At 45.5% G+C, this 115,343-nt stretch carries 104 protein-coding genes, 1 tRNA gene, 1 riboswitch and 1 other annotated feature (1 of these 107 running past the window's edge); of the genes, 78 read left to right on the plus strand and 27 right to left on the minus strand.

Features of this window, described 5'->3' with window-relative positions; translation table 11 throughout:
• Positions 1-163 precede the first annotated feature (163 nt).
• On the minus strand, positions 164-1,585 hold the full coding sequence (locus WGC32_RS08370) for a lipopolysaccharide biosynthesis protein (RefSeq protein WP_342681355.1): 1,422 nt from the start codon (positions 1,583-1,585) through the stop codon (positions 164-166).
• A 118-nt stretch (positions 1,586-1,703) separates the two neighbouring features.
• A complete protein-coding gene (locus tag WGC32_RS08375) occupies positions 1,704-2,213 on the minus strand; it encodes a CYTH domain-containing protein (protein ID WP_342681356.1) in 510 nt (169 codons plus the stop codon).
• 548 nt (positions 2,214-2,761) lie between these two features.
• Here WGC32_RS08375 and WGC32_RS08380 point away from each other — a divergent pair.
• From WGC32_RS08380 to WGC32_RS08435, 12 genes are all read left to right on the plus strand, one after another.
• Positions 2,762-3,124 carry a BlaI/MecI/CopY family transcriptional regulator gene (locus WGC32_RS08380; protein ID WP_342681357.1) on the plus strand — a complete coding sequence of 121 codons (363 nt, stop codon included), beginning with the start codon at positions 2,762-2,764 and terminating at the stop codon, positions 3,122-3,124.
• Positions 3,125-3,138: 14 nt separating this feature from the next.
• Positions 3,139-5,475 (plus strand): M56 family metallopeptidase, encoded by a 2,337-nt coding sequence (locus WGC32_RS08385; protein ID WP_342681358.1) that lies wholly within the window; start codon positions 3,139-3,141, stop codon positions 5,473-5,475.
• Between the two features lie 196 nt (positions 5,476-5,671).
• Positions 5,672-6,556, plus strand: a complete 885-nt coding sequence (locus WGC32_RS08390; protein ID WP_342681359.1) for an ABC transporter ATP-binding protein — start codon at positions 5,672-5,674, stop codon at positions 6,554-6,556.
• A complete protein-coding gene (locus WGC32_RS08395) occupies positions 6,553-7,371 on the plus strand; it encodes an ABC transporter permease subunit (RefSeq protein WP_342681360.1) in 819 nt (272 codons plus the stop codon). Before WGC32_RS08390 ends, WGC32_RS08395 begins: the two co-directional genes overlap by 4 nt.
• A 13-nt stretch (positions 7,372-7,384) precedes the next feature.
• Positions 7,385-7,981, plus strand: a complete 597-nt coding sequence (locus WGC32_RS08400; protein WP_342681361.1) for an HD domain-containing protein — start codon at positions 7,385-7,387, stop codon at positions 7,979-7,981.
• Positions 7,982-8,107: 126 nt separating this feature from the next.
• Positions 8,108-8,449 carry a hypothetical protein gene (locus WGC32_RS08405; RefSeq protein WP_191483258.1) on the plus strand — a complete coding sequence of 114 codons (342 nt, stop codon included), beginning with the start codon at positions 8,108-8,110 and terminating at the stop codon, positions 8,447-8,449.
• 35 nt (positions 8,450-8,484) lie between these two features.
• Positions 8,485-9,663, plus strand: coding sequence for a cation:proton antiporter domain-containing protein (locus WGC32_RS08410; RefSeq protein ID WP_191510082.1), 1,179 nt, complete (start codon positions 8,485-8,487; stop codon positions 9,661-9,663).
• A gap of 256 nt (positions 9,664-9,919) precedes the next feature.
• Positions 9,920-10,189, plus strand: coding sequence for a TM1266 family iron-only hydrogenase system putative regulator (locus WGC32_RS08415; protein ID WP_191483260.1), 270 nt, complete (start codon positions 9,920-9,922; stop codon positions 10,187-10,189).
• A complete protein-coding gene (gene hydE, locus WGC32_RS08420) occupies positions 10,152-11,180 on the plus strand; it encodes a [FeFe] hydrogenase H-cluster radical SAM maturase HydE (protein WP_342681362.1) in 1,029 nt (342 codons plus the stop codon). Before WGC32_RS08415 ends, hydE begins: the two co-directional genes overlap by 38 nt.
• 15 nt (positions 11,181-11,195) lie before the next feature.
• On the plus strand, positions 11,196-12,614 hold the full coding sequence (gene hydG / locus WGC32_RS08425; protein WP_342681363.1) for a [FeFe] hydrogenase H-cluster radical SAM maturase HydG: 1,419 nt from the start codon (positions 11,196-11,198) through the stop codon (positions 12,612-12,614).
• Positions 12,615-12,715: 101 nt separating this feature from the next.
• Complete coding sequence (gene hydF, locus WGC32_RS08430) at positions 12,716-13,900, plus strand: [FeFe] hydrogenase H-cluster maturation GTPase HydF (protein ID WP_342681364.1); 1,185 nt, start codon at positions 12,716-12,718, stop codon at positions 13,898-13,900.
• A 599-nt stretch (positions 13,901-14,499) separates the two neighbouring features.
• Positions 14,500-15,936: a D-alanyl-D-alanine carboxypeptidase family protein gene (locus WGC32_RS08435; RefSeq protein WP_342681365.1), complete on the plus strand. Its 1,437-nt coding sequence runs from the start codon at positions 14,500-14,502 to the stop codon at positions 15,934-15,936.
• Between the two features lie 128 nt (positions 15,937-16,064).
• Here the strand turns inward: WGC32_RS08435 and WGC32_RS08440 are convergent, their stop codons facing one another.
• The 3 genes from WGC32_RS08440 to WGC32_RS08450 form a co-directional block, all read right to left on the minus strand.
• Positions 16,065-17,240 carry an ROK family transcriptional regulator gene (locus WGC32_RS08440; RefSeq protein ID WP_342681366.1) on the minus strand — a complete coding sequence of 392 codons (1,176 nt, stop codon included), beginning with the start codon at positions 17,238-17,240 and terminating at the stop codon, positions 16,065-16,067.
• A gap of 106 nt (positions 17,241-17,346) precedes the next feature.
• Positions 17,347-18,084 carry an elongation factor P 5-aminopentanone reductase gene (ymfI, locus tag WGC32_RS08445; RefSeq protein ID WP_342681367.1) on the minus strand — a complete coding sequence of 246 codons (738 nt, stop codon included), beginning with the start codon at positions 18,082-18,084 and terminating at the stop codon, positions 17,347-17,349.
• Between the two features lie 153 nt (positions 18,085-18,237).
• Positions 18,238-18,996, minus strand: coding sequence for a DeoR/GlpR family DNA-binding transcription regulator (locus WGC32_RS08450; RefSeq protein WP_342681368.1), 759 nt, complete (start codon positions 18,994-18,996; stop codon positions 18,238-18,240).
• Positions 18,997-19,199: 203 nt separating this feature from the next.
• Between WGC32_RS08450 and iolC the strand changes: the two genes are divergently transcribed.
• From iolC to tyrS, 22 genes are all read left to right on the plus strand, one after another.
• Positions 19,200-20,234 carry a 5-dehydro-2-deoxygluconokinase gene (gene iolC, locus WGC32_RS08455; RefSeq protein WP_342681369.1) on the plus strand — a complete coding sequence of 345 codons (1,035 nt, stop codon included), beginning with the start codon at positions 19,200-19,202 and terminating at the stop codon, positions 20,232-20,234.
• A 177-nt stretch (positions 20,235-20,411) separates the two neighbouring features.
• Positions 20,412-21,449: an ATPase, T2SS/T4P/T4SS family gene (locus WGC32_RS08460; RefSeq protein WP_342681456.1), complete on the plus strand. Its 1,038-nt coding sequence runs from the start codon at positions 20,412-20,414 to the stop codon at positions 21,447-21,449.
• Positions 21,364-21,864: a stage III sporulation protein AB gene (locus WGC32_RS08465; protein ID WP_342681370.1), complete on the plus strand. Its 501-nt coding sequence runs from the start codon at positions 21,364-21,366 to the stop codon at positions 21,862-21,864. The genes WGC32_RS08460 and WGC32_RS08465 overlap by 86 nt, the downstream gene beginning before the upstream one ends.
• A gap of 32 nt (positions 21,865-21,896) precedes the next feature.
• The gene (gene spoIIIAC / locus WGC32_RS08470) at positions 21,897-22,091 is read left to right on the plus strand and encodes a stage III sporulation protein AC (protein WP_191509956.1); all 195 of its coding nucleotides are present in this window, start codon (positions 21,897-21,899) and stop codon (positions 22,089-22,091) included.
• Positions 22,088-22,477, plus strand: coding sequence for a SpoIIIAC/SpoIIIAD family protein (locus tag WGC32_RS08475; protein ID WP_191509955.1), 390 nt, complete (start codon positions 22,088-22,090; stop codon positions 22,475-22,477). Before spoIIIAC ends, WGC32_RS08475 begins: the two co-directional genes overlap by 4 nt.
• 30 nt (positions 22,478-22,507) lie before the next feature.
• Positions 22,508-23,662, plus strand: a complete 1,155-nt coding sequence (locus WGC32_RS08480; RefSeq protein ID WP_342681371.1) for a stage III sporulation protein AE — start codon at positions 22,508-22,510, stop codon at positions 23,660-23,662.
• A gap of 5 nt (positions 23,663-23,667) precedes the next feature.
• Positions 23,668-24,159 (plus strand): stage III sporulation protein AF, encoded by a 492-nt coding sequence (locus WGC32_RS08485; protein WP_342681372.1) that lies wholly within the window; start codon positions 23,668-23,670, stop codon positions 24,157-24,159.
• A 1-nt stretch (position 24,160) separates the two neighbouring features.
• The gene (locus WGC32_RS08490) at positions 24,161-24,748 is read left to right on the plus strand and encodes a hypothetical protein (RefSeq protein ID WP_342681373.1); all 588 of its coding nucleotides are present in this window, start codon (positions 24,161-24,163) and stop codon (positions 24,746-24,748) included.
• A gap of 82 nt (positions 24,749-24,830) precedes the next feature.
• A complete protein-coding gene (locus WGC32_RS08495) occupies positions 24,831-25,370 on the plus strand; it encodes a SpoIIIAH-like family protein (protein ID WP_342681374.1) in 540 nt (179 codons plus the stop codon).
• 131 nt (positions 25,371-25,501) lie between these two features.
• Entirely contained in the window at positions 25,502-25,867 is a 366-nt protein-coding gene (locus tag WGC32_RS08500) for an Asp23/Gls24 family envelope stress response protein (RefSeq protein ID WP_191509950.1), read from the plus strand.
• A 183-nt stretch (positions 25,868-26,050) separates the two neighbouring features.
• On the plus strand, positions 26,051-26,476 hold the full coding sequence (gene nusB, locus WGC32_RS08505) for a transcription antitermination factor NusB (RefSeq protein ID WP_191509949.1): 426 nt from the start codon (positions 26,051-26,053) through the stop codon (positions 26,474-26,476).
• Positions 26,473-27,411 (plus strand): peptidase M22, encoded by a 939-nt coding sequence (locus tag WGC32_RS08510; protein WP_342681375.1) that lies wholly within the window; start codon positions 26,473-26,475, stop codon positions 27,409-27,411. The genes nusB and WGC32_RS08510 overlap by 4 nt, the downstream gene beginning before the upstream one ends.
• Positions 27,408-28,643, plus strand: a complete 1,236-nt coding sequence (gene xseA, locus WGC32_RS08515; RefSeq protein WP_191509947.1) for an exodeoxyribonuclease VII large subunit — start codon at positions 27,408-27,410, stop codon at positions 28,641-28,643. Before WGC32_RS08510 ends, xseA begins: the two co-directional genes overlap by 4 nt.
• Positions 28,618-28,848 carry an exodeoxyribonuclease VII small subunit gene (gene xseB, locus WGC32_RS08520; RefSeq protein ID WP_191509946.1) on the plus strand — a complete coding sequence of 77 codons (231 nt, stop codon included), beginning with the start codon at positions 28,618-28,620 and terminating at the stop codon, positions 28,846-28,848. Before xseA ends, xseB begins: the two co-directional genes overlap by 26 nt.
• A 26-nt stretch (positions 28,849-28,874) precedes the next feature.
• A complete protein-coding gene (locus WGC32_RS08525) occupies positions 28,875-29,765 on the plus strand; it encodes a polyprenyl synthetase family protein (protein WP_342681376.1) in 891 nt (296 codons plus the stop codon).
• Between the two features lie 13 nt (positions 29,766-29,778).
• A complete protein-coding gene (locus WGC32_RS08530; RefSeq protein WP_342681377.1) occupies positions 29,779-30,294 on the plus strand; it encodes a divergent PAP2 family protein in 516 nt (171 codons plus the stop codon).
• A 26-nt stretch (positions 30,295-30,320) separates the two neighbouring features.
• Positions 30,321-32,180 carry a 1-deoxy-D-xylulose-5-phosphate synthase gene (gene dxs, locus WGC32_RS08535; RefSeq protein WP_342681378.1) on the plus strand — a complete coding sequence of 620 codons (1,860 nt, stop codon included), beginning with the start codon at positions 30,321-30,323 and terminating at the stop codon, positions 32,178-32,180.
• Positions 32,177-32,983 (plus strand): TlyA family RNA methyltransferase, encoded by an 807-nt coding sequence (locus WGC32_RS08540; protein WP_342681379.1) that lies wholly within the window; start codon positions 32,177-32,179, stop codon positions 32,981-32,983. The genes dxs and WGC32_RS08540 overlap by 4 nt, the downstream gene beginning before the upstream one ends.
• Positions 32,984-33,006: 23 nt before the next feature.
• A complete protein-coding gene (locus WGC32_RS08545) occupies positions 33,007-33,861 on the plus strand; it encodes an NAD(+)/NADH kinase (protein WP_342681380.1) in 855 nt (284 codons plus the stop codon).
• A 47-nt stretch (positions 33,862-33,908) separates the two neighbouring features.
• Entirely contained in the window at positions 33,909-34,364 is a 456-nt protein-coding gene (locus WGC32_RS08550; RefSeq protein ID WP_191509940.1) for an arginine repressor, read from the plus strand.
• Between the two features lie 7 nt (positions 34,365-34,371).
• On the plus strand, positions 34,372-36,051 hold the full coding sequence (gene recN, locus WGC32_RS08555) for a DNA repair protein RecN (protein ID WP_342681381.1): 1,680 nt from the start codon (positions 34,372-34,374) through the stop codon (positions 36,049-36,051).
• A 29-nt stretch (positions 36,052-36,080) separates the two neighbouring features.
• Positions 36,081-36,321 (plus strand) — a binding site (T-box leader).
• A 63-nt stretch (positions 36,322-36,384) separates the two neighbouring features.
• Positions 36,385-37,608, plus strand: a complete 1,224-nt coding sequence (gene tyrS, locus WGC32_RS08560) for a tyrosine--tRNA ligase (RefSeq protein WP_342681382.1) — start codon at positions 36,385-36,387, stop codon at positions 37,606-37,608.
• A gap of 78 nt (positions 37,609-37,686) precedes the next feature.
• On the opposite strand, the gene WGC32_RS08565 is transcribed toward tyrS, so the two are convergent.
• From WGC32_RS08565 to asd, 4 genes are all read right to left on the minus strand, one after another.
• Positions 37,687-38,157, minus strand: coding sequence for an ACT domain-containing protein (locus WGC32_RS08565; protein WP_191509937.1), 471 nt, complete (start codon positions 38,155-38,157; stop codon positions 37,687-37,689).
• Between the two features lie 49 nt (positions 38,158-38,206).
• Positions 38,207-38,956 (minus strand): 4-hydroxy-tetrahydrodipicolinate reductase, encoded by a 750-nt coding sequence (gene dapB, locus WGC32_RS08570; protein ID WP_342681383.1) that lies wholly within the window; start codon positions 38,954-38,956, stop codon positions 38,207-38,209.
• Between the two features lie 31 nt (positions 38,957-38,987).
• Positions 38,988-39,878, minus strand: coding sequence for a 4-hydroxy-tetrahydrodipicolinate synthase (dapA, locus tag WGC32_RS08575; protein ID WP_342681384.1), 891 nt, complete (start codon positions 39,876-39,878; stop codon positions 38,988-38,990).
• Between the two features lie 64 nt (positions 39,879-39,942).
• Complete coding sequence (gene asd / locus WGC32_RS08580; RefSeq protein WP_191509934.1) at positions 39,943-41,019, minus strand: aspartate-semialdehyde dehydrogenase; 1,077 nt, start codon at positions 41,017-41,019, stop codon at positions 39,943-39,945.
• Positions 41,020-41,150: 131 nt separating this feature from the next.
• Positions 41,151-41,331: riboswitch (Lysine riboswitch) on the minus strand.
• Positions 41,332-41,423: 92 nt separating this feature from the next.
• Here asd and queA point away from each other — a divergent pair.
• Complete coding sequence (queA, locus tag WGC32_RS08585) at positions 41,424-42,449, plus strand: tRNA preQ1(34) S-adenosylmethionine ribosyltransferase-isomerase QueA (RefSeq protein ID WP_342681385.1); 1,026 nt, start codon at positions 41,424-41,426, stop codon at positions 42,447-42,449.
• Positions 42,450-42,532: 83 nt separating this feature from the next.
• Here queA and WGC32_RS08590 read toward each other — a convergent pair whose 3' ends face one another.
• The 3 genes from WGC32_RS08590 to WGC32_RS08600 form a co-directional block, all read right to left on the minus strand.
• On the minus strand, positions 42,533-43,540 hold the full coding sequence (locus tag WGC32_RS08590) for a helix-turn-helix transcriptional regulator (RefSeq protein WP_342681386.1): 1,008 nt from the start codon (positions 43,538-43,540) through the stop codon (positions 42,533-42,535).
• On the minus strand, positions 43,537-43,932 hold the full coding sequence (locus WGC32_RS08595; protein WP_191482725.1) for a metalloregulator ArsR/SmtB family transcription factor: 396 nt from the start codon (positions 43,930-43,932) through the stop codon (positions 43,537-43,539). The genes WGC32_RS08590 and WGC32_RS08595 overlap by 4 nt, the downstream gene beginning before the upstream one ends.
• A 65-nt stretch (positions 43,933-43,997) precedes the next feature.
• Positions 43,998-44,345 (minus strand): winged helix-turn-helix transcriptional regulator, encoded by a 348-nt coding sequence (locus WGC32_RS08600; protein WP_342681387.1) that lies wholly within the window; start codon positions 44,343-44,345, stop codon positions 43,998-44,000.
• Positions 44,346-44,695: 350 nt separating this feature from the next.
• Here WGC32_RS08600 and WGC32_RS08605 point away from each other — a divergent pair, with 350 nt between their 5' ends.
• From WGC32_RS08605 to WGC32_RS08635, 7 genes are all read left to right on the plus strand, one after another.
• Positions 44,696-44,914 carry a cation transporter gene (locus WGC32_RS08605; protein ID WP_191482727.1) on the plus strand — a complete coding sequence of 73 codons (219 nt, stop codon included), beginning with the start codon at positions 44,696-44,698 and terminating at the stop codon, positions 44,912-44,914.
• Positions 44,915-44,950: 36 nt separating this feature from the next.
• Entirely contained in the window at positions 44,951-46,837 is a 1,887-nt protein-coding gene (locus WGC32_RS08610) for a heavy metal translocating P-type ATPase (RefSeq protein ID WP_342681388.1), read from the plus strand.
• Between the two features lie 190 nt (positions 46,838-47,027).
• Positions 47,028-47,435, plus strand: a complete 408-nt coding sequence (locus tag WGC32_RS08615) for a ribonuclease Z (RefSeq protein ID WP_342681389.1) — start codon at positions 47,028-47,030, stop codon at positions 47,433-47,435.
• On the plus strand, positions 47,432-48,346 hold the full coding sequence (locus tag WGC32_RS08620; protein ID WP_342681390.1) for a DNA/RNA non-specific endonuclease: 915 nt from the start codon (positions 47,432-47,434) through the stop codon (positions 48,344-48,346). Before WGC32_RS08615 ends, WGC32_RS08620 begins: the two co-directional genes overlap by 4 nt.
• 137 nt (positions 48,347-48,483) lie before the next feature.
• Positions 48,484-49,401: a PepSY domain-containing protein gene (locus WGC32_RS08625; protein ID WP_342681391.1), complete on the plus strand. Its 918-nt coding sequence runs from the start codon at positions 48,484-48,486 to the stop codon at positions 49,399-49,401.
• A gap of 117 nt (positions 49,402-49,518) precedes the next feature.
• Positions 49,519-50,196 (plus strand): response regulator transcription factor, encoded by a 678-nt coding sequence (locus WGC32_RS08630; protein WP_342681457.1) that lies wholly within the window; start codon positions 49,519-49,521, stop codon positions 50,194-50,196.
• A complete protein-coding gene (locus tag WGC32_RS08635; protein ID WP_342681392.1) occupies positions 50,193-51,563 on the plus strand; it encodes a sensor histidine kinase in 1,371 nt (456 codons plus the stop codon). Before WGC32_RS08630 ends, WGC32_RS08635 begins: the two co-directional genes overlap by 4 nt.
• A 149-nt stretch (positions 51,564-51,712) precedes the next feature.
• Here the strand turns inward: WGC32_RS08635 and WGC32_RS08640 are convergent, their stop codons facing one another.
• A complete protein-coding gene (locus WGC32_RS08640; protein ID WP_342681393.1) occupies positions 51,713-52,414 on the minus strand; it encodes an ATP-binding protein in 702 nt (233 codons plus the stop codon).
• 94 nt (positions 52,415-52,508) lie between these two features.
• On the opposite strand from WGC32_RS08640, the gene WGC32_RS08645 reads away from it, so the two are divergent.
• The gene (locus WGC32_RS08645) at positions 52,509-53,165 is read left to right on the plus strand and encodes a Crp/Fnr family transcriptional regulator (protein ID WP_342681394.1); all 657 of its coding nucleotides are present in this window, start codon (positions 52,509-52,511) and stop codon (positions 53,163-53,165) included.
• Between the two features lie 135 nt (positions 53,166-53,300).
• Here WGC32_RS08645 and WGC32_RS08650 read toward each other — a convergent pair.
• The 3 genes from WGC32_RS08650 to WGC32_RS08660 form a co-directional block, all read right to left on the minus strand.
• Positions 53,301-53,385 (minus strand) — tRNA-Leu (locus WGC32_RS08650).
• A 60-nt stretch (positions 53,386-53,445) separates the two neighbouring features.
• Positions 53,446-56,418, minus strand: a complete 2,973-nt coding sequence (locus WGC32_RS08655) for an SMC family ATPase (RefSeq protein ID WP_342681395.1) — start codon at positions 56,416-56,418, stop codon at positions 53,446-53,448.
• Positions 56,415-57,617 (minus strand): exonuclease SbcCD subunit D, encoded by a 1,203-nt coding sequence (locus WGC32_RS08660; protein ID WP_342681396.1) that lies wholly within the window; start codon positions 57,615-57,617, stop codon positions 56,415-56,417. Before WGC32_RS08660 ends, WGC32_RS08655 begins: the two co-directional genes overlap by 4 nt.
• Before the next feature lie 220 nt (positions 57,618-57,837).
• Here WGC32_RS08660 and WGC32_RS08665 point away from each other — a divergent pair, with 220 nt between their 5' ends.
• The 3 genes from WGC32_RS08665 to WGC32_RS08675 all read left to right on the plus strand — a co-directional run bounded on the left by WGC32_RS08665 (position 57,838) and on the right by WGC32_RS08675 (position 61,615).
• Positions 57,838-60,552: a cation-translocating P-type ATPase gene (locus tag WGC32_RS08665; protein ID WP_342681397.1), complete on the plus strand. Its 2,715-nt coding sequence runs from the start codon at positions 57,838-57,840 to the stop codon at positions 60,550-60,552.
• Positions 60,553-60,693: 141 nt separating this feature from the next.
• Entirely contained in the window at positions 60,694-60,984 is a 291-nt protein-coding gene (locus WGC32_RS08670; RefSeq protein WP_342681398.1) for an autorepressor SdpR family transcription factor, read from the plus strand.
• A complete protein-coding gene (locus tag WGC32_RS08675; RefSeq protein WP_342681399.1) occupies positions 60,965-61,615 on the plus strand; it encodes an SdpI family protein in 651 nt (216 codons plus the stop codon). The genes WGC32_RS08670 and WGC32_RS08675 overlap by 20 nt, the downstream gene beginning before the upstream one ends.
• A 61-nt stretch (positions 61,616-61,676) precedes the next feature.
• Here the strand turns inward: WGC32_RS08675 and WGC32_RS08680 are convergent, their stop codons facing one another.
• Both WGC32_RS08680 and WGC32_RS08685 read right to left on the minus strand, forming a co-directional pair.
• A complete protein-coding gene (locus WGC32_RS08680; RefSeq protein ID WP_342681400.1) occupies positions 61,677-63,053 on the minus strand; it encodes a citrate/2-methylcitrate synthase in 1,377 nt (458 codons plus the stop codon).
• A 396-nt stretch (positions 63,054-63,449) separates the two neighbouring features.
• Positions 63,450-64,517, minus strand: coding sequence for a collagen-like domain-containing protein (locus tag WGC32_RS08685; protein WP_342681401.1), 1,068 nt, complete (start codon positions 64,515-64,517; stop codon positions 63,450-63,452).
• A 430-nt stretch (positions 64,518-64,947) separates the two neighbouring features.
• On the opposite strand from WGC32_RS08685, the gene asnS reads away from it, so the two are divergent.
• The 8 genes from asnS to secF all read left to right on the plus strand — a co-directional run bounded on the left by asnS (position 64,948) and on the right by secF (position 74,860).
• On the plus strand, positions 64,948-66,342 hold the full coding sequence (gene asnS / locus WGC32_RS08690; protein ID WP_191483305.1) for an asparagine--tRNA ligase: 1,395 nt from the start codon (positions 64,948-64,950) through the stop codon (positions 66,340-66,342).
• Positions 66,342-67,139: an ATP-dependent sacrificial sulfur transferase LarE gene (gene larE / locus WGC32_RS08695; RefSeq protein ID WP_342681402.1), complete on the plus strand. Its 798-nt coding sequence runs from the start codon at positions 66,342-66,344 to the stop codon at positions 67,137-67,139. Before asnS ends, larE begins: the two co-directional genes overlap by 1 nt.
• Before the next feature lie 6 nt (positions 67,140-67,145).
• On the plus strand, positions 67,146-67,910 hold the full coding sequence (larB, locus tag WGC32_RS08700; RefSeq protein ID WP_191483307.1) for a nickel pincer cofactor biosynthesis protein LarB: 765 nt from the start codon (positions 67,146-67,148) through the stop codon (positions 67,908-67,910).
• A gap of 2 nt (positions 67,911-67,912) precedes the next feature.
• Positions 67,913-69,169 (plus strand): nickel pincer cofactor biosynthesis protein LarC, encoded by a 1,257-nt coding sequence (gene larC / locus WGC32_RS08705; RefSeq protein ID WP_342681403.1) that lies wholly within the window; start codon positions 67,913-67,915, stop codon positions 69,167-69,169.
• 101 nt (positions 69,170-69,270) lie between these two features.
• Positions 69,271-70,587, plus strand: a complete 1,317-nt coding sequence (locus WGC32_RS08710; protein ID WP_342681404.1) for an aminotransferase class I/II-fold pyridoxal phosphate-dependent enzyme — start codon at positions 69,271-69,273, stop codon at positions 70,585-70,587.
• Between the two features lie 259 nt (positions 70,588-70,846).
• On the plus strand, positions 70,847-72,280 hold the full coding sequence (gene purB, locus WGC32_RS08715) for an adenylosuccinate lyase (protein WP_191482993.1): 1,434 nt from the start codon (positions 70,847-70,849) through the stop codon (positions 72,278-72,280).
• A gap of 253 nt (positions 72,281-72,533) precedes the next feature.
• On the plus strand, positions 72,534-73,925 hold the full coding sequence (locus WGC32_RS08720) for a preprotein translocase subunit SecD (RefSeq protein WP_342681405.1): 1,392 nt from the start codon (positions 72,534-72,536) through the stop codon (positions 73,923-73,925).
• Positions 73,925-74,860, plus strand: a complete 936-nt coding sequence (gene secF / locus WGC32_RS08725) for a protein translocase subunit SecF (protein ID WP_342681406.1) — start codon at positions 73,925-73,927, stop codon at positions 74,858-74,860. Before WGC32_RS08720 ends, secF begins: the two co-directional genes overlap by 1 nt.
• 58 nt (positions 74,861-74,918) lie before the next feature.
• Here the strand turns inward: secF and WGC32_RS08730 are convergent, their stop codons facing one another.
• Entirely contained in the window at positions 74,919-75,173 is a 255-nt protein-coding gene (locus WGC32_RS08730; RefSeq protein ID WP_342681407.1) for a hypothetical protein, read from the minus strand.
• Positions 75,174-75,279: 106 nt separating this feature from the next.
• Here WGC32_RS08730 and WGC32_RS08735 point away from each other — a divergent pair, with 106 nt between their 5' ends.
• The 3 genes from WGC32_RS08735 (at position 75,280) to nrdR (ending at position 77,056) form a co-directional block, all read left to right on the plus strand.
• On the plus strand, positions 75,280-76,059 hold the full coding sequence (locus tag WGC32_RS08735; protein ID WP_342681408.1) for a sugar phosphate isomerase/epimerase family protein: 780 nt from the start codon (positions 75,280-75,282) through the stop codon (positions 76,057-76,059).
• A gap of 201 nt (positions 76,060-76,260) precedes the next feature.
• On the plus strand, positions 76,261-76,497 hold the full coding sequence (locus WGC32_RS08740) for a DUF6514 family protein (protein WP_191482998.1): 237 nt from the start codon (positions 76,261-76,263) through the stop codon (positions 76,495-76,497).
• 103 nt (positions 76,498-76,600) lie between these two features.
• Positions 76,601-77,056 carry a transcriptional regulator NrdR gene (nrdR, locus tag WGC32_RS08745; RefSeq protein ID WP_191483007.1) on the plus strand — a complete coding sequence of 152 codons (456 nt, stop codon included), beginning with the start codon at positions 76,601-76,603 and terminating at the stop codon, positions 77,054-77,056.
• Positions 77,057-77,088: 32 nt separating this feature from the next.
• Here nrdR and WGC32_RS08750 read toward each other — a convergent pair whose 3' ends face one another.
• Positions 77,089-77,469 (minus strand): DUF4363 family protein, encoded by a 381-nt coding sequence (locus WGC32_RS08750; protein ID WP_342681409.1) that lies wholly within the window; start codon positions 77,467-77,469, stop codon positions 77,089-77,091.
• A gap of 1 nt (position 77,470) precedes the next feature.
• Entirely contained in the window at positions 77,471-78,151 is a 681-nt protein-coding gene (locus WGC32_RS08755; protein ID WP_342681410.1) for a DUF421 domain-containing protein, read from the minus strand.
• Between the two features lie 163 nt (positions 78,152-78,314).
• Here WGC32_RS08755 and WGC32_RS08760 point away from each other — a divergent pair, with 163 nt between their 5' ends.
• The 4 genes from WGC32_RS08760 (at position 78,315) to WGC32_RS08775 (ending at position 82,911) form a co-directional block, all read left to right on the plus strand.
• Entirely contained in the window at positions 78,315-79,919 is a 1,605-nt protein-coding gene (locus tag WGC32_RS08760; protein WP_342681411.1) for a spore germination protein, read from the plus strand.
• A gap of 15 nt (positions 79,920-79,934) precedes the next feature.
• Positions 79,935-81,053 (plus strand): GerAB/ArcD/ProY family transporter, encoded by a 1,119-nt coding sequence (locus WGC32_RS08765; RefSeq protein WP_342681412.1) that lies wholly within the window; start codon positions 79,935-79,937, stop codon positions 81,051-81,053.
• Positions 81,050-82,186, plus strand: a complete 1,137-nt coding sequence (locus tag WGC32_RS08770; RefSeq protein ID WP_342681413.1) for a Ger(x)C family spore germination protein — start codon at positions 81,050-81,052, stop codon at positions 82,184-82,186. Before WGC32_RS08765 ends, WGC32_RS08770 begins: the two co-directional genes overlap by 4 nt.
• 314 nt (positions 82,187-82,500) lie before the next feature.
• The gene (locus WGC32_RS08775) at positions 82,501-82,911 is read left to right on the plus strand and encodes a hypothetical protein (RefSeq protein ID WP_342681414.1); all 411 of its coding nucleotides are present in this window, start codon (positions 82,501-82,503) and stop codon (positions 82,909-82,911) included.
• 125 nt (positions 82,912-83,036) lie between these two features.
• On the opposite strand, the gene WGC32_RS08780 is transcribed toward WGC32_RS08775, so the two are convergent.
• Together WGC32_RS08780 and WGC32_RS08785 are read right to left on the minus strand one after the other, a co-directional pair.
• Positions 83,037-84,455, minus strand: a complete 1,419-nt coding sequence (locus tag WGC32_RS08780; protein ID WP_342681415.1) for an NAD(P)/FAD-dependent oxidoreductase — start codon at positions 84,453-84,455, stop codon at positions 83,037-83,039.
• 78 nt (positions 84,456-84,533) lie between these two features.
• A complete protein-coding gene (locus WGC32_RS08785; protein WP_342681416.1) occupies positions 84,534-85,709 on the minus strand; it encodes a glycosyltransferase in 1,176 nt (391 codons plus the stop codon).
• Positions 85,710-86,005: 296 nt separating this feature from the next.
• On the opposite strand from WGC32_RS08785, the gene hprK reads away from it, so the two are divergent.
• From hprK to gltA, 13 genes are all read left to right on the plus strand, one after another.
• A complete protein-coding gene (hprK, locus tag WGC32_RS08790; RefSeq protein ID WP_191483006.1) occupies positions 86,006-86,968 on the plus strand; it encodes an HPr(Ser) kinase/phosphatase in 963 nt (320 codons plus the stop codon).
• 41 nt (positions 86,969-87,009) lie between these two features.
• Positions 87,010-87,750 carry a phosphatase gene (locus WGC32_RS08795; RefSeq protein WP_224771888.1) on the plus strand — a complete coding sequence of 247 codons (741 nt, stop codon included), beginning with the start codon at positions 87,010-87,012 and terminating at the stop codon, positions 87,748-87,750.
• 46 nt (positions 87,751-87,796) lie between these two features.
• Complete coding sequence (locus WGC32_RS08800; RefSeq protein ID WP_342681417.1) at positions 87,797-88,753, plus strand: ROK family protein; 957 nt, start codon at positions 87,797-87,799, stop codon at positions 88,751-88,753.
• A 52-nt stretch (positions 88,754-88,805) separates the two neighbouring features.
• Positions 88,806-89,708 carry a UDP-N-acetylmuramate dehydrogenase gene (murB, locus tag WGC32_RS08805; protein ID WP_224771530.1) on the plus strand — a complete coding sequence of 301 codons (903 nt, stop codon included), beginning with the start codon at positions 88,806-88,808 and terminating at the stop codon, positions 89,706-89,708.
• Positions 89,709-89,721: 13 nt separating this feature from the next.
• Positions 89,722-90,579: an RNase adapter RapZ gene (rapZ, locus tag WGC32_RS08810; protein ID WP_191481486.1), complete on the plus strand. Its 858-nt coding sequence runs from the start codon at positions 89,722-89,724 to the stop codon at positions 90,577-90,579.
• A 68-nt stretch (positions 90,580-90,647) separates the two neighbouring features.
• Positions 90,648-91,574 carry a DNA-binding protein WhiA gene (gene whiA, locus WGC32_RS08815; protein WP_342681418.1) on the plus strand — a complete coding sequence of 309 codons (927 nt, stop codon included), beginning with the start codon at positions 90,648-90,650 and terminating at the stop codon, positions 91,572-91,574.
• A gap of 49 nt (positions 91,575-91,623) precedes the next feature.
• The gene (locus WGC32_RS08820; RefSeq protein WP_342681419.1) at positions 91,624-95,139 is read left to right on the plus strand and encodes a DNA polymerase III subunit alpha; all 3,516 of its coding nucleotides are present in this window, start codon (positions 91,624-91,626) and stop codon (positions 95,137-95,139) included.
• 136 nt (positions 95,140-95,275) lie between these two features.
• Positions 95,276-96,253 (plus strand): 6-phosphofructokinase, encoded by a 978-nt coding sequence (gene pfkA, locus WGC32_RS08825; RefSeq protein ID WP_191481489.1) that lies wholly within the window; start codon positions 95,276-95,278, stop codon positions 96,251-96,253.
• Between the two features lie 87 nt (positions 96,254-96,340).
• Positions 96,341-96,859 (plus strand): GNAT family N-acetyltransferase, encoded by a 519-nt coding sequence (locus tag WGC32_RS08830; protein WP_342681420.1) that lies wholly within the window; start codon positions 96,341-96,343, stop codon positions 96,857-96,859.
• A gap of 545 nt (positions 96,860-97,404) precedes the next feature.
• Positions 97,405-98,733, plus strand: a complete 1,329-nt coding sequence (locus WGC32_RS08835; RefSeq protein WP_342681421.1) for a glycoside hydrolase family 10 protein — start codon at positions 97,405-97,407, stop codon at positions 98,731-98,733.
• Between the two features lie 39 nt (positions 98,734-98,772).
• Positions 98,773-103,020 carry a SpoIID/LytB domain-containing protein gene (locus WGC32_RS08840; RefSeq protein WP_342681422.1) on the plus strand — a complete coding sequence of 1,416 codons (4,248 nt, stop codon included), beginning with the start codon at positions 98,773-98,775 and terminating at the stop codon, positions 103,018-103,020.
• A 231-nt stretch (positions 103,021-103,251) separates the two neighbouring features.
• Positions 103,252-104,097, plus strand: coding sequence for a sulfide/dihydroorotate dehydrogenase-like FAD/NAD-binding protein (locus WGC32_RS08845; protein ID WP_342681423.1), 846 nt, complete (start codon positions 103,252-103,254; stop codon positions 104,095-104,097).
• Positions 104,090-105,481 (plus strand): NADPH-dependent glutamate synthase, encoded by a 1,392-nt coding sequence (gene gltA, locus WGC32_RS08850; protein ID WP_342681424.1) that lies wholly within the window; start codon positions 104,090-104,092, stop codon positions 105,479-105,481. Before WGC32_RS08845 ends, gltA begins: the two co-directional genes overlap by 8 nt.
• 58 nt (positions 105,482-105,539) lie before the next feature.
• Here the strand turns inward: gltA and WGC32_RS08855 are convergent, their stop codons facing one another.
• Both WGC32_RS08855 and WGC32_RS08860 read right to left on the minus strand, forming a co-directional pair.
• Entirely contained in the window at positions 105,540-106,148 is a 609-nt protein-coding gene (locus WGC32_RS08855) for a site-2 protease family protein (protein WP_191481495.1), read from the minus strand.
• The gene (locus tag WGC32_RS08860; protein WP_342681425.1) at positions 106,126-107,106 is read right to left on the minus strand and encodes a M23 family metallopeptidase; all 981 of its coding nucleotides are present in this window, start codon (positions 107,104-107,106) and stop codon (positions 106,126-106,128) included. Before WGC32_RS08860 ends, WGC32_RS08855 begins: the two co-directional genes overlap by 23 nt.
• A gap of 191 nt (positions 107,107-107,297) precedes the next feature.
• Here WGC32_RS08860 and yunB point away from each other — a divergent pair, with 191 nt between their 5' ends.
• Both yunB and ligA read left to right on the plus strand, forming a co-directional pair.
• Entirely contained in the window at positions 107,298-108,020 is a 723-nt protein-coding gene (gene yunB, locus WGC32_RS08865) for a sporulation protein YunB (RefSeq protein WP_191510392.1), read from the plus strand.
• A 73-nt stretch (positions 108,021-108,093) separates the two neighbouring features.
• Entirely contained in the window at positions 108,094-110,079 is a 1,986-nt protein-coding gene (gene ligA / locus WGC32_RS08870; RefSeq protein WP_342681426.1) for an NAD-dependent DNA ligase LigA, read from the plus strand.
• Positions 110,080-110,122: 43 nt separating this feature from the next.
• On the opposite strand, the gene WGC32_RS08875 is transcribed toward ligA, so the two are convergent.
• A complete protein-coding gene (locus WGC32_RS08875) occupies positions 110,123-110,581 on the minus strand; it encodes a YbaK/EbsC family protein (protein WP_342681427.1) in 459 nt (152 codons plus the stop codon).
• A 15-nt stretch (positions 110,582-110,596) separates the two neighbouring features.
• On the minus strand, positions 110,597-112,225 hold the full coding sequence (locus WGC32_RS08880) for a M3 family metallopeptidase (RefSeq protein WP_342681428.1): 1,629 nt from the start codon (positions 112,223-112,225) through the stop codon (positions 110,597-110,599).
• 423 nt (positions 112,226-112,648) lie between these two features.
• On the opposite strand from WGC32_RS08880, the gene WGC32_RS08885 reads away from it, so the two are divergent.
• Both WGC32_RS08885 and WGC32_RS08890 read left to right on the plus strand, forming a co-directional pair.
• Positions 112,649-113,659, plus strand: coding sequence for a DUF4349 domain-containing protein (locus tag WGC32_RS08885; protein WP_342681429.1), 1,011 nt, complete (start codon positions 112,649-112,651; stop codon positions 113,657-113,659).
• A 337-nt stretch (positions 113,660-113,996) separates the two neighbouring features.
• A protein-coding gene (locus WGC32_RS08890; protein ID WP_342681430.1) for an acyl-CoA dehydratase activase-related protein crosses the window boundary here: on the plus strand, positions 113,997-115,343 show its start. 1,593 nt of this gene lie beyond the right edge of the window; only the first 1,347 of its 2,940 coding nucleotides appear in the window; it begins with the start codon at positions 113,997-113,999; its stop codon lies beyond the right edge, outside the window.

Here is a 115,343-nt window from a genome sequence, read left to right on the forward strand (position 1 = left end):
AGTAATCATACCACCAAGGCTTGAACAAAGTTCAAGCCAGCGTCATTTAGGCGCTGGCTTGGTTTTTCGGCCTTCTAGGCCGCGCTTCAAGCCACCCCTCTTAGGGGTGGTCTTGACTTCAATTTCTCCATAAAAAAGCTTTTTCCTACTAGTTGCGTTTGTCTTATGATTTTCCTTCTTTTTGGGCTTTATGCTTTTTGAGAAACGGTACCAGGGCTCTTTGAACACTGACAAGGATCTCCCCTGCATTGAGCACAAGCATCAGCAGGGTCAAAAGGATTTCCCACAAAATCCAGAGGGGAAGTTCTTGGATCATAATGAGGGACTGAGCAAAAAGAATAACTGTATTGATACAGATTTTAAGTGCATTCCAGTCCATCTTGATAAAGCGTCGTGTATCCAGCGCCCGAAACAGGAATACCACAAAATATCCAATGAAGGTGGCGAAAACCGCTCCGGTGACTCCCCAAATCGGGATGAGCAGGAAATTAAGCACAATGTTGACAATGGCACCTACTGCTGTAGTCAGCAGGATTAAAAGGCTCTTTTTCTGCACCATGTAAATACTTCCCAAGAAGTTGACCAGGCAGGAAAAAACCGTGGCCATGACGAGAAACGGAATATACTGCCAAGAGGCATAGAATTCATTGGAGACCATAATTTTGGTAATCAGCTTCGAGAACAAAATCAAGCCAGACCCTGCCATAAAGACAAGAGAGCCATACATGCGGAATACCTTGGTGAAGAATTTTTCTCGTGACCGCTCCTCCGTCATGGCAGAAAGCTGCCATGCGTCCATGAAAATACTGGAGACAAGGTTGATCAAGGTTGGCACCTTATAGGCCGCCGCCAAAAGGCCGTTGGCATCGCTGCCCACCATATAAGCCACAATATACCGGTCGGACATGGTGATAATCCACCAAAACACTGTGTTTGGAATCAATGGCAGCGAATATCCTAGCATGGCACGGCTTGTAATCGTATCCATTCCCCTAAAGCGAATATAACGGGTCAACTTAGCCGTCAGGAACAAAAAGACTACCGACAATGTATCCGAACAGATAATGGCGAGAATATATCCCATGGCGCCCCAACGGAAACCCACCAGGAATAAGATATTAAATAAAATCGTTGTTGCCGTGCTGAGTATTCCATCAAAGGCATAAAGACGCACTAGATTCCGAGCTTTTACAAACTGTGAACAGAGAGATCGCATTGACGACATGAACACAAACAGATACATTAGAAAGGTATAGTCGGAAACATATCGAATTTGATTGATGAGCGGTGAGAAAAGCAACAGAATAATAAAGCCGGCTACAATCGAAAGGATGCCTGTAGAAAACACATCGCTTTTGCGCACGGAACGGTCCAGGCCAAAACGCACAACACCATTAATTATGCCTAAGGATACCAGCGGCAAAAGCAGATTACCAGTCTGAACCACCAAGTCAGTAATACCGTATTCCCCGGTTGTCAGAACTCGGGTATACAGCGGCATCATTAAATAAACCAGTACCTTAGAGCTAAAGGTACCGATAGCAAAAATCGCCGTATTGGAGATCAGTCTTTTATATTTGTCCACATTGTTCTCCTTGTGTCATTTTTCAGAGTGGATGGACCACGAACTGAAAGAAATCTTTCCTATTATAAACCATATTCCTTTGTTTGGCAAAATAAATCACAGGAAAAGCTATTTCCTTTTATTTTTTTGCCATTTTAGGAGAGCTTTCTTGGGAGCAAAATAACCTAGCACGCTTTGTTTCCCAATAGCTTCCCATGCTCATACCCGGAATATCAGTCACTTCTTTTTCCAAAAAGTCCGGTGGGATAAACGAGTTAGCCTCCTCAACGCTGTCAAACTCCACCTCAGCGTACATAAACTCTCCTTCCTCACCTGGATCCACTAGGCTACATTCCAGCCGATGCCCATCGGGAAGCAGATATACCCGAAAGTCTTTGCGGACCGGATCCATCTCCAACAAGCCACAAAGCCTTTCATAAATATTTTCCTCGATATCTAATTCTATCTCTTCCCTTACCAATGTACCTTTGCCCTTAAAGCAAAGCTTGTAATTTGAAATTCCGTTTGCGGTCTTTTTACGAATTCGTACCACTGGTTTGACGCAAAGGTATCCCTGTTCGACATCCGCTCTCAGCAGTTCTGGTAACGCAGGGAATTCTGTAATTAAAAATTTTCTTTCTATCTCCATGATCCTCTTCCTTCGTTTCCGTGGTCTTTTTAACACTGGAGTATTATATCACAAAGGATATGAGCAAATCTACCTTCTGATATGAATATGGCCCTTCTCCTTATATTGGCCGGCGGATTTTGGATTTAAGCTTTTGGCTTACTGGGAAATCTTATGAAAATCTTCATTTTTTCTTTGCAAAATCTTCCCATGTTCATCAAAACAGAGTCACATTTCCAGGGTATAGTAAAGACATTCCAAACAGGAACATCCTAACATACTGCCGATGCCCTCCGGTAGTCGGATTACCGGCCGGTTGGCTTAGGCAGACTAACAATGATCCCCTTTGTGGGGTTAAGTATAAACACAAAAAGGCCGTGGATTACGTCCACGGCCTTTTTGTTGGCTGTTTTGCCTATTAAAAAGCTCCAAGCTTATCATGCTGGGAATAAAATCGATCAATCTTTATCCAAAATCTCTCACTGTAATTTTAGAAAAAGACTTGACATTATAAGCCTACAATGGTAGTCTAAAGATGACGACGACATATGTAGACTGGAGGGAAAGATGTGGACAAAATTAAGATTGGCGATGGCGAGATTAAAATTATGGAATACATCTGGGAGAGAGATTCCATAAAGGCTGGGGAAATTGTTCAGTTGGCACAAAAAGACCATGGTTGGAGCAAGAATACCACCTATACCATGCTCAAACGTTTGGTAGAAAAGGGGATGGTCCAGCGTCGGGATCCTGGTTTCCACTGCTATGCACTGGTGAGCAGGGAACAGGTGCAGCAGGAGGAGACAAGATCCCTCATCGACAAGGTTTATAACGGTTCCCGACGGCTGTTTTTGGCGTCGTTCCTCTCAAGGGAAAAATTGACCCAGGACGAAATTGCCGAAATTGAGAAGATTATAGAGGCTAATAAGTAGTAGGAGGAGAGCATATGGAGAGCTTGTTTTTTACTGTGCTCAATATGAGCATTACCGCCTCCATTGTTATTGCGGTAGTGTTGATTCTACGCCTTCTTTTTTCAAAAAAGACACCCAAATGGCTGAACTTTGCCATATGGGGGATTGTGCTTTTGCGTTTGTTGGTACCGTTTTCCATCCCCTCGCCGGTGAGTATTTTTAACGTTGTGCCCCAAAGTCAGGAGACTATGTCCACAGCTGAGGTAGGGGAGCGGGTCAATCGAATGGAGTTTGTCTACCAGCCATTTACGCAGCAACATCCTCAGGCGGAGGAAGCCTCGCAAAACGACGCTTCTGTTCCGCAGCAGGGCCAAGCTTCACCAGATAGGCAGCCAGCGTCTGTTAGCTGGAGCGAAATTGTTGCCGGTGTGTGGTTGGCAGGAGTTGTGCTTCTGTTGGCCTTGAGTGGATTGTTTTATGTCAGGGTGAAAAGACAGCTGAAAACAGCAACCGTCATCCGCAATCATCCTGTGCTCAATGAGTGCATTCGGACAGTAGGAATCCGCCGTCCGGTCAAGATTTATCAGTCCCCCATGTTTTCCACCCCGGTGGTGAGCGGAATTTGGAGGCCGAAGATCATTCTACCCGCTTACTTTGACATCAGGGATGAGGAAGTGCTCTACCATGTCATGATCCACGAGCTTGTCCATATCAAACGGTGGGATATGCTGACCAAAATGATTTCCATGATCGCCGTGTGCATCCACTGGTTTAACCCTTTGGTCTGGTTGGCCTTTTACCTCAGCGATAAAGACATGGAAAGCGCTTGTGATGAAAGGGTCTTGACCTTTTCATCGATGGATATCCGCGGCGATTATGCCAGATCCCTCCTCACTGTAGCCATCCGCCAGCAGCGGCTGCCCATTTCCTCCGGGCTTGTAGCCTTTGGAGAAAGTAATGTGAAAACTCGGGTAAAGGCTATAATGAAGTACCATCGAACAACGTCTGTTGTGGTTGCGGCGGCGGTTGTTGTAGTGATTGCCGTTGGATGTACTTTACTGAGCAATGCTGTTCCGCAGCAGACAGAAGATACGAATATATCAGAGAGCCAAGCCCCACCTTCGATCACGTCTCAGCCCCAGCAGTCCGAACAGTCGGGGGAATCTGCTCCAGTGACTACTGACCCCGCTCCTGCAGAGACAGAGCCGGATATAACGAATACACCGGAAGAGATGGATTATTCGGATTATCTTAAAGAATATGTGCTGTATTTGGATTTCAACGGGAATATGGCCCCATTTTCCTCTCCCACAGAGATTTCGCCAGATGACTATTTTCTCTATGCCATTGGGAAAAATTACAATATCTTTATTGGGAAACGGAGTATGGCGGAGGCCTACGGGGAAGAGTTTGCACCTATTGAGCGTCCGGAATCCTATTACGATGAAAATTATGGCTATGTCTATCCCCAGGAGGAAATTGAAGATACGGTAAGGGAGCATTTTGACGTACCGGTAGAATACATGAGGACAGCTATGTCCTATCTGCCGGAAAGGGAAGGATATGCATTTCCGGCCGGTCCCGGGTTTGGCATTGATACAGAACCCATTGTCACCGGCGTGGAGCAGCAGAACGACTTGCTTTTTATCACCTATAAAGTGATGACCGTTCCGTGGGAAACGGTGGACGGAGACGGGATTGTCACCCAACACCCCGCGGAATATATTATGACCAAAAGGCTGACCGTCCAGCTGACAGAGGATGGATTCCAGTATATCTCTCTAGAAGAAGCCGAGCCGGATGTGGAATCCATTGCTACGGTGATGATGCGAAAATATATCACACGCTATGAGGTGGTATGCAATGGAACTCCCTTTTCCAGTGTGGAAACAATGGATACAAAACTTGCCTTTGATTATGTTATTGACCTGCTCCTGGCAGACGGTGCGGCCAAAGAGTATGCGGTGTACACTGATGAGGTAATGCCAAGCGGTTCACAAGTCTGGAGCCATTGTAAAATTCCGATGGAACGGATATATGAACTGATGGAGAGTGAATTTGGATTGTCCCAAGAGATGCTGGATCCGGAAAGCTTTACAGAAGACTTTGCGGTATATAATTCGGACTTGGGTGTATTTGAGGTATATGAAAGCCAGCCCCTAGATACAGAGGATACTTTCCTTCTAGAAGATGCCAAGGATCTAGGAAACGATCTGGTGGAAGTCACGGTAGCACGAAAAAGCAAAGACAAAGTCGTCAGCAGAAATATTTATACTTTCCAGGTGTCCACAGATAGTGTCGCTGAGAATGCTTATCTGTCAAATTATACGATTACTGGACAGTTTGTCTCTTGCCGACCGGCCTCAGCGTAGCTACTGTAGCGAAGCAGTTGGGCAGTGTGGCTCCAATAGAAATTGCCGCTAGTTCACCGAAACCCAATATTGCAATGAAAGAGAGGGGGAGCTTGAAGGCTCCCCTCTTTTTTGGAGAAATGCATAAATTTCCTTTGATTTCACAGCATTATATGCTACTATTACTCTAGAACCATCCAGGAGAGGAGGTAAGCTTATGCGCGCCATTGTAACACAGGGCCTCACCAAGAACTATGGCAGGCACCGAGGCATTTCCAACGTAGATCTTGAGGTACAGGAAGGGGAGCGCTTTGGCTTTATCGGCCCGAATGGAGCAGGAAAATCCACCACCATCAAGCTTTTGCTGGGCTTTCTTTTTCCTACCTCCGGCAGTTGTAGGATTTTTGCTAAGGACTGTGTAAAAAGTTCAGAAATCATCAAGAGAGTAACCTCCTATGTGCCGAGCGAGGTGCGCTTTTACCGCAATTTGACAGGATATCAAATGATCAAGACGGCGCTGAGGTTTCATCATATGCGCTGGGATGCTGTAGCCGACCAGCTCATGGAGCAATTTGAGATTGATCCCGATAAGAAGATGGGAGAGCTTTCCCTGGGCAACAAAAAGAAGGTGGCCATTGCGGCAGCGTTGGTTACCTGTCCAGCATTGCTCATCCTGGACGAACCAACCAGTGGCCTCGATCCACTCATGCAAAAGACCCTCTTTGAGGTATTGAAAAAGCGCAATGAGACAGGGCTTACTGTTTTTATGTCCAGCCACAATCTTGCAGAAGTAGAGCATTTCTGCCAGAAGGCGGCGTTTATCAAGGAGGGACGGCTCATCGAGGTTACCGAACTAGGCCGCGCTCGGGAAAATGGAAAAATTTTCTCGGTTGTTGCTCCGGAATTTGATCTGGCGGCTTTAGGTGAATTTGACGGAGAGCTTCTTTCGCAAGATAACGACACCATCCGTTTCCTTAGTCATGGAGATATTAACGCGGTTCTGAAAACACTATCTCGATATAACATTCAGGATCTATCTGTCCGCGATTTTGATCTGGAGGATAAATTCCTTTCTTATTATGAAGGTGGGGATAAATCATGAATGTATTTAGACTGGAATTTCGCAGCGGAAGAAAGGGTATCCTGATTTGGGCTCTCATCATGGCGGCGGTCATCGGCATCTTTATGTGTGTGTTCCCAAGTATGAGCGGCGAAGCAATGGGAGAAGTGATGGAGAATGCTTTGCAGGCCATGCCGCAGGAGATGCTGGAGGCTTTCAATCTAACGGACATGCCGGATTTCTCCCAGATTGAGGAATACTTTGCCTATGTGTTCCAATATATCCTCCTGGCCAGTGCTATTCTGGCGGCGGTCATGGGGATTGGATCTTTGGTCCGGGAAGAAAGCGATGGAACCATTGAGTTCCTTTATGCCCAGCCGGTGACAAGAGCTGCTATCGTGACCCAGAAAATTCTGGCCAATGTATTTTTGCTTTTGATTTATACTGTCATAGTGGCGGCTGTTTCTCTTGGGACTGTCTATCTATTCCTGCCGGAAAACGAAAATTTTATGGAGCTGCTTCCCAAGCTTGGCATTGTCTTTGCTGGAATGCTGTTGAGCTGTTTTATTTTTATGGCGTTTGGATTTTTTCTATCCTCCGTGACGCACAGTCATAAAGCGGCTGTGCCGGTAGCCGTAGGAACGGTGTTTCTGACCTATTTTGCGGGGATTGCATCCAAGCTGATGGATTCCCTGTCGGTACTGTGGTATTTTTCACCTGTGCACTATAGCACACCGGCAACCCTCGTTGCCAATGAAGCTATCGATATTCATGCAGGAATTATCGGAGGGTGTGCTATCCTTCTATTTGTAGCGCTCAGTTATATCTGGTATCTGAATAAAGATCTAAAAATTTAGGGAAGGTGAATTGATGATGGAAGAGACAAGGCTTCAAAAACAATTGCGTTTTTTGGTGGAAGTGGACCAAATGAAGAATGTCTTGCGGCAGACATTGTTGGTGGATAAATCCCGCCGTGAGAATGATGCGGAGCATTCCTGGCATTTTGCCCTGATGGCTATGCTACTTAGTGAATACGCGGATGGCTCAAAGGTGGATTTTTACCGGGTACTGCGGATGGCGCTGGTTCATGATCTCATCGAGGTTTATGCAGGGGATACCTTTGCCTACGACAAAAAGGGAAACGAAGACAAGGAAGAGCGGGAAAAGAAGGCTGCAGACAAGCTATTTGGCATGCTTCCGGAAGATCAGGGAAAAGAGATCCGGGATCTTTGGGAGGAATTTGACCAGATGGAAACTCCGGATGCACAATATGCCGCATCTATTGATCGTCTACAGCCGTTGATTAATAACTATATGACACAGGGCCATACCTGGCATATTGGAACGGTCACAAGCAAGGATGTCTATGCCAGGGCCGCCATTATTGAAAAAGCAGCCCCAGAGCTCTGGAAAGTGGTTCAGTTTATTATCAAGGATTCTATCGAAAAAGGCTGGCTCAAAGAATAGCTTTTTTGTGCTTAATAAATTTATGCAAAAAGCCGCGGAAGACTGCGGCTTTTTAATTGTGATTTTTTGCAATCTTTTCCTGAAAATGCTATAATAAAAATATACACTTTTGAAAGGGTGGGGGATATGAAGCTTCTTGTGCTTATTCTCAACAAGGTTGAAACATTGGAGCCATTATTGGCGCGGTTTACCGATCTACAGATTAATGGCGCCACGATTCTCAATAGTACTGGTATGGCGCGGGCGTTGTCAGACTATATGGATGACTCCTTTTTAGGCTCCCTGCGGGCTATTTTGGATCCAGACCGGGATGAAAACAAGACCATTCTCACGGTACTTAGAGATGAGCAGGTACCGTCAGCGGTAGAGGCAATTGAGGATGTGGTGGGAGATTTGTCCCAGCCGGACACCGGTATTGTATTCACTGTGCCGGTGGATTTCATCAAAGGAATCCATGGGGACAAATAAATTTGGAGAAGATACTGTAAAGGATAGAAATCAAGATGGAACTAGGAATACTTTTTTATTTGGCATGTATCCTGTTTTCTGGATTGATATTTGGAAAACTGGCCAAAAGGGTAAAATTGCCGAATGTAACAGGATATCTGGTGGCAGGATTGATTATCGGACCTTCGGTTCTTGGTCTGATTCCCGGGGATATTGTCTCACAAATGAGCATATTATCCGATATGGCTTTGGGCTTCATTGCTTTTTCTGTTGGCAGTGAGTTCAAAATCAGTTATTTTAAACGGGTAGGAGTTACCCCTATAGTGATCGCAATTTTTGAGGCAGTTGTTGCGGTAATTTTTGTCATTCTTGGACTGATTATCGCGGGATATGAGGTGCCTTTTTCGCTGGTTTTGGGGGCAATTGCCGCGGCTACCGCACCAGCAGCTACCGTCATGGTAATCAAGCAGTATAAGGCGAAAGGGCCGCTGACCGAAACGCTCCTTAGCGTTGTAGCCTTGGATGATGCTGTCGCCTTGATCGCCTTTGGATTTGCTGTAACAGTTGCCAAATCCATTGAGTCACCAGCATCTGGCTCTCCGCTGCTTTCAATTTTAGACCCCTTTATTGAAATCGCTACTGCGGTAGTAATAGGCGCGTTGCTGGGAGCAATCTTTTCCTTTATTTTGCGCTGGTTTAAAAGCAGCAGCAACCGCCTCATTTTGTCTATTGCTTTTGTTTTTCTTGCCATTGCCCTCTCCACCTTGCTCAATGTCTCATCTCTGATGATGTGTATGAGCATGGGAGCAATCCTGGCCAATGTGAGCTCAACTTCGGATACGATTATGAAGATCACCGACTCAGTCACTCCTCCGCTTTTTATGATCTTTTTCGTTATTTCCGGCGCTGAATTGCAACTGTCGGTCATTCCGACTATTGGCTTGGTGGGAGTCATCTATGTTGTTCTGCGTGTGGCAGGAAAGATGTTTGGCGCGTGGGCTGGAGCTGCTTTGATGAAAGCTCCTGAGACAGTACGGCGCTGGCTTGGCCCCACATTGGTCCCGCAGGCTGGTGTAGCCATAGGGTTGAGCCTAGTGGCAGAATCGGTAGTTCCCCAATACGCCAGTGTAATCCGGGCGGTTGTTCTCTGCGCGACCCTTATTTATGAAATTATTGGACCGATGGTAACGAAAATCTGCCTGAAGAAAGCCGGAGAAATCAGTGCTGACGCTTAGACCTTCAAAACAAAAAGTAATATGTGAGAAAGTTTTTGACTTTTCCACAACAAAATGATATAGTGATAGTAACCTCACCGGTGGGAGGAGTCCTGCCGGCAAGGTGATGTACAAAAAACCTTCTCATCTTCGAGGGCTTGGACCTGAGATAAAGTTGGTGGTCATTTTCGTCATGCCTAAAGTGCAGTTGGGATGAATTTGCACCCTACGACAGGTCTTTGTCGTGGGGTGTTTTTATTTCATTGGGGGGATCAGTTTGGAGACAAAATTAGCGCTGATCGGCATTGTGGTGGAGGAAGAAGAGGCTGTTCGAACTGTCAATGAGCTGCTGCATCAATATGCTCCCTATGTAGTGGGGAGAATGGGGCTGCCCTATCGTGCAAAGGGGGTCAATATCATCTCCGTGGTGGTAGATGCCCCGGAAAATATAGTCAGTGCTTTGTCCGGCAAACTTGGAAACATCAAAGGGATAGGAGTCAAATCGCTGTATGCAAAGACCAGTGACCGGAAACAATCCGATGAATGAGCTGACAAAAGAGTTGTCCATGGGAGGAAATCTTTCCAAAGATACCCTGTCAAAGCTGTTGGGTATGGACGACTTTTTCCCAGTGTATCAGCTGGCTGACCGGTATAATGAACGTCAGAACCATGGAGTTGTTAGAATCCGTGCTATCCTTGAGTTTTCTAACTATTGCCGCCGGCAGTGCCGCTATTGTGGGCTCAACAGGACAAACTTGAAGCTACAACGTTACCGGATGGATGAAAAAGAAATTATAAATACCGTCCTCATTGCATATCGGGCAGGATATCAGACCATCGTCCTTCAGTCTGGAGAGGATCCGGCCTATGATAAGGAAATGGTGGGCAGGATCATCCGGGGAATTAAGGACCAATGTCCCATTGCCATTACGCTAAGCTTGGGGGAGCGAAGCCGGGAGGAATATGCTTATTGGAAGGAATGCGGCGCCGACAGGTATCTGCTCAAACATGAAACCTCAGATCCTGATATTTACAGGAGCCTGCATCCCTGTGGGACCTTGGAAAACCGGCTACAGTGTCTGCAATGGCTCAAAGAATTGGGCTATGAAACAGGAAGCGGGTTTATGATTGGCCTTCCAGGGCAGACAAACGATACCATTGCCAATGACATCCTAACCTTACAGCGGCTTGGGTGCGATATGGCTGGAATCGGCCCGTTTATTGCCCACCCAGATACCCCCTTAAAAGACCATCCAGACGGGAGCACAGAACTAACCAAACGGGCGGTAGCGCTGAGCCGGATTCTCATGCCACAATTGAATCTCCCGGCCACCACGGCACTGGGAGTATTGGATGACGGAGAAAAGGATGATATTTTTTCCTGTGGCGCCAATGTCATCATGCGAAAGGTGACACCGGGCATATATCGCAGGCTCTATGAGATATACCCATCCAACCTCAGTTTGGATGACGATATATATAAGGGGCGGAGGGATTTAGAAGATTCTATCCGCCGATTGGGGAAACAACCTTTATAGAAAGAAGTGTGGAACATGTATAATGTCAAATCGAAAGTTGCCACCGAGTTCATCGATGACGGCGAGATTATGGAAACCCTGGAATATGCCGAGAAAAACAAAAGTAACCGGGAGCTGATTGAAAGCCTGCTAGAAAAAGCAAAGACCTGCAAAGGACTCTCTCACCGGGAAGCGGCTGTACTTCTCGACTGCGACCAGGAAGATTTAAATGAGAAGATGTATGCCCTGGCGCAGGAGATCAAACAGAAGTTTTACGGTAACCGAATCGTTATGTTCGCGCCGCTCTATCTTTCCAATTACTGTGTCAATGGATGCACCTATTGCCCGTATCATCAGAAGAATAAGCACATCCGGAGAAAACAGCTGTCCCAGGAGGAGATCGTCAAGGAAGTCATTGCGTTGCAGGACATGGGACACAAGCGTTTGGCGTTGGAAACCGGAGAAGATCCGGTCCGCTGTCCCATTGAATATGTGTTGGAGAGTATTAAGACCATCTACTCGATCAAACATAAAAATGGAGCCATCCGCCGCGTCAATGTCAACATCGCCGCCACAACGGTAGAAAATTACCGGAAGCTGAAAGAGGCTGGCATTGGTACCTATATACTGTTCCAGGAAACCTACAACAAAAAAGCCTACGAGCAGCTGCATCCCACAGGCCCAAAAAGTAATTATGCTTATCACACCGAGGCCATGGACCGGGCCATGGAAGGTGGTATTGATGATGTAGGCTGTGGCGTCCTCTTTGGACTGAACCTTTACCGGTATGATTTTGTAGGATTGCTGATGCATGCTGAGCATCTGGAAGCAGCCATGGGAGTGGGACCACATACCATCAGCGTGCCTCGTATCCGTCCAGCGGATGATGTGGATCCCGATGAATTCACCAACGCTATTTCGGATGATATTTTTGCAAAAATCGTAGCTGTGCTGCGGATTGCGGTACCCTATACGGGCCTGATTATCTCCACCCGTGAGACACCGGAATCCAGAAAGCGGGTGCTCCATCTGGGCGTTTCCCAGATCAGCGGAGGATCTTCCACCAGTGTGGGAGGATATGTGGAAAAGGAGAAAATCGAGGAGAACTCTTCCCAGTTTGAACTCAATGATACCCGTACCTTGGATGAAGTGGTTGGCTGGCTTTTGGATATGGGATACATTCCCAGCTTCTGCACAGCTTGCTACCGGGAAGGAAGAACGGGAGACCGGTTTATGCAGCTGGTTAAATCGGGACAGATTGCCAATTGCTGTCAGCCCAACGCGCTGATGACTTTGAAAGAGTATCTGGAGGACTATGCTTCTCCTGAAACAAAGGCAAAGGGAGAAGCACTCATCCGAAAAGAAATTGATAAGATTCCCAGCGATAAGGTAAGACAGATCGTTCTCAAGCATCTGGAAGAGATGAATGAGGGAATGCGGGATTTCCGCTTCTAAGACATAGAACAAGGGAGTTCGAATCTCATTGGGCGGTGCGCAGGGGATTTGAACCCCCTTTTCGTTTAAATTGAATTTTAAAATTTAGAAGGGGGAAGACTATGCCAGTCAATGAACTCAATCAAACGCCAAACAGCACCCGTACACATATCGGGATTTTTGGACGAACTAACAGTGGAAAATCGTCCCTGATCAATGCGATTGCTTCCCAGCAGACGGCATTGGTCAGCCCTGTGGCAGGTACAACCACGGATCCGGTTTATAAATCCATCGAATTACACCCGCTGGGCCCCTGTGTTTTGATAGATACGGCAGGCTTTGACGATGATGGAGAGCTGGGAGCGATGAGAACAGAACGTACAGCTCAAGTCATTGAGAAAACAGATATCGCTATTTTGGTTATTGATGCCCAAAACAATGATTTTTCTGAGGAAGAAAAATGGATAGACCGTCTCAAGGAAAAAAAGATTCCGATCATTGTCGCCGTCAATAAAAGCGACGAAAATGATCAAATTCCATCCTGGGTGAAGCAATTTTCCTTTGTATCTGTCAGCGCTAAAACTGGAAAGGGCATTGACAAGTTAAAAGCAATGATCGCGTCCAAGTCGCCTTCTGATGATGATATTTCCATTACGGGAGAGGTGGCCAAGGCTGGGGATCATGTTTTATTGGTGGCTCCACAGGATATCCAGGCCCCCAAGGGGCGATTGATCTTGCCCCAAGTACAAACTATTCGGGATTTGCTCGATCATAAAGCACTGGTTTCCATTGTGACGACAGACCAGTTGGAAGCGGCATTGCGTCTCTACAAAGATCCGCCACAGCTCATTATTACCGATTCCCAGGTCTTTGACATTGTGGCTAAGCTGACTCCAAAGGGGACAAAACTTACTTCTTTTTCTGTGCTGATGGCGAAATTCAAAGGGGATATTGATGTTTTTGTCAAAGGAGCCGCCAAATTAGACACCTTAAAAGAAAAAGATAAGGTTCTGATCCTAGAGGCTTGCACCCATAATCCGTTAGATGGAGATATTGGACGCATTAAAATTCCTCAGATGCTTCGGAAAAAGATCGGAGAAAAGATCAGTATTGATGTACGTTCCGGCAACGATTTTCCTGATGATCTGACATCCTATGCTTTAGTTATTCATTGTGGAGGATGTATGTTCAATCGAAAGTATATGCTTTCTCGTGTGGAACATTGTGTGAAACAGGGCGTACCGATCACCAATTACGGCATTTTCATTGCAAAGGTGAAAGGCATCTTAGATAGAGTGGTGTATTAAAAAATAGCGGCGAAAGCCGCTATTTTTTTGGCCATCTAGAGCGAGGCCGAGAAGGCCGAGAGCTAGGGCCATGGAGAAAAGATATTGCGAAGCAATAAGATAGCGGCGAAAGCCGCTATTTTTTTGGCCATCTAGAGCGAGGCCGAGAAGGCCGAGAGCTAGGGCCATGGAGAAAGGATATTGCGAAGCAATAAGATAGCGGCGGAAGCCGCTATTTTTTGGCCATCTAGAGCGAGGCCGAGAAGGCCGAGAGCTAGGGCCATTGCGAAAGGATATTGCGAAGCAATAAGATAGCGGCGAAAGCCGCTATTTTTTTGGCCATCTAGAGCGAGGCCGAGAAGGCCGAGAGCTAGGAACGTTCAAAAATATATTACGGAATGATATAAATTGCAATAATAACTTATATTTATTACAAATATTGGATGAAAAAGAATAGATATTTTTACAATTTTGTTAACAATAATAGCCTTAGATTTCATTTCAATAAAAATATTGGTATAATAATACCGATTAACAACATTTGATGATTGACGGGCGGTTGGATAAAGGAACTGTCCGGTTTTGTGCGCTTCTAAATACAGGAAGAAGCACTATAGAAAATGAAAGAGAAGATAGACGGCAGGACAAAGGAACATGGAGGAAATATGAGAAAAATTTGCGCTATTTTGGCGGCTTTTATGATATGCAATTTATTGATTACCTTTTCGTTTGCCCAGACAAATGTAGCAGAACCAGAAAACAGTGTGTCTGATACAGTACCAGATTGCACACTTTCACCAGATCAGATCATATCAGAGACAGCTGTGATGATCGATGCGGATACAGGGCAGGTTTTATTCGAAAAGGATATGAACCGAAAGATGGTTCCGGCAAGCCTAACCAAAATTATGACGGCAATTTTGGCACTTGAAAATGGCGATATGGATAGTATTCTTACGGCGGATCAAGAGATCATCGACGATGTGTATTCCTATGGGCTTGAAACCAGTCATATTGCACTGACAGTAGGGGAAAGGATCAGCTTAAAGGATGCCCTCTACGCATGTCTTTTGGAATCGGCCAATGATGCAACCGCGTTAATTGCCAAATCCATTGGGGGTTCCCTGGATCACTTTGTTGAAATGATGAATGAGAAGGCGCAGGAATTGGGGGCAGGCAACACCCACTTTGTCAATTCTCATGGGCTTCATGATGATAACCATTATACTACGGCATATGATCTTGCCCTGATTACCAAGTATGCATTGACCTTGCCAGACTTTGAAAAGATCATCAGCACAGATCAGTATACCATGGCGCCTACCAATAACCAGGAATCTGAACGTTATTTTTGGAATCAAAATCAGATGATCCAATCTTCTTATTACTATAATGAGGATGTGGTTGGCGGCAAACTCGGCTGGACAGAAGAGGCCAACAATACCATGATGGCTTTGGGCGAACGGGATGGACGTAGGCTGATCTGCGTTTTGCTGAAGAGTGTGGCGGCAAATGCGAAATATCAAGATTGCGAAACCCTGCTTAACTATGGTTTTGAAAATTTTAAGAGTATACCTATCGATATTGCGAAAGAAATCCCGGCTGGAGTGGATATTATGGATAAATTTGGCCAGCTCGCCGGAGATGTAACGATTTCCTCCGCCCCTACGGTTTCTTATCTGATTCATAACCATCTCACCGAAGACGATGTGCAGGTAAAAATCCATGTGCCAGAATATTATCTGCTGGATCAGGAAATCCAGGCAGGTTTTACCATACAACTCAAGGACGGGGTAGACTGTATGCCCAATGAGCCTTTAGATTTTTCCCTGGAAACCAAAAGTCATATCAACGCCAATATGAGTATGGCCAGAGAGACGACCAACAGCGGTTCTCAGATATTCTTAATCATCGGGTTTGGATTGCTGGCTTTCTTGTTGCTTTTGGTCATCGCATTGTTTGTCATCCGAGCTGTCGTGCGGAGAAATGTGCGCCAGCGTTATTCTCTTCGCAGCAGGAAAGTTCATATTGATCAAAGAATTAGAAGAAGACTATAGCCAAAAAGTATCCATTAAAAATTTGATATTGATAAAGATAACAATAAGAAACAAGGCTCCGCAGAAAAATCTGCGGAGCCTTGTTCAATCTAAGACCGTTTAAAATGATCGGCCTTCTTATAGTTTATTTATGCATCAAGATGGGCCAGAATTTTTCCGTCAAAGAGGCGATTAAGAACAATACAAGCACTACCGAACAGGGGAGCATCCTCACCAAAAAATGATTTTTGTACACGAACGGTTTGGTAATTCCCGGAAAGCTTCATAGCATTTACCCGATCTTCTATACGCTGAATATAGATATCATTTAATAGTGCTCCGCAATGTCCTATAAAAATAGCACTGGGATTGAGCATATTAACTACACCGGTTAGAGCACAAGCGATTTTATCAGCCATATCACAGAGAATTTCATGGACCAGTGGATCCTCATGCAACTGGCAAAAGGCCGCGAATCCAAGATTTTTACCGGTTACTTTCTGTAGCCTTTTTTCTATGATGGGAATGCTGGCATAGGCTTCCAGACATCCTCTGTTGCCACAAGAGCAAAGCTCCCCATCATAGTTGATGATGACATGGCCGAATTCTCCTACCATACCGCTATTGTCTTGATAGAGAACATCATCCGTAATAATACCTGATCCGATTCCGTTGTCAATACCAACATAGAGAAAATTGCTGTAGCCCTTTCCGCTGCCATACAGTTTTTCAGCCAAAGCCGAACCATTGGTATCATTGTCGATAAAAACATCCATGCAATAGCGTTCAGAGAGGATATCTCCAATAGGAAGATTCTGAATACCAAAATAATTGGGTGGATTGAGAATCATTTTATTCTCTACATCAAGTGGGCCAACTGCGGATATCCCGCAGCCAAGGATATTATTTTCCCAGTTAGTCATTTCATCGGTCAGTTGAAAAACTTTTTCAATAATGGTCTCGCCTGTTTCCTCACTGCCAAGAGGAATCGTTTTTCGCTGCAAGGTGCGCATCCTTAGATCCACCAAAACAGCGCTACAATGATCCCTTCCCATATGGATTCCTAGGACTTTTGGCGCGTTGGGGGAAAGGTCCAAGATAATTGGATTTCGTCCAACATTGCTGTTTTGTCCTTGGCTTCCCTCTACAATATAGCCCTGTTGGATCAGTTCACCCGTAATATTGGTCACCGTCATTTTGGTTAATCCCGTCATTCGGGAAAGATCAATACGAGAAATATTTTTTTCAGTACAGATGAGTTTTAATATTAAACCGCGGTTTCGATATTTTAGATGACGGTTATTTTCTCCTTTTGCCTTGGCCATGCCATCCACCTCTTTGCCCATAAATCGAAAGATAATATAAACATTATACCATTAATGGGACAAAGATGCAAAAATTAACGAAAAAATTTGATCTAAATTCTTTTTATTACACAATTACAAAACCACCATTGGGGCTAAAAACTTGACCAGTAATAAAATCAGCTTGTGGAGAAGCGAGATAGGCGATCATATGGGCGACATCCAATGGGGTGCCTAATCGCTCCAAAGGAGTTTCTTCGACCAGCGCATCCAGAGCTGTAGCATCAAGCTGCGCATTCATTGGGGTGTCGATCACACCAGGGGCGACACAGTTCACCTGGATTCCGGAAGGACCTACTTCTTTTGCCAAAGCCTTTGTCATCCCAATGATAGCCGCCTTCGCAGCGGAATAGTGCACTTCGCAAGAAGCGCCTACCATGCCCCAAATCGACGAAAGATTGATAATTTTTCCTCTTTTGTAATGAATCATCCGGGGAAGTACGGCTTGGATACAGTGAAACATCCCTTTTACATTCACCGCAAACATGGTATCCCAATCCTCTTCCGAAATATCGGAAAAGAGTTTTTGCTGCGCAATACCTGCATTGTTGACAAGAAGATCAATATCTCCCATTTCTTCTACAATCTGTGATACCATTTGGAAAACCTGTTGCTGATCTCTGATATCAGCAGCAAATGGCTTTGCTACATAACCTTGCTTTGATAGGGTTTTGCACAACTGATGGGCGCGGTCTTCCCCCTGATGATAGTGGACTGCTATTTGAAACCCTTGGGCGGCCAGCACCTGTGATGTACTGCTGCCGATTCCACCCGATGCACCGGTAATCAATGCTACATGCTTCATCTTATTTCTCCCGTTTTTATTTTATTATATACGATCTTTGGATGAGAAAAAAGAGAAGAAGAGTGAATATAAGGATAGTATTCTATATAAAGCGACGCCACAGTCATTTTGACTGCGGCGCCAATCCAGAAAATATTATAGAGGCGCTGATTATTACTCATCAGCAATGATTAATTCTACATTATTTTCCTTCAGTAAGTCCACATATTCTTGGGCAGGCATTTTATCGGTAATGACAGCGTCAAAATCTCCGATAGAGGCAAAAGTAATAAGAGAAACCTTGCCAAACTTGGTGGAATCGATGAGAAGATAGGTTTTGGTACTTTTTTCGATAACAGCACGCTTAATATCGTACTCCATCTGTTCAGAGTTTGTGACACCGGATTCAAAGGTCAGGCCCGTAGAAGCCAAAAACGCCTTATTAATGTTGTATTTTTCAATAGCCTTGGTGGTATCTGCACCCATGAGAGAATTGGTTTTGCGGTTGAGGGTGCCGGGCAGGGAATAAAGATGGATGCTTTCAATGGGATAAGCGGCAAATACAGCTTTGATATTATTGGTGAAAACATTAATCCCACCACATTCCGAGAGATAAGGTACCATCTGGAAGGTGGTAGTACCGGAATCGATGAAAATGCTGTCGTCCTTTTCCACCAATTTGGCTGCTGCCTTGCCGATGCGATGCTTTTGGTCGCTGTTTTCGTTACCACGCTCTTCAAAAGAAGTTGGCGCTTTCACGATAGCGGTAACACCGCCATATACTTTTTTGATAATACCGGATGCGCATAATTCGTCAATGTCCCGGCGAATTGTATTTTTTGAGACGCCAAATTCTTCACAAAGCTTGTCGATGGTGACAGAGGTGTTTTGCAAAATATATTTTTGCATTTCGTCAATACGTTTGATTTTCATAAAGCTTACTCACCGACTTCCCAATTTTCTTAATTTATATTAACTAGTATAACAGAGATACAAAACAAAATCAATCATTTACTCAAAATATTATCGGCTAAAGGGAATAGATGGTTGACTCATGAAAAGAATGTGATATAATCAAAATGGAAATTATAGATAAATCCAAGAAATATTCAGAATATAATTATGAGGTGACGGTAATGAGCGAACAGAATGCAAAACAATATGTATCTTTTGACTCAACGAGACCTATTGATGTCATTCCCATTGGTCGTGCTACGGTGGATCTCAATCCGGTAGATTACAACCGTACATTGGAGGAAAGCACCACATTTAAAAAATATGTGGGAGGTTCGCCTGCCAACATTGCAGTTGGACTTGCAAGACTCGGCAAAAAGGTTGGATTTATCGGCATGGTTTCCGATGATCGTTTTGGAGACTATGTGACCCATTATTTTGAGAATGAGGGCATTGATACCAGTGGAATCTGCCGGGCGAGACATGGGGAAAAGATGGGGCTTACTTTTACAGAAATCCTCAGCCCTACCGAAAGCAGCATCTTGATGTACCGCAATCAGGCGGCGGATCTCATGTTGACCACCGACGATGTAAGCGAGGAATACATAGCCAGCGCTAAGGCTGTGGTCATTTCTGGTACAGCGTTGTGCCAGTCTCCCTCCAGGGAGGCAGTGCTCAAAGCGGTAGAGTTTGCAAAGAAAAATAACACTGTCATTATTTTTGACATAGATTATCGTCCCTATAACTGGAAGAGCAAAGACGAGCTGGCTATTTATTATTCCCTGGTGGGACGCCACAGCGACATCCTCTTGGGATCCCGCGAGGAATTCGATCTCATGGAAGGCCTGATTTCAAAGAACAGCGATGACAAGGAAACGGCCGCACGTTGGATCGGATATGGCAACAAGATCGTCATTATCAAGCATGGCAAGGAAGGTTCCACCGCTTATACCTGTGATGGACAGAGCTTTACGATCAAACCTTTCCCGGTGAAAAGCCTCAAAGGCTTTGGGGGAGGCGATGGATATGCCTCTGCATTTATCTACAGCCTTCTGGAGGGTAAGCCGGTTATCGATGCACTGGAATTTGGCAGCGCGTCCGCGGCTATGCTGATCGCGAGCCATGCCTGTTCTGCGGATATGCCAAGCGCGGAGGCAATTCAGGAGTTCATCCGTAAGGAAAAAGAAGAATATGGAGAAATGGTGGCCCGTGGATAAACTTTAGGCCGGTATACAGAAAAGATAAAAAGCCCTGAGCAGATGAAAAAGCTATCTGCTCAGGGCTTTTTTGTGCCCACAAGACAACAAAAGGCAGAAAAGTTCTCGCATCGTTGGGGCATATCTTGTCCCGTGGCCTCATAAGAATAGAGCAAAGAAGGTGAAAAATTGGAACAGATGAGGACAGATCAGAAATTTGACCAAGCCGTTGGAATATTTCCGATAGAGCTCCGTGAGCTTTTATTATCTCTGCCGGTACAGATCAAAAAACAGGTGTACGAAATCCGGATACGAAATGACCTCCCACTGCATTTATGTCTTGGCGGTCGGCAGGCCTTTCTGACAACGGAAGGTGGTCTCACCGAACATCCACCAAAAGGGTGCGTCATCATAGATAGGACTACACTTGCGGAATGCTTCCGAAGTGTTTGCGGATATAGTGTTCATGCCCATCAGGAGGATATGAAACGGGGATTTATTACCCTTTCCGGGGGACATCGGGTTGGCATCTGCGGTACCTGTGTCAGCGAAAACGGCCAGATCAGCGGAGTTCGGGAAATATCCTCCCTGAATATTCGAATTGCCCGGGAAATTTATGGCGCCGCGGACGAGCTTATCCATTTGCTGGGAGAAAGTCCATCCGGAACCTTGATTGCCGGTGTGCCAGGAAGCGGTAAGACAACCGTACTGCGGGACCTGGCACGCAGGCTGTCAGACGGAAGCCTAGGACGTTTTTATAAGATCACAGTTATCGACGAACGGGGAGAGATTGCCGCTATGAGCGGCGGGGCGATGCAAAACCATCTGGGATACAGCTGTGATGTCCTCAGCGGCTACCCGAAAGGGGAAGCAATGCTCCAAGCAATTAGGACTCTTTCGCCGGACCTGATCCTCTGTGATGAGATCGGAGATAAAAACGATGTGGACGGGCTTCTGGCCAGCATGTATGCCGGCGTTGCCATCATAGCCACGGTTCACAGTGGCTCCATTGAGGAACTGTTCTCCCGCCGGCAGATGTTACCCCTTATGGAAACCGGTGCATTTTCCACCCTGTGCTTTTTAGGCGATTCCTCCCGTCCAGGCAGGGTGAGTTCTCTTTATCGAGCAGGTGTGAAGGATGATCAAGACCATGGGAATGATCTTCATTATCGTGGCTGGCGCCTATGCTGGACACAGGGCCTCACTGTCCCTGACCCGGCGGGTCACCCAGCTTGAAAATATTATCACCTTTTTGAGACTGATGGCAACACAGCTCAGATATACCATGCCGGCATTGGATGTGCTGCTGGAAGAGCTGTCTGACACAACGGCTGCAGCGCATATTATTTTCCCCGGCAAGTGCCTGGAGCTGATGAAGCAGGGGCACGCCTTTCCAGAAGCCTGGAAAGAAGCCTTGGATATTGCTGCGGCAGCATTGTCCTTGAAGGGTGTGGATATGCTGCCTTTATACGAACTAGGAGAACGGCTGGGTTCCACCGATGTAGAGGGCCAGCTGGCTATTTTTTCCTTAGCGGACAAGAAGATAGGACAGTCCTTGGCTGCCGCCCGGGAAGAGAGAAAACGTAATGGCAGCCTATATCGGACCCTTGGCCTTCTGACAGGCGTATTTATTGTGCTGGTGACCTTTTGATAAGGACGAAAAAATGATGGGAGGCAAAACAGATGGATGTGGATTTGATTTTTAAAATTGCGGCCATCGGCATCATTGTAGCCGTGCTCAATCAGGTACTGATACGTTCAGGAAGGGAAGAACAGGCCATGATGACCACCTTGGCAGGACTTATTGTAGTGCTTATGATGATTGTTTATGAAATCAGCAATCTGTTTGAAGTGGTGAAATCGGTGTTTGGACTATGAATGTAATAACTGTGATCGGAATGGGCATCGTTGGGATGGTGCTGGCGGTTTTGCTCAAGCAGTACAAGCCGGAATACGCCATCGGCGTGGGACTTGCCGTAGGTGTTACGGTTTTTTTAATGGTTCTGGTAGAGGCCCTGCCCATTTTTGACCAAATTCGTTCTCTATTTTCCAATATCAATGTAGAGTTCGAGTATACCAGCATTCTTTTTAAAGCCCTGGGGATCTGCTTTGTCACCCAGCTTGCCAGTGATGCCTGTATTGACGCCGGACAGACAGCCATTGCCTCCAAAATTGAGATTGCGGGAAGGGTAGCGGTACTACTCATCAGCCTCCCACTGTTTAACGTACTGCTTTCCATCGCTTCTCAGCTGATCAACGCTTGATTCGACAGATGTGAAAAATGAGGGATGAACATGAAAAAGATACTGATGTTTCTCCTGTGTCTTCTGCTGCTGTGTATGCCGGTTTCTGCTGTAAGCGGCTCTGATGCGTCGGGAGAAAGCACATTGCAGGAGCAGTTTGAGGAACAACTGGAAGCCAGCGGAGCGGACGAGCTTATTGAAAATGCTCCGGAGCAGGTCAAGGAATCCCTTTATGACCTGGGACTGGACACCATCTCCTTCCAGAAAATCCTCTCCCTGTCTCCAAAAGAATTTATTCCTTATTTTATAGATCAGGTTCAAACGGTGATTGCCCGGCCGGTAAAACTTTTGGCCATTGTTGTCGGAATCATTGTGCTCTGCGCCCTAATGAATGCACTAAAGCAGTCTATGGCCAAGGACAAGCTCAAGGAAGTATTCCAGGTGGTTTCTATCCTCTGCATCTGTGCCGCTGTCATCACACCGGTGATCGACTGTATTTCTAAAACAGGAAAGACAATTTTTGACTGCTCTAACTTTTTAATCAGTTTTGTTCCTGTGCTGTCCGGTGTGATGACAGCGGGAGGCCAGATTGTTACAGCCACCTCCTATCAGGTCTTTTTATTCTGGGCGGCAGAGCTGGTTTCTGTCATCGTCTCCAGGACATTGGTCCCATTTTTGGGGATTTACCTTGCAATTGCCATTACGTCATCCATGAACACTGAATTCCGGTTGGATAAAATAGCGGACAGTTTAAAATCCTTTATCTGCTGGTCTTTAGGAGGGCTTCTCACCGTATTTGTCGGTATCCTTTCCATCCAGGGGATTGTGGCATCCAGCGCTGACACCGTCTCCCTCAAAGCCACCAAATTTCTCATTAGCAGTGTGGTTCCTGTTGTGGGCGGAGCCCTTTCTGACGCGCTGGGCTCGGTGCAAAGCTGCGTAAAGTTGTTGAAAACATCGGTAGGAGCCTACGGAATTATCATAGCGGTCATGACATTTCTTCCCCTGCTTATCGAGAGTATTTCTTGGCTGCTGGTTACGAAAATCTCTCAGGTTGTGGCCGAATTTCTGGGGGTAGGAGGAGTAACCCCGGTGCTCAAAGCCACTTCCAGTGTTCTTAGCATCATTTTGGCAATAATCCTTTGTTTTATGATGCTTATTATTATAACGACAACCATCATGATGCTGCTGGGAACAGGGGGGTAATTGAAATGGATGTGGTAAGGGAATGGGCCTTTTCCCTGTGCTGCTGTATGGTCGCGGGCTCTCTAATGTATATGTTGGCACCGGCAAAGAACTTGGCTAAAATTTTCAAGATGACCATTTCACTTTTCATGCTTTGCTGCCTCATCATGCCGTTCGCTTTTGGTAATATCCAGTTTGATGACAATTTGACAGGAGAATTGGAAGAAAGATCTGGAGAATATGCTGGAAATTTGGAAGAAACCATCAACAGCCAGCTTCAAAAAACGATGGAAGATACCATCCGCTCTCACATTGAGTCCATTCTAAAGAGTTATGGGGTGGAGGGATCCAAAATCGAGATAAACATGAATGTAGACGACAAGTCCGGCATATTAATGAATCAAATAGAGATTCTGCTTCCCAATGAATTTATTTCTCAGGATCAGGCCATCAGCCGTCAAATTGAAACAGATTTAGGAAAAAAGCCAGAGATCACCTATGTAGAGGAAGTGAATTGAGGTGGATTTTGTAAAGAAATTCCCAAAGTTAAAAGACACACTGGGCAGGCTTTTTGGAAAGGATGCCAAGGTGAAAATTATCGTGCTTCTGGGACTAGTCGGGATTTTGATGATCTTGCTTTCAGAATGCGGCAGCAAACAGAGCAAGGAGCCCCAGCCAACACAACAGAGTACCCAGGTGGTGATGGCAGACTATACCAGTGATCTGGAAGAGGAGATCACCCAAATCGTATCCTCCATTCAAGGGGTGGGGGAAAATCAGATCATGGTCACCCTAGCGAGTTCTGAGGAGTATGTATATGCCAGCGAAACGAAAGACAGCCTGGATCGTACAGAGGACGTTGGAACTGACAACTCCAAAAAGACGCAGATCAAGGATGTCAGAGAAAGCAGTCTCATCCTAGTAGAGGATGAAAATGGACAAAAGCAGGCTTTGATACAAAAACAGCTGGAACCTACGGTAAAGGGGGTTGTGGTGGTATGTGAAGGCGGGGATGATATAGGTGTTCAGCAGAGGGTGATTGATGCAGTCACCGTAGCTCTTGATATTTCGTCATCCAAGGTTTGTGTCACCAAGCTGGAAGAATAATTTACTATGGCTTAGCGTCCCAGGCCGCATGGAACCGGGGACGAGAAAGATAGAAATTTTGCAGACAACAGGAGGAAGAACTATGAACATGATTATTGGCAAAAGACAGATTATCCTGGCATCCCTCATTTTAGTGCTGGGCATTGCCATTTACCTCAATTGGCAGTTTTCTAATGGAAACGACCTGGTTGTGACCAACCAGACTGAGTCTGAAACTAAGAATTATGGCGACGCTCAATATGTTGACAACCAGACCGGAGTAGAGAGCGATAGCGACACCTATTTTGCCGAAGCGAAACTCAGCCGTCAGAAAACTCGGGATGAAGCAGTGGAAACAATCCAGTCGATGATTTCCGATGAGGGGATTGAAGAAGAACAGAAAGAGACCCTTTCTGCCCAGGCGTCTGAAATTGCAAGCGCCATTGAGACGGAAAGCCGCATTGAAAACTTAATCAAGGCCAAAGGTTTTGACGACTGTATTGCCTACATCGATGGAGATAAAGCCAACGTCATTGTCAAGACTGATGGCCTGCTGGAAAATGAGGCGGCTCAGATTAAAGAAATACTCCTCCAGGAAACGGAAGTGCCGGTAGAAAATATTTCCATAGTTGAGGTCAAATAGTTGTGAAATTCTTTTTTTGTGGTATAATAACTTCAAAGACCCTGTAAGGGCAGCGGATCATTGAGGAGATTACCACGGTTTGCGCCGCTTTGGAGGGGAAGAACCGCGCAAAATAAAAGGAGGCCGCAGCTATGGAACAAAGACCTTATAAAGAGGCGATCGGGAGCCTGAAAATATCGGAGGATGTATTGGCGACCATTGCAAAGTTCGCCGCCACAGAGGTGGAGGGTGTAGCGTCTCTGGCGCCCTTTTCCACAACCCCCATCAAAGGCTTGGTCAATCCTTCTAAGGGAAAATCCATACGGATAGAGCTCAACGACGATATTGCTGTTATTGATCTCAATGTTAACCTGAAATTTGGTGCTAAGGTGCCGCAGGTAGCGGAAGCTATCCAGTCTAGTGTGAAAGAGTCAGTTCAGAATATGACTGGCATCACCGTTTCCAAGGTAAATGTTGTGGTGACAGGTATTGTGTTTGACGAAAGCAGTGCAGAGTGATTTTCTGAGTCCTCGGCCTTGATGGCGGAGGACTTTTTCTTTATCTAAAAGAATCATAAAACCTGTGGATTCATAGGTTCATTTATGGTAAAATAGACTAAAACAAAAAAGTATGAGCGCAATTGACGTCGTATTTTAGACGTTCAAATTCCTTGCCGGTGCAGCGGCAGATTGGAGTTTATTATGACAAGAAGTGAGGCAAGAGAACAGGCTTTCATCCTAGTATTTGAAAAGTCTTTTAATCAAAGCGATACGTTGGATAACATTATTGCAAACGCACAAGCGGGAAGAGATTTTGTGGTAGACAAGTTCTCCTATGCTTTGGCCCAGCAGGCCTATGACCATCTTGAGCAGGTGGATGGAGTGATCGAGAAATATTCTACAAAATGGAAGCTGGACCGCATTGTGAAGGTATCCTTGGCGATCCTCCGGATGTCCATCAGCGAAATGTTGTATCTGGAGGATATTCCGGTGAGCGTTTCTATTAATGAGGCAGTGGAGCTTGCCAAGAAATATGCTACAGAGGATGACGCCTCCTTTGTTAATGGAGTGCTGGGTGCGGTGGCAAAAGATTTAGAGCAGATGAAAGAGGAAAAAGTGGAGCAATGAGTTGGTTTTTAGGTATTGATACCAGCAACTATACTACATCTGCCGCCCTTTATAATACAGAGACCCAAGAGATACTGGGAGAGAAAAAACTTCTTCCTGTGGAGCCGGGGCGTGTGGGATTACGACAGAGCGACGCTGTTTTTCATCACGTCAAGCAACTGCCGGACATTTTTGCCCGGCTTTTTGCTCGTATACGCCCTTCCATTACAGGAATCGGTTTTTCTTCCCGTCCGAGAGATGTAGAGGGTTCTTATATGCCCTGCTTTCTAGTGGGTGAAATGGCGGCGGCTGCAATTGGGACTTCCCAGGATATCCCCATATCTTCCTTTTCCCATCAAGCGGGACATGTGATGGCCGCTATTTTTTCATCTGGTCAGACTTATCTGACGAAGAAAAAATTTATTGCGTTTCATGTCTCAGGCGGAACAACAGAATGCCTTCTGGTTCAGCCTGACCCAGTGCATGTTTTTCAGATCACTTTGCTCGCCTCCAGCCTAGATTTAAAGGCGGGTCAAGCCATCGACAGGGTAGGGCACCAGCTGGGATTGCCCTTTCCAGCAGGACCGAAGCTGGAAGAAATGGCACTGCAGTGTGCCGACAAAATTCAGGTGCGGGCAACATTAAAAGGAATGGATTGCTGCCTTTCAGGAATTGAAAATCAATGTGCGCAGTTGGTAGAAAAAAAGGCGCCGGCAGAATACATTGCTCGTTATTGTATCGAATCGGTGAAAACGGCCGTAATGGGAATGACAGAGGCGGTCCTCGCCCAACAAGGAGATCTTCCCATTCTCTGTGCTGGTGGAGTTATGTCCAACTCGATCATTCGGAAGGCGATGGAGAAAAAGTTTGGCGCTTATTTTGCGGCGCCGGAATTTTCCAGTGACAACGCCTGCGGTACGGCAATTTTGGCCTCCATGAAGGCGGTGAATCAATGAACGTACTCACAATTTCCATGCTCAACCGTTATATTAAGAGTAAATTTGACGAGGATCCTAATCTGACAGGCTTATTGGTGGAGGGCGAAATCTCAAATTTTGTCAATCACCTAAAGTCGGGCCATTTCTACTTTACCCTCAAGGATGCCCATTGCGCAATCAAGGCTGTCATGTTTCGCGGATATGCCTCCCAAGTACGTTTTCGTCCTGAAAATGGCATGAAGGTGATCGTCAAGGGGGATGTAGGCGTTTTCGAACGGGACGGCGTCTATCAGCTGTATGTATACGACATGCAGCCGGTGGGCAAGGGCGCACTCTATCTAGCCTATGAGCAGCTGAAGGAAAAGCTGGAAAAGGAGGGCCTATTTGACCAGCGCTGGAAAAAGCCATTGCCAGCTTTCCCTCAGCGGGTTGGGGTCATCACTTCGGAAACGGGAGCTGTGCTGCAGGATATCCGTAATGTGCTGGGTCGGCGGTACCCACTGTGCCGGCTGGTTTTGGCGCCGGCCAAGGTACAGGGAGAGGATGCAGCAGAAGATTTGATCCAGGCGCTGAACCTTATGGACCGGTGGGGTAAGGTAGATGTCATCATTATCGGTAGAGGTGGCGGCAGCATCGAGGATTTGTGGCCTTTTAACGACGAGGCGTTGGCCCGCGCTATCTTTGCCTGCAAGACGCCGGTGGTGTCTGCCGTAGGCCATGAAACGGACTTCACGATTGCCGACTTTGTCGCAGATATGCGGGCGCCGACCCCTTCGGCGGCAGCGGAGTTGGTTTCTCCCAGCCAGGTAGATCTCGCTTATCAACTGGCCAATGCTGAGGTGCGTATTTACGGGTGCATCGAAGGAAAACTGGCAAAATGTCAGCAGCAGCTTGAACAAATTTCACAAAAAGAATGTATAAGGTCCCCCTCTTTTTTGGTTGATAAAAATAGACAACAACTTGATTTTTTGGTACAATCATTATGTAAAAATATGCAGTCAATGATGAATAAACATGAGCAGCAGCTGAAATCCCAGGCGGCGCTTTTAAATTCCTACAATCCTTTGGATATTCTTTCAAGAGGATATAGCGTTGTTTTCAGGCATGGGGAAATTGTCAAAAAAAGTGAACAGCTACTGAGTGGGGATACCATTAATATCCGGTTGGGCAAAGGCTATGTGGATGCCCAAGTGATCCGAGTTTATCAGCAGGAGGAGAAAGCAGATGCCAAAGAAAAAACAGACCTTTGAAAACGCAATGCAGCGTTTGGAGGAGATTGTTTCCCTTCTGGAAAAGAATGAGGCGCCTTTGGACGATTCTCTTAAATTGTTTGAGGAAGGTGTATCCCTGATTACTTTTTGCAACGACACTTTGGAACAGGCAAAATTACGTGTGGAAAAACTAACAGTTCCAGTGGATGGGGAGAAAAATATACCGGAAGACACTGAGGCATGAGCACGGCTTGAATAGAGGAGAAGGTTATGGGTTTGTTAGAAGAAAGGCTGTCTCTCTATGGCGAGATGGTGGATCGGGCAATTATATCTTATCTTCCAGATGACAACTGTCTGCAGCAGCATGTGATGCAGGCCATGAAATACAGCATTACGGCTGGGGGAAAAAGAATCCGGCCGGTGCTTGTATTAGAATTTTGCCGGCAGTGTGGAGGAGACCCACAGGCGGCACTGGCCTTTGCAAGTGCTTTAGAGATGGTGCATACCTATTCTCTGATCCATGACGACCTGCCCTGTATGGACAACGACGACATGCGACGTGGACGTCCATCCTGCCATATCCAGTTTGGGGAAGCAAATGCACTGCTGGCAGGGGATGGACTGTTGACTTTGGCCTTTGAAACCCTTGCAAAAGCGGACAAGCAGGTCGTGGGGACAGAAAATATTGTAAAAGCGGTCTCCATTTTGTCACAGGCGGCAGGCGTGTTGGGCATGATTGGCGGCCAGGTTATCGATCTAGAGAGCGAAGGAAAGAAGACAGATCTGGCGCATATTACCCAGATGTATAGCTTGAAAACTGGTGCGCTGCTCAAAGCAGGGACACAGTTGGGATGTTTGGCCGGCAACGGCTCAGAAGAGCAGATGAGTCTGGCGGGAACATACGCCGAAAAGATAGGGCTTGCGTTTCAGATTGTAGATGATATTCTGGATGTAGTGAGCTCGGCTGAAATACTGGGCAAGCCCATTGGCAGTGATGAAGAAAATGAGAAATCTACCTTTGTTACTTTGATGGGTCTTGCGCAGGCGCAAGGCGAGGTAGAAAAGCTCTCACGAGAGGCAAAAGACATTTTAGATGAATGGGGAACCAGCGATACTTTCCTCTATGAGCTGACGGACATGCTGGCACACAGACAAAAATAATAAGGAGAGAATCATGGGCGTACTCAATCAGCTATTTAGCAATTATGTACTCAATGCGGCTCTACTGTCCTGGCTTGTTGCCCAACTGTTGAAAACCCTCTTTACTCTAATCAACACCAAAGAACTGGTGCTGGAACGATTGGTGGGTTCTGGCGGTATGCCGAGCTCCCATTCATCTACGGTAGCTGGACTAACGGTTGCTGTTGCGCGAGCCTATGGGTTTGCGTCTCCACTGTTTGCCGTAGCCTTTATATTGGCGGCTATTGTTATGTATGATGCCATGGGGGTGCGCCGAGCAGCTGGCGAGCATGCCAAAGTCATCAATAAGATTGTTTTCGACTTTAAGAAATTTGGTAATGGCGACGTCATAAAATTTACCAAAGAAATGGCAGACGATATTGATGACGAAGAGTTAGAGCTGGAGGATGAAGATAAACTTCTCAAGGAGTTTATTGGACATACACCACTGGAGGTGTTGGCAGGTGCGCTCTTAGGAGTGCTGATCGCCATATTAATGCCGGTATCTTAAGTAGTAGGAATGAAGGAATTAAATCTATGTCAGATTATAAAATTCTGAATCAGATAGATGGCCCGGAGGATATTAAAAAATTAAGTTTCCAAGAACTGGATTTCCTCTGTGCTGAACTGAGATCTCGCCTCATTGAGGTGATCTCTCGTAACGGTGGTCACTTAGCCTCCAACCTGGGAGTTGTGGAATTAACTGTCGCCATGCACCGGGTATTTGACTGCCCCAACGACCAATTTGTCTGGGATGTTGGGCATCAATGCTACACCCACAAGATCCTCACCCATCGGAAAGAACGTTTTGATACCATCCGCAAAAAGGATGGTATTTCAGGTTTTCCTAAACGGTGTGAAAGTGAATATGACAGTTTTATCTCTGGTCATAGCAGCACCTCTATCGCAGTGGCCACTGGACTCGCCAAAGCCAATACCCTCAAAGGCAATCATAACTATGTATTGGCTGTAATTGGGGATGGAGCTATGACGGGAGGACTTGCTTATGAGGGGCTGAACAATGCAGCTCGTGGGGATGATCGGATTATTGTAATCCTCAATGACAACGAGATGTCAATTTCCCATAATGTAGGAGCTTTGGCAAGGTATCTATCCACAATTCGGTCCAATCCCAAGTATTTCCGCGCGAAAGATCGGGTAGAAAGAGGACTTAAATCTATTCCAGTGGTTGGTCCCAAATTGCGTAATGCTGTTTTCCGATCCAAAGAAGCAGTTAAGCGGGTTCTCTACAAGACGACATTGTTTGAATATTTCGGATTTACTTATTTAGGACCAGTAGACGGACACAATATCAAGAATCTGTGTGAGGTTCTACAACGGGCAAAGGAACTGGCCCGGCCTGTACTGATCCATGTGGAGACAAAAAAAGGAAAAGGATATCTTTTTGCGGAAAAGAACCCTGGCGCATATCACGGCGTATCCAAATTCAATGTAAAAACTGGGAATCCAGATGCCGAACCTGGCGTTAATTTTTCCACCGCCTTTGGAGAGAGCCTGACACAGCTAGCACAGGCCAATGATAAGATATGCGCCATTACGGCAGCCATGAAATATGGAACCGGTCTCGATAGGTTTGCGGCTCGCTTTCCATCCCGTTTTTTTGATGTGGGAATTGCGGAAAGTTATGCCCTCACCTTTGCTGGCGGGCTTTCGGCTGGAGGAATGATCCCGGTTTTTGCTGTGTATTCCTCCTTTTTACAGCGGGGATATGATCAAATCGTTCATGATCTTTCGATTGAAAAACAGCATGTAGTCATTGGAGTAGACCGAGCCGGCGTTGTAGGCGATGATGGAGAGACCCATCAAGGACTGTTTGACATTAGTTTTTTATCCTCTATCCCGCATATGGAGATATACGCGCCCTACAGTTATCGTGAGCTGGATGCCATGCTTCGCCATTGCATTGATGACTGCGAAGGTCCCTGTGCGATTCGATATCCACGAGGGAAGGAACGAACAGTGGAGGGGTTTTCCTTTGAGCAGTACAGAGAATATGAGCTATTTCATGAGGAGGCCAAGGTGCTAGTGGTTACCTATGGCAGGACCTTTACAGAAGTATGGGAGGCCGCCTCTCAGATTCGTCCACAATGTCCCATTGCGGTGATGAAGCTCAATCGAATTTTTCCCTTGAGTGAAGAATGTATCGACATCATGGCAGGCTATGAAAAGATATTCTTTGTGGAGGAAACCATGGAGACTGGGTGCATTGGCGAACATGTGTCTGCGAGACTTCACAGTCGTGGAAGTACAGCAAGGGTCAGGATCCGTGCAGTTGAGGACTTTGTTCCACAGGCCAGCGTATCCCAGGCGTTGGCGGCTTTAGGGTTGGATGCAGCCTCTATCAAAAAATTTATATTACAGGGGTTATCAGATTGAATGAAAAAATAAGGCTGGATGTTTATCTTGTTGAACATGGGCTTGCCCAAAGCAGAGAGCGGGCCAAAAGCCTGATTATGGAAGGCAATGTCTATGTCAATGGTCAGAAATACGATAAAGCGGGAGAACTCGTGAAAGAAAGCGACGAGATCGAAGTCCGGGGAAGTGGGCTGCGTTATGTGAGCAGAGGCGGCCTAAAGCTCGAAAAAGCAATCAAGGCCTTTGATCTGTGTTTGGATGGCTGTATCTGCATGGATATTGGAGCCTCCACGGGAGGCTTTACTGACTGCATGCTGCAAAATGGGGCTGAAAAGGTATATGCTATTGATGTAGGTTACGGACAATTGGCCTGGAATCTGCGCAACGATTCCCGAGTTGTCAATCTGGAAAGGACCAATTTCCGACATGTGACACAGGATCAAATTACAGATTCTATTGACTTCTTTTCAGTGGATGTATCATTCATTTCCTTGACACTGATCCTTCCAGTTGCCCGACAATTTCTCAAAGATCAATGTAAAGCTGTATGCCTTGTCAAGCCGCAATTCGAAGCGGGAAAGGGAAAAGTAGGGAAAAAGGGTGTAGTGCGTGATCCGGAGGTCCACCTGGAGGTGCTCCGGAATATTACCGCATTTTGTATAGAGCATGGCTGGAATGTGCTGCATCTGGATTATTCCCCTATCAAGGGACCAGAAGGAAATATCGAATATCTGCTCTGCCTTGAAAAGGCAGATGAAGGGGAGTATCTTGCAGAAACTACGCCAGAGAAAATTGTGGCAGTCTCACATAATCAACTGGTGTAATTCTGGAGAGAAAGGAATATTTCATGCGCATTTTTATCATACCGAATCTGGAAAAAGCACATACAACGGAGTTAACCAATCGAGCCGCCCATCAGCTTTTGCGTTTGGGAGCTCAGATTTTGATGGAAGAAAAGTTTCGGCCGCTTTTCCCCATTGCGGGCGTACGGTATGGCGACTTTGACGGGTCTTTGCGTGCTTGTGACATTATCCTGGCCATCGGCGGGGATGGTACGATCCTTCACAGTGCGAAACATGGTATGCTCTTGGACAAGCTTACCTTGGGAATCAATGCCGGACGCCTGGGATTTCTTGCCCAGATTGAAGCGGATGAATTTGAGAAGCTAAAATTACTGGTCGATGGGAATTATCAGATTGAACAACGGATGGTCCTGGAGGTTTCCGTCCAATCCAAGGAGGGTAGACGAACTTTTTACGCGCTGAATGATGCGATCGTTTCCAACGGAACCCAGGCAAAGATGATAGACGTTGACGTCAAATGTCAGGATAAGCTTGTCAGTGGCTACCGTGCCGATGGCTTGATCCTTGCCACGCCTACCGGTTCCACTGCCTATTCTCTTTCGGCGGGAGGACCTGTGGTAGATCCCAAACTCTCCTGCATCCTGTTAACTCCCATTTGTCCCCACTCTCTTTTTTCTCGATCCATTACCTTTGCTGATGACAAGGTGCTTTCTATCCACCAAAACCCATACGGCGGTACAAAGGTGCGGCTATCCATTGATGGAGATACAGAAGTTTCTTTGGAACCAGATGACGTGGTCACCGTCAAAAAAGCAGCACGGGCAGCCAAATTCATCAGTTTTTCGGATAAGAATTTTTATGAAATCCTCAGCCAGAAAATTATGGGAAGAACAAGATAATCCCTTAAACTTGCCGATCTTGCTGCTGTGCAGAAAAGGAGGTTCTTATGAAAACCAGAAGACATGCTAAAATTCTGGAACTGATTTCAGAAAAGGCTATTGATACCCAGGAGGAACTGCTCCGTTGTCTGAAGCAGATGGGGTTTGATGTCACACAGGCCACAGTTTCTCGGGATATCAAAGAGCTGCGCCTGGTAAAAACATTAGGCAATGATGGAAAATATAGATACACAACTTCATCTCATGACAAGGCTTCCGATATGTCCTTCAAGTTTCACTCTATCTTTACCGAATCGGTCAACCGGGTAGATTATGCCCAGAATTTGATCGTGGTCAAATGCTATACTGGCATGGCCAATGCTGCCTGTGCTGCGCTGGATGCTATGTATTGGAACGGCATTGTGGGAACTATTTCCGGTGATGACACCTTTCTGGTTGTCATGCGGGACGAGGCTTGTGCTGTAGAGCTTGCGGGAGAGCTGAAAAAATTGATTGCCAGGTGAGGCCGTTATGTTAAAGGAACTTTTTATCAAAAATATCGCTGTCATCAAGCAAACAGATATTTGTTTTTCAGAAGGACTCAATGTTTTTACCGGAGAAACCGGGGCAGGAAAGTCCATTATCATTGACTCCATCAATGCAGTATTGGGTCAGCGTGTTTCCCGGGATCTTGTTCGTACGGGGGAGACGCGTGCCCAGATTACGGCGGTGTTTTCCGGCCTTTCCACTACGACGCTGGAGCTATTGGATCAGATGGGATACGAAGCTGATGAGGGAGAATTGATGATTTCCCGGGAAATCTCGGTGGATGGAAAGGGAACTTGCAGATTATGTGGCCGTCCCATTGGTGTTACCATGCTTCGGGAAATCGGCAATTCGCTGATCAATATCCATGGGCAGCATGACAGTCAGTACCTTCTCAATAAAGAGAAACATATTGACTTTCTGGACAGCTTTGCTCAATTGGATACACTTTATGACCGCTATCGAGACTGCTTTTCTCAACTGATTGCAATGAGACGGGAACTAAACAGCCTGAACGTTGACGAAGCGGAAAAAGCCCGGCAGATCGATCTTTTGGAATACCAGATCAATGAGATTGAACAGGCGGAGCTAGTTCCAGGAGAAGAGGAAGAGCTGGCCGACCGACGCAACATGATACGCAATGCAGAAAAAATCTGTCTGTCCTTAGACGAAGCTCATGAGCAGATTGCCGGTGGAGAAGAAAGAACAGGAGCGCTGGAGCTTATTCAAAATGCAGCGGCGGAGCTGGAAGAAGCGGCGCGCTATGTAGAAACTTTGATCCCTATTTCCTCTAAATTGACGGAAATGGGATATGAGCTGGAAGACTCTCTTATGGGAATCAATGATGCCCGCCTTGGTATGGAATATGATCCAGGCGAGTTGGAAGAGATTGAGGCCCGATTAGATCTGATCTATCGTCTCAAGCGGAAATATGGCGGAGATATTGAAGAAATTTTACAAAATCTCTCTTTATATAAAAAGCAACTGGAGAAGATCACCCTTTCAGATGAAAAGAAAGAATCTCTGAATCAATCCTACAAGGAGATGCTTCTTCAGGCGAAGAATTTAGCCGATCAGCTTTCCAAAGAGCGGAAAGCTGCGGCACGGCGTTTTGAAAAGCAGGTTGAGGGGGAACTTAGCTTCCTGGACATGCCGTCAGTCAAATTCACCATCTCCATTCTACCCTGCAAATTGGGAGCAAAGGGGCTGGATGATGTGGAGTTTATGATCTCCACCAACCCAGGAGAGCCTCCTAAGCCCATTGCGAAGATTGCGTCGGGGGGAGAGCTTTCCCGCATTATGCTGAGCATTAAAAATGTGATTTCTGACAAGGATGATGTGCCCACTCTTATATTTGATGAGGTGGATACAGGAGTCAGCGGTAGCGCAGCGGAAAAGATCGGGCGGAAGCTGCGGCAGGTGTCTAAAGGACGGCAGGTGATCTGCGTTACCCACTTGGCCCAGATCGCTGCCTTGTGCGATCACCATCTTTTGATCCAGAAGCAGGTAAAGGACGATCATACCTTTACCCAGGTCACCGAGCTCGATCATCCGGGACGTGTACGGGAGATTGCCCGGATTATGAGCGGTGTGGATGTTTCAGAGCTATCCTTGCAGAATGCGGAAGAAATGCTTCGACGCGCAAAAAGTGACGAGGGGTGTTGACAAACGCTTCGAGTTTCTCTATAATGTGTTCATCGGCTTTGATGGGAACAAGTAGCCCGTGTCTGTTTTGCAAAGAGAGCCCCTGGTTTGGTGAGAAGGGGAGAAAAGGAGCGGCGTGAATACATCCCTGAGCTACCGGCTGAAATGGTGAAGTAGGCTTTGCGTCGGGTACGCCCGTTACAGCGTTAGGGTATATTTGTACCCGATGAGGCCCTTTTTCGTGAGGAAGGGGTAAACAGAGGTGGTACCACGTTTGATAACGTCCTCTATACGGTGATTGCCGTATAGAGGTTTTTTTATGCCCGAGAGAAAAAAGAAAAAAGGAGTAGAACGATGACAGTATTTGAGGAATTAAAACGCCGCGGGCTCATTGCTCAGATGACAAATGAGGAAAAAATTAAAGAAAAACTGGACAATGAGAAGGTAACCTTTTACATTGGTTTCGATGCGACTGCAGACAGCCTCCATGTCGGCCACTTTTTGCAGCTGATGGTCATGGCACATCTGCAGAAGGCGGGGCATCAGCCTATTGCTCTTTTAGGGACTGGAACCACCATGGTAGGTGATCCGACCGGTAAAAGCGATATGAGAAAGATGCTGACCAAGGAAGAAATCAATCATAATGCAGAATGCTTCCAGCGGCAGATGTCCCGGTTTATAGACTTCTCCGAAGGAAAGGCAAAGATGCTGCGAAATGGCGACTGGTTGCTCAAACTCAACTACATTGACTTTCTCAGAGACGTTGGAGTCCACTTTTCTGTCAACCGGATGCTGACAGCGGAGTGCTTTAAGACCCGCCTGGAAAGAGGCCTCAGCTTCCTGGAATTTAACTACATGCTGATGCAGAGTTATGACTTCCTCCGCTTATTTGAGGACGAAAACTGCACGATGGAGTTGGGCGGCGACGATCAGTGGTCGAATATCATCAATGGTGTGGATCTGGTACGCCGGGTCAAAGGGGAGGAGGTCTATGGAATGACCTTCACCCTCCTCACCACCAAAGAAGGCAAAAAGATGGGTAAGACGGAAAAGGGCGCCGTCTGGCTTGATGCAGAGAAAACTTCCCCTTATGACTTTTTCCAGTATTGGAGAAATGTAGACGACGGGGATGTGATTAACTGCCTTAAGCTAATCACCTTTGTTCCCATTGAAGAGATTGAGGCCATGGAGCATTGGGAAGGAAGTCAGCTCAACAAGGCGAAAGAGATTTTGGCCTATGAGGTGACCAAGCTCGTTCATGGAAAAGAAGAAGCGGACAAAGCTCTGGCTGCTGCCAAGGCCCTATTCTCGGCGGGAAGCGATGACACCAACATGCCGACCACCGTTGTCACAGCCGATGACTTTACCGATGGAAAGATCGGCATTACCGATCTGCTGGTCAAATGCGGACTTGTAAAATCCAAAGGAGAAGGCAGACGCCTCATCACCCAGGGCGGAATTTCTATCGGGGAAGAGAAGGTCAGCGATCCTATGATGACCATCGACGCTTCTACTATTCAAAATGGAAAGTTCATTTTGAAAAAAGGTAAAAAGGTGTTCCACAAGGTAACATTTTAAGTGAAAAGGGACCGAAAGCTTAGCTTTCAGTCCCTTTTATGGAAAGAAAAAGCCGCCAATTAAGGCGGCTTTTCTCTTTTATTCTTTTACCTGAAATTCCTCTTCCAAAGCAATCAGGGCATCATGATAATTGGCTTCGGTAAAAAGAAAAGAGATATCAATTTCCGAGGTGGTAATGACAAGAATCTCGGTGTCGGCTTTCGCCACCGCAGCAATTGCCGCCGCGGCGACACCATACTGCTCTCTCATTTCTTCGCCGAACAGGGAAATCTTACAGTTTCCACTGCTGACCATAGGCTTGATAGAAGGATAATCCTCTCTGATCTTGGTGATGATGGAAAGAGCAGAGGCAAGATCTTTATCCTCTACAGTGAAAGACAGATTGACGAATTCGCCTTGAGGCGGCGTCTGGGAAATCATATCGATATTGATGTGCCCCGCTGAAAAAGCCGTAAAAATGTGCGCAATAAAGTCCAACTTAGCAGGCGCTTTGTTAAAGGTAATCAGCGCGATATCGTGGACAGCAGTAATTTGTTGCACTCCATTCATGAGAACATCCTCCTTCATTGATGGCAAGGCAATCGCTTACCACTTAAATTTACACCATATCTTTCATATTATAAAGTCCAGGTGCTTTGCCGCACATAAAGACGGCCGCATTTACCGCTCCGGAAGCGAACACCTCTTTGGACATAGCAGTATGGGAAATGGTGAGTATTTCATCCCGACCAGCAAACATGATGTCGTGTTCTCCCACAATCGTTCCGCCGCGAATAGCATGAATGCCAATTTCGTTTTTGTCGCGTTTTTTCCGTTGGCTGTGGCGGTCGTAAACATATTGCGGCTTCTCACTCAGGACGCCGGAGACCGCGTCAGCAATCATCAGCGCAGTCCCGCTGGGAGCATCAATCTTTTGATTATGATGTTTTTCAATGATTTCGATATCGAAAGACCCGCCCAAAACAGACGCGGCCTTTTTTGCAAGCTCTACCATGAGATTAATGCCCAAAGACATATTAGCAGAGAAGAATACCGGAAGACGCTGAGCCGCGGCATGGATTTCTTCAAGTTGAGCTTTGCTGTATCCAGTGGTGGCGAGGACGATGGGGATTTTCTTTTCCTCCGCGTAATCCAGCAGAGAGGTAAGCAGGGAGGGATGGGAAAAATCGATAATTACATCTCCACTGCCGGTATATTCTGATGGCTTGGTATAAACAGGATAATCGTATTGCCGCTGGGTATTGAGATCAAATCCTGCGACAATGGTACAGTCATCCCGTCCCATGACAATATCTGAGATAACATGCCCCATTTTCCCATTACAACCGGAAAGAATAATCTGTTTCATTTTTAACTTCCCCTTATATTTCAGCCTTTTTCTATTTTACTAGGCCGAATTTTTCCATTTCACCGCGCAGACGGGCCTTATTGGCGTCGCTTAGGCCGACCAAAGGCAAGCGGCAGGAACCTGCGGCGTATCCCATGAGGGAGACGGCCTCTTTGACGGGAATGGGGTTCACATCGCAGAATAGAGCCTGGATGAGACCACAAAGCTTGGTTTGCAGCGCGGCGCTTTCCGCTACCTTGCCATCGAAGAAGAGCTGGCAAATATCATGGGCTTCCTTGGGCATGACATTGGAAAGAACAGAGATAACGCCCTTCCCGCCCAGGGAGAGGATGGGAACGATTTGGTCATCATTTCCAGAATAAATATCCAGGTCTTCCCCGCAGAGATATCTGGTTTCCAGTATGGCGGAAAGATTGCCATTCGCCTCTTTAGTAGCAACAATGTTGGGGTGCTTTGACAGCTCTTTATAGGTAGCCGGTGTAATGTTGCAGCCGGTTCTGCTGGGAACGTTGTAGAGAATCACCGGAAGATCGGTGGTATCAGCCAAAGTCATAAAATGCTTCACAAGGCCGGCTTGAGAGGTCTTGTTATAATAAGGAGTGACATGAAGCAGGGCATCGGCTCCTGCATCTTTTGCCTGTTTGCTCATCCACTGAGCATAGGAAGTGTGGTTGCTTCCGGCACCGGCGATAACCGGGACTCTGCCCGCTGTCTTTTTCACTGCAAAGCGGATAGCTTCCACATGTTCCTCGTCAGTCATGGTCGAGGATTCTCCAGTAGTGCCGCAGATGATAATGGCGTCGGTGCCGTTGTCGATCTGAAAATCAATGAGCTGGCCCAGCAGTTCATAGTTAATGGAATCATCTTCGTTCATTGGGGTAATGATGGCGACACCAGCACCGGTGAAAATTGTCTTTTTCATTGTAATTTCCTCCATTCTAACGCATACTGAAAGCGGTTCTTATTACTTTATGTGTATCGTTTTACTAGTCAAAATATCCCTTTGCGGCCAACAGCTCTGCCAGAAGCACAGCACCTCCGGCGGCACCTCGCAGGGTATTGTGGGAGATACAGACAAATTTATAGTCGTACTGGGTATCTTCCCGCAAACGGCCAATAGAAACCGCCATGCCATTTTCCAGATTACGTTCGGACTTAGTCTGAGGGCGATCTGCTTCCTCGAAATAATGGAGGAACTGTTTGGGAGCGCTGGGGAGATTAAGAGCCTGAGGAGCTCCGGAATAAGTGGCCCACTTTTCTTTGATTTGTTCGATGGAAGGTTTTTTATCAAAACTCATGAAACATGCGGCCAGATGCCCATCAGAAACGGGAACCCGGATACACTGAGCCGTAATGGAAGGGGAAGAAACGGGAACAATCTTTCCGTCTTCCACTTTGCCCCAAATTTTCAGAGGCTCCTGTTCGCTTTTTTCCTCTTCGCCGCCGATATAGGGGATGACATTGTCTACCATCTCCGGCCAGGTGGCAAAGGTCTTACCGGCACCGGAAATTGCTTGATAAGTGCAAACCAATGCTTTATTTAAACCAAATTCCATGAGAGGATGAAGAGCTGGAACGTAGCTTTGAAGCGAACAATTGGATTTGACCGCCACAAAGCCTTTTTTAGTTCCTAAGCGCTTTCTTTGGGCGGGGATGACCTCCAGGTGAGCATCGTTGATCTCCGGAATAACCATAGGGACATCGGGGGTAAAGCGATGGGCAGAGTTATTGGATACCACAGGGCACTCTGCTTTGGCATAAGCCTCCTCCAGTGCGCGGATTTCATCCTTTTTCATGTCCACAGCGCAGAAAACAAAGTCAACCAATGCGGCAACCTCTTCTACATGAGAAGCATCCAATACTACCATTTTTTTTGCCACTTCTGGCATAGGGGCAGCCATGGCCCAACGGTTACCAACAGCCTCTTCGTATGTTTTGCCCGCGGAACGGGGAGAAGCAGCCAGAGCGGTAAGTTTAAACCAGGGGTGATCTGCCAACAATGTGATAAATCTTTGGCCAACCATGCCGGTCGCTCCGACAACTGCAACACGATATTGCTTCATTTTGTTCTTGACTCCTTCCAGTCGATCAAAATAATATCAGGGGAATACTTGGGGATATGAAAAAAACCGGTTGAAAACCGGCTTTTAATACAATATAATAGAGACATTGACGCTCTTTTCCCTGATGGAGAAAAAACGATAGCTCTTCATCATATTGCATGATGACAGTCACCAGCCTGTTCGACTAAGCAACCAGGTCAGACAGCTGCCGGCACTGTCCGCCTTCGGCAACTTTACCTTTCTGTAATCGCTCAAGCGACCTTGGCAGTCTCGCTCTTACATACTTTTTAAAGATGCACCTCTATCCCTGGGCATATTCTTTTTATCTATATTACCATCTGCACAAATTGATGTCAAACTATTTGTGTTCATTTTCATAATTTTGTTGAAAGAGGATAAATCAAATGAAAAAATCGGATTTCTTTTTTGATCTTCCGCCTGAACTAATCGCACAGACCCCCATAGAGCCAAGGGACCATTCCCGCCTTCTCCATTTGGATCGTTTTTCGGGGGAGCTTTCCCACCATCATTTTTATGACCTGCCTGACCTTTTGAAGGCCGGGGACGTGTTGATTGTCAACGATTCCCGAGTGCTGCCCGCCCGTCTTTATGGTGATAGGGAGGATACTGGCGCTCATATCGAAGTTGTCTTGCTGGAACAGAAGCAGATAGATTTGTGGGAAGTGCTGGTGCGCCCTGGGAAAAAGGCCAAACCTGGACATATGCTCGTCTTCGGAGACGGTATCCTGCGAGGAGAAATCGTAGATGTACTAGAAGGTGGCAACCGTTTAATCCGCTTCACCCATGAGGGGAATTTTTACGATGTTATTGACCACATCGGACAGATGCCGCTGCCCCCTTATATAAAGGAAAAGCTCCAAGATAAGGAACGTTATCAGACAGTCTATTCCAAGGAGGTCGGTTCAGCGGCAGCGCCTACAGCAGGGCTTCATTTTACAAAGGACCTCATGAAGACACTGACAGAGCGGGGAATTAAGATTGGATATGTAACACTTCATGTGGGTCTTGGTACCTTCCGTCCGGTAAAGGTGGAGAATATTGAAGAACATAAAATGCATTCGGAACGCTACTATATGCCCGAGGCCACAGCTCGTCTAATCCGGGAGGCAAAAGAAGCAGGAAACAGAGTCATTGCCGTGGGGACAACTAGCTGCCGCACCTTAGAATCGGTGGCACAAAAATACGGCGATTTTAAAGAATGCTCAGGCTCTACCGATATATTTATATATCCAGGCTATACTTTTCAGGCAATCGACGGGCTAATCACTAATTTCCATCTACCGGAAAGCACCTTGATTATGCTGGTTTCCGCTTTTGCCGGTTACGATCATGTGATGAAGGCGTATGAAGAAGCGGTGAGAGAAAAATACAGATTTTTTAGCTTTGGGGACGCAATGCTCATTATATAATCGGCGTTTATGGATGTGAAAAAGGGGAACTTCTGTTGTAATAGAAGTTCCCCTTTTTAGATAATCTGTGTAGTGGCGGACTGTTACCGTTCCGATTTTATATTTGCCTTGCGGTATTCTGTGGGAAGTATTCCTACGGTTTCTTTAAAAGCTTTGGTGAATTTTCCCTGATTTTCATAACCTACCTTTTCAGAGATTACGGCAATACTGTCATTGGTGGTTTGCAGCAATTTCATTGCCTGCCGAATCCTGAATTCCTTCATATAGGTAGCAATGGGATAACCATAAACAGCCTTAAAGGCAGATTTAAGCGAAGAGGTATTGATGAGATATTTCTTAGATATTTCTTCTATAGTAAAACGATGTTCTAAATGTTCCACAAGAAAGTCATGAATTTCTTTCATTAATTCTGTCTGTTGCGAAGCATATGGGATTACCTCTTTTCCTTCTGAGGGCTCCCACTGGCTTAAATATAAAAGGAGCTCCTGCGCCTTTAGTTTATAATATGGGAGGAGAAGGGTAGGGGAAAGCTCATAAAGAACATCAAAGATACCCTCAATGATGTTACTAGAGGGAATAGCAACCGGCGTACCCTTTTCACAGAATTTTTGGTGGAGTCTTTGAATATCGATATTTGCTTCCCTGACAATTTGCGGACAGTCATTCTGTAACACTTTGAGATCCAGAGAAAAGGAGAGACCCTCATAGTATCCAAGGGGAAGGGACATTTCAGAATCCGCGCAGCAATCCATGGTACGCAGGCATAAATCTCCCGCGCCCAGATAGACGGAAATATGATTGCGCATATTCCAACCGATGCGTCCTTTTCTACAGTGGCTGACCTCAAGGATGGAATGGATAGCTTTATGGTGAAATTGTACCTTGTCCGCCAAATATTGATGGAAAGAAACTTCAATTCCAGGATAGACTCCAAAACACAGGATCCTACCCTTGCCAGTGGTGTGAGTCTGTAATTCTCCCTCCGAAGGCTCCTGGAATTTTTTTAGACTGCTGCCTTCTTTCATTGCAAAGGAGCCCTCTGCTATATCCTTTAGTGCGTCAGCAATGGCGAGGTAATCATCTTCTCTCATGCTTCACCGCCTTGGGAATTTGACGAATGTGAGTTTGATGGACAGGAGATCTCCACCATTTTTTCGATCATTTGATGGAGTAGCTGTACTTGTTTTGTATCGGCAGCCTTATAATATACTTCTTTTCCATCCCTCCGACTGACAATTAACCCGCTGTTTTTCAGCTGCCGCAAATGATGGGAAACCGCAGGACTGTTCATGTCAACAAGGGAGGATAGATTGATAACACACTCTTCACAGTGACACAGTAACCAAAAAATTCGGATACGGCTTCCATCACAGAGCTGTTTAAAAATATCAGCAACAATTTGAAAATCCTCTGTTTTAGGCATATGATCTAAATTCTGCTCAATTAGTTGTCCGTGATCGTGCGGCAATGAACACTGTTGCATTGAGAGATCCTCCTTTTACTTGAAATAGATAAACGCAACTCTTTTAGTTTTCAATTACTTATTGTCTAATTTTGTTCCGTTGTCTGCTGAGCTTTATACTCTTCTCCCCAGTTCCACATAGCGTCAAGAACAGGCTTAAGGCTATAGCCTAGTTCTGTTAATGTGTATTCTACTCGGGGAGGAACCTCAGCATAGACCTTTCGGATGAGCAGGCCACTTTCCTCCATCTGCCGCAGCTGTGCAGTGAGAACTTTTTGACTCACATGGCCGATAGACTTTTTCAGCTCTCCAAACCGCTTGGTCCCCGGCATCAAATCCCGCAAAATGAGAACTTTCCATTTGTCGCTGATCAGTGTTAATGTAGTTTCTACTGGGCAGGATGGAAGCTCTTTTTTTATCGCTGTTTCAACCATTTTGTCCACTCCTTTTCTAATAGTATATTTTAGTAACTATATTTCAAAATAAGACTTATGGAATAAATTGTCCCTACAGATTTATTATAATATTAACGCCCTAAGAATACAAGCCCTGAAAAGGTTGACTTTTGTTAGTGGGCTACAAACAGCATATGAATCACTATCTTTGGCTGGAAAGGAAAGTCTACAGGACAGTAACCAATTGGCCCAAATGGAAACACTTTTAATCCAATTAGAAGGACATCTCGTTACGGCATTGACAGATAGATACATAGCGTCTATTATATAGATAAACAATTAAGCAATCTTTTAATATTTATGAAGAGCACTGGAAAGGGGTTTTACAGATGAAAAAGACATACAAAATTGAGGTAGACTGTGCCAATTGTGCCAATAAGATGGAAGATGCTGCACGACGTACCCACGGTGTGAAAAATGCGGTGGTAAACTTTATGACCCTAAAGATGAATGTGGAATTTGATGAGGGCCAGGATCCTAAGGCCGTAATGCAGGAAGTACGCAAAAACTGCAAAAGGGTAGAGGACGACTGTGAAATCTATCTTTAATAGGAAATAGAAAAGAAACATATAGGAGGAGAGAATATGAGCAAAAAGCAAAAAAAGATGCTGGTACGTATTATTACAGCGGCAGTTATTCTGATTGCCCTGTACTTTATTCCGGTGACAGGTATTCTGCGATTTGCCCTATATTTGATTCCTTATTTTATTATCGGGTATGATATCCTGCTAAAAGCCGCAAAGGGCATAAAAAATCGTCAAATCTTTGATGAGAATTTCTTGATGGCTGTTGCGACCATTGGTGCCATTGCTTTAGCTGTTTACGATCAAAGCGGTGATTATACCGAAGCCATCGCTGTCATGCTTTTTTATCAAGTGGGGGAATGGTTTCAAAGTTACGCGGTGGGCAAGAGCCGCCGTAATATCAGTGATTTGATGGACATTCGACCTGACTATGCCAACATTGAACGTGACGGAAAACTGGAAAAGGTAGACCCGGACGAGGTGGAAATTGGCAGTGTCATTGTGGTGCAGCCGGGAGAGAAGATCCCTATTGACGGCGTTGTAATGGAAGGAGTCTCCAGTCTAAATACCAGTGCCCTGACAGGTGAAAGTCTGCCCCGGGATGTGAAAGATGGAGACGAAATCATCAGCGGCTGTATCAATATGACAGGCGTGTTGAAAATTAGAACCACCAAGGAATTTGGGGAGTCCACAGTTTCCAAGATTCTAGACCTGGTTGAAAACGCCAGTTCTCGAAAGTCAAAATCAGAGGATTTTATCTCTAAATTTGCTCGGATATACACCCCTGCGGTTTGTATTGCGGCATTGGCGCTGGCCATTCTGCCCCCCTTAGTTCGCATGATTGTATTGGGGCTTACAGCACAGTGGCATGTGTGGATCTATCGCGCACTGACCTTCCTGGTTATCAGCTGCCCATGCGCCCTTGTGATCAGCATACCATTGAGCTTTTTTGCCGGTATTGGTGGAGCTAGTAAGGCCGGAGTGTTGGTCAAAGGCTCTAATTATCTGGAAACCCTTTCCCAGACCAAAATTGTAGTATTCGATAAGACGGGCACCTTGACCCAGGGTGTATTTGAGGTCAACGGCATCCACCACAATGAGCTTGAAAATGAAAAGCTGGTTGAGTATGCCGCCTTGGCCGAAAGCGCATCATCCCATCCCATCAGTAAAAGCTTGCAAAGAGCCTACGGAAAGCCCCTGGATCGGTCGCGGGTTACCGACATCCAGGAGATCAGCGGTAATGGGGTCATCGCTAAGGTGGATGGCGTAGAGGTTGCCGCTGGCAATGACAAATTGATGAATCGGCTGGGGATTTCCTATATTCCCTGCCACTCTGTGGGTACCATTATTCATATGGCGATCCGCGGACAGTATGCTGGACATATCGTCATTTCTGATGTTATCAAGCCCCGTGCGCAGGAGGCGATTCACGCCCTCAAGGAAGCGGGGGTGAAAAAGACCGTTATGCTCACCGGTGATACTCGCAAGGTAGCAGACCAGGTGGCCAAAACCCTGGGACTGGATGAGGTATACAGCGAATTGCTTCCCGCTGGGAAGGTAGAAAAGGTGGAGACGCTGCTAAAACAAAAGCCAGAAAAGGAAAAGCTGGCCTTTGTGGGAGATGGTATCAACGATGCACCGGTTTTGAGCCGGGCGGATATCGGTATCGCTATGGGGGCCATGGGGTCTGACGCGGCCATTGAGGCTGCAGATGTAGTCTTGATGGATGACGATCCTATGAAAATTTCCAAGGCGATCCGGATTTCTCGTAAATGCTTGCGGATCGTTTATCAAAATATAGTATTTGCCATCGGCATTAAACTGATCTGCCTGGCATTGGGAGCGTTTGGCATTGCCAATATGTGGGTTGCTATCTTTGCGGATGTTGGCGTCATGATTTTGGCCGTTCTCAACGCAATCAGGGCCTTGTTTGTAAAGAATTTATAGCCGGTAAATATTAGCCGGAATCAATAAAAATAGATCATAAAGAAAAGCCATCGGATATCTGATGGCTTTTCTTTATGATAAGGCATTAGCCTATATTAGAAAGAGAACTTCAGATTGTCGGAGATGATCTCTTTGCTCTCGAAATGTGGTATAATACAGTAGAATCTATGGTCAGATGGGAGAAGTTCCGATGGAAATTATTGTGTGTCTGGATGACAGAAACGGCATGCTTTTCAACCACCGAAGGCAGAGCCGAGATCGTAGAGTCATAGAGAACATCCTGGAGGATAGCAAAGGCAGAAGGCTTTGGATCAGCAGTTTTTCTACTGTGCTTTTTGAGGGAAAGCTGCAGGACATCATTGTAGATGACCGTCTTCTTTTCCGTGCGGGAGACAATGACCTCTGCTTTATCGAGAATATACCTTTACATCCCTTTGAAGGGAAGATAGGGACACTGGTAGTTTACAGGTGGAACCGTGTATATCCGGCAGATGTTTCTTTCGATATTGATCTGAATCATGGATGGAAGATAAAAGATACAAAAGAGTTTTCTGGATATTCCCATGAAAAGATAACAAAGGAGATTTATATACGATGAAGAAAAGCATGCTTTCTCTTGTCTCTGTTTTGCTTGTGTTTGTCATCCTCTTCAGTGGATGTGGTCTGGATAGCCCTACGGGAATAGAAGAAAGTTCCCTGCCAACATCCATTGTTTCGCTGGATGAGATTCCAGATTTCAGCGGCTCGCCTTATGTAGAAGTCAACGGAAACCAGCCCTCCTTTTCCGAAGAGGAGAGAACTACGGAGGCGTTTGAGTCATATAGCGAATTAGATACACTGGGAAGGTGCGGGGTCGCTTACGCCTGCGTTGGGCAGGAACTGATGCCCACGGAAGATAGGGAGAGCATCAGCCAGATAAAGCCATCGGGCTGGCAAAGTGTTGAATACGATTTTGTGGATGGGAAGTACCTCTATAACCGCTGCCATCTGATCGGTTTTCAGCTGACAGCAGAAAACGCCAATGAAAAGAATCTGATTACCGGCACACGCTATATGAACGTAGAGGGGATGCTGCCGTTCGAAAATATGGTGGCGGACTACATCAAAGAGACGGGAAATCACGTGATGTACCGAGTGACGCCTGTTTTTGAAGGGGACGACCTAGTGGCAAAGGGAGTCGAAATGGAAGGATTTTCGGTGGAAGATGAGGGAGATGGCGTCTGTTTTCACGTCTATGTCTATAACAATCAGCCTGGCGTAACCATTGATTATCAAACAGGGGAGAGTTGGGCTGGTGATGCAGCGCCCACTACTTCTTCGGAGAATTCGGAAGAGAAATCCTCCGCGGGAGAACAGACCTATATCCTCAATGTCAGTTCCCATAAATTCCATCGGAGGGATTGTCCTTCGGTAGAAACGATGAAGGAAAAAAACAAAGAGACATTTACCGGAACCAGAGATGAGCTGATTGCCCAGGGCTATGAACCGTGCCAAAACTGCCAGCCGTAGGGCTTAGATAGTGATAAAGCTCACATTACAAAAAATTTTTAAAAAGAGAGTATTTTAATCTAGTTTTAATTTTTCAGGGCTATACTTCAGATACAGTCAAAAATAAATTTGAGAAAGACAGAAAGAAGGTAGCGATTATGAAATTGGATTTTTTGAAAAAGTTAAATACAAAGGTGGTCACCATTGTTGCAGTAATAGTGGTACTTGTAGTGGGATGCGGAACAGCGCTTGCCATTGGACTATCCCATCAAGCGCGGTCTGCTGCTGAAATTACTGAACAAGAAGCCAAGACCATCGCTTTCTCTGATGCTGGGATCGCAGAATCCGATGTTTTGTCCCTTAAAATCAGCAAAGATAAAGAAAACGGTGCAGATATTTATGACATCGATTTTACAACCAAAGATCGAAGCTATGACTATGATGTGCTGAGAAACTCGGGAGAAATCATCAATTCTTCTTATGAGGTCCTTTCTGCTTCTAATACAGACGATACTCAGAACGGAAGCGGCTCTTCTCAATCTGCTTCATCGAATGTGGGAGCTGAATCCGCAGGCTCAACTTCTTCGCAGACAAATGGGGAGACTAACAGTAGCGCAGGTACCGCCTCCGCAATCACCCAAGATCAGGCAAAGACCATTGCTTTAGAGGATGCTGGTGTTCAGGAATCCGACGCACAGTTTATCCGTGTGCAGGAAGACTATGACGATGGTCGGGCCGTCTATGAAATAGAATTTTATGCCAATGGTACAGAATACGATTATGAGATCGCCAAAGATAGTGGGGCAATTGTAAAATGCGATTATGATATTGAAAATTATACTCCCCAGAGTGGCGCCGGCAACAGTGGGACGATTATTTCCCTGGAGCAGGCACAGGAACTAGCGTTGTCAAGGGTCAGTGGTGCTACGGCAAGCAATATCCGTATTCATTTGGACCATGATGACGGACGGCAGATCTATGAAGGGGAAATTTACTATAACTGGACAGAATACGAGTTTGAGATTGATGCTTCAACTGGAAACTTCATCGAGTGGAGTGTTGATTATAAAGATTAGTGGTTCTGTCGTGTAATACCAGAAAAACCATCCGCAGCAAGCTATCAATAGCTTGCTGCGGATGGGCAATTTCCAAGGTAGATATGCTGTGCCAGAACAGGAAAGTGGGGAAGAATGATGCGAATTTTGGTTGCAGAAGATGAACGCGACCTCAACAGCCTGCTTAAGAAGAGGTTGAAAGAGGCTGATTACAGCGTTGATTCCTGCTTTGATGGGGAGGAGGTATTTGACTATCTTATGGGAGCGGAATATGACGCTCTGATTTTAGACATCATGATGCCAAAGATGGATGGGATTACAGTCCTCCGCCAGCTGCGAGCGCAGCACAATGCCGTCCCTGTGCTTCTTCTGACCGCAAAAGATAGCATTGAAGACCGTGTTACTGGTCTGGATGCGGGGGCAGACGACTATCTGGTCAAACCGTTTGCCTTTGAGGAGCTGCTGGCGCGGCTCCGTGTTCTTTTGCGCAAACCCATGACAGAGAAAGCTACGATTCTAAAGGTCGGAGATTTATCCCTGCATCTGGATACTCGACAGGTTTTCCGCGGAGAGAAGGAAATCCAGCTTTCCTCCAAGGAATATTCACTGCTGCGCTATATGATGCAGAATGCCGGTATTGTCCTGAGCCGAGATAAACTGGAGCAGCATGTGTGGGACTATGATTTTTCAGGTGGCTCTAATGTGATTGATGTATATATTCGGTATCTGCGGAAGAAAATTGACGAGGGACATGAACAAAAACTAATCCATACGGTCAGGGGCCATGGATATGTATTGAGAGATGAAAAGCCATGAGAAAGATGTCGCTGAAAACAAGGCTTGTGCTGCTGCATACCGGACTGATGATTTTGGTAATGTGTATTATGTTCAGCTTGCTTTTCTCCATCAGTTCCAATGAGATTCTGTCCAATGTCCAGAATACCCTGGAAGAGCGGGTATCCAAATCCATGGAGGATATCGAGTATGAGAATGGCCGCTTGGAATTTGACTCCGATCTGATGGAATTGGACAGCGGCGTTTATCTGTCTGTCTATGAGGAGGGGAGCACCGAGCTGCTGTATGGGAAGATACCTTATGGCTTTTCCTATGACCTGCCCTTTGAAAATGGCAGGATTCGGACAATATCCTCTGGAGATACGGACTATTATGTCCTGGATATGACCTTTCCAATAGAAAACTATCATCCGTTGGTGGTGAGAGGAATTGTTTCCATCACCGATGCCGAACGGGATTTCCGGTATACAGTTTACCTGGCGCTCATTTTATTTCCAGTGCTGATTTTGTTAACGGCAGTGTGTGGTTATCTTTTAAGCCGGCGGGCATTGCTTCCGGTTTCCCAAATCACCAAAACGGTGCAAAAAATCCAAAAAGAGCGGGATCTTTCCAAGAGAATCCGTTTGGGCTCGGGTAGTGATGAGATCTATACCGTGGCAAAAACGTTTGACGAGCTGTTAGATACCATAGAGGCAGGGGTTAAACGGGAAAAGCAGTTTACCAGCGATGTTGCCCATGAGCTGAGGACTCCAATCAGTGTTGTTTTAATGCAGTGTGAAGAACTGCTCAATGGCGGCCATCTGGATAAAGAGAGATATAAAGAGGTGGAAGTGATCTACCGAAAGGTGAGGTCCATGTCTGATATGATTTCTCAGCTATTGTTGCTTTCCCGGGCGGACCAGGGCAGGGAAAAGTTGAATTTGGAAGCACTTGACTTCAGTGAACTTGGTGAAATGGCTGCCGATGAATGGAAAGACATCGCCGCAGAAGCAGAAATATCCCTGGAAGCAGACATCGAAAAAGGACTTTATCTCATGGCAGATCAGACGCTGATGATACGGCTATGGAGCAACCTGCTACAAAACGCCATTTGTTATGGGAAGAAAGGCGGACATATTTGGATTTCGCTGCAAAAAGCGGGAGAAAATATAAAAATGACTGTCAAAGATGACGGAATAGGAATTCCCTCTGATGCATTGCCCCATATTTGGGAACGATTTTATCAGGTGGATCCGTCCAGAAATTCGGAAAGCAGCGGATTGGGGCTTTCTATGGTCAAGTGGATTGTAGAAGCCCATCATGGCCAAATTTCTGTGGAAAGCGAACTTGGCCAGGGTACAGAATTTATCTGTGTTTTTCCTGCCCTGCCACAGGGTAATTCCCGATAATATTAGAATCGGATAAAGAAATTGAAATAGCACAATAAAAAATGCGAACGGCGCCGCGGATTTTTCCGCGGCGCCGTTTATGCCACTTAAAAGTTGCTCGTTATTTGATTTGGTACATGTTACTGCAAGTGATAGAAAATTACAACAAATTAGTCGAGAATTCTGCCGTCGGTGGAGATAGTAACAACCTGCCAGGGAATCATTTTTTCGCTGGCTTTCAGAGCGCTTTTTACAGCGTTTTCGATGCCGCCGCAGCAGGGAACTTCCATGCGTACCACGGTGACACTTTTAATGTCGTTATTCGCAATGATCTGAGTAAGTTTTTCAGCGTAGTCGCCTTCATCTAGTTTTGGACAGCCAATGAGCGTGACCTTGTTTCTGATAAAGTCCTGGTGGAAATTCCCGTACGCATAGGCAGTGCAATCCGCGGCAACAAGCAGATTGGCATTGTGAAAATAGGGCGCATTAACGGGAACCAATTTGATCTGCACCGGCCACTGGGATAACTGACTTGCTACAGGTGCAGCGACACCTACATTCCGAGGAGACTCTTGATGATGGATGGTCTTAGACTGTGTGCCGGGACAGCCACAAGGAAGGGTGGGATTGGCCATCCGTTGCTTATTCGCCTGAACGGCGGCCTCGTTATAGGCAGGAGCCTCCCTTTCCTCAAAGGAGATGGCGTGGGTGGGGCAGGCAGGAAGGCAATCTCCTAATCCATCACAGTAATCTTCGCGGATGAGTTTTGCCTTGCCATCCACCATAGCAATAGCGCCCTCATGGCATGCTGCAGCACATGCACCGCAGCCATTGCATTTTTCTTCATCGATTTTTATAATTTTTCTCAACATATTCTGTTTCCTCCATGTTTCTGGACTTTCTGATTGGATTATACTAAAATAGAAGAATAAAATATGTTGGAAATCCAACAAAATGAGGAGAAAAATGAAAAAATATCTGGAAATTCTACAGAGATGTTCTTTATTTGAGAATATTGATCCGAATAGGCTTCCTGTGATGCTTCAAAATCTGAGAGTAAAAAGACAGCAATTTGCAAAAGGTCAGCAGGTATTCTTTGAAGGAGATCCCGCCAAAGAAATTGGCATTGTCCTCTCGGGGCAGGTGCAGGTGGTCAAGGAGGACTATTACGGCAACCGAAATCTGGTTGCTCAGATTGAACCTTCCCAGTTATTTGGTGAGGCATTTGCCTGCGCAGGGGTAGAGGCGCTGCCGGTGAGCGTAGTTGCGGTATGTGAGAGTGAAATTATGCTGATTCGCTGCGAGCGGATTATTGCGCCACAGGAAGCCGACGAATTTCATAATCAGCTGGTACACAATCTTCTCTATGTAGTTGCCTCAAAAAACCTGATTTTAAGTCGGAAAATTGAATTGATTTCCAAGCGCACCACCAAGGAAAAGTTGATGGCATATCTGCTTTCTGAGGCGAAACGTAATGGTACCGCCTCTTTCAGGATCCCATACAATCGCCAGGAACTTGCCGATTATTTGGGGGTAGAGCGAAGTGCCATGTCTGCAGAATTGAGTAAATTAAAAAAAGAGGGAAAGATTAATTTTCATAAAAATAATTTTGTTATATTATAGCCTTTTCAACTTTTCCTTTTAAATAACTTTGTTATAGAGAATTAATGAGCTATAAGTGTCGTAATAAAAGAAAATGGAGAAAAGCAAAAACCGCACGGTCAAGCTACAAACAGCTTAATCATGCGGTTTATTACTTGGTGCGAGCGATGGGACTTGAACCCACACGCCATAAGACACACGCCCCTCAAACGTGCCTGTCTGCCGATTCCAGCACGCTCGCATTCAGCAAGCAATATTATAGCATTTTCTGTAGGTGAAGTCAATCATTTTTTAGCAAATTTCAGCAAACAAAGGAGGCGGTACTTCCTGACTTGGAAGGTTTCACCACCAGTTTGGAAGAAATCCGTTCGGACAACTCGGCTACATGAGAAATAATACCAACCATCCGGCCATCCTGCTGAAGGCTCATTAAAGCGCCAATGGCGCTGTCCAAAGATTGGCTGTCAAGGGTACCAAAGCCTTCGTCGATAAACATAGTTTCTATAACAATACCGCCGGAATGCATTTGGATGATATCCGCCAGTCCTAGAGCAAGGGCGAGAGATGCCTTAAATCTCTCGCCACCAGACAAGGTGTTGACATGACGGTGTTTACCGGTATAACTGTCCCAGATTTCCAGGTCTAAACCAGAGGCACGGTTATATTTTTCTTTTTCATCTCTACGATGTAGCATAAAGCGAGAATTTGTCATGGCGATGAGCCGGACATTGGCTGCTTTGATAATATCATCAAAGTAGGAAGCAAGGACGTATCGCTCAAAGTTGATATTTTTAGAGTTTCCACCGTTTGCTACCTTATAGAGATCCCCCAGCACACGATAGCGCTCATATAGAGTATCCATCTGTTTTGCTACGGACCGAAGAGATTCCAGTTGTTTGCGGTTACTCATGGTACGGGCATAGAGCGGTGCATACTGTTTCTCCAGCCGATCAATAGAGGAAGAGAGCTCATCCAGCGTCTGCTGCATGGCCTGAAGATCTATAGGACCTTTACCGGCAGTCTGTTCCTTGAGTGTATTTCGTTCAAAGGTTAATAGCTGCAACTGATTTTTAAAATTTTCTGCTGTTTGCTCCATGGTAGGGATCGTGGACTTCCTTGAAACATACTCATCAAAGGTGTCGCGGTCTTGAAGGATACTGTGCGAAATCTCATATTCGAATTTTTCTTTCATTTTGGCCATGTCCTGCTCGGCTTGAGAAAGCTGAAGGGTGAGGACGCGAACATTTCCATCCAGTTTGTCTTTTTGAGATTTACAATCTAGATATTCTGCCTGTATCTGGGCAATATGATCGGTAAGCTTGGTCAGTTGGGATAAAATATCCTTCTTTTCTTTCTCGATTGTAGAAAGTGTACGGCCTTCTTCCAGCCCTTCCGAAAGTTGTTCTATGGACTGGGAAAGCCCTTGCACCAACGAAGCGGATTTAAGACGCCGCTCCTGTAAGGAAAGAATGGCGGCATCGGCCTCTTCTTTTGAAGCGGTAGCTGGCGTATTTAAAAGCTCCTGGCGGCTCCGGCCAATTTTCTCCAGCATGGTAGCTGCTTCTTTTTCTATGAGTGTAAGCTCTTTATCCGCAGCGTTGCGCAGTGCCTGAAGTGGGATGGAATCGGTAAGCAGAAGAGAGAAATCTAAGGGAGAATCAAGCTGGCTATTGATGGAAGAGAGGATGGACTGACCTTTTAGCTGCATTTGATGTAATTTTTGGGTCAGTTGGTCTTGTTGTTCCCACAGTTTGTCAACTTGGCCTTGGGTAATCAGAGGGCCATCCGCCTGGGCTTTGTTAGGATGCTCCAGGGAACCGCAGACAGGGCAGGGAGCGTTTTCCTTGAGCTGCTGCGCAAGAAGGATGGCTTGTCCATTAAGGAATTGGTGATAGGACTGCAGGTATGCCTCATAAGCTTTTAATTGTTTTTCCTTACAGCAGCGGCATTGTGCTAATGTTGTCTTTAAGGAATCTACATCAGCCAAAAGACGTTTTTTGGCTTTTATCTTTTCATAGAGAACATGGTAAGCGCTAACGGAGCCGAGAAGAGAGAGATTGCTGTCCAATTTGCGGAGAATATCACGTCCAGAGGCAAGTTTTGTCTTGCTTTCTTCTAACTGCCGCAGCTTTTTGCAGCTTTCTTCCAGTGAGATCTGCAGACGGGAAAGCCTTTCTTTTTCCTTGGTAAGAGCCGGCATAGAATCAAACATTTTTTGGGCCGCCGTCAATCTGGGCATCAGACCAGTCAGTGTATGTTGGCTCTTATGGAGAGATTCAGAGGTTCCACGGATCTGATTCTCTTTTTCCTGGATCAGGGTCAAAGAGGTAGAAAGCTCCGACGCTGCTTTGATTTTAGTTAGCTCCTTTTGCAGGGCTTCAATGGACGGACGTTCCTTTTCCAGCTCTGCAAGCTGGTTCTCAACTTCCTTAAGCCGATGCAAAGCTTCGTTGTGCTTTCTCGCCGTATCAGGGTGGATGGATTGCTGCTCTTTTCGGAGGGCCTCCATCTCCCGCTGTAGTGTTTTACAGCGGGAGGAGTCAGCTTGGATGGACTCCTTGAGATAGACGGTAATCTGGGGCAGATCGGGATAGGGCGCAAGGATCAGCTGCTGCAAAACAGGATCATCTGTTTCGATTTGTCCCAAGGAGAGCTGTATTCTCGTTTTATATTCAGATAGATTGCTTTCCAGCTCAGAACACATCTGTCCCAGACGGCGAGTAACCTGGTCATAGAGTTTGGTGTCAAAAATGCGGCGAAAGATGTCCTGTTTTTTTGAGCTCTCTGCCTCAAGAAGCTCCTGAAATTCTCCTTGAGGGAGCATCACGATCTGTCGAAACTGCTTATAATCTAAGCCTAAGATTTCCTGAATCTTTGCGTTGACGCTGTCTACACCGGAGATGATGGTACCGTCATCCAGAGTGAGAACTGCTTTGGCAGGAAAAACCTTGAGGCTTTTCTTGTCCCTGCCCAGCCGCAGCTGTTTTGGATAACGCTCAATGAAATAATTTTTTTCACGGACAGAAAATTGAAGCTTGACAAAGCAAAGGGTGGTGTCGTCTGCGTGCTGGCTTTTGAAATTCTCACTTTCCCGGCTGGCGGAGCTGGCCTTTCCATATAAAGCAAAGGCGATCGCGTCAAAAATACTAGTCTTACCAGCGCCGGTTGGACCTGTAATCAAGAAAAGCCGGGTATTGCCTAGTACACGGAAGTCCAAGGTAGTCTCTCCAGCATAAGGCCCAAAAGCATTCATGGTGAGCACAATTGGCTTCACTGTTCGTCACCACCTTCCTCGTTTCTACGCACCTGTTCAAAAACATCGTTCATAATTTGAAACTGTTCTTCATTGAGGGTTTCGCCTTTGACTGCTTCGTAGAATTCTGCGAAAAGATCTTCCATGCCTTTTTTCGCGATATGGGAGGAAGAAGCAGGATGCAGCAAAATTTCTTCATCTTGTTTGACCATGCGAATGCCCAGTACATTGGGATAGATTGCCCTGAGTTTGCTCATAGCATCTAGGACAAAGCCGTCGTCGAGAAGATTAACAAACACATAATCCTCCAGATTTTGTTCTGAGAGCATGGTTCGATCGGTCAACTCCGACAGGTAGCCGGTGAGAACCCGTAGATCCCGCAAGGGCGTCAGAGGTATTTTTTTAAAATCCACTTGACCTTTGGGACCCATTTCTACCATAGTGACGGATTTGCTATGTTCCGCTTCACTGATAGAATATTTTAGAGGAGATCCAGAATACCGCATCCATTCTGTACCTACCTTCTGTGGCGCATGAAGATGTCCGAGGGCAACATAATCAAAACAGTCAAAAACAGAGGCATCCACAATGTCGGTCCCGCCTACGCTTACTTCACTTTCGCTGAAGATTAGCTTATCTGGCTCACTCTGTCCTTCTGAGGAAAATTTGCCAAAGAAGCTGTGTCCCACGAGAATATTACGCTGGGAGGCGTCGATTCGATCTATGTTGAGGCGCATGAACTGCGCATAACCGCTGCTTAAGGTCTCTGGCGTTTCTAATTGTGGAAAAGCTGATAGTTCGCTTCTAATGGTGGGAAGATCCACATAAGGAACCAACCAGAAGTGGATTTCTCCATAGGCGTCGGATAGGGTGACCTGTCGTAGCTTGGGGGAAAAGATAGACTCCATATAAAGCCCCCGAGCTTCATAAAGCCGGCTGGCAAAGGCAAGACGTTTGCCTCCGTCATGATTTCCGGAAATGGCGATGACTGGCAGATGAAGCTGCATGGTGAGTTTGCTGAGAAAGTCATCCAAAAGAACCACAGCCTCACTGGGAGGGATGGAACGATCATAAAGATCGCCGGCAATAACGACGCAGTCAGCTTTTTCCTGAAGGGCAATGTCGCAGATTTGATCTAGGATATAGGCTTGATCCTCCAAGAGGCTAAAATCGTTCAGGTTTTTTCCAATGTGCAGGTCTGAGGTATGCAAAATCCGCAATGCAGAGCTCCTTTCTGTCCGATGGCCTTTTCTTTTTATTGTATCCTGTTTCGCCTTTTGGTGCAAGGAGGTACAGCAGCACAGAAGCGGACATATTTAGCATCTGAAAAGAATAAAATGGGACTGGCAGTAAAAACAGAGATGGGCGCCGGCCATTTTCCGCGCAGATGGCTGACGGAGAGAAACTTTATTGGGAGCGCGGAGAAAAGGACGGAGAGCGATGAGAAAGAAAATGGAAAAGACTGGGGAACAACCATTGACAGAGGGATTAACCCAGGTACAGGCACAGAAACGTCTGGAAGAATTCGGTGAAAATGTGCTGACGGGAGGCAAGAAAATTAAGGCATCCCATATTTTTGCCGCCCAATTCAAGGACGTCATGGTGATGATTTTGCTGGTGAGTACTATCTTATCCGTGTTGATGGGGGAAGTGACTGAAGCCATTACCATCATCGTGATTGTGCTTCTCAATGCACTTTTAGGCTTTTTTCAGGAGTTTCGCACCGAAAAAACATTGGATAAGCTAAAAAATATGGCGGCACCTCAGGCCACAGTGATACGGGATGGGATTCCAGTTATCATTCCCGCATCCCAAATTGTCAGGGATGATGTGATCCTTCTAAAAGCAGGGGATCGGGTTCCCGCCGATGGAGTATTATTGGATGCCAATTCGCTCTTTAGTGATGAATCTCTGCTCAGCGGGGAATCGGTAGAGGTGGAAAAGCTTCCCTCCACAGATTTGACCCAACCGCCCCAGCTGCATCGGAGTGATATGGTTTATATGGGTACGGTAATCACAAAGGGCCGTGGCCGCGCCTTGGTGGTATCCACCGGAATGCAAAGCGAGATGGGGCATATTGCCGGCATGCTCAGTGAAATTGAGCCAGAGCCTACCCCCTTACAGAAAAAATTGGGGGTGCTGGGAAAATATATCGCCATTGGTTGTCTTGTCATCTGCACCGTCGTAGCGATTACCGGTATCTTACGGGGAGAACCAATTTTTGATATGATCGTCACCGGAATTTCTTTAGCGGTTGCTGCAGTTCCGGAGGGTCTGCCTGCGATTGTGACCATTGCCTTAGCGCTTTCCGTCTCCCGTATGCTCAAACGAAATGCCCTAGTGCGCAAGCTCCACGCTGTGGAGACATTGGGGTGTGCCGATGTTATCTGTTCGGATAAAACCGGAACCCTGACGGAAAACAAGATGACCGCTACCCACATCTACACCATGGAGGGAATGGTCGAGGTTACAGGCAGCGGATATGAGAAGGGTGGAGAATTTCTACTGGGAGGAAAGAGAATCAGTATCAATGCGATAGCAGATGCCAGAATACTGCTTGATATTGCCGTCTGCTGTAATAACGCTGCCATTTATACCGATGATCCTAGAGAACCCCGCAACCGGACCTTTAATCCCTCCCGTGACATTTGGCAAACGGCGGGGGAGGCTACTGAAACAGCCCTTCTTGTCATGGCGGCCAAAGCAGGTGTTTACAGGGAGGATAGCGAAAGAGAATACCGAAGAACTGATGAAATTCCTTTTGACTCCATCCGCAAATGTATGTCTGTCATAACGGAAAAAAACAACGGAGATATTTTTCTTATGTGTAAAGGGGCCCCTGATGTTGTGCTGGAAAAGTGCGGATTTCTATCAATCCATGGCCAGGTTAGACCTATGACTTCTGCCATGAAACAGGAAATTCTCCGTCAAAATGAGGAGATGGGGAAGCAGGCTCTTCGGGTTCTTGGCTTTGCCTACAAAAAATGCAAGGCCGCTGACCGGTCAGAGTCAAATCTTGTTTTTTGTGGCCTGGTGGGAATGATTGATCCTCCCAGGCAGGAGGCCTATGACGCGGTACTTCGTTGCCGTCAGGCCGGCATACGGCCGGTGATGATTACGGGAGACCATGTCATCACCGCTTCCGCCATTGCCCGGAAGCTTAAAATCCTGACCGGGGATGGTATTGCCATGACCGGTGCGGAGATCGACGCCATGGATGACAAAACTTTTGAGCGGATGGTGGATAGGATCAGCGTTTTTGCAAGGGTTACACCGGGGCATAAGCTTCGGATTGTACGAGCACTGAAGAAAAATGGTCACGTAGTCGCAATGACTGGGGATGGGGTTAACGATGCCCCTGCGATTAAGGAAGCAGATATCGGTGTCTCTATGGGCTTAGGTGGTACCGATGTAACCAAGGAAGCTTCCTCTATCATCTTAATGGATGACAATTTTGCAACTTTGGTGGCGGCGGTAGAGCAGGGCAGGATTATTTATGATAACATCCGCAAATTCATTCGTTATCTGCTCTCCAGCAATATCGGCGAGGTTCTCACCATGTTTGTGGGGATGCTCATGGGAATGCCGGTGGTATTATTGCCCATTCAGATACTGCTGATTAACTTGGTAACCGATGGTTTGCCCGCCATTGCCTTGGGGTTGGAGGGCGCTCAGGAAGACGTGATGCGTCGAAAACCACGTAGTTCCAAAGACGGTATCTTTTCTGGAGGACTTTTGGGACTTATTCTTTTCCGTGGATGTCTGATCGCCCTGGCCACCCTGGGATGTTTTGTAACCTTTATCAATATGACTGGAAATTTGGCCATTGCAAGAACGGGAGCTTTTCTGACCTTGGTGTTGGCGCAGCTCATCCATGTTTTTGAGTGCAAAAGTGAGAAAAAGAGCCTGTTTAGAATCAATATCTTTGACAACTGGAAGCTGATAGCAGCGGTTTGCATCTCCGTTTCTGTGGTCATATTTTCTGTTTATCATCCATGGGGACAGTTTATTTTCCAAACAATCCCATTAACGTGGATGCAAATAGCGGTTGTGCTTGTTTTTTGTGTAGCCGGCCCACTTATTTCCAGCATCGTCTATAGCTTTAGCTTTCGTAAAAAAGATGAGGTGACAGTGCCTGTGGAGGTACCAAGATAAAGAAATAAGAAAACCGGCTTTTCGCCGGTTTTCTTATTTCTTATCTATTTAGAATTTTTTCTAAATAGCTATTGACTTTTCATATTGAAATGCTATTATCTATTTAGAAAAAATTCTAAATACTGATGGGAGGGGGCATCATTGAGTTTTGGAGATACATTTAAAGCCTTGTCGGACCCAGTGCGGCGGGACATCCTGACATTGCTTTCACGGGAAGGAAAAATGTCAGCAGGGGAAATTGGCTCTCACTTTGAAATGACAGGTGCCACGATCTCTTATCATTTGTCTCGGCTCAAAAAGGCAGGACTTGTTTTGGAAAGCAAATACAAAAATTATATCTATTATGAAATTAACACGTCGATATTTGAGGAAGTCATGCTCTGGCTTGCTCAACTGAAAGGGGATATTCCTGATGAAAAAGAAGGTCGATAGGCAGTTTGTTCTTTCACTGCTTCTTTGCTTGCTGCCGCTGGTGTTGGGAGTGATTTTTTATAAGGAGCTGCCAGATCAGGTTGCCATCCACTTTGATTTTAACGGCGAACCGAATGGGTTTGCCTCCAAAGATTTTGCCTTATTTCTACTACCGGTTATCTTAATTTTTATTCATCTGTTTGTTTGGTTTCAATTGGCCAACGATCCCAAAAAGAAAAATTATTCCTCTGTCATGCGAGGTATTAGCCACTGGCTTGTACCGATCCTTTCTGTACTGGTACAAACAGCGATTATAACCTTTGGGTTAGGAATCACTTTCCCCATTTTCTTCTTCCTTTCTCTTGCAATGGGTATACTCTTTATGGTTATTGGCAACTACTTGCCCAAATGCAAACAGAACTATACCATGGGAATAAAACTTCCTTGGACATTGCACGATGAAGACAACTGGAATAGAACCCACCGCCTGGCCGGTTGGACATGGATGGCAGGAGGCATCTTGATGATCCTAAATGCTTTTCTAAATTGGGAGTGGATATTGTGGGGAAGTCTGGCACTGATGGTATTGATCCCGTTTATTTATTCTTATCTTCTATATAGAAAAAAGAAAGCAAACCAATTATCAGAATAAGCATTGTTTTTTCGCAAGAAAAGCGCCATGGAAATTTCCATGGCGCTTTCTATATTAATATTTATTTGCGGTCAGCTAATTTAATATAAGGCTTATGTTCAGCTACATTCCGATAGGCAGGACGTATAATCTTTCCAGCATTGATTAACTCTTCAATGCGATGGGCGCTCCAGCCAGCGATTCGGGCAATGGCAAAGATAGGAGTATACAGTTCCAGGGGAAGGTTGAGCATGCTGTAGACAAAGCCGCTGTAAAAGTCGATATTTGCACTGACACCCTTGTAAATCCTGCGCTCTTCAGCAATGATTTGGGGAGCGAGACGTTCCACCATGGAATACAGGGCGAATTCTTCGGTAAGGCCTTTCTCCTCCGACAGGCTCTTGACGAATTTTTTGAAGATGTTGGCACGGGGATCGGAGAGAGAATAGACAGCGTGCCCCATACCATAGATGAGCCCAGCCTTATCAAATGCCTCTTTATGGAGCAATGCACGCAGATAATTCCCCACTTCCTCTTCATCATGCCAATCTTTGACCGTCTTTTTCATATCTTCAAACATCTGGACTACCTTGATATTGGCGCCGCCATGCTTAGGCCCTTTCAAGGAACCGATTGCTGCCGCAATGGTGGAATAGGTATCTGTACCAGAGGAAGAAACAACATGGGTAGTAAAAGTGGAATTGTTGCCGCCGCCATGTTCCGCATGGAGCACCAAGGCCACATCCAGAATACGTGCTTCCAGCTCGGTATATTTACTGTCAGGACGTAAAACATAGAGGATGTTTTCTGCTACCGAAAGGTCAGGTTGAGGAATGTGGATGTAAAGGCTTTTTCCGTCATGATAATGGCTGTATGCTTGATAGCCATAGACCGACAATAGGGGGAATAGAGCGATTAACTGTAGACATTGCCGCATGACATTAGGAATGCTGGTGTCATTAGCTTTGGTGTCGTATGCATAGAGTGTTAGAACGCTGCGAGCCAAAGTGTTCATCATGTCGGAGCTGGGTGCTTTTAGGATAATATCCCGGACAAAACCTGTAGGCAAAGTTCGATAGTTAGAGAGAATCTTGCAGAAACCGTCCAGCTGTTCCTTATTGGGTAACTCCCCAAACAGAAGAAGATAGGTGGCTTCTTCAAAGCCGAAACGTTTTTCCTGGACAAAACCAGCGACAATTTCATCAATATCCACACCGCGATAGTACAGCTTACCTTCACAAGGAACCTTTTCGCCATCAACGATTTTTGTGGATTTGACTTCTGAAATTTCGGTTAGTCCGGTCAAAACACCATTACCATTGAGATCACGTAAACCTCGGTTGACCTTATACTTGGTGTAAAGCTCAGGGGGGATGTAACTGTTTTTTAAACAGAGATCCGTCAAAGCCTGTACTTCTGGAGTGATCTCTGAGAACCTGTTTCCATTAGAATTCAACATAGTCATAGCCTCTTTTCCATAAAATTTCTTATCAAATATGGGCGTCCTACATCCCCTTTGATTTCCTGTGGCTTTCAAACGAAAATACTAATTTTTGGTTTATTATAGCATAAATTTTTTAAGAAATTATGTCTGTCGTTCATTTGCTATGTAAAAGTATGGGACCATTTCCCAGTGAAAAATGCAAAATTTTTGTTTATATTTACTGAATTTTATTTCAAGAATAAGGAGAATACGCCCTTTCTTTGCCGGAGTAAAGTCAAATGAGACATATTATGTTTAACAAGCACAAAATTTTTCGAGAAGATGAAAACGCGAACGCTATGAACAATAACGGGCAAAGTAAAAAAGAAAAACAGCCACCGAGAAGGCGGCTGTTTGAAGAATAAACATAGTTTAATTCAGTTTTCGAATGATGACCGAAGTATTTGAGTAGGTGCTATTTGCATCGTTGGACACTAAGGTAATAGTCGCAGGAATTGCACTCACCTGGATCAGTGCGTTGCCGGAGAGGTGTGTGCTGTTTCCTGCCGCAGCTAAGGTAGCGGTGGCAAGGGTTCCGGGAATGAGAGAACCTCCTCGGTTGAGCTGGATGCTCGCATTGATCGGTGGGGTAGCACTGGAGGAGGGGGTTGCATTGGTGCTGTAGCTCACTTGATAGGTACCTGTGGCTCCAAGAGTAAAGTTACTTGCGCCAGTAGAATGAGATACAGCGGAGCCTAAACTTACCTGGTTAGTGTCAAGTGTCAAAGCGGCACCTGCAGCTGGAGTTTGGGGGCTGACATTAGTTGCATTTACAAAATCAGCGGGAGCACTGGTGCCAGTAGGTCCGGTAGCGCCAGTAGGTCCGGTAACGCCGGTAGGTCCGGTAGCGCCAGTAGGTCCGGTAGCGCCGGTAGGCCCGGTGACGCCGGTAGGACCGGTGACGCCGGTAGGACCGGTGGGGCCGGTGGGACCAGTAACGCCGGTGGGTCCGGTAGCGCCAGTAGGTCCGGTAACGCCGGTAGGTCCGGTAGCGCCAGTAGGTCCGGTAGCGCCAGTAGGCCCGGTGACGCCGGTAGGACCGGTGACGCCGGTAGGACCGGTGGGGCCGGTGGGACCAGTAACGCCGGTGGGTCCGGTAGCGCCGGTAGGCCCTGTAGCACCGGCGTTTCCTCTGGGAATGACAAAATCAAGAATATGATTGTTACCTACAACAGTATCAGTGACCGATGCAGCAGAACCGGGTTCTCCTGTTGTCGTATTACGCACCGTAATGGTGGCAGCGACACCTGAAGGCCCAGTAGGTCCGGTAGAACCAGTAGTACCAGTTACGCCGGTGGGGCCTGTAGCGCCAGTAGGACCAGTTGGCCCAGTAGGCCCGGTAGCACCAGTGGCGCCAGCTGCGCCAACTGGTCCTTGAGGCCCAATGGGCCCCTGAGGACCTTCGGCACCCGGCCAACCCTGGAGGCCGGTGGGACCCATAGGACCTTGAGGACCTCTGGGACCTGTGACGCCTCTAGGGCCAGTTGGACCAGTCGGACCTACGGGACCTCTAGGCCCACAAGGTCCAATAGGCCCCCGAGGCCCCATTGGGCCAGTTGGCCCGACAAAGCAGCCCAAGCCACTAGGACAGCAATTATTACAGTTCATGGAATTTCATCCTTTGCTTGGCAAATTTATGGGAAGATTCCCACAATCCAATATATGTAAAAGGAAAAGCCATTGTCACAGGACACGAAAATATATTTTGAAAAGAAGGGGAACATAGGGAGAAATATACATGGAAAGGAGCGAATAATGCTGAAAAAGAACGTTGGCCACTTGTGGGAAATGGGGATTTGTACTATAATAAAATATACTGTGGCAGATGGATTTCTGCATGTGCCAGAAAACGTTGGGGGTTATGTATATAATGGAAAGAGTAGAGATAAAAAGCCTGTTTGAAAAAGCGGAAACATATGGACAGGAAACAATTACGGTCTGCGGATGGGTAAAAACCATGCGCAATTCCAAAGCACTGGGATTCATTGAGCTCAGTGATGGCAGCTCCTTTCAGAATCTACAGGTGGTTTTTGGAGAAGGCAGGGTTAAAAACTTCAAAGAAATTGAAAAAATTAACGTTGGCACGGCACTAATTGTTACCGGTGAAGTCATTTTGACACCGGGCGCTAAACAGCCTTTGGAGATTCACGCGGATACAATTGAAATTGAGGGGGCCTCTTCGCCAGATTATCCGTTGCAGAAAAAGCGCCATTCTCTTGAATATCTGCGGACTATTGCTCATCTGCGTCCGAGAACGAATACCTTTGCGGCGGCTTTTAGAGTGCGGTCGGTGGCAGCTTATGCCATCCATAAGTTCTTTAACGAGCGGGGTTTTGTTTATGTCCATACCCCCATTATTACCGGCAGCGACTGTGAAGGAGCTGGAGAGATGTTCCGGGTTACTACCTTGGACATGGAAAATCTTCCTCACACAGATGAGGGAGCGGTAGACTTTAAAAAGGACTTCTTTGGAAAACCTACCAGCTTGACGGTCTCCGGTCAGCTGGAAGCGGAATGCATGGCGATGGCTTTTTCCAAGGTGTATACCTTTGGCCCTACCTTCCGCGCGGAGAATTCCAATACTGCCCGGCACGCGGCGGAATTCTGGATGATCGAACCGGAAATTGCCTTTGCCGATCTGGCCGACGATATGGCACTGGCCAGTGATATGATTAAATTTGTCCTGCGTTATGTGTTAGAACAATGCCCCCAGGAGATGCAGTTTTTTAATAATTTCTACGACAAGGGGCTTTTAGAGCGGCTGGACAACATTATCACTTCGGATTTTGCCCATGTGACCTATACAGAGGCAATCGAACTGCTGGAAAAGGTCAAAGATCAATTTGAATATCCTGTTTCCTGGGGTTGCGACCTTCAGACGGAGCATGAAAGATATCTCACGGAACAGGTGTTTAAAAAGCCTGTATTTGTCACCGATTATCCCAAAGAGATCAAGGCGTTTTATATGCGGATGAACGACGACAATAAGACGGTGGCCGCGGTAGATCTGTTGGTTCCCGGGATTGGTGAGATTATTGGAGGAAGCCAGCGCGAGGAGAGACTGGACAAGCTGACAGCCCGGATGGCAGAACTGGGACTGAAAGAAGAAGATTACAATTGGTATCTGGATCTGCGTCGTTTTGGTGGAACCAAGCATGCTGGATTTGGTCTGGGCTTTGAGAGACTTATTATGTATATTACGGGCATCAGCAATATCCGCGATGTGCTGCCCTTCCCCAGAACTGTAGGTACAGCTGAATTTTGATGAAAACACTTTTAGAAAAAACCATTGCACAGCACGGAAAAGACGGGCTGTGCATTGCTTTTTCCGGGGGCGTGGACAGTGGACTCTTGCTGGGAATCGCGGCCCAGCTGCCCATTAAAGTCCATGCTGTCACCTTTGCCACCCAGCTTCACCCTGCAGTGGATTTAGAAGCGGCCCGTGCTATGGCCCATGAATTGGGAGTAATCCATACGATCCTCCCCATCGATGAACTGATGGACGAAGGGATTTTGATGAATCCTCCTGACCGGTGCTATCGGTGCAAGCGTCTTTTGTTTTCAAAGCTGCGTGAGTACGCTGAGGAACAGGGACTTGGCTGTATTATGGACGGTACCAATGCAGACGATTTGACAGAATATCGGCCGGGACTCCGGGCCTTGGCGGAGCTTAAAGTGGTGAGCCCTTTGGCAGAGCTTGGACTCCATAAATCGCAGGTTAGAGAGTTGGCACAGGCCATGGGAATGTCGATAGCGCAAAAACCTTCATCCCCCTGTCTTGCGACCCGGTTGCCCTATGGAACACAGATTACACCCCAGGCCCTTGCACAAATAGAACAGGGAGAGTCTTTTCTCAAAAGGAATGGCTTTCAAGTTTGCAGGCTGAGAGCGTATGGAGATACCGTACGGATTGAGATTCTACCGGATGATTTCCACAGAATGATGGAACTGCGGGAAGATGTGGCCCAATATATCAAAGGACTGGGATTTTCCTATGTAACATTGGATCTAGAAGGCTTCCGATCTGGCAGCATGGATGTACATATTAACAAGGAGAGGTGAAATACTTTGGAGATAAAGCAGCTGCTACAGCTTGTCAAAGAGGGAAAGATGAGCATTCATGAGGCAGAAAAGTTGCTAAAGAAACTTCCCTACGAGGATCTGGATTTTGCAAAGCTGGATCATCACCGCACATTGCGCACTGGCTTTGGCGAGGTAGTATTTTGCCAATCAAAAACACCGGAACAAAATGCAGAGATATTTGCCCATTTTTATGCAGCGGGAAAAAATGTCTTGGGTACTCGAGCCAATCAGACCCAGTATGAAGCGGTGAAACAGTCGGTACCGGGCGCGCAGTTTGACCCCATCTCCAGATGTATTATAGCTACAGAGCAACATCTTACCCCCAAAGGCAGTGTGGCGGTCTGCACTGGAGGTACTTCCGACATGCCAGTAGCTGAGGAAGCGGCAAAGACGGCAGAATTTTTTGGAGCCCGGGTTTCTCGTTTTTACGATGTAGGAGTAGCAGGTATTCATCGGCTCTTTGCCAATATGGAGCAAATTAATCAGGCCAACTGTATCATTGCTGTTGCGGGTATGGAAGGAGCACTTCCTGGGGTCATTGCAGGCCTGACCGACCGGCCGGTGATTGCAGTTCCTACCAGTGTAGGCTATGGGGCCAACTTTGAGGGTCTGTCAGCGCTGCTCACCATGCTGAATTCTTGCGCTGAGGGGATCGGAGTGGTCAACATCGATAATGGCTTTGGAGCAGGTTATCTTGCGGCGCAGATTAATCGTTTGGTCTGCGATGGAAAGTCAAAGGAGGAAAGATGAAGATGCAGAGCTTGTATTTAGAATGTCTGAGTGGCATCAGCGGTGACATGACGGTAGCGGCACTTTTAGACTTGGGCGCGGATGAAGCTATCTTGCGGCGTGGGCTTGATAGCCTCCATGTGGATGGATATACCATTGAAATTAGCAGGGTGAAGAAAAATGGTATAGAAGCGGCTGATTTTCATGTGATTTTGGATGGACACCATCATCCAGATCTTCATGAACACGATCATCATGGGGAGCACCATTCCCATCATGACCATGGAGAAGAGGCACTTCATGATCATGGACATCATCATGTCCACCGCAATCTGCACGATATTTTAGAGCTGATCGAGAAAAGCCAAATTTCTTCGCGGGCCAAAGAGCTAGCGGAAAAAATATTTCATATTGTAGCTCAGGCGGAGAGCAAAGCTCATGGAGTACCGGTGGAACAGGTGCATTTTCATGAAGTAGGTGCGGTGGATTCCATTGTAGACATTGTTGGCGCAGCCATCTGCCTAGACAATCTGAATATCCAGCGGGTCTATTGTTCTGCGCTCAGAGAGGGGACGGGAACTATCCGCTGTGCCCACGGTATTATGCCGGTGCCGGCTCCTGCAACGGCTCATATTATGGAAAAATATCATATCCCTGTACAAATTACGGACAATCAGGGAGAAATGGTCACCCCCACAGGAGCTGCTATTGTAGCAGCTATTACTCACCAGTTTGGAGCACCGGCAACCATGCGCATTCAACGGGTGGGCATGGGGGCGGGAAAACGGGATTATCCTAACGCCAACATTTTGCGTGCCTACCTCATTGATGAGGAAGAGGATGAATATCAAGATATGGTGGAAGTATTGGAAACCGACCTGGACGACATGACAGGGGAACAGATGGGCTACGCAATGGAGCGCTTATTTGCGCTGGGTGCCAAGGATGTCCACTATACGCCGATATTTATGAAGAAAAACCGTCCAGGCTATCAATTGACCGTTTTGTGTGACCCATCTTGTCGTGAAGATTGTATTCGGGAAATATTCAAAAATACAAGTGCAATCGGTTTGCGGCATCAAACTCAAAAACGCACGAAAATGAAGAGAGAGCTGCATGATGTAGAAACAAAATTGGGTAAAATCACAATAAAACACTGCGAATTTGGAGAAATTCATAAAAACACAGTGGAATATGAGAGGGCAAAAGAGTTGGCTGATGCAAAAAATATATCACTGGAAGATGTATATCAAGTGGCAGAATCAGAAATGCAAGCATAAAATATGCAAGAAATAAAAAATATACTTGCAAAATTCTGTGTTCTGTATTAATATATGGAGGTAAGGAAAAAAGCGGTTATCACCGAAGTGGGAGGAACATGATGTCAGCCTATAGTTTTTTGTCAAAAGATGAGCTTGAGAAACTAAAAAATGAGCTCCAGGAAAAATATGCTGCCTATCAGGCCATGAATCTGAAATTGGATATGTCTCGAGGTAAACCAGGCAGTGATCAGCTGGATCTTTGCATGGATATGTTGGATATTCTCAACAGTAAGTCCTCAATGAATGCGTCAAATGGTATGGACTGCCGCAACTATGGTATGCTGGATGGCCTGCCGGAGACAAAAGCGCTGTTTGCGGAGTTGTTGGGGGTAGATTCAGAAGAGGTCATTGTGGGTGGAAATTCCAGTTTGAGCCTAATGTATGATATGGTGTCTCGCTCTATGTCCCATCCCACTGTGCCCGGTATGAAACCGTGGGGTAAATGTGATAAGGTAAAGTTTTTGTGCCCTGCCCCCGGATATGACCGCCACTTTGCCGTAACTGAGTTTTTTGGCGTGGAGATGATTACGGTTCCCATGACTCCGGAAGGCCCCGACATGGACATGGTGGAGAAGCTGGTCAACAATGACGAATCAGTGAAGGGTATTTGGTGTGTTCCCAAATATTCCAATCCTCAAGGTTATACCTACTCTGATGAAACAGTCCGCCGTTTTGCAGCACTAAAACCTGCTGCCAAGGATTTCCGTATCTTCTGGGACAATGCCTATTGTGTCCATGACCTTTCTGATCAAGGAGATCATCTCCTCAATATTATGGAGGAATGTAAAAAGCTGGGCAGTGAGGATATGGTATATATTTTCGCTTCCACCTCAAAAATCAGTTTTTCTGGAGCGGGTATTGCGGTAATGGCCGCCTCTAAGAACAATATTGACCGCATTAAAAAGCAAATGTCCTTCCAAACTATCGGATATGACAAGATCAATATGCTGCGCCATTCTCTCTACTATAAGAATGGAGATGGAGTACGGGCTCATATGAAAAAGCACGCGGCCATTATTGCGCCTAAATTTCAGATGGTCGACACCATCCTGACGGAGCATCTGGCAGGGAAGGGTATTGCAAAATGGACTAAACCCAAAGGTGGTTACTTTATTTCCTTGGATACTATGCCTGGATGTGCTAAAAAAGTGGTCGCCATGTGCAAAGAGGCCGGCGTAGTAATGACTCCGGCTGGCGCGACCTTCCCCTATGGTAAGGATCCTGAGGATCGCAATATCCGTATTGCGCCTACCTATCCTCCAATGGATGAATTGAAGACGGCGTCAGAACTGTTCTGCCTGTGCGTGGAGCTTGTTAGTGTAGAAAAACTCCTGGCTGAAAAATGCCAGGAAGAAAAAGTAAGAAAATTTGCCTAATTATTCGGCGTTTCTAGGGAGATGAGATCTCATCTCCCTTTTTCTTTTGCATAAATTGACATCCACTGGTTGATATTTCAGAATTGCCTAAGGTCGAACTCTGCCAGAGGGATACCCAATTCCGTAAAAAATAGAAAAATAACAAGGTTTACTGTTTGAACAGACAGTTGGGTGTGGTATAATAAACTTTACGGTATAAAACGGTGTGGTCTTGGGAGAGGACGCCGTTTAAGGTTTTGACTAAAAATGTGGAGGGATTATGTTGAATAACAGCTATGAAAGTCCGTTTTGCACCCGGTATGCTAGCCCGGAGATGCAGTTTTTATTTTCCGCAGACAAAAAGTTTACCACCTGGCGGAAGCTGTGGATTTCTTTGGCGAAAGCAGAAAAAGAGTTGGGGCTTCCCATTACACAGGAGCAAATCGACGAGCTTGTAGCTCACCAAGACGACATTAATTACGATGTTGCCAGGGAAAGGGAGAAGGCCTGCAGGCATGACGTTATGTCCCATGTCTACGCCTACGGGGTACAATGCCCCAAGGCAGAACCGATCATCCACTTAGGCGCTACCTCCTGCTATGTAGGAGACAACACCGATGTGATCATTCTACGGGACGCGCTGCATCTGGTGGAGAAAAAACTTGCCAATGTAATTGCATTGCTTGCCGACTTCGCAAAACAGTATAAGGATATGCCGGCCCTTGCCTATACTCATCTTCAGCCGGCTCAGTTGACTACCGTAGGTAAGAGAGCTACCCTTTGGATGAATGAGCTGCTCATGGATCTAAAAGAGGTTGAGTATCGCGTTTCTACTTTGCAGATGTTGGGTTCTAAAGGAACCACCGGTACCCAGGCAAGTTTTGTGGAACTGTTTGAAGGTGACGATGAGAAGATCAAAGCGCTGGAGCAGAAAATTGCGGCAGATTTTGGATTTGATAGTGTTGTCCCGGTTTCTGGACAGACCTATTCCCGCAAAGTAGATGCCAATGTTTTAGCTACACTATCTGGAATTGCCCAGTCCTGTAGCAAGTTTGCAAATGATCTGCGCATCCTTCAAAACTTTAAAGAAATGGAAGAGCCCTTTGAGAAAAATCAGATCGGATCATCCGCCATGCCTTATAAGCGCAATCCCATGCGCAGCGAGCGGATTTGTGCTTTGGCCCGTTACGTCATGGTAGACAGCCTCAATCCGGCCCTTACCTCTTCGGTTCAGTGGTTTGAGAGAACACTGGATGATTCTGCCAACAAGCGGATTGCTGTGGCAGAGGCATTTCTGGGTGTAGATGCAATTTTGAATATTATGATCAATGTATGCGATGGTTTGGTCGTATATCCTAAAGTCATTTATCAGCGCGTGATGAAGGAACTTCCTTTTATGGCTACGGAGAATATCATGATGAGCGCTGTGAAAAAAGGCGGTGACCGGCAGCAGCTTCATGAAAAGCTGCGGGTTCATTCTATTGCGGCGGCCAAGGTGGTCAAAGAAGAGGGCGGTGAAAACGACCTCATCGACAGAATCTGTGCTGATCCCGATTTTCAGTTAAAAAAGGAAGAGATAGAAGCGATTTTGGAGCCGAAAAATTTCACAGGAAGGGCTGCCAAACAGGTTGATGAGTTCATTGAAAATGAAATTAATCCTGTGCTTTCTCGTTACCAAGATGTTCTGGGGGAAAAAGTCAGTCTTTCCGTCTAAAAATTTGGTAGAAATTTTGGCTTTCACGATATCACCCAAAAGTCTGATTTGTTTGACTTTTATATTGCGAAACGATATAATAGGTTTTATCAGTGTTTAAACATAAGAATTTGTTACTTTCTCTTAAAGGTGTGGAAATCATAGTTAAAAACACCTTTATATTTGGGGAGAATTACAAATTTTGTATAGGACATGCTCCGTAGTGTGGAGTGGTCCCGGTGTTTAGACGAGAGTAAATTTGGAGGAAAGGTACATGAAAAGAGTTGGAAAACCAGTATTTTTCATTGTCCTGGTGCTGATTATTGCTCTGACCTATACCGCTTTTTTCGGAGTTTATACCTATAATGGTGACATCCGGAGTACGGTGATTAAGGGAGCGGAGGACATCCGTTGGGGTATTGATATCCGTGGTGGTGTCGATGTAACCTTCAGCCCACCAGAGGGATATGATGCTACAGATGATGAAATGGCTGCGGCTGAATCTGTAATCCAGGTTCGTCTTGTGTCACAGAATATCACCGACAGCGAAGTTTACACCGATTACAACAAGGACAGAATTATTGTCCGTTTCCCGTGGAGGGCGGACGAGACAAACTTCGATCCTCAGGAAGCGATTGCCGAGCTAGGAGAGACTGCTCTGCTTACCTTCCGCGAGGGTGTGGAGACGGATGACAGCGGCAAGCCAACTGGTGTTACTGCAGAGAATATCATCCTTTCAGGCTCCGATGTCAAACATGCAGAGCCAATGGTTTTAACAGAAACAAACGAATACGTGGTTTCTTTGGAACTAGAGGACAGCGGAAAGGAAAAATTTGCAGAAGCGACTACACGGCTTGCTGGTAATGGCGTCATCTCCATCTGGATGGATGATACTTTGATTTCTTACCCCGAGGTCAATGAGGCCATTACTGATGGTCAAGCCATGATTTCTGGCGGTTTTACAGCTGAAACTGCAAAAGATCTGGCAGATAGAATTAATTCTGGTGCGCTGCCCTTCCAACTGGAGACTGTAAACTATAACACTATTAATCCGACCTTGGGCCTTGGCGCAAAAGATGCTATGGTACTGGCTGGTTTCATTGCATTTGCGCTAGTCTCCTTATTCCTTATCATCGTTTATCGGTTGCCTGGCGTAGTTGCAATGATCGCGCTGGCTGGTCAGATGGCTTGTTGTATTGCTGCGGTTACCGGCTATTTCTCCTTTATCCCAAGCTTTACATTGACCCTCCCCGGTATTGCTGGTATTATTCTTTCCATTGGCGTGGGCGTAGACGCTAACGTTATCACATCAGAACGCATCAAAGAGGAAATTCGTACAGGCAAGAGTTTAGATGGCTGTATTGATCTGGGATTCTCCCGGGCTTTCTCAGCAATTTTTGACGGAAATATCACCGTGATATTTGTCGCGGTTATTCTCATGGGTGCTTTTGGACCGCCATCCAGTCTGTTTGCGACTATTCTGTCTCCGCTGTTCCAATTCTTTGGTCAGTCCACGGCGGGTGCGGTTTATTCTTTCGGCTACACCCTCTTGGTAGGTATTTTCCTAAACTTTATATTTGGTGTTACAGCGTCTCGATTGATGCTAAAGTCGCTGTCGAGATTTAAACCATTAAGAAAAGCTTGGTTGTATGGAGGTAAAAAATAATGAAACCTGATTTTGTTTCTAAAAATAAAATCTTCTACACATTGAGCATTTCCCTGATGGTGCTGACGGTGATTTTCACTTTTGTGTTTGGACTCAATCTGGATATTCAGTTCAAAGGTGGTTCGATCATCTCCTATTCTTATAGTGGGGAGCTAAACACCGATGATGTTCAGGCTGTAGCAGAAAACACGTTGGGCGAGCAAGTTGCAGTACAGGGAAAGACGGATGTGGCTACCGGCAATTCTGCAATTGATATTTCTCTTGGAGCAGAGCGTGGCCTGTCTTTGGATGAGATTGACGGATTGACAGCGGCGCTTCAAGAAGCTTATCCGGACAATTCTATTTCCATGACGGATTCCAATAATGTTGACCCCACCATCGGACGGGAATTCTTTGCAAAATGTATGGTTGCAGTTGCCTTTGCCGTAGTGCTTATGATCATTTTTATTGCTTTTCGCTTTAGAAAAATTGGTGGTTTATCAGCAGGCGTTATGTGTATGCTGGCACTTCTCCACGATATGATTATGGTGTATGCTACCTTTGTTGTGTGCCGTTTCCCAATTAATGAGAATTTCATCGTTGCCGTTTTGACGATTCTCGGTTATTCGATTAACAACACCATTGTGGTTTATGACCGGATTCGTGAGAATAAACGTCTCAGCGGCAGTAAGATGAGTATTCGTGAGTTAGTCAACTTGAGTATAGGACAATCTGTAACTCGCGCGGTTAATACCACCGTAGCGACAGTAATCGCACTGTCGGTTATCTGCGTTGTTGCCCTTATCTATAGTGTTGAATCCATTATGTCTTTTGCGTTCCCCATGATGATTGGCATGATCTCAGGCGTTTACACCTCCTTGTTTATTGCACCTACCCTGTGGGTGGTTTGGCAGGAGCACAAGCTTAAGAAGAAAACTCAGGTCGAAGCTGCATAATACTCACATATAATAAAAGGCATGGCCATTGGCCATGCCTTTTATTATATGTATCTTTTTATATGGGATAAAATTTTTGGAAAATATCGATAAGGATAGAGGCAATCAAGGAGGATAGAAAACAGGGATAGGCTGTTTGACTGAGGGCACGTATTAAGTTGAGAGTTTGTAGCATATCTGGTACAATAGGAAGTAAATAAAAAATGATTAAGGCCATGGCATATAACCCGCAACCGAGGACGGCCCCCATAATCAGGAGCTGCAGCGAAAACTCACTGATGCGGTCTAGGCTTTTAAAAAAACTCAATTTCATGGGATCAACTCCTATTGACTTATGGTATCATAATAATAGAGTATAAACAATGAAGAAATTTTTCCAGAATCATGGATATAAATAGAAGAAAGAGATGAGGTGTCAGATGAAAGCTGGAGTATCGACAGCGTGCTTATATCCAATGCAGACAGAAAAGGCTTTAGAGACGCTGGCTAAGATGGGGATTAAAACCTTGGAAATATTTTTTAATGCGCCTTCAGAGTTGTCAAAACCCTTTTTAAGAAATTTGAGAGAAATAAAGGAGGCGTACGATTGTCAGGTTATATCTGTACATCCCTTTCTCTCGGGCTACGAGCCATTTTTATTTTTTACAGACTATGAACGCCGGTTTCATGATGGAATAGAAATGTATCGTCCTATTTTTTCGGCCGCAGCTTTCCTCGGCGCTTCTTATGTGGTATTCCATGGGAATTATCGAGAAAGTAGATTTGAAAATGCTCGTTATTTTGAGAGGTACTATCGGCTCTATGAGGCGGGAAAAGAATTTGGAGTGTATTTATGTCAGGAAAATGTGGAGAGATGTAAAAGTGCGACTCCAGATTTCATAAAAGATATGTCCCGCGCTTTAGGGAAAGATGCTAAATTTGTTCTGGATGTGAAGCAAGCAATCCGATCAAAAATTGATCCCCTCGAGATGGCCAAGGCAATGGGGAGTGGGTTGAGCCACATCCACATCAGTGATTCTACAGCTGAATATGATTGTTTGCCTATTGGAATGGGGAATGTCGATTTCTCTGAATTGATAAAGATACTGCATGGCTTTGACTATCATGGCGCTCTCATTTTAGAGTTGTATCGTCATAATTTCCAAAAAACTACAGATCTTTATGAATCATACATGAATTTGAACAACTTGTTGCCATAAATTTATACATGTGATTTGCTCTTATAATTCGACAAACAACCGACAACTTTCATAAACATGTGGAAATAAATCTCAGATAATTGTGAAATTACGGGTATATTTAGTCGAAATTTCTGAAATCTTTGTCTTTTCTTATGGTTTTCCTCGGAGTATAATTATCCTGTTAGTAAATGATACAACAGAAATAATGGGGGAGACACAATGAATGGCAAGAAAGAAATTCGCAATTATGTATATGAATTGACCGTCGAGCCAATAGAGAAAAATGGAAAAAAGATGAATATCTATGGCATCCGTCTAAATGGTGAGTACGAGAATACACAAGTACAAGATATTTCATGCAATCAGAGTGTGGTGGAGAAATTGGTCTCTATGTGTAATCAGTATCAAGTGTCTCCATGTCACTTGATGGATGTAATCTATGATTTTCTTCCATAATTGTGAGCTGTTTTAAAAATAAGGAGCGAGTTTTAATTTTACTTGTTACTTTACTGGGATTATGGTACAATAGATCTAATGTATGAGTAATGAGGTGATTGACTTGAAATGTCCCTTCTGCGGTTTTCCTGAGAGTAAAGTGGTCGATTCTCGGCCCTCCGAAGAAGGAACCAAAATCAGGCGGAGACGTGAATGCTTGAGTTGCTCCAAACGTTTTACTACCTATGAAACAATGGAAACACTTCCTTTTATGGTGATTAAGAAGGATAAATCCAGAGAAGTTTTTGACAAAACCAAGTTGCTCAATGGGCTGCTGAGGGCGTGTGAAAAACGTCCTGTGTCGATTGAGACCCTAGAACAGGTTGTCAATGATATCGAATCTTCCTTGCTCAATTCCTTGGAGAGGGAGGTTTCAACAGTAAAAATTGGGGAGCTTGTTTTAGAGCATTTGAGAAAAATTGATGAAGTCGCCTATGTGCGTTTTGCATCTGTTTACAGACAGTTTGCTGATGTTGAATCCTTTATGGAAGAACTGAAACGATTGCGTGAACGAAAATAACCGCCCCTTGGGGCGGTTATTTCTTTATTTTACTATAGGATATTTTTCCAATGAGGTTGTTCTGAACTTCGCATATGCTCAATGAGGACCACTGCTTGCTTTACCTCAGCTAGATATTCCGCAGTTTCTCCGTTTTCAATGAGAGGTGAAAGCCGGGAAGTGACGATGGTGACCTCATTAAGCTCATTATGGTGGATGAAGGTGACCAGGTACTTTTCGCTCTCCTGCCACTTTTCGAAGACCTCTTGAGATTTTTTCGATGCAGCTTCCTTGTTTCCTTCAACTCCATAGAGATAGCATTCCTGTAACATCACGCTAATTTCATCATGAATACTGTCTAGGTACCATAAACTGGCTCCGGAGAGCACAGCCAAGATAGTAATAATTCCTAGGGAAAGCAATATTCGCTTCATCTTATCCCTCCTTCTTAATCAGGTGGTAGGCGCCACTGCGGTCTGCTGTAATAAGAAAAGTATCTTTTAGGGTAACATTGGCAGCGTCAAGAATGCCTTGCAGCCATTTTTCGTCCTTTTGCAGATATTCCAGTGACTGGTGGCTAAGAATTCCATCGCTGACTACGACAACAGGTGGGACGTTGTCATTGACGGAGGGCTGAGGGATCTGCATAACTTTAGGAGTAACGGTGCGCGCGTCAAAGTTCTGATAGACGCTGAGGCTACCAGTAGTTTCAATGATGGCAAAGGCTACGTCACTGATGTCAAAGATATCCTTGCTGCGCAATTGACCCATCAGATCATCGATAGAAAGCCGGAGATTTTTCATCTCTTGCTGATCGATGACGCCATCGCGGATAATAACACGAGGCGATCCAGAGACAATTTTTCGTGCCCTTTGGCTTTTGAGTGTGATAAAGGAGACCAATACTTCAAAACTAACTAGTAGGAGAATGGGGACCACACCGCCAATAAGGGGAATATTAATGTCTTCCAATGGAAGAGTCGCTACGTTGGAAATTAGAATAGTGACGACAAACTCGGAGGGTTGAAGCTCTGCCAACTGACGTTTTCCCATGACCCTGAGGCTAAAGACAATCAAAAGATAAAGTATGATGGTGCGTATAAAAATGATGGACATGCGACACCCACCCTCCTATGTTTTATCTCTGGTTATTATTTGACTAGGGATTCTTTTTATTCCTATGGATAGCAGGGAGGATACACAGCGAGCATCTTTTAGAATAGGTTTAATTTTAGTGAAAATGGTAATCCTACAAGAAGTGGATAGAAGTACCAATATAATGGCGTCAGATCTGGCGCTAAAGGGCAGGTGTCGTCAGATGTTTGATTTTATCAAACGGCAGTATTATTTTAGGAAAAACGAAAAAGAATTTCGAAGGGAACGCAAAAATAATGAAGGTTCTCAAGAGCCGAGGGAAAATGGTGCATTATCCCAACACCTGGTAACTTCTCTGGATGATAATATGGTGAAGATCAGACAGTTGTACTCTAATTCTTCTGACTTTGTCGCCAATGAGATGACGGTATCTGGAATTCGGATCCAGATCCTCATCTGTGAAGGGATGGTTAATACCCAGACTATGGCAGAAATGCTGATTGAGCCCCTTTATCAATTGAACCTCTTTGAAGACTCCACACCCCAGGGACTGCAAAACTGGTTGCGCAACGACTGCATCCTCGCTAACGACCAGCAGGAATTTCGCACCTATGGAGAACTATTTCGCTTTATGATGTCAGGTTTTGCCATTGTACTAGTGGATGGCATTGATGTGGGGCTGGCGCTGGGCTTACAGGGATTTCAGTTTCGATCAGTTTCTGAACCGTCAGCAGAAGTTAATGTTCGCGGCTCCCGAGAGGGATTCATCGAAATTCTGCGTATTAATCTGACCATGGTCCGGCGACGTATCAAATCGCCTAATCTGAAATTCGAGATGATCACAGTAGGAAGCAAAAGCCAAACGGACATCTGTCTTGTATACCTGACAGATAAGGTTTCCGATGAAATTTTACATTCGGTCAAAAGACGTTTAGGATCCATTCGATTGGACGTCATTTTGGAGTCAGGATATTTGCAGCCATTTTTAGATGACCGACCGTTATCTATTTTTTCCCAGGTAGGACATACAGAGCGGCCTGACACCCTTTGCGCCAAAATCAATGAGGGAAGAATTGGAATTTTAGTGGACGGAACCCCATTTGCTCTTGTGGTCCCCTATTTTTTCGCCGAGAACTTTCAAAGCTTTGATGATTACTGCCACCGTGCTTTCTATGCCACATTTATTCGTTGGCTCAAATATATTTCCTTTTTCTCTACAATCCTGCTACCGGGGATTTATGTAGCGATTGCCACCTTCCATCCGGAGCTTTTTCCCTATGAGCTACTTTTTAACATAGCGTCTTCAGAAGAAGCAACCCCTTTTCCCTTGGTGGTTGAAGCCATTATTATCTTTATTATTTATGAGATCATGCGAGAGGCGGGACTGCGGCTTCCCAGGCCTATCGGTCATGCAGTTAGTATAGTGGGAGCGTTGGTTATTGGTGATGCGGCTGTAACGGCGGGAATCATAGGTGCTCCCATGGTCATGGTAGTGGCCCTGACCGCCATTAGCTCATTTGTTGTTCCCTCTCTATATGAACCGGTTACCATCCTACGCTTTTCTTTTATCATTATTGGCGGAGCGTTGGGACTATATGGGATTACTTTAGCAGGAGCCTTGGTGCTTTCTAATATTTGCGCCATCAATGCTTATGGTATCCCGTTTACAGCACCGATTACACCCTTTAACCTTTTTGATATGCGGGATGTAGTAGTCCGCAAAAGCTGGCAAAGTTTACAAAAAGAGCAGGTCAATATCCAGTCTTATCCCGGATCGGAAATAAAGTAAGCAGGGGGCTTGGAGATGTCCAAACGTAGGGTCAAAATGTATCAAGTGGTTTTACTGCTTTTTCTTAGCAGAGCCTTCACCATCATCTCTTATAATTCAAAGCAGGGCAGTTCTTTTGGAGCAACAACTGCTCTGATAGGAGTGTTGTTGGGCTTTGCCTTGATGCTTCTGATCTTCCTTCCGGGATACTATTTTATTCGGAGGAATAGCCTACAGGGGGAAATGTCTGACCTCTCAATGTGCGCGGCTAAAGCGGTGGGAAAGGGGGCTGCTGTGGTAGATGTTTTTTATTTTCTTTTTTTTGCGGCCGTTGCAGGATATACAGTAGCCAATTTTGAGCTGTTCATTACAACTGTCATCTATCCCCAGGCATCTCATTTTTTGGTTGTGTTCCTCCTTATTCTAGCGGCTTGCTATGGCGTCTTTATGGGCATTGAATCCCTTTCTAGGACCGCTATTATTGTTTTTGCTGTCTTTCTCATTTCTATGGGATTTATTATTTTTTCTTTGCTGCCACAAATGGATTGGGTAAATCTCAAGATGCCTTTCTGGTCTGGACTGCAGGAGGGGACAACAGCACTATTCGGTGGAATGATGGACAGCGTGGGACAAAGTATGGAACTGGCGGCACTGTTTTTCCTGATGCCCCATATTATTGGAAAGATCGGAAAAGGCATGGTGGCGTGGGACGCTATGTTTACAGCCCAGCTTATTTTGGTCTCAGTGTTTATAGTAGGTGTTTTGGGACAGTTGGGGATTACCCAGCCTTTTCCCTTCTATACTTTGGCGTCGGTAGCAGAGATATCCATATTCCAGCGCCTTGATGCTTTGCATGTATCAATCTGGGTACTAATGGGATATATAAAAACGGCGTTGTTTATTTTCGTGTCCGCCAAATCCCTTTCCCATTTGTTGCCTGAAAGAGGACGTAAGTTTACCCCTTTTATCGCCACGGGAGCATCATTAGTGGTGGCCCTTCTTTTGTCTGACAATATCCAGAATTTAAACCTGGCAAGTGCAGTAATTGGTACAGGTATTCCAGTAGCAGTGGCAGTACTCGTCATTCCGGGAGGATTATTCCTAATTGATCTCATACGCAATAGAAAAGCTAAAAAGGGGGAGGCACGCCGATGAAAAAAATAAAAATCATAGGATGTCTCATTGCAGCGGCGTTACTTTTAGGCGGCTGCATCCCGTCTAAAGAACTAAATCAAAAATTGATTGTCCAAGCCATTGGAATCGATTTGCAGGACAATGAATATATAGTGACATTGCAGGTCTATTTTCCTCAGGGTGGGGGAGGACAGAGCTTTGTCGATATGTCCAAGCCCAACAATCAGATTGTGCAGGGACGGGGAGAAACAATCTCCCAAGCAGTGCAGGATGCAGAGATGTCACAGGGAAAAGAGACCTTTTTTGGACATAATGAGCTGATCATTGTGGGGAAGTCCTTAGCAGAAGGTGGGCTTTTCCCCATTTCTAGCTTTCTCAATTCTTTTAATGAACTCCGCCCCAATATTCATATGCTGGTGGCAGAGGATACAGCTGAGGAAATCGTACGGGCACAGATTGAGGGAAGCATTTTGCCAGCCCATGTGCTGGGAAAGGCAGTATCTTCAGGGGAGGATACTGGATTTGTAACACAATGCACGCTGATTGATGTGATGAAGTCCCTTAAGGGAGATGGGAGCCAAATTTATGCACCGATTGTTGGAATCAAGAAGGATGAAGATGACAAAATCCAGGCAACCTTTGAAGAAACAGCAGTGTTTCAGGAGGGCAGATTCATCGGTGGTCTTGACCAAAACCATACCCGGGGACTGCTGTGGATCAATGATCAAATTGTAAGGGCAAATATATTGGTCGAGGATGAGAGCTATGGAAAGCTGTCGGTACAGATTACCCGAGGAACTACCCGGAGAAAAACTAAACTGGAAGATGGACAAATCATCATGGAAATTTGTGTTGCCACTAAAGGAATCATCAATGAACGGGTCAGTGGGGATATATCACCGGTGCAGAATGAAGATATAGATAGGATCGAAAAGCAGCTGGCAAACACGATTCAACAAGAAATGGAAGAGACATTGGAGATCGGGCTTTCGCAGTATCAAAGTGATATTTTCAACTTTGCTGCTGATATCAGTAAATATCAGCCTCAGTTTTATATTACGCATCAAGAAAATTGGTCAAAGACATTGCCAGAAATCAACTGTAGAATATCGGTAGACTGTAACATTAACCGGTTAGAGATTGAGACAAAATAGGAGGCAGGCTGTCCCTAATCATAAGGGGAACAGCCTGCCTCCTATTTCATTCAGATACTACTATTGCAGATATTTCCTTTTTTCATGAAATGTGATATACTTAGGTTTACCTAGGAATACCAAAGTTTTGCAAAAAACTAATATTTTGTATATCTAAATATACTGCAGATCATATAGCATGGTGCTGAACTTATTGATTTTATCATCAGTGGACATTCGCGCTACCGATGCTAGATGGACGTTGAGAAGTTATTTTACGGTTGTGTCATATTTCCCTCCCAACTGAGAAATAATTGGAAAAGAGAGGAATTTCGATGATAAAAAAGATTCTATATATCCTCATGATTGTAAAGACAGCTGCAAAGGCATTGGCGATGGCTGTAGTGCTTACTTTCGGAGCCAGGCATCTTCCAATGATGGTGCTATTTGCTTCCGGTATCATTATTGCAGCTGGTATCTTCATGATTGTAAAACGGATCCGAAATATATTGCGCAATGGGGATCTGGCGGTCTACTATGGACTGGATGCTTTGCAGATCATATTTAACTTAATAGTGGTCTCTATCTTTTCCGCAATGCATATAGGATTTTGGGAATATGTACTTATCGGCACCATTTTGGATATTCTCATTGATGCGGTTATGATCATTTTGGCTTTACGACGTGGTCGGTATGTCGATATCCGAAATGTGATGGATGCAAGAGAAGATGGTAAAGATAAATAAAATCGGTATTTTAACAAATACAAAAAGTTCTCTGGCAGTTAAAATTTACTGCCAGAGAACTTTTTACATAAACGGGCTGGAAGCGGGATATCATAGCATCCCGCTTCCAGTTTAGATATAATTGCTTATTTAGATAGAATATAGTCTGCCACGCACAGCCCGTTAGCAGCTGCTTGAGAAAGGGAACGGGTAAAACCGGCGCCATCGCCAATGGCATAAATTCCTGGACATCCCTTGATTTCAAAATTGGTGGCATCTGGCCGGGCAGAATAATATTTGCATTCGATACCATAGAGCAGGGTGTCGTAATTGGCAGTACCAGGAGACACATGGTCCAGCGCATGAAGTGTTTCGATGATATTGTCCAGCTGCCGTTTGGGAAGGCAAAGGCTCAAATCTCCCGGAACAGCATTGAGAGTGGGACGAGTTGTAGATTTACGTAGCCTACTTTCATCGGTACGCCTTCCATTTTCCAGGTCACCAAGCCTTTGAACCAATACACTGCCCCCACTAATGAGATTGGCAAGACTGGCTACATGGCGGGCATATTCGATGGGTTCTTTAAAAGGTTCTGTAAACTTAATGGTAGAGAGTAACGCAAAGTTGGAATTTTCTGTTTTCCGTGCTTGATCCCGATAGGAGTGCCCATTGACAGTGAGGACACCGCTGGTATTCTCGGTGACCACATTGCCGCGTTCATTAAAACAGAACATACGGGTAATGTCACCATATACTTTGGAACGGTACCAAATTTTGGGCTCGTATATTTTTTTTGAAAAATCCTCCCAGATCAGGTAGGGCAGTTCTACCCGCACGCCGATATCCACCTGATTGTTCTGCAGAGGAATACCATTTTTCTTGCACCACGCGGCAAAAAAACGGCTACCAGCTCGGCCCACAGCGAAAACGATTTGCGCTGCGGCAATTGTACGTTTATCCTCACGTCCTTGTAAGGTGAGTAGATGTTTTTCCTTGTCAACATCTACCACTTCTGTATCGGTGATAATATCGCATTTGCCGTCAAGAGAGCCAATCAGCTTTTTCATGGTGTCAAAATTAGCGTCTGTTCCCAAATGCTTTAACTGGGCTTGGCTCATATGCAGGTCGAATTGAAGACAGAGCTTTTTGAGCTCATCATTGGGCAGAAAGCGTTCGGTAGTAGCGCCAAAAGAGACAAGGATGGCATCAGCCTTTTCAATATATCCAAGAACAGTTTCGGGAGGGAGAAACTCGGTAAGCCATCCGCCATATTCGGTGGAAATCACATATTTTCCATCAGAAAAGGCACCGGCGCCCGCCATGCCCTCCATGATGGCGCAGGAAGAGCAATTGATGCATTTTTCCACCTTTTTGGTTACAATGGGACAGGTGCGCTTCTCTATGCTATGCCCCTTTTCAATAATGCATATTCGAAGGGAAGGATTGTTTTCCACCAACTCATAAGCGACCATAATCCCCCCGATTCCACCGCCAATAATGGCGACATCATAATCCTTGTCCGTGTGGATGAGAGGGCTGACAAAGCTATTGGATTCGGTATACATGACACATCCTCCTTGTGATCTCATTGTTTTATCCGCAAACTGTCACATTATATAAGGTTTGTGTCAAATTGTCAATAGTTATTGTTGCGGTTTTTGATCGTATAATTTATGGTAAACAGTGAGAACATAATTTGCCAAATCTTCAGCACCGCTGCTCTTCACAGAGGCAATGACGGATTTCTTTAGGATATCCAACTCTTCCGGTGTCTTAGACTTGATCTGACGAAGAAAATCCCCCATTTCTTGGGCATCATTAAATACATATCCATTGATACCGTTGCGAACTTGATCCGCATTAAGCGGGTCGTTGCGTTGCAGGACGGGGAGACCGGTTGCCATCCCTTCCAGCATGGAAATGGAATTGGTATCGGATAGAGAAGCGGTCACATAAACATCGCAAGAAGCAAGATAGGGAGGGAGCTCTTCGTGAAGCACTTTACCAGTAAATGTGACCATATCTGAGATACCAAGCTTTTGGGACTGTTCTTCCAACTCCTCCCGGCAAGGCCCATCACCGATGATAATCAGATGCATTCTATCCTCAGGATGTACAGATTGGGCCCAATAATCCAAAAGTACGTCGCAGCTTTTCTCACGTCCCAAACGGCCAACAAAACAGGCGATCATCACGTCATCATCAATATTATATTTCCGACGGAAGGCTTGCTTGCTTTCCTCGTCAATTTTATCCGGGCTAAAAAGATCCAGCTCCACAGGATTTGGAATGACATTAACGTCTTTGGTGACGCCGACTTCCCGGAAGTATTCCTCACATTTCTTAGAAGGACCGGTGAGGGCAGACGCGCGATCCGCCAAAAAACGGGTATAGCGATGAGAAAGCTTTTTGACAGTTTTAATGAGAGGCTTCGGAGCCACATAATAGATATATTCGTCGTACATAGTGTGCAGAGTATAGACCAAAGGCTTATGAAGCTTTCGGGCAATCATGGCCCCAGAGAGACCAATACCAAATTCTTGATGGATGTGTATGATATCTGGGTCAAAGTTTTGGACGTATTTCAGCCGTGTGGCGCTCAACGGCGTAGCAATACCAAATCCATATAACCGCTTTGAGCGATGAGCAGGGCAACGTAATACGCCATCTTTGAGTTCGTGGTGCCGGACATTGGGGTCAGCTGTGACGACAAGGACCTCATGTCCCAGGCGCTCCAACCCATCCTTCAGAGACTTTACATGGGTAACGACGCCGTTAATAAACGGCAGATAAGTTTCAGCAAACAAAGCAACTCTCATAAAAATACTCCATTCCGCCATAGTGATTGTGACAACGGGGAATCATGGCATTCATTTTCCAGAGATTTTAGTTTTTATAATATTATATCACACAAAATTGGCCGGGAAAACCCGAACCAGCCCAAATCGGCAAAATGTAAGAATGTGTTAAGAAGCTGATGGGCAAAAAAACAATTGAAAGGCTTTTTCTTCTAGGTTATAATAAAGCTAGATTCGTATGCCCGTGGTTTTATAGCTCTCGGCAAAAGGGTACGCGCGGGAAGTGGAAAACAAATAGATGTTGCAGGAGGAGAACTATGAGCGCTGTTTTTACGGTTAGTCTCGCAAAGATTATCAAAGAATTTAACTTAGAGCAGGTATATATGCCCTGCGAAGCTTCTAAAGTTTTAATTGCAAGCGCCGATGTCAACCGCCCTGGACTGCATTTTGCTGGTTTTTTTGATTATTTTGATCCAAAACGCATCCAGATCATCGGACGTGCGGAATACAGCTTTTTGAAAACACTAGGCTCTGAAGAAAAAATCGAACAGTCGTTGGATGCTTTTTTCTCTCACCATCCGCCAGCAGTCATTGTTACCCGGGGCCTGGATATTTTTCCGCAGATGATAGCAGCAGCCCAAAAGTATGAGGTCCCATTACTGGAAACCACCGATTCTACATCGACCTTCCAATCAAGTTTGGTATCTACTCTTAATGTAGAGCTGGCCCCCCGTATTACCCGTCACGGTGTGCTGGTGGAGGTGTACGGCGAAGGAATACTGCTCTTGGGAGAAAGCGGCGTTGGAAAAAGTGAAACAGCCATTGAGCTTGTCAAACGGGGTCACCGGCTCATTGCTGATGACGCGGTAGAAATCCGGAGAGTTTCCAACAAGACATTGGTGGGAACAGCACCGGAAAATATCCGGCACTTTGTAGAACTGCGGGGTATTGGCATTATCAATGCACGCCGTATTTTTGGTATGGGTTCCATTAAGGTCACTGAAAAAATTGACATGGTGATTCAATTGGAGTTGTGGGATCAAAATAAGGTTTATGATAGAATGGGCATGGACAATGAGTACACCTCCATTTTAGGCATTAAGGTTCCGTCACTGACCATTCCCGTGAAACCGGGACGAAATCTGGCCATCATTATTGAGGTAGCGGCCATGAACAATCGCCAGAAAAAGATGGGATACAATGCAGCTTCAGAACTGCTTCAGAAGCTGGGTATGGCAGAGCCGGAAGAAGACAGCTCCGTCGATTGGAACGCTTATTAATTCTAGAATGAAAAACATATTTAGAGGAGTTGTCATCAGTTTTGATTCAGATTTATGCAGATACACATACACACACAGTCGCTTCTACCCATGCGTTTTCCACGATTATGGAAAATATCAGGGTGGCAAAGGAGAAGGGAATCAGGGCGATTGCGTCCACCGACCATGCTCCCGCTATTCCGGACGGAGCCCATTTATGGCATTTTAATAACATCTGGTCGGTACCCGATTATGTAGATGGTGTTTTGGTGCTCAAAGGCGTAGAGACCAATATACTTGATTTTGATGGGAATTTAGATATTTCTCAGAAGATGCTGGAAGGGCTTGACTGGGTGGTAGCATCCTGCCACAGTCCTGTTATTCCGCCAAAGGACGAGCAGGCACAGACCCATCTGTGGTTGGAAATCGCAAAAAATCCGGATGTGGACGTCATAGGACACAGTGGTAATCCAAAATTCCGCTATGACTATGAAAGATGCATCAAAGCATTTAAGGAATACGGAAAGATTGTGGAGATCAATGCTCATTCCTTTCAGCCGGGGACTCGCCCGGGGTCACCGAAAAATTGTGCGGAGATTGCGAAGCTGTGCGCAAAATATCAGGTCCCGGTGATTGTTAATTCCGATGCCCATTTCTGCTATGAAATTGGCGCTGTCGAGAGAGCGACGGCGATGCTCGAGGAAATTGATTTCCCGCGGGAACTGATCCTCAATGCGGATTATGACCGTTTCTTTGAAACGGTACAGAAAAAGGTAAAAAGAGATCTGTCACCAGCGAAGTAAAAAGAACATCCTAATAGCTTCAGATCAGGTAGAAAGGAGTTTTCTTATGAAGTATTATGTGGGCATTGATCTTGGCGGAACCAATATTGCTGTTGGCGTTGTAAATGAGGATTACCAAATTGTTGGTAGGGCAAAACTAAAAACAAATGTCCCCCGTCCGGCGGAAGAAGTGTTTGACGACATGGTTAAAGCTACCCGCATGGCAGTAGAGGATGCCGGTCTTACTCTGGAGGACATTGAATGGGTGGGTGTTGACACCCCGGGAACAGTTGATGTTGAGACTGGCTATCTTATTTATGCCAATAACCTTTTCTTCCACAATGTACCTATGGGCCCCTATCTTAGTGAGAAGCTGGGAAAGCCTGTTTACATTGAAAACGACGCCAATGCGGCTGCCTATGGCGAGGCCTTGGCAGGAGGAGCAAAGGGGAAAGAGGATGTTATCGTTATCACCTTGGGAACCGGCGTAGGCGGAGGCGTTATCATCAACGGCAAGATTTATGCTGGCTTCAACCATGGAGGTGCCGAATTAGGGCACATGGCAATCGTCAAAGACGGTAGGCAGTGCACTTGTGGAAGAAAAGGCTGCTTTGAGACCTATTGCTCCGCCACAGGGCTGATTACCACAACTAAGGAATATATGGAAAAATATAAAGATTCGGTGATGTGGGAGCTTTGCGGAGGAAATCTGGATAAAGTCAGCGGACGTACTGCTTTTGACGCCATGAGAAAAGGTGATCGAGCAGGAAAAGAATGCGTAGATGAATATATTGCCTATATGGCATATGGATTGGCCAGCGTTGTAAATATTTTCCAGCCTGAGGTTATTTGTATTGGTGGTGGCATCTCCAAAGAAGGGGAGACATTGCTGGCCCCTCTGAGAGAGCTTGTGAAGGCGGAGGATTATTGCAGAACATCCAAGAAAAGGGTGAAAATTGTCACTGCTACCCTGGGCAATGATGCTGGAATTATCGGTGCTGCATTTTTAGGTCGCCTCCAGTAATATACATAAGTGGCGGCAAGTTTCCGCCACAAATCAATTCATGGAGGTTTTCATGGTCGATACATTTTTCCTTCGTGCCCTGTCGGGAATGAACTGCGATGCCATTCCGGCGGCCCCTTTATCTCGCTTTACTACCTTCCACATTGGAGGCCCTGCAGATGTACTGATAAAACCTCATAACACCGCTGCTTTAGCCCAGATATTGCGGTTATGCAGGGAGACACAAACTCCGAGGGTGATCATTGGCAAGGGATCAAATCTGCTTGTAAGCGATCGAGGATTTGCTGGTGCCGTGATCTGTCTTGACAATCAATATGGTGAGATCAGATTGCTGGAAAACGGCCTTGTGGAGTGCGATGCAGGGGTAACGCTGATGAGGCTGTGCCACTTTGCCCTTGAACATAGCCTTTCTGGCCTGGAATTTGCCTATGGGATTCCAGGTAGTGTGGGAGGCGCGGTATATATGAATGCAGGCGCTTATGGTGGAGAGATCAAAGACATTATTGTCAGTGCCTGTCATTTGGATCAGGTGGGAGAGAAGCATACACTTTTAAAAGACCAACTGGCCCTATCTTACCGACACAGCATCTATGCAGAAGGGGAAGACTGTATTATTTCCGCTTGTTTTGCATTGACTCCTAGCAATCAGGAGGAAATTCGCAGCCGTATGGACGACTATATGCGGCGTCGCAAGGAAAAACAGCCGCTAGAGTATCCAAGTGCAGGCAGTACTTTTAAGCGTCCGGCTGGGAATTATGCTTCGGCGCTCATCGACCAATGCGGCTTGAAGGGATACCGAATTGGCGGCGCTATGGTTAGTGAAAAACACGCTGGTTTTGTGATCAACTATGATAACGCCACCTGTGATGACGTCGTGCAACTCATTGCATATATACAAAAAGTGGTCAAGGAACAGACAGGATACGAGCTTTCTTGCGAAGTAAAAATGTTGTAAAGGAGTGAGCATCGTGGATTTTGTCATCGTAACCGGACTTTCAGGTGCCGGGAAATCCAGAGCCATCAATGCACTGGAGGATATAGGCTTCTACTGCGTTGACAACATTCCGCCCAAGCTCATCATCAAGATAGCAGAATTCTGCATCCAATCAAAGGGGCAGATTGATAAGGTGGCTGTGGTGGTGGACGCCAGAGGAGGAGCTCTCTTTCACGACCTATTTGACAGCATGGATGAACTCAAAAAGAACGACATTGCCTTTGAAGTTCTCTTCTTAGACTGTAATGATGATGTCTTGATCCGTCGATTTAAAGAGACACGGAGAAAACACCCTCTTTTGGATACGGTAAAGGGTGAGATTGAACAGGCTATTTTGGTTGAAAGAGAACTTCTAAAACCAATCCGTGCTATGGCTACCTATACAATCGATACCTCCCATCTATCTGCGGCACAGCTAAAGGAACAAATTGTAAATATTTTCCTAGGAAATATTTCTGGGAGCATTCTCGTTAATTCCGTATCTTTTGGCTTTAAGTATGGATTGCCACTAGAGGCAGATTTGGTTTTTGATGTCAGATGTCTGCCTAATCCATTTTACATAGACAATCTGCGTCATAAGACGGGTCTGGATCAAGAGGTCAGAGATTACGTTATGGAATTTGAACAGAGCCAGTTGCTCAAAGATAAGTTGCTGGATCTCATCGATTTTCTGCTTCCCCAGTATATCCATGAAGGAAAAAGCCAGCTAGTGGTCGCCGTTGGATGTACCGGAGGGAAACACCGATCCGTCACCTTTGCTGAAATTATTGCTCAGCACCTGTCAGAAAATGGGGTACGGGTCAACATTAATCACCGAGATATTCAGAAATAAAACTAGGATTCACCTCCATATGGAGGTGAATCCTAGTTTAGGCAAAATTTATGGAAGGGGGGAAGGTTATGTCTTTCTCTTCTGATCTAAAATGTGAACTAACTGAAGAAGAGATACAGGCGCCAGAAGCCCGGCATGCCATGGCTTATGGAATGCTTCTTTTTGGAAAGTCTTTTTCAAATCAACAAATTGCCCTTTCTACAGAAAATGAACAGGTGGCAAAGCTGTATGCCCAGTGTATCGCTGACATTTCCGGCCTTCCTACACAGATGAGCGTATCCCCTCAAAAGCGTAAGGATGGTATTTTTACCGTAACGCTTCAAAACAAAAAGGACTGCGAAGAGCTGCGGGGACTTTTCTATCATCGGAGTGATGAGATCAGCCTCCGGATTAAAAAAGAGAATTTTTCCGGAGAGGGTGACATTGCTCATTTCCTGCGAGGGGCGTATCTTGCCTGCGGTAATCTAACGGATCCGCTCAAAAGCTACCACCTAGAATTTGTCACCCAGCACTTAAAACTGGCTGAGGATTTATATGAGCTCATTTCAGAGGTATTAGCTCCACCCAAGATGACGACACGTCGGGGTTCCAGAGTGATCTATTATAAAGAAAGCGAACATATTGAGGATATGCTCACCTATATGGGAGCTGTGCGATCCTCCCTGGAACTTATGAATGTAAAGATTTATAAAGATTTACGAAATAAAGCAAATCGTGTGACCAACTGCGAGACGGCTAATATTGAAAAGACCGTGAATGCTGCTGCCAAACAGGTGCAAGACATTGAGCTGATTGCTTCCCATCGCGGTTTGGAGGCATTGCCGGACAACCTGCGGGAGCTAGCGCAGCTGCGTCTGGATCATCCGGAAATGTCTCTTGCGGACTTGGGAAGGGAACTTTCGGAACCCTTATCTCGTTCCGGCGTGAACCACCGATTCCAGCGTATTGCGGCAGAAGCAGACATGATCCGGGACCAAATAAGCAAAGCGCAATAAGTTGGACAACTGGAAAAGATTAATGAACAATACCAGGAGGTGAAGACCAATGGATGAATTTGTCCATCTGCACGTCCATAGTGAATATAGCCTGCTTGACGGTGCCTGCCGCATTAAACAGCTGGTACAAAAGGTAAAGGAATTAGGACAGCAGGCAGTCGCAATTACAGACCACGGCGTTATGTATGGGGTCATTGATTTTTATAAAGAATGCAAAAAACAGGGGATAAAGCCTATCATCGGCTGCGAAGTCTATGTGGCGCCAAGAACCCGTTTTGATAAAGTCCATCGAATTGACAACAATCCGAATCACCTAGTTCTTCTCTGTAAAAACAATCAGGGATATCAAAATCTCATCCAATTAGTTTCTCAAGCATTTATTGATGGTTATTACTTTAAGCCGCGGGTGGATTTTGAACTTTTGCAAAAATACAGTGAAGGGCTTATTTGCCTGAGTGCCTGTCTGGCGGGAGAGATTCCCAGGGCGCTTGTAGCCGGTGACTATGATAAGGCCAAAGAAACTGCCATTCGCTACCGGGATCTGTTTGGACCAGATAACTATTTTATTGAGGTGCAGGATCACGGAATCGAGGAACAGCAGCGGATTCTGCCCTATCTTTACCGGCTTGCTAAGGAAGTCGGCGTGGGCCTTGTGGCAACCAACGATTCTCACTATATCAACAAAGAAGACGCCCAGATGCAGCATGTTCTTATCTGCATTCAGACCAATACTACAGTAGATAACAAAGACGGGCTAGAGTTTCCCACCCAGGAGTTTTATATCAAATCTGGGGAGGAAATGCAGGAACTGTTTCAAGACCATGAGGAAGCCATTGCCAACACGGCAAAAATTGCAAGTCGGTGTGAGGTAGAATTTGAGTTCGGCGTGACAAAATTGCCCCTCTTTGTTGCTCCCGATGGACGGGACAATGTAGAATATTTTGAAGATCTCTGTCGAAAGGGACTCCGCCGTCACTATGGAGAACATCCGGTTCCGGAAGTAGTGGAACGCCTCAATTATGAGCTTGAGATTATTAAGAAGATGGGTTATGTGGATTACTTTCTCATCGTCTTTGATTTTATCAACTACGCCAAAGAACATGGCATTCCTGTAGGTCCTGGACGAGGTTCCGGTGCCGGAAGTATCGCTGCCTATTGTATTGGTATTACGGGTATCGATCCGGTTCGCTATCAACTTCTGTTTGAACGGTTCCTCAATCCCGAGCGGGTGAGCATGCCAGACTTTGACATCGATTTTTGCTATGAACGGCGTCAAGAGGTCATTGATTATGTAGTGCGCAAATACGGTGCGGATCATGTAGCTCAGATCATTACCTTTGGCACCATGGCGGCCCGAGGCGCGATTCGAGATGTGGGCAGGGCGATGAATATCCCTTATCAAACAGTGGATGCAGTAGCAAAGCAGGTTCCAATGGAGCTTGGGATTACCTTGGATATGGCGCTGCAAAAATCTACTGATTTCATGGCTACTTATCATTCGGATCCTCAGATTACCCAGCTGATTGATATGGCTCGCAAGTTGGAAGGAATGCCCCGCCATGCTTCTACCCATGCAGCTGGCGTGGTGATCACCCGGGATCCAGTATCCTCCTATGTTCCCCTCGCAATGAATGATGAGGCGGTAGTCACCCAGTTTACCATGACGACCTTGGAGGAACTGGGCCTTCTCAAGATGGACTTTTTGGGTCTTCGTAACTTAACGGTTATTTCCGATGCGGAAAAGATGCTCAAAGCACGCGGCATAGAAGTCGATATGGAGCACGTACCGATTGATGATAAGGCTGTCTATGATATGCTGTCTCAAGGCCTGACGGAAGGGGTATTCCAGTTTGAATCGGCAGGCATGCGGCAGGTATTGGTCAACTTGGGACCGGAATCTATTGAGGATATGATCGCCGTTATTTCTCTTTACCGGCCGGGACCTATGGAATCCATCCCGACCTATATAGAAAACCGGCATCATCCAGAACGGGTGACCTACAAACATCCCCTTTTGGAACCAATCCTCAATGTTACTTATGGATGTATTGTGTATCAGGAACAGGTCATGCAGATCTGCCGCCAATTGGCGGGGTTTACCTATGGCCGCGCTGATTTGGTACGTCGGGCCATGTCCAAGAAAAAGCATGACATTATGGAGAAAGAGCGGAAGAACTTTATCTATGGTGATGTGGATGAGAATGGAAATATCATTATCCCCGGCTGTATCCGCAATGGGGTCAGCGAGAAAATCGCTACCAGTATTTTTGACGAGATGAGTTCCTTTGCTTCGTATGCGTTTAATAAGTCCCACGCCGCGGCATATGCATTTGTAGCCTATCAGACGGCCTATTTGAAGTGCCATTACCCCAAAGAATATATGGCGGCGTTGCTGACAAGCGTATTAGATAACACATCCAAGATCATTGAGTACATTGGCGAATGCAAAAAACTGGGGATTGAGATTCTCAAACCCGATGTCAATTACAGCCAGGATGGATTTTCTGTCACAGGAGAAGGCATCCGCTTTGGCTTGGTGGCCGTTAAGAATCTGGGACGTGGCTTCATCAAGGATCTGATTAAGGAGCGGGAAGAGAACGGGCTTTTCCAGAGCTTCGCTGATTTCTGTGAACGAATGTATGGCAGAGAACTCAATCGCAGAACGATGGAAAGCCTGATCAAGTGCGGGGCTCTGGATGGGTTTGGACTCAATCGTCGTCAGATGCTCATGTCTTCGGATGGACTGTTGGCAGCCATCGATCAGCAGCACCGCCAAAATGTAGAGGGACAGGTCAGCCTGTTTGATGCTGGTCCCACAGCACCTAAAAACCAGTATCAAATTTTGGATGTGCCTGATTTAGAACTGCACGAAAAGCTGAAGATGGAACGGGAGACCACAGGACTTTATATTACGGATCATCCGATTAGTGCTTATACAGGGCTGCTCAAAGAGATCAGAGGCTCTACCTTTGGTGACATCAAATCGGGGATAGAAATTCACGATACGAAATTCGCAGATGGCGGTTATGTCAATATCATTGCTACCGTGGGAAGCCGAAAGGTAAAGATTACGCGGAATAATGCTACTATGGCATTTGTCATGTTGGAAGATATGACATCCTCCATGGAAATGCTGGTATTTCCGCAGGTATTTGACCAATATAAAAGCCTTCTACAGGAGGGAGCTGTGATATGTGCCCGGTGTCGTCTCTCGGTTAGAGAAGATGAAGACCCGAAGCTTATCTGTGATCGGGTGACTATCACTGATCACGCCAAAGAGCTGGTGATGCGGGAACACAGTAAAGAGCCAAGAAAACCAGCAAAGGGAGGGAAAAACGGTCTTTACTTGGCGGTTTCTTCCCAAGAGAGTACAGCTTTTGAGAAGACTAAAAATCTACTGACTATTTTTGAGGGAGCATTCCCTGTTTATGTATATTTTGAGGATAAAAAGCGATGGATGCTGGCTCCAAAATCAATGTGGGTGGATGTCAACCAAGTAATGATTGATGAACTCGGTCGGATTCTGGGAAAGGAGAAAGTCAAAATAAGGGACAATAGTCAATAATCTGTAGGTTCTGCAAAAGAAATTGTTTAGTTTTGATATTGAAACAAGTTGATGTTATCGTATATAATAAAGCCATATGAATCATGCTTTGAAAGAATAAAAGAGGATTCTCGAGTGAATCTGGGGAGGTTATTATATGGGTAAGCAAGTGAAAACAATTGGCGTTTTGACTAGCGGGGGAGACGCACCTGGAATGAACGCCGCTATTAGGGCAGTAGTTAGAACTGGTATATCCAAGGGACTCAATGTAGTTGGTGTCCGTCGTGGTTATAATGGACTTATTAACGGCGATTTAATTGATATGAGTTTACGCAGTGTATCGGATATTATCCATCGGGGCGGCACCATGCTGTATACAGCGCGCTGTGAAGAATTTCGCCATGAGTCTGGACTTCAGAAAGCTACCCAGACCTGCATTGACCATGGTATTGATGGAGTTGTTGTCATCGGTGGTGATGGTTCTTTCCGTGGAGCTAGGGACCTTTCTCTGAGAGGAATCCCTTGTGTAGGAATTCCGGGAACTATCGATAATGACATTGCATGTACAGATTATACGATTGGTTACGATACTGCCATGAATACGGCAATGGAAATGATTGATAAATGCCGGGATACAGCTCAGTCCCATGACCGTTGCTTGGTGGTAGAAGTAATGGGCCGCCGTTGTGGAGATATTGCGCTTAATACAGGTATTGCTTGTGGAGCAACTACGATTGTTGTCCCAGAGGTTCCATTTGATATGCAGAAAGATTGCCTAGAGAGAATCCAGAAGGATTTGACCCGTGGTAAACGCCACTTTATTATTATCGTTGCTGAGGGTTATGGCAAGGTTGAAGAAATTGCAAAACAGGTGGAAGACTTCACTGGAATTACTGGTCGCGCGCTGGTTCTGGGTCACGTACAAAGAGGTGGTAATCCCTCAGTACGAGATCGTGTGATTGCCAGCCAAATGGGCCATTATGCTATTGAAAAACTGCTGTGCAACGGTATCGGTAACCGCGTAATTGCCCTAAAACATGACCAAATTGTCGACTTTGATATTTTGGAGGCTCTGGAGCAGAAGAAAAAGTTCAATATGGATCTGTATCGGATTGCTCATGAGATTTCGATCTAACAGAATACATGGTCTGGAAAGGCGGAGCATGAGCTCCGCCTTTTGTTTTATCAAATCGCTTTAAAAAGTTGCTTGAGGAGAATAAAAATGTTAGAGCCATTGAACCCCCAACATTTTGAGCAAGTATATCAAATTTTAGCCGATTCTTTTCCGTCAAGTGAGAGAAGAACTTATAAGGGACAAAAAGAAGTGCTGAACAATGAATTTTACAAGATCTTTGTTTATCAGGAGAAAGAAAAAGTCCACGCATTTATTGCGGTGTGGGATTTTATAGATTTTGTCTTTGTCGAGCATTTTGCTGTTGAGGCAAGCCATCGTAATGAGGGGCTAGGGAAGAAGATGCTCGTCGAGTTGATGGAAAACAAACAAAAAACTTTTTGTCTGGAGGTAGAACCGCCAGAAACAGAAATTGCCCGAAGGAGAATTGGATTTTATGAAAGGCTGGGTTTTCATCTGCTGCCCTTTACTTATGAACAACCAGCTATGCAGGCAACAGAAAAGCCAATTCCCCTGTGTTTGATGTCGTATCCGGAAGAATTGGATAAAGGGAAATTCAATCAAATAAAAAATAAACTCTATCAAAATGTTTATCATGTAAATATTTGAATTAACTCAATTTGAGAAAAAGAGGATGAGCGATTTTGGGGAACTCATCCTCTTTTTTATGCTTTTACATAAATGTTTTTTTGCTTACATAAAATAGCATAGAGTTATTGGTCATTTTGACATGGCGGAATTTTGCGAAAAATCTATGTAAAGTAATAAACTTTACACTATGTGAATTTATTACAATAATAGAGATGAACTAAAAGAAAATAGATATCAATAAGTATAAAAAACAAAAAGAAAAGATTTTTTACAATATAATTGGGAAAATAAGTAATTTTATCTATAAAATTACTTTCAAATGCCGAGGCGGAAAGGAAGAAAATGAAAATGCCAACATCAAAATTATGTATAAAATATGAATGAAAGAGATGAAAAAACATAAAAGCGGAAGGAAATGCAAAGTGGAAACGGGTAAAATATTTGCGTTTTTTCGTCATTTTGACTGAATATGTAAACATTTTGTTATGAAGACATTAACTATTGACCTATTTTTGCCTTAATATTAGAATATAAATAAGCAAAATTATGGATTGAGGTAACAAATGAAAGTACGAATCATGACAATTTTGCTATTGATGTTACTCGCTGTGCTGCCCGGCTGCAGCGCGGAAAAAGAAACATCAATTCCCCAAAATGAGGCTTCAGGTGCGGTTACGCTGCCCAATGGCGCACAGTCGGATGCTGAATATTCACCAGAATCCCCAGGCACTGATGATAACGTGTCCTTTGGTACAGGCTCCGATAACACCCAGGGAGAGAGGCGGGCTGTTTGGCTGTCTTATCTGGAGTTACAGGATCTGCTGTCTGCTGATAAAGCACAGACACAAAAACACCTGGAGAATGTATTTGACAACATTGATGCGATGGGGCTCAATACTGTGATCGTGCAGGTGAGACCTTTTGCCGACGCAATTTACAAGTCCAGCTATTTTCCTTGGTCACATATCATCACGGGGACCCAGGGCCAGGATCCTGGATACGATCCGTTGCAGCTAATGATTGATCTGGCCAGAGAGCGTGATTTGCGTATTGAAGCTTGGATTAATCCTTATCGTGTAAAGACACCTACACAAACGCTGGATACGGATACGATCATCTATCAATGGCTGATGGAGCAGGACGACTATGTCGTCACAACCCAAGGGGAATCTGGGGAAGCGGCGCTGTCTCAGGCGCTGTACCTTAATCCCGCCATTGATGAAAACCAAGCCTTGATTGTAAACGGTGTAAAAGAGCTTGTGCAAAACTATGATATAGATGCTATTCACTTTGACGATTATTTCTATCCAACCACTGATGTAGTCTTTGATAGCAAAGCCTATGAGAAAAGTGGTAAAGAGCTGTCATTGGACGTTTGGCGGAGAAACAATGTCAATACGCTTATCCACAAGGTTTATGAGGCTATCAAAGCTATTGATGAGAATATGGAATTTGGTATCAGCCCCCAAGGGAATATTGATATCAACTACAATAAGCAATATGCTGATGTGAAATATTGGATAGAAAAAGAAGGCTATCTGGATTATATTATGCCACAAGTTTATTATGGCTTTAAGAACAGTGTACCGTTTGCGGCTACAGTTGAGGAGTGGGCAGATCTTGCGTCCCAAAGTGATGTAGATCTATACATCGGCCTTGCAGCCTATAAAATTGGCCAGGAAGATCAATGGGCTGGTGAAGAGGGAATGGACGAATGGATTGTTGACGGTGGTGATCTGCTCAAACGTCAAGTTGAATTTTGCAGAGATCTGCAAGGGGATTCCTACAAAGGTTTTTCACTTTACAACTATGGAACATTATTTCAACCAGAACAATCCGTAAAAGAGCTAGTAGAGGAGGAAAAAGAAAATTTAAAAACCATTCTAAAATAACCATATCTTCTACAAGTAGATGTGAGGGAGGGATACGCTTTGAAAACAGTTTTTTCGAACAGAAGGGTCACAGCAATTTCTCTCAGTGTTCTGTTTGTTTTGATCACACTGGTAACGGGAGTGACATCCATTTTTGTGGCAGACAAAAATTTGGAGCAACAGACACCAAAATTGCAAAATGAGGAAGCGCAGGTGGTGCCTGACAGTGTAGACGGTACCGATCTGACTTTGGAGCCTGTTAGCTTTAACAAGCCAACGGAAATGCGAGCGGTATACCTAATGCCGGGAACAGATTTTCTTGTTGGTGATGACCTGTCCGCAACAACGGTACAAAGTCAGATCGATGAAGCGATTCAGTCAGCGAAGGATTTGACCATGAATACAGTAGTCATTGGTCTATCCTATAAGGATCAGGTCATTTATAAAAGCGATGCGATGCCCAGCGTCATGGAAGATTTTGATCCATTGGAGTATGCCATTAAAAAGGCAAGAGAAGAAAAGATGTATGTATATGTCATCTATGACGCTCTTGCAACGCAGAATGGCGATGCGCAGACGATTACCAGCGATGTGATTGAACAAAGCGGTGAGAATTTGGAGCAAATCGTTTCTTCCTATGATCTAGATGGTGTGCTGCTGGATGATTACTACTATCTCTCTTCAGCGGCTAGCTACAGTGATTATGAGGAAAACGGTGCTGGCCAAGGCTATGAAAGCTTTATGCAGAGTGCTACAGAGTCTTTGGTGAAGGCCCTTTCCGAAAAATCCAAGGAGGCAAATCGCGCGGTCCAGTTTGGTCTGCTGACCGATAGTGTCTGGGCCAATGAGGCTGACAATAAAAAAGGAAGTGACACTACAGCTGAATTTGCCACCTTGACCGATGGATATGCAGATGTCAAAGGTTTCATTGAAAAGGACTATGTTGATTTGGTCATGGTTCGAGCGGATACAACAAGAGATGATAAGGATGTTCCCTTTACAGTTGTTTCTGCTTGGTGGAATCAAGTGGCTGAGGACAACGAGCTGCCCATCTATTATATATATAGTGCTGATAAAATTTGCACGGCCGATGGGTGGACAAGCGCCGATGAAATTGTAGAGCAGATTCTGCTGGCCCAAGAGGGGAGCCAATATGGTGGAGCCGTATTTAACTCCCTTTCCAGTTTGAAGGACAATCCTGGCGGCAGCACCGAGAAGTTGCTCCTCTTCTTCGAGACTGGAAAAAATGAAGAAATCATCCTGCAGGAATTGACGGTTACAAAGCCTTCTCAAACAGAGATGACAACATATGAGCCCACTGTGACCTTTGCGGGTGCGGCTGATCCAGATCAAGATCTCTTCTTTGATGGAGAAAAAATTGAGACAAATGACAGCGGTTACTTCAGCATCCAGCGGGATTTGAAGATTGGAGCAAATACCTTTACCATTGCGCAGGGAGATAAGCAATATACATATACAATTACTCGCGCTGTTCAGGTGTTTAAAGAAGTTTCTCCTAGTGGCTCTATGGTGCTGGATGGCTCTATGGAAATTGCGGTTAGCGCATTGGCCTATGAAGGATCTACGGTTACTGCAACATTGGGTGGAACAACTACAGAACTGTCTCCGACCACTGCAATTGATGAAAATGTTGATACCTCCTCTGCTTATCAGATGTATACCGGTACCATCAAGCTGCCGGAAGGGACAAGCAGTATTCAGGATCTCGGCAGCATCACCTTTGCGGCCAACTATCAGGGAATTAATGAGACCAAGCAGGGGGCTTCGGTACAGATTAATCCCAAGTATGAAGCTGAGGAAGAGCCTGTAGTGACAACAGAACCAGAGGTGACGGATGAACCTTCGGTTACTACACCGCCGGCAGAGACCTCTACACCGGATAGCTCTGATACCACAACGGTAACACCGCCTGTGACCACGGAGCCTCCAACCACAAGTTCACCAGATCCGGACATAACCACTACAGAACCTGATTCTGAGACGGATCCACCGACGACGACAGAGCCTCCAACTACGGAACCCTCTGATCCGGATACGGTATATTCTGATGGGAAAACAGTGGTGCCATCTTCATCTGGCAATAAGATGAGTGGCAAGCAGATTATTATCACGGCAGATTCTGCTGAGACATTCCCGACTGATAAAATCAACGATTATTCTGATCCTGGATATTTCCCGCTGCCCAAGGGAACGGTTGCGCGTGTGCTCAGCGAGGTATCCTGGTCGGATGGCAGTACAACCTATCGGTATTACCAGTTGGCTTCTGGCCAGCGTATTTATACCAAAGATGCCCAGGTGATTAGTGATCAAGGATATGGCAACAATACCATTGATCGACTTGAATTCACCAGCGATGGACAGTATACTTATTTGACCGTCTCTACCTCTTGGAAGGTGCCTTATAAGGTAACTTATACCGGCAGCTATATTAACATTGCCTTCGACAGCACTACCAAGGTAGCGGATGGACTGACTTTAAGCAAAAACCCGTTGTTTACCAGTGCAACTTGGTCTGGCAGTACCTTGCAGCTCAAGTTGAAAAAGACCGGTTCATTCTTGGGGTATACTGCTTACTATGAGGGCGATGAACTGGTCTTCCGGTTTAACTCTCCCACCACCTTGAGCAATGCCCGCATTACCATTGATCCTGGCCATTGGAAAGGTGATCCCGGAGCTCTCGGCTTCAATCCCGCCTATAATGAGCAGGAGATCAATCAGATGATCGCGAAGCTGGTTGTTTCCAAGCTGGAGGCTAAGGGCGCTGAAGTCCTAATGATCGATACCCAGCAGTCTTGGCTCTCTATTGAGAACAGATTGGGACAGGCAAAAGATTTTAATTCCAACCTGCTGGTCAGCATTCATCAGAACTCTGCCGGCTCGACATCTTCTGCGAATGGTATCGAATCCTATTACTTTAACGATTTCTCCCAGTCCCTGGCTTCCTATATCTGCGCAAATGTCAATGAAGCAGCGGGAACCAATATCCGTTACGGTACCAATGGCGACGGTTCAGTCTTTGGCTATATGGCCATGACAAGGGACAGTGCATTCCCAGCCAACCTGGTTGAGTGTGGATTCGTCACCAACCCGGAAGAATACGAAAAGCTCTTGACGGCTTCTTATCGGGACAAGCTGGCTGACGGTATCGTTGAGGGAATTGAGGAATACTTTAATAATACTTACACTGCCAATTTGACAGGTACGCAGGCCAGTGAGATTGGATCCGCACCGGTGACCACAACAAAGCCGGTCACTACCACGACCGCACCGGTGACAACCACAGCTCCTGAAACTACCACTACAGAGAAGCCGGTTATCGGAACAAGACCTCCTGTCACTTCTGAGCCATCTTCTGGTGACAACGTTTTACCGGATGTACCGGTTACCACTCCTCCTGTGACAACCAAGCTTCCGGATTCTGACGATTCTGACAGCACCAATGCGGATAAACTTCCGAAATTGAAGGTAACTTCCGGTGGCAAGGTAGTGGAAGGAAATGCTTACGACATTGTTGCTGGCATTGTTGCCAATGAGATGCCAGAAAGCTTTAATATTGAGGCGTTAAAAGCCCAAGCAGTTGCCGCTTACTCTTACGTGCTTTCCTCCAATAACTCGGGAACAGCACCCTACGTGCAGATGAAGAGCACGATTGGCCCCAATGTGGAGAAAGCAGTGAAATCTGTACTTGGTGAAATGGTAACATATAATGGAGAAGTAGCATTTACCCCTTATTTTTCCTGCTCTGCTGGGAGAACTAATGCATCAACGGAAGTATGGGGAGGAAGTTATCCCTATCTGGTAAGTGTGGAAAGTAAATATGACTACCTCGCCGACAGCTATTTTACCAACAGCAAATACTATACCCATACCTATACTTATACAAAGGCCGAGATTCTGCGTAGGCTGAGCTTGGCAGGTATTGATGTCCCTGACAACTACGATATGACCAAGCTTTTCCAGGTCAAAACGGAAACCTCAGGTGGTTACAATGGGAATATGTTGATTGCGGGAAAATCAGTCTATTTCAACCGGATCAAAAATTCCATCACCAATATTACCGGACGGTGGGTGAGAGAAGATATTCTTAAGGATCCAGAAACGGGCAGCATTATTGCTTCCGCGGATTTTGATATCACCTATAAAAACGGTAAGTTTACGATTACGACCTATGGTTATGGCCATGGGGTGGGAATGAGCCAATTCGGCGCCCATTTCTATGCTGAAAAAGAAGGAATGGACTATGTCGAAATTTTGGAGCATTACTATCCGGGAACTACAGTAAAATAGGGGACTGCGTTGAAAAAACATCCAGTGAGTATCTCACTGGATGTTTTTTATAAAGTAGAACTGCACAATAAGGAATGTGCTTTTTAGTGGAAGTGATAAACAGTTTTAGCAAAATTCACGATGAAACTTGTTTTTTTTTCTTCATATTGAACGATAGCGCCTTGAATTACGTGCTCATTTGAGATATAATTTGAAACTGTAAGAAATTAAACTGTAGAGGGAGCGTGGAACATGTATAAAATAGTAAAAAAGCGTCAGCTTAACGACATGGTCACTCTGATGGAAGTTGAGGCGCCGTTTGTTGCTAAAAAGGCAGAAGCTGGGCAGTTCATCATCTTCCGTGTGGATGAATTTGGTGAGCGCATCCCGCTGACAATTGCTGATTATGACCGTGAGAAGGGGACAGTTACCATCATTTTTCAGGCCGTCGGTAGGTCTACAAAGCTGCTGGCGGAACTGAATGAGGGAGATTCTATCCATGATTTTGTAGGCCCCTTGGGTAAGCCCACGGAACTAGATGGGTATAAAAAGGTATGTGTGATTGGCGGCGGTGTTGGATGTGCTATTGCTTATCCTTCAGCCAAAGCTCTTTTCAACAAGGGTGCCGAAGTGGATATCATCGCCGGTTTCCGGAGCAAGGATATTGTTATTCTGGAAGATGAGATGAAAGCGGTTTCTAATCACTACTATATCACCACCGATGACGGAAGCTATGGTGAAAAAGGATTTGTCACCGATAAGCTTAAACAGCTCATCGAGTCTGGTAATCAATACGATCTGGTTATCGCGATTGGCCCCATCCCTATGATGAAATTTGTGTCCTTGACAACAAAACCTTATGGAATCAAAACCTTGGTAAGCCTGAATCCCATCATGATTGATGGTACCGGAATGTGCGGAGGATGTCGTGTAACTGTGGGGGGCAAAACAAAATTTGCCTGCGTTGATGGCCCGGATTTTGATGGCCATGAGGTCGATTATGATGAGTTGATGAAGCGCAACTCTTTCTATAAAGGGGAAGAGCAGCACGACGCCACCCATATTTGCCGTTTACTGGGAGGAAATCACAATGCCTAATATGTCTTTACATAAAGTTCCGATGCCGGAACAGGATCCCAATGTACGCAATAAGAACTTTCAAGAGGTTGCTCTGGGCTATACGGAAGAGATGGCCATGGAAGAGGCGGGACGCTGCCTGCACTGCAAACACATGCCCTGCGTCTCCGGCTGCCCGGTTAATGTCCGGATTCCCGAGTTTATTGCAGAGGTTGCAGCTGGCAATTTTGAGAAAGCTTATGAAATTGTCGCTTCTACCAATGCCCTGCCTGCCATCAGCGGCCGTGTTTGTCCTCAGGAGTCCCAATGTGAGGGCAAATGTGTCCGGGGTATTAAAGGAGAACCGGTGGCTGTGGGCCGCTTAGAGCGCTTTGTTGCCGATTGGTATATGAAGAATGTGAAAAAGGATACTACTAAGCCTGAAAGCAACGGCCATAAAGTAGCCATTGTCGGTGCTGGACCTTCTGGCCTGACCTGTGCTGGCGATTTGGCAAAATTGGGATATGAGGTTACCATCTTTGAAGCGTTCCACACTCCGGGCGGTGTTTTGGTTTATGGTATTCCTGAATTTCGTCTGCCGAAGTCTATTGTTGCTTCTGAAATCGATGGGCTGCGCAAACTGGGCGTCAATGTCATGACCAACATGGTTATTGGACGTGTACTTTCCATTGACGATATTTTTGAAATGGGATTTGAAGCAGTGTTTATTGGTTCTGGTGCTGGTTTGCCCAGTTTCTTGGGAATCGAAGGGGAAAGCCTCTTGGGTGTTTATTCAGCCAATGAATATCTGACCAGAATCAATCTGATGAAAGGCTACCTGGAGGATTACGACACTCCGGTGCATAAGGCAAAAAATGTAGCAGTCGTTGGCGGTGGCAACGTAGCGATGGATGCAGCCCGCTGTGCTAAACGTATGGGTGCAGAAAACGTTTATATTGTATATCGCCGGTCTGAAGCTGAAATGCCCGCGCGTGCTGAAGAAATCCATCACGCAAAGGAAGAAGGAATTATCTTTAAATTCCTGACCAATCCAGTGAAGGTGTTGGGCGATGAGGCTGGACATGTTCGGGCGCTGGAGTGCTTGGAAATGCAGCTGGGCGAGCCGGATGCTTCTGGCAGACGGCGTCCTATGGCCATTGAAGGCTCTAACTTTGAATTGCCGGTGGATAGCGTGATTATGGCGATCGGAACTTCTCCCAACCCGCTGATCCGTACGACCACTAAGGGTATTGAGGCCAACAATCGCGGTTGTTTGGTTGTAGACGAGAGCATGTGTACCACTAGAGAAGGCGTTTACGCTGGTGGTGATGCTGTTACCGGTGCCGCAACTGTCATTTTGGCTATGGGTGCAGGAAAGACAGCTGCTGCCTCTATTGATAAATATATCAAAGAGAAAAATCAATAATCTATTTTTATGAACGCAAAAAGACAGGCATGCGCCTGTCTTTTTGTTTTGTATTATATTAGTTTTTAGTAGCCTTGAAAATAGCAGTTGATGTGAGATATATGCCAGTGATCAATAGAGAAGGGTTATGTCCATGAAAGAGGAAAAGCCAGATGGAAAAAGACAAAAGAGGTAGGAGAAAAAGAAGAGAAACAGTAGAAGTGATCTTTTCTGTTTTTTGACATCCTCTCATTTGAAGAAACTGTGTAAGTAGCCTGCCTCCGTCTAGAACTCCAATGGGTAAAAGGTTAAAAGCGCCCAAAACTAAATTGACTGCTGCGGATACAGCCAGCGGCAGACTTTGGTGAAATGATAAGCACCATAGACAGACAGCGGCACAGATAAAATTGGCCAGCGGGCCAGCCAGGGTAATAGAAATTTCCTGGCCATAGCTTTGAATCACTGTTTCCTCAGCAGATACACGAATGCCAAAGGGCAAAAGAGAGATAGAGAGGATCTTCTTTTTCCACCAAATCATTATGATAAGATGAGCCGCTTCGTGCAAAAAGATGGATCCGAAAAAAAGGGGATAAAACTGCTGGCGATCCATGATAAGGAATAAATATAGTATGGCGAAGAACCAGATGGAAAGGTGAAGTCTGGTATTACGTATCCGAAATGTCAGCATGAACGGCTCCTATATAAGCAAGATAGGGATTCACATAGACCCCATTAATTTTGAGATCAAGATGGACGTGATTTCCGGTAGAGAGCCCAGTAGATCCAACCCGAGCGATCCAGTCTCCTTGGCGCACCACCGTTCCCACTTGGGCAGTAATACTTTCACAGTGATTGTAGACGGACTCAAAGCCATTTTGATGAGCAACAACAATATAATTACCATAGATCTCAGATTCTCCAATTTCCTTGACAGTTCCGGGTAGGATAGCTCGAATGGGGGTGTTATTAGGAGCCGCAATGTCAAGGCCGGTGTGAAAGTCTAGTTCTCCCGTAATAGGATGAATCCGATAACCATAGGGAGAGGTAATGGTACCGTCTACAGGTGATATAGGGGTTGCTGTCACAAAAAAGGGGGACAATGCTGTCCCCTCTGGTGCTGGCCATTTTTGTTTTTCCATTGGTTTTGTAGTATCTAAGGATACATAGGATACGCTATGCTGTCCTCCAGCACCTGATTCTTGAGGATGAGAAGCCTCGCTGTTTTCTGTATTTTCAGAGGCATTCTCTTCTTCTGATTTTGATTGGCTCTCCTTTGTGTCTTTATCCTGCTGTGGCGCCAAGGTGAACTGGTCTGGAATTTGGGCCAGCTCTTTTTCCAGCTGATTCATTTTATCCGCATAGTCTTGCAGGTTGTTCATTTCCACCTGGAGATTTTCGGGTGTCACAAGATTTTGGTAATAAGAGCGCACAGTTTCATAGTTTGAACCACCAAAACCTTTGAGGATAAAAGCCGCTGCCAACACAAAAATGCAAATGCAAACTTGGATGACAATGACGCCAAAGACAATGGGCTCCTCCTTGGGTTGAGATGATTCTAAGGATTTTCTTCGGTCAGGTATGGGAGACTGGTTCTGCCTGTATTCTTGCCGGATATCCGGCTTGTTTTCTTGTCTGCTCTCGTTCAATGTAGATTCCCCTTTCCTCCTGCTTTTAACGAAAGAGCATAGAGATGCCCTTTGTCCCATTTTATGAGCGAGAAACCAAAATCATAACTAAAGATTTAGTAGGAATCATTTGTTTCCTTTCATTTTCATACACTTTTGTGCTATAAAAGGCATAAAATATGATGATTCAGATAAAACAGGAGGGAAGCTAAATGACAAAACTACGTCGGCGGCGGCTTCGGAAATCATTTGTATGCAAATGTTTTGTTGCCGTTTTGATTCTTTTGGCTTTTCTTTTTAATTTTGATATGCAGGTGCAAAAGACAGTTTCCACCATTGTTTCCTACCAAATTAAGGTATATACGACAAAGGCAATTAACAATGCTGTTTTAAGGGAGATAGAAAGCCAAGAGATTCATTATGAGGATCTTGTTCAGTTAAATATGGGGGAGAATAACCAGGTCAGCTCCATAGAAACTGACGCTTTGGCAATCAGTAGTCTCAAGTCCCGTATATCTAATGCGGTAGAAGAGGAGCTAGAAAAAGACGAATACCGTTCCATTGGAATTCCTGCCGGTACCCTTTCTGGTAGTAAGTGGCTTTCAGGGTTTGGGCCGGAGATCAATTTTCGTATTATTCCTCAGGGGAGTGCACACACCCAACTGGAGAGTAAATTTGATAGTGCTGGAATCAATCAAACCCGCCATCAGATGATGCTGGATGTTCATGTAGAATTTACAGCGGTCATACCGGGATTCTCCACCGAATTTACAGCAGGCACAAATTTCTGTATTGCAGAAACCGTGATTGTAGGCCCCATTCCAGATGCCTACACCAATGTAGAAGACGGCGGGAATGCCAATATGTCTGATATTAACGATTATGATGCGAATGACGCTCGCATTAAAAAATATGTAGATGATATTTCAGAGTGAGTTATGGTATAATATTCTTGTTATATATCATTATAAAATGAATGGAAGCCATTGAGAGAGGATCGTCATCTGTATGGAAAAAATTGAGGCAAAACAGAAAATAGAAGAGCTCCGAACCGTATTGGAGGAGCTCAATTATCAATATTATGTGCTAGATAGTCCCACGGTAGAGGATTTTGAATATGACAGGATGCTTCATGAGTTGATGGACTTAGAAGAACAGTTTCCTGAATTTAAGTCCGATGATTCTCCTACCGTGCGGGTAGGGGGGATGGCGCTCAACACCTTTGAAAGTGTTCCCCATACCGTGCCGATGGGAAGTCTGCGGGATGTGTTTGATACCGCCGAGCTATATGCCTTTGATGAAAAGGTTCGAGAGACGATAGTAAATCCTGTCTATGTGGTAGAACCTAAAATTGATGGGCTTTCTGTATCCTTGGAATATGCTGATTCTAAATTTGTACGTGGTTCTACCCGCGGAGACGGAATGGTGGGAGAAGACGTCACCCAGAATCTTAAAACTGTGCCCTCCATTCCCATGAGGTTGCGCCGTTCTTTGCCTTTTTTGGAAGTACGGGGTGAGGTGTATATGCCCAGGCATAACTTTGAGAAACTGGTGGCATTACAGGAACTCAATGAGGAGCAGCCGTTTAAAAATCCACGGAATGCGGCGGCGGGCTCTCTACGACAGAAGGATCCCAAGATCACGGCAAAACGGCGGCTGGATATTTTTGTTTTTAATGTTCAACAGATAGAGGGGATAGAAATCACCAATCATTATGATTCTCTGGTTCTTCTATCCGAACTGGGTTTTAAGGTGATTCCCTCCTTTCAGAAGTTTGACAATATTGAGGATGCCGTCAAAGAGGTAGAGCACATTGGCTCTATGCGGGGAAAATATCCCTTTGATATTGACGGTGCCGTTATTAAAATTAACGATTTTGCCCAGAGAGAACAGTTGGGCTCTACTGCCAAATATCCAAGATGGGCGGTTGCCTTTAAATATCCCCCCGAGGAAAAGGAAACCGTACTGAAAGAAATTCAGGTAAAAGTGGGGCGCACTGGTGTATTGACTCCGACGGCGGTTTTTGACCCTATCCAATTGGCTGGGACCACTGTCAGCCGCGCAGTCCTCCACAATCAGGACTTTATTGATGAAAAAGCCATTGGCATTGGGGATACCATTGTAGTGCGCAAGGCAGGGGATATCATACCAGAGGTGGTCACAGTAGCACGTCACTGTGAGTATTCCCAAGTGTATCAAATTCCAAGGATCTGCCCGTCCTGTGGCAGCCGGGTGGTCAGGGAAGAGGATGAAGCAGCCTTGCGATGCATCAATCCGGAATGCCCTGCACAATTGCTGCGGATGATCATCCATTTTGCTTCCCGGGATGCCATGGATATCGAAGGGCTGGGTCCAGCGCTCATTCAGTCCCTTATCGATCAGAAGCTCATTCAAAGCGCCAGTGATCTTTATTTTCTTCAAAAAGAAGATGTAAAGAATTTGGAGCGGATGGGAGAAAAATCGGCGCAAAATCTAATGGATGCTATTGAAAAATCCAAACAGGCAGGCCTTGCTCGGCTGCTGTTTGGATTTGGCATTCGCAATATCGGTCAAAAAGCGGCAGATCTTGTGGCACAGCGTTTTCATACCTTGGACGCGGTCATTTCTGCTACTGCGGAAGAAGTGGCATCCATTGATGGATTTGGTATGATTATGGCAGAAAGCCTTGTAGATTTCTTTTCCATGGAAGGAACTCGAGAAATGGTAGAAAGGCTGAAGTCCGCAGGGGTTTTCATGGAGAATACTAAGATCATCAGCGACACCCGTTTGGAAGGTTCCACCTTTGTTTTGACAGGTACCCTTTCTCAAATGACACGCAATGAAGCGAAGGCAGCTATTGAGAAACTTGGCGGCAAAGTTTCTTCCAGCGTTTCAAAAAAGACGACCTATGTTGTGGCAGGCGAAGAAGCGGGAAGTAAGCTGACAAAGGCACAACAATTAGGCACTACCATCCTATCGGAACAGGAATTTTTAGAAATGCTTGGATCATTCTAGGAATAAAAGGGCCCTGGTAATACCAGGGCCCTTTTATTCCTAGTTATTTTGCAATAACATCACAGGGGGTGCCCCCGGTAATGCGTACCAAGCTATCAAAATCTATCTTGACTGCTGTAGAACTGGTGCCGGCAGCGGGATAAATATCTCCCAACTCTTTCAAACTTTGATCGATGAGAATGGTGATATTCTCTGTCAGAAAGGGGCAAACGCCTCCAGGGTGATATCCCGTGGCGGTAAAAGCCTCATCTCCGTTCATCATGCTGCATTTTGTCCCGGTTGCAGCCTTAATTTTGGAGCTGGATAGCTTTTGCGCTCCAGGAATGACCGCAAGATAGTTTTTTCCATCCTTTCCTTTTAGGAGGATAGACTTGGCAATTTGGTCGGTTTTCACTCCTAACTGATTGGCCGCCATGGGAGCGGTAGCAGTGCTTCCTTCCTCAAATTCCAGGACATTGAATCCGTGAGATGCCAAAAAGGCATCAACTTTTTCGTTTCGCACAAATATCAGGCTCCTTTAATTTGTTAAATAATCTGCTATTTTTTCGCTGAGCACCTTCATGCTGTCGGGCTCAAAGGGGCTGGGCACATCTGCTTCTGCTAGAACTTCCAAAAAGTCGAGACTGGCAGGAGCTTTGACAAGCTCCATATAGGTAGCATATCCTTCCTGCCAATCCTGCTCCAAATCCTCCCATACATGCAGTGCGGCGCAGGCTGACACCGTATAGTCAATGGAGTAGAAGGGAACTAGGAAGAAATGGGGAATATCGATCCAGGAAAGGCCGATGGTGCTGGCCATATTGTCAGAAACTAGAGTATCAAGCCCGTATTCCTCATAAAGATTCGCCCATATTTCATTGATCTCTTCTAAGGTGATGTCTTCCTCTGCATAGACTAGGTGCTGGAATTCATCCTGCATAGTGGCATTCACAATAGTTTCTACCTTGGAGAACACCTGGGACTTCTGTGCATCTTCGGCTCCTGCACCGAAGAAGTCCTCATAGTAGGGGAATGCAATAAATTCCATGCCCTGAGAATATATCTCAGCTACATCAATGGATCGAGATTCGGAACCGAAATAAGATTCGGGGGATACCTTATGGTACATGGCGTTATAGTGCCCAAACTCGTGGAACATGGTGGTAACATCATAAAAACTGGTTCCATCCACGTTGATAAACATGTATGGTGCATAGTACTGACCACCAATAATCGTGGTCATATCGGTATCCGTCTTATTCTCCTGCTTTTCAAAGCTGTAGAGATTGTTGCGGCGCATATAATCAGAACTTTCGGCAGTTTCCTTGGAGAGCTCAGCTGTCATGTTCCAGAAGTTTTCCACCATGCCGTCGTATCCCCCCAGGGGAACGATATCTTCACTGAGAAGGAAACTGGAAGATTCTGAACCAGTGAGCAGATCATTTTGGGCCTGCTGGATGATCTCTTTATAAAGAGGTACCATATATTTTTTGACATCAGCACGGAGGGCTTCGACCTCCTCAACCCCATAGCAGCTACGACCCATATTGTCATAGCCCATGGGGATGTAATTGTCATAGCCTAATTTCTGCGCCATTTCCTGGCGAATCTGAATGAGTTCCAGGTATTTTTCGCCTAGGATTTCATTGTATTTCTGATAATAGGCGGGTAACATGAAATACTGGATGGTAGGATCAAGGGAACTGAATAGCGTTTCTTCACCAAAATAGTCAATGGTGGCTGTAGCAGCTAGGTAATTATATTCGGTGACCAATTGATTTTCCCGAACTTTCAAATCCGCGATCTCTTCGGCGCTGGTCTTGGTGCTCATGGAGAGATCCTCCATCTGCCATTCTCCCAGCATTTCTTCCAGGTCATCATAATAAGGGGATTCTACCAATTTGCGCATTAATGTGTTGCGTCTGGCGTCTATATTGGCGGCCATTTCATCCAGATAGGCCATTTCTTCCTTATAAAATTCATCAGCGGCATCAAGGTAACTGTGGATCTGCGCCAATGTGTACATACAAGAAAAGTTGCTGAGCTCAGTAGAAAAGGAATTGACAACCTCCATCTGTTTTTGGGCTGAGTCAGCGCTGTCAAAATCCGAAATGGCCTGATCGATCAGAGAAAGAAGTGCATCTCCATCCGGACGAGTATAGACCATATCTTCAAATTTGACATCCTGGTGGGTGTTTTTATCCCCCCATCCTGTAACAGCATTGAGGACAGAATCCAGTACCGCACAGGAAGTTAGTATTAGGCAAAAGGACATACATAGGGCGATCACTGCAATGAGTTTTCTTTTTTTTATGATAAATCTCCATCCTTTCCTATAAGGTTTATGCAAATGATTAAACGCATGACTTTATGTTACCATTCTAGCGGAGGTTAGTAAACAGAATTTTATAAAATTCGATCATTTTTTGTAGGGCTTTTTCCGTATCCCATGTAGTATATGCCAATTTAGTAACAAATAAGAAACGGATGCAATGAAAAAGAAAAAGAAATACACTGATATGATATAATTAAAAAACCAAAGCTTGTGAAGAAATTTTGCAGGCTCAATTTAGGAAAAGGAGGAAGCAGTATGAAGAAGTTATTGCTGGCATTTTCTGCATTGGCATTGGTAGCTATTTTGCTGCTGACTGGGTGCTCTGCATCCGATATGACAGGAGAGTCATCTACAGCCATTGCGGAAATGGAAACTGGCGCTGTGGGAATGGATCAGGATACGGCGAACAATGCCGCTCAGGACGCTGCCGCCGAGAGTGCGGAGATATCCGCAGATGACGGCGATGAACAGTGGCAGAACAATGAGGCCAAAATTATTCGCACAGTGGACATGGGCGTAGAGACATTGGACTTTGACAGCTTTATTTCCTCTTTAAAGAACAAGGTGGAACAGGCAGGGGGATATGTACAAAGCTCCATGGTCGATGGGAAGAATTTGTATGCGGATGGCAGGGAAAATTTGCGTCATGCCTACCTGACCTTGCGCATTCCTCAGGAGAAACTGGATAGTTTTCTTTCTGAGGTTTCCGAGCAGAGCAATGTGCTCTATCAAAATGAATATGCTGAAGACATATCTCTTACCTATTATGATACAGAGTCGAGAAGGAATGCTTTAGAAGTCGAGCAGGAACGGCTTCTCAGCCTGTTAGAACAAGCGGATGATATTGAGGCAATTATTCGCTTAGAAGAGAGATTGACCGAAGTGCGCAGGCAGCTGGAAAGCTATACAAGCTCACTGAAACAATATGACAATATGGTGGACTATTCTACCGTGGATATCCAGATTGAAGAGGTCAAAAGTGTTACGGAGGTACAGGGAGACAGCTTTTTTGAGAAAGTAGGCCATGGCATTGGAGAAACCATGAATGATCTGGGGACCATGTGTGTGAACATTGCTCTTTTTTTGATTGTCAACCTGCCTTATATCCTCATTATTGGGGTAATTATAATTATTATCGTTTTAATTCTGCGAAAAAGACGTAAACACAGAAAGATTGATAAGGCAACGACATCTAATGAAGGAGAAACGGTGGATAAAAGGACTGAAGAGTCTTTAGAACAACAAAAAGAGAAAAAGAATCAATAGAAATTAATCCTCAAAAAGGCAGGGTATCAAAAAATACCCTGCCTTTTTTGTGCAGCTAATTCAAATACTGCCAATCGCAATCAGCATATTGCATAAAGGATAAAAATAGACTATAATAGTACATGTTGAAGAAAACAGCCGATTCTTGGGAATAAATGGCGACCAAAATTTACAGTTGTGTCATATTCCTATGACGAAAAATATTGGAAAAAGGCAAAAAATTATGTTATCATAATAAATTATCAGTATTTTTATGCTTTGTAAATTATGGGGAATAAGACTAAAAGTTTTCCATACAGAGAGAAAAAATAAGATTTTAAGAGATAGGCGGAGAAATATGGGTTTTACAGTGGGGGTGGACGTTGGTTCCACCACAGTCAAAGTCGTGGTTTACGATGGCGAAAAACTAAAATTTAAGCACTATGAACGGCATCTTTCCCAAGTACGGCAGAAGACAGCGGAAATTCTGGAGCAGGTGCGCCCTTTGCTGGAGGGACATGAATTTAAAGCGGCGATTTCTGGTTCTGCTGGTTTGGGATTATCCAAGGCCGCAGGCGTGGATTTTGTCCAGGAGGTTTTTGCCACCGGAGAGGCCGTAAAAAAATATGCATCGGACACCGATGTAGTCATCGAGCTTGGGGGAGAGGATGCTAAGATTATCTTTTTCACCGGCGGAATGGAGGAACGGATGAATGGCACCTGTGCAGGAGGGACTGGTGCGTTTATCGATCAGATGGCATCCCTGCTTGCCGTGACTCCGGATGAGTTGGACAAACTCAGCGAGAATTATGAGAAAATTTATCCCATTGCGTCCCGGTGCGGTGTTTTTGCTAAAAGTGACATTCAGCCTCTTCTCAACCAGGGGGCCCGGAAGGAAGACATTGCTGTGAGCATCTTCCAGGCGGTAGTAGATCAGACAATTACAGGTCTTGCCCAGGGGCGGCAAATTAAGGGCAAGGTCCTCTTTTTGGGAGGACCCCTCTACTTTTTAAAGGGGCTTCAAAAACGCTTTAAAGAGACACTGAAGCTCTCAGATGAAAATGCCGTATTCCCTGATCTGGGTCCGTATGCTGTTGCCATCGGCACCTCAATTTTTGCGCAGAAACAGGAAAAGCTTTATACATACGATGATTTCATTACCCGGATTACCCAGGCCTCCGATGATGCAGATAGGACAGAACATCTAGAACCATTGTTTAAAAACAAAACGGAGTACGAAGAATTTCGTGCGCGCCATGCCAAGGCCACGGTAGAGCGGCGGGATATTGCTGGTTATGACGGCGGGGCTTATCTGGGCATCGATTGTGGCAGTACCACAACCAAGGTGGTTCTTCTTTCTAAAGATGATCAAATCCTCTATGAATACTATAGCTCTAACCAGGGCAACCCTGTCAGTATTGTCAAGGAGCAGCTGGAAAAGATTTATCAGCTGTGCGGGGACCATATTGTCATCAAAGGCAGCGCTGTTACAGGATATGGAGAAGACCTTATCAAAAATGCGTTTAATGTAGATGCCGGCTTGGTGGAGACCATGGCCCATCTCCGTGCGGCGCGGTTTTTTAGTCCCAATGTGGATTTTATCCTGGACATCGGCGGACAGGATATCAAGTGTTTTAAGGTGAAAAACAACTGTATTGATTCCATCATGCTCAACGAGGCGTGCTCTTCTGGATGCGGATCCTTT

It is taken from the genome of Zongyangia acetica (assembly GCF_038739695.1).
In the GTDB taxonomy this organism is placed as follows: Bacteria; Bacillota; Clostridia; order Oscillospirales; family Ruminococcaceae; genus Zongyangia; species Zongyangia gallinarum.

What these genes read in the sequence shown, in the direction of transcription:
- WGC32_RS08375 (WP_342681356.1), bottom strand. Translation starts at nt 2,213, where the DNA reads ATGGAGATAGAAAGAAAATTTTTAATTACAGAATTCCCTGCGTTACCA.
- WGC32_RS08385 (WP_342681358.1), top strand. Translation starts at nt 3,139, where the DNA reads ATGGAGAGCTTGTTTTTTACTGTGCTCAATATGAGCATTACCGCCTCC.
- WGC32_RS08390 (WP_342681359.1), top strand. Translation starts at nt 5,672, where the DNA reads ATGCGCGCCATTGTAACACAGGGCCTCACCAAGAACTATGGCAGGCAC.
- WGC32_RS08395 (WP_342681360.1), top strand. Translation starts at nt 6,553, where the DNA reads ATGAATGTATTTAGACTGGAATTTCGCAGCGGAAGAAAGGGTATCCTG.
- WGC32_RS08400 (WP_342681361.1), top strand. Translation starts at nt 7,385, where the DNA reads ATGATGGAAGAGACAAGGCTTCAAAAACAATTGCGTTTTTTGGTGGAA.
- WGC32_RS08405 (WP_191483258.1), top strand. Translation starts at nt 8,108, where the DNA reads ATGAAGCTTCTTGTGCTTATTCTCAACAAGGTTGAAACATTGGAGCCA.
- WGC32_RS08410 (WP_191510082.1), top strand. Translation starts at nt 8,485, where the DNA reads ATGGAACTAGGAATACTTTTTTATTTGGCATGTATCCTGTTTTCTGGA.
- hydE (WP_342681362.1), top strand. Translation starts at nt 10,152, where the DNA reads ATGCAAAGACCAGTGACCGGAAACAATCCGATGAATGAGCTGACAAAA.
- hydG (WP_342681363.1), top strand. Translation starts at nt 11,196, where the DNA reads ATGTATAATGTCAAATCGAAAGTTGCCACCGAGTTCATCGATGACGGC.
- hydF (WP_342681364.1), top strand. Translation starts at nt 12,716, where the DNA reads ATGCCAGTCAATGAACTCAATCAAACGCCAAACAGCACCCGTACACAT.
- WGC32_RS08435 (WP_342681365.1), top strand. Translation starts at nt 14,500, where the DNA reads ATGAAAGAGAAGATAGACGGCAGGACAAAGGAACATGGAGGAAATATG.
- WGC32_RS08440 (WP_342681366.1), bottom strand. Translation starts at nt 17,240, where the DNA reads ATGGCCAAGGCAAAAGGAGAAAATAACCGTCATCTAAAATATCGAAAC.
- ymfI (WP_342681367.1), bottom strand. Translation starts at nt 18,084, where the DNA reads ATGAAGCATGTAGCATTGATTACCGGTGCATCGGGTGGAATCGGCAGC.
- WGC32_RS08450 (WP_342681368.1), bottom strand. Translation starts at nt 18,996, where the DNA reads ATGAAAATCAAACGTATTGACGAAATGCAAAAATATATTTTGCAAAAC.
- iolC (WP_342681369.1), top strand. Translation starts at nt 19,200, where the DNA reads ATGAGCGAACAGAATGCAAAACAATATGTATCTTTTGACTCAACGAGA.
- WGC32_RS08460 (WP_342681456.1), top strand. Translation starts at nt 20,412, where the DNA reads ATGAGGACAGATCAGAAATTTGACCAAGCCGTTGGAATATTTCCGATA.
- WGC32_RS08465 (WP_342681370.1), top strand. Translation starts at nt 21,364, where the DNA reads ATGGGAATGATCTTCATTATCGTGGCTGGCGCCTATGCTGGACACAGG.
- spoIIIAC (WP_191509956.1), top strand. Translation starts at nt 21,897, where the DNA reads ATGGATGTGGATTTGATTTTTAAAATTGCGGCCATCGGCATCATTGTA.
- WGC32_RS08475 (WP_191509955.1), top strand. Translation starts at nt 22,088, where the DNA reads ATGAATGTAATAACTGTGATCGGAATGGGCATCGTTGGGATGGTGCTG.
- WGC32_RS08480 (WP_342681371.1), top strand. Translation starts at nt 22,508, where the DNA reads ATGAAAAAGATACTGATGTTTCTCCTGTGTCTTCTGCTGCTGTGTATG.
- WGC32_RS08485 (WP_342681372.1), top strand. Translation starts at nt 23,668, where the DNA reads ATGGATGTGGTAAGGGAATGGGCCTTTTCCCTGTGCTGCTGTATGGTC.
- WGC32_RS08495 (WP_342681374.1), top strand. Translation starts at nt 24,831, where the DNA reads ATGAACATGATTATTGGCAAAAGACAGATTATCCTGGCATCCCTCATT.
- WGC32_RS08500 (WP_191509950.1), top strand. Translation starts at nt 25,502, where the DNA reads ATGGAACAAAGACCTTATAAAGAGGCGATCGGGAGCCTGAAAATATCG.
- nusB (WP_191509949.1), top strand. Translation starts at nt 26,051, where the DNA reads ATGACAAGAAGTGAGGCAAGAGAACAGGCTTTCATCCTAGTATTTGAA.
- WGC32_RS08510 (WP_342681375.1), top strand. Translation starts at nt 26,473, where the DNA reads ATGAGTTGGTTTTTAGGTATTGATACCAGCAACTATACTACATCTGCC.
- xseA (WP_191509947.1), top strand. Translation starts at nt 27,408, where the DNA reads ATGAACGTACTCACAATTTCCATGCTCAACCGTTATATTAAGAGTAAA.
- xseB (WP_191509946.1), top strand. Translation starts at nt 28,618, where the DNA reads ATGCCAAAGAAAAAACAGACCTTTGAAAACGCAATGCAGCGTTTGGAG.
- WGC32_RS08525 (WP_342681376.1), top strand. Translation starts at nt 28,875, where the DNA reads ATGGGTTTGTTAGAAGAAAGGCTGTCTCTCTATGGCGAGATGGTGGAT.
- WGC32_RS08530 (WP_342681377.1), top strand. Translation starts at nt 29,779, where the DNA reads ATGGGCGTACTCAATCAGCTATTTAGCAATTATGTACTCAATGCGGCT.
- dxs (WP_342681378.1), top strand. Translation starts at nt 30,321, where the DNA reads ATGTCAGATTATAAAATTCTGAATCAGATAGATGGCCCGGAGGATATT.
- WGC32_RS08545 (WP_342681380.1), top strand. Translation starts at nt 33,007, where the DNA reads ATGCGCATTTTTATCATACCGAATCTGGAAAAAGCACATACAACGGAG.
- WGC32_RS08550 (WP_191509940.1), top strand. Translation starts at nt 33,909, where the DNA reads ATGAAAACCAGAAGACATGCTAAAATTCTGGAACTGATTTCAGAAAAG.
- recN (WP_342681381.1), top strand. Translation starts at nt 34,372, where the DNA reads ATGTTAAAGGAACTTTTTATCAAAAATATCGCTGTCATCAAGCAAACA.
- tyrS (WP_342681382.1), top strand. Translation starts at nt 36,385, where the DNA reads ATGACAGTATTTGAGGAATTAAAACGCCGCGGGCTCATTGCTCAGATG.
- WGC32_RS08565 (WP_191509937.1), bottom strand. Translation starts at nt 38,157, where the DNA reads ATGAATGGAGTGCAACAAATTACTGCTGTCCACGATATCGCGCTGATT.
- dapB (WP_342681383.1), bottom strand. Translation starts at nt 38,956, where the DNA reads ATGAAACAGATTATTCTTTCCGGTTGTAATGGGAAAATGGGGCATGTT.
- dapA (WP_342681384.1), bottom strand. Translation starts at nt 39,878, where the DNA reads ATGAAAAAGACAATTTTCACCGGTGCTGGTGTCGCCATCATTACCCCA.
- asd (WP_191509934.1), bottom strand. Translation starts at nt 41,019, where the DNA reads ATGAAGCAATATCGTGTTGCAGTTGTCGGAGCGACCGGCATGGTTGGC.
- queA (WP_342681385.1), top strand. Translation starts at nt 41,424, where the DNA reads ATGAAAAAATCGGATTTCTTTTTTGATCTTCCGCCTGAACTAATCGCA.
- WGC32_RS08590 (WP_342681386.1), bottom strand. Translation starts at nt 43,540, where the DNA reads ATGAGAGAAGATGATTACCTCGCCATTGCTGACGCACTAAAGGATATA.
- WGC32_RS08595 (WP_191482725.1), bottom strand. Translation starts at nt 43,932, where the DNA reads ATGCAACAGTGTTCATTGCCGCACGATCACGGACAACTAATTGAGCAG.
- WGC32_RS08600 (WP_342681387.1), bottom strand. Translation starts at nt 44,345, where the DNA reads ATGGTTGAAACAGCGATAAAAAAAGAGCTTCCATCCTGCCCAGTAGAA.
- WGC32_RS08605 (WP_191482727.1), top strand. Translation starts at nt 44,696, where the DNA reads ATGAAAAAGACATACAAAATTGAGGTAGACTGTGCCAATTGTGCCAAT.
- WGC32_RS08610 (WP_342681388.1), top strand. Translation starts at nt 44,951, where the DNA reads ATGAGCAAAAAGCAAAAAAAGATGCTGGTACGTATTATTACAGCGGCA.
- WGC32_RS08615 (WP_342681389.1), top strand. Translation starts at nt 47,028, where the DNA reads ATGGAAATTATTGTGTGTCTGGATGACAGAAACGGCATGCTTTTCAAC.
- WGC32_RS08620 (WP_342681390.1), top strand. Translation starts at nt 47,432, where the DNA reads ATGAAGAAAAGCATGCTTTCTCTTGTCTCTGTTTTGCTTGTGTTTGTC.
- WGC32_RS08625 (WP_342681391.1), top strand. Translation starts at nt 48,484, where the DNA reads ATGAAATTGGATTTTTTGAAAAAGTTAAATACAAAGGTGGTCACCATT.
- WGC32_RS08630 (WP_342681457.1), top strand. Translation starts at nt 49,519, where the DNA reads ATGCGAATTTTGGTTGCAGAAGATGAACGCGACCTCAACAGCCTGCTT.
- WGC32_RS08635 (WP_342681392.1), top strand. Translation starts at nt 50,193, where the DNA reads ATGAGAAAGATGTCGCTGAAAACAAGGCTTGTGCTGCTGCATACCGGA.
- WGC32_RS08640 (WP_342681393.1), bottom strand. Translation starts at nt 52,414, where the DNA reads ATGTTGAGAAAAATTATAAAAATCGATGAAGAAAAATGCAATGGCTGC.
- WGC32_RS08645 (WP_342681394.1), top strand. Translation starts at nt 52,509, where the DNA reads ATGAAAAAATATCTGGAAATTCTACAGAGATGTTCTTTATTTGAGAAT.
- WGC32_RS08665 (WP_342681397.1), top strand. Translation starts at nt 57,838, where the DNA reads ATGAGAAAGAAAATGGAAAAGACTGGGGAACAACCATTGACAGAGGGA.
- WGC32_RS08675 (WP_342681399.1), top strand. Translation starts at nt 60,965, where the DNA reads ATGAAAAAGAAGGTCGATAGGCAGTTTGTTCTTTCACTGCTTCTTTGC.
- WGC32_RS08680 (WP_342681400.1), bottom strand. Translation starts at nt 63,053, where the DNA reads ATGTTGAATTCTAATGGAAACAGGTTCTCAGAGATCACTCCAGAAGTA.
- WGC32_RS08685 (WP_342681401.1), bottom strand. Translation starts at nt 64,517, where the DNA reads ATGGGTCCCACCGGCCTCCAGGGTTGGCCGGGTGCCGAAGGTCCTCAG.
- asnS (WP_191483305.1), top strand. Translation starts at nt 64,948, where the DNA reads ATGGAAAGAGTAGAGATAAAAAGCCTGTTTGAAAAAGCGGAAACATAT.
- larE (WP_342681402.1), top strand. Translation starts at nt 66,342, where the DNA reads ATGAAAACACTTTTAGAAAAAACCATTGCACAGCACGGAAAAGACGGG.
- larC (WP_342681403.1), top strand. Translation starts at nt 67,913, where the DNA reads ATGCAGAGCTTGTATTTAGAATGTCTGAGTGGCATCAGCGGTGACATG.
- WGC32_RS08710 (WP_342681404.1), top strand. Translation starts at nt 69,271, where the DNA reads ATGTCAGCCTATAGTTTTTTGTCAAAAGATGAGCTTGAGAAACTAAAA.
- purB (WP_191482993.1), top strand. Translation starts at nt 70,847, where the DNA reads ATGTTGAATAACAGCTATGAAAGTCCGTTTTGCACCCGGTATGCTAGC.
- WGC32_RS08720 (WP_342681405.1), top strand. Translation starts at nt 72,534, where the DNA reads ATGAAAAGAGTTGGAAAACCAGTATTTTTCATTGTCCTGGTGCTGATT.
- secF (WP_342681406.1), top strand. Translation starts at nt 73,925, where the DNA reads ATGAAACCTGATTTTGTTTCTAAAAATAAAATCTTCTACACATTGAGC.
- WGC32_RS08730 (WP_342681407.1), bottom strand. Translation starts at nt 75,173, where the DNA reads ATGAAATTGAGTTTTTTTAAAAGCCTAGACCGCATCAGTGAGTTTTCG.
- WGC32_RS08735 (WP_342681408.1), top strand. Translation starts at nt 75,280, where the DNA reads ATGAAAGCTGGAGTATCGACAGCGTGCTTATATCCAATGCAGACAGAA.
- WGC32_RS08740 (WP_191482998.1), top strand. Translation starts at nt 76,261, where the DNA reads ATGAATGGCAAGAAAGAAATTCGCAATTATGTATATGAATTGACCGTC.
- WGC32_RS08750 (WP_342681409.1), bottom strand. Translation starts at nt 77,469, where the DNA reads ATGAAGCGAATATTGCTTTCCCTAGGAATTATTACTATCTTGGCTGTG.
- WGC32_RS08755 (WP_342681410.1), bottom strand. Translation starts at nt 78,151, where the DNA reads ATGTCCATCATTTTTATACGCACCATCATACTTTATCTTTTGATTGTC.
- WGC32_RS08760 (WP_342681411.1), top strand. Translation starts at nt 78,315, where the DNA reads ATGGCGTCAGATCTGGCGCTAAAGGGCAGGTGTCGTCAGATGTTTGAT.
- WGC32_RS08765 (WP_342681412.1), top strand. Translation starts at nt 79,935, where the DNA reads ATGTCCAAACGTAGGGTCAAAATGTATCAAGTGGTTTTACTGCTTTTT.
- WGC32_RS08770 (WP_342681413.1), top strand. Translation starts at nt 81,050, where the DNA reads ATGAAAAAAATAAAAATCATAGGATGTCTCATTGCAGCGGCGTTACTT.
- WGC32_RS08775 (WP_342681414.1), top strand. Translation starts at nt 82,501, where the DNA reads ATGATAAAAAAGATTCTATATATCCTCATGATTGTAAAGACAGCTGCA.
- WGC32_RS08780 (WP_342681415.1), bottom strand. Translation starts at nt 84,455, where the DNA reads ATGTATACCGAATCCAATAGCTTTGTCAGCCCTCTCATCCACACGGAC.
- WGC32_RS08785 (WP_342681416.1), bottom strand. Translation starts at nt 85,709, where the DNA reads ATGAGAGTTGCTTTGTTTGCTGAAACTTATCTGCCGTTTATTAACGGC.
- hprK (WP_191483006.1), top strand. Translation starts at nt 86,006, where the DNA reads ATGAGCGCTGTTTTTACGGTTAGTCTCGCAAAGATTATCAAAGAATTT.
- WGC32_RS08800 (WP_342681417.1), top strand. Translation starts at nt 87,797, where the DNA reads ATGAAGTATTATGTGGGCATTGATCTTGGCGGAACCAATATTGCTGTT.
- murB (WP_224771530.1), top strand. Translation starts at nt 88,806, where the DNA reads ATGGTCGATACATTTTTCCTTCGTGCCCTGTCGGGAATGAACTGCGAT.
- whiA (WP_342681418.1), top strand. Translation starts at nt 90,648, where the DNA reads ATGTCTTTCTCTTCTGATCTAAAATGTGAACTAACTGAAGAAGAGATA.
- WGC32_RS08820 (WP_342681419.1), top strand. Translation starts at nt 91,624, where the DNA reads ATGGATGAATTTGTCCATCTGCACGTCCATAGTGAATATAGCCTGCTT.
- pfkA (WP_191481489.1), top strand. Translation starts at nt 95,276, where the DNA reads ATGGGTAAGCAAGTGAAAACAATTGGCGTTTTGACTAGCGGGGGAGAC.
- WGC32_RS08830 (WP_342681420.1), top strand. Translation starts at nt 96,341, where the DNA reads ATGTTAGAGCCATTGAACCCCCAACATTTTGAGCAAGTATATCAAATT.
- WGC32_RS08835 (WP_342681421.1), top strand. Translation starts at nt 97,405, where the DNA reads ATGAAAGTACGAATCATGACAATTTTGCTATTGATGTTACTCGCTGTG.
- WGC32_RS08845 (WP_342681423.1), top strand. Translation starts at nt 103,252, where the DNA reads ATGTATAAAATAGTAAAAAAGCGTCAGCTTAACGACATGGTCACTCTG.
- gltA (WP_342681424.1), top strand. Translation starts at nt 104,090, where the DNA reads ATGCCTAATATGTCTTTACATAAAGTTCCGATGCCGGAACAGGATCCC.
- WGC32_RS08855 (WP_191481495.1), bottom strand. Translation starts at nt 106,148, where the DNA reads ATGCTGACATTTCGGATACGTAATACCAGACTTCACCTTTCCATCTGG.
- yunB (WP_191510392.1), top strand. Translation starts at nt 107,298, where the DNA reads ATGACAAAACTACGTCGGCGGCGGCTTCGGAAATCATTTGTATGCAAA.
- ligA (WP_342681426.1), top strand. Translation starts at nt 108,094, where the DNA reads ATGGAAAAAATTGAGGCAAAACAGAAAATAGAAGAGCTCCGAACCGTA.
- WGC32_RS08880 (WP_342681428.1), bottom strand. Translation starts at nt 112,225, where the DNA reads ATGGTCTATACTCGTCCGGATGGAGATGCACTTCTTTCTCTGATCGAT.
- WGC32_RS08885 (WP_342681429.1), top strand. Translation starts at nt 112,649, where the DNA reads ATGAAGAAGTTATTGCTGGCATTTTCTGCATTGGCATTGGTAGCTATT.